Source organism: Allopontixanthobacter sediminis (assembly GCF_009828115.1).
Classification (GTDB): Bacteria; Pseudomonadota; Alphaproteobacteria; order Sphingomonadales; family Sphingomonadaceae; genus Allopontixanthobacter; species Allopontixanthobacter sediminis.
This window is the reverse complement of sequence record NZ_WTYL01000002.1, coordinates 396,127-510,681: the sequence shown is the minus strand read 5'-3', so window position 1 is coordinate 510,681 and position 114,555 is coordinate 396,127. Positions and strand designations below refer to the sequence as shown.

Genomic DNA, 114,555 nt, shown 5'->3' with positions numbered 1-114,555 from the left:
ACCTCATCTACCGAGACATCGAACGCCTGTGCGAACGCGACCTTCCCAAGCCGTGCAGAAATCCCGATCCGCATTGCTCCGGTGGCCATCTTCAGCAGCGCGTAGCGCCCAGAGGGATCAAGCCGGTCGAGTAGCCTGGCGAGTTCGGTGCGTGCGTTCGCCCGCGTCATGTTGCCAAGCAATTCAACCGCTTGCGATACGGTCGGCGGCGGCATGACGTCGGATACGGGTTCCGGCCACAGCAGGCTGGCGGTCTCCGCCGTATCGCCGACAAAGTCCCGACTGAGCGCCCACAGCACCGGGTCGACCCGGTCCGCCATCAGGTTCCGGATCGTCGATCCCTTGACTGCCGCAAAATCGAGCCCGTCGGTCAGTGCCGCCAGCGCCCAGCCGCGGTCGGGGTCGGGAGTTTCCTGCAGATACCGTGCGATCAGCGCCAGCTTGGCATTCCGGCTGCCGGTATAGACCAGGCGGTCGAGCAGGGCGGCAAAGGCTTCCATGTCAGTGCCGCTCCGCCTGCGCTGCCGTTTTGCGATAGGCGGGCCCGAAAACTTGCGATATTGACAGCGGGACTACCAATCCATTCCGACCAAAGGACCCAATGCCATGAAGATTGCGTTGTTTGCTGCCACTGCCTTGCTGCCGTTCGCCCCGATCGCCGCGCAGGATGCGCCGCCTGCCGAAGCCGGGGAAGCGACCGCCGCGAAATACACGCTCGACACGCCGATCGAAGCGCTGGCTGCAGACCCGGCGGCCAAGGCGGTTCTGGACAAGCACCTGCCCGGCACCACGACGCATGCATCCTATGACATGTTCAAGACGATGAGCCTTCGGACGGTGCAGCCGTTCTCCGGCGGCGCAATTACCGACGAGATCCTGGCCCAGGTCGAGCGCGACCTGGCGGCGATCAAGTAGCCGCCTCACCTCAATCGTCCTCATCGTCATAGCCAACCAGAGCCAGCGCCCGTGCGCGGCGCTGGTTGAGCTGGCACCAGCGCAGCAGCGCTTCTTCCCGTCCGTGGGTGATCCAGCTTTCCTGCGGGTTCACTTCCTCGATGGTGCGGGTCAGCTCGTGCCAATCGGCATGGTCGGAGATGATCAGCGGCAGTTCCACGTTCCGCTGCCGGGCCCGCTGGCGCACCCGCATCCATCCGCTGGCCATCGCGGTGATCGGATCGGGTAGCCGGCGGCTCCACCGGTCGTTCAGCGCCGAGGGCGGGCAAACCACAATGGCGCCGCGCATGTCGTCCTTCGAATGATCGGCAACCAGGCGCAATTCGCCCAATTCAACGCCCCATTCCTCGTACAGGCGGCACATCTTTTCCATGGCGCCGTGAAGATAGATCGGATCGCTGTGTCCCGCTGCGCGCAGTTCCGCGATTACCCGCTGCGCCTTGCCCAGCGCATAGGCCCCGACAAGCACGCAGGCGTCCGGATTATCCGCCAGCGCCTGCAGCAGCTTGCCCATTTCCGCTTCGATCGGCGGGTGGATGAACAGCGGCAACCCGAACGTCGCCTCGGTAATTAGAATGTCACAAGGGGTGACTTCGAATTGCGGACAGGTGGGATCCGCCCGGCGCTTGTAATCGCCGGTCACGATCACCCGTTCACCCGCGTGTTCGAGCAAAATCTGCGCCGATCCCAGGACATGGCCCGCGGGCAGATAGGTCGCATCGACGCCGCCTGGTAGCCGGAGTGTCTCGCCGTAGGAAACCGGCGTTGCCCCGGCGTCGGTGGCATAACGCAGTTTCATGATTGCGAGGGTTTCCGGCGTGGCTACCGTCTGGCCATGCCCGCCGCGCGCATGGTCTGCGTGGCCATGCGTCACCAGCGCCTTGTCCACCGCGCGCGAGGGATCGATCCAGCAATCGGCAGGGGGGATGTAGATCCCGTGCGGCTCGGGCTGGATCCAGGAAAAGTCGGCGCTCATCCGTAGGGAATGATCGGCAGCCGTCCTGCGTTCCTGCACCTGTGTGCAAGAACGCAGGACGGAACCGGATTAATCCTCGCTCTGGTCGTCGATATCGTGGTTTGCTGAAGCATCCGACTTCGTTTCAGCCGTCTTTTTCGCCGAAGCCTTCCCCCGGGCCTTGCGCTTGGGCGCAGCCTTCGGCGGGGCCGGGGTCATTTCGAACGCCGGCTTGTTGTCCTTCACCGTGACATGGACCTCGCCTCCGTCGGACAGTTTGCCGAACAGCAGTTCTTCGGCCAGCGGCTGCTTGATCTCGTTCTGTATCAGACGGCCCATCGGACGGGCACCATACAGGCGGTCGTAACCCTTCTCGCCCAGCCAGCCGCGCGCATCGCTGTCGAACTGGATGTGGACGTTCTGTTCGGCCAGCTGCAATTCCAGCTGGAGGATGAACTTGTCGACCACGCGGGCGATAGTGTCCTTGCCGAGATAGGAAAACGGCACGATCGCATCCAGACGGTTGCGGAATTCAGGGGTGAACATCTTCTTCACCGCTTCCTCGCTCGCGTCTTCCTTGGACACATCGCCGAAACCGATACCCTGGCTGGCCATATCCGCCGCGCCGGCGTTGGTGGTCATCACCAGCACGACGTTGCGGAAATCGACGGTCTTGCCGTGGTGGTCTGTCAGGCGGCCGTTATCCATCACCTGCAACAGGATGTTGAACAGGTCGGGGTGCGCCTTCTCAATCTCGTCGAGCAGCAGCACGCAATGCGGCTGCTGATCGATTGCGTCGGTAAGCAGGCCGCCCTGGTCGTAGCCGACGTAGCCCGGAGGCGCGCCGATCAAGCGCGAAACGCTGTGGCGTTCCATATATTCCGACATGTCGAACCGTTGCAGCGGAATGCCCATTATGCTGGCGAGCTGCCGCGCGACTTCGGTCTTGCCGACGCCGGTGGGACCGCTGAACAGGAAGCTGCCGATCGGCTTGTCCGCATCGCGCAGACCCGCACGGCTGAGCTTCATGGCGGTCGAAAGCACTTCGATCGCCTTGTCCTGCCCGAACACGACATGCTTCAGGTCGCGGCTGAGATGCTGCAGCGCGGCCTTGTCGTCCTTGCTGACGGATTTGGGTGGGATACGCGCCATGGTCGCGATGACCTGCTCGATTTCCTTCGAGGTGATCTTCTTTTTGCGGCGGCTCGGCGGCACCAGCATCTGCATCGCGCCGACCTCGTCGATCACGTCGATCGCCTTGTCGGGCAATTTGCGGTCGTTGATGTACCGCGCGCTGAGTTCGACGGCGGTCTTGATCGCATCAGGGGTGTATTTCACCTTATGATGCTCTTCGAACGCGCTCCGCAGGCCTTTGAGGATCTTGATCGTGTCTTCGACCGTGGGTTCGTTGACGTCGATCTTCTGGAACCGGCGCAGCAGGGCGCGGTCCTTCTCGAAATGGTTGCGGAATTCCTTGTAGGTGGTCGAACCAATGCAGCGGATGGTCCCGCCGGACAGCGCCGGCTTGAGCAGATTGGACGCGTCCATCGCGCCGCCGCTGGTGGCGCCGGCACCGATAACCGTATGAATTTCATCGATAAAAAGCACGGCATGAGGCATTTTTTCGAGTTCGGAAACAACCTGCTTCAGCCGCTCCTCGAAATCGCCGCGATAACGCGTGCCCGCCAGCAGGCTGCCCATGTCGAGCGAGTAGATCACCGCTTCCTCGAGCACTTCGGGTACGTCGCCTTCGACGATCTTGCGCGCAAGACCCTCGGCGATCGCGGTCTTGCCGACGCCCGGATCGCCCACGTAGAGCGGGTTGTTCTTCGAGCGGCGGCACAGGATCTGGACCGTCCGGTCGACCTCGGGGCCGCGGCCGATCAGCGGATCGATCTTGCCGGCCATCGCCTTGGCATTAAGGTCGACGCAGAACTGGTCGAGCGCGGAATCCTTCTTGTTGCCGCTGTCGCTGGATTTTTCTTCCGCCTGGCCGGGTTCTTCGACACCCTGCGGAGCGATGCTGCCGCCGGCTGGCTTGCCGCCTTTGCCGATGCCATGGCTAATGAAGCTGACCGCATCGAGCCGCGACATGTCCTGCTGCTGCAGGAAATACACTGCGTAGGAATCGCGCTCGGAAAACAGCGCAACCAGCACGTTGGCGCCGGTGACCGTATCCTTGCCGGACGACTGGACGTGCAGAATCGAGCGCTGGATCACCCGCTGGAAACCGGCGGTTGGCTGCGGATCGGCGTCTTCCTCGGTCTTGAGCGACTGGTATTCCTGGTCGAGATATTGCTTCACCACCGATCCGAGTTCGGTCAGATCAACGCCGCAGGCGTTCATCACGGCCTGCGCGTCGGTGTCTTCCACAAGCGCGAGCAGCAGGTGCTCCAGCGTGGCGTATTCGTGCCGACGGTCGGACGCATTGGTCAGCGCGTTGTGGAGGGTCTTTTCGAGGTTCTGGGCAAAACTGGGCATTCAGCTGTCTTTCCGCGGGAGGTCGGCTGCCGAAAGGGCAACCGAATTCTTGGAGGGGCAGGCGTTCTCGCAATCCGGATTCGTGGCCGGACTCGCGGGCGGCCCTGCATCGTTGATACCAATATGGTGACGTGCCGAATTATTTCGACCCCTTTTGTGGTGGTCTCCGGCAAAAGGTCTCACGGTGTTTTCCCGAACAGCGCGTCTGCCGCGTTTCGCTGGGCCACTGCCTTGTCGCGGTGCGCCTCCACCCGGGCAATCTCGGCCCTCAGCAAGGCAATCCGATCGTCCAGTTCATGCCGAGAATATGGCGCAAGATCCTCACCGGCCAGCTTACTGGCAGCATCGCCCCGCGGGCGCGGCAGGTCTATGTCATCCATCCGGAACGGAGGATCGCAATGCTTGGTGCTTGCTGTCAATGGTCCCGGTGTTTAATCGTGTACCAAGCAGGGTGGGATGTAGCGTAAATGTTACACGCCGCCGGGCGCGGGACAGCGTACAATCAGGGGCACGAATTGAACGACATGGCAGGGGCTACAGCTTTGGATACGGTGCCGGAAACCATGACCGCCGCAGGCTTCGACGCGCCGGGCGGACCCGAAGTATTGCGCATCGAAGAATTGCCGGTGCCTGTTCCTGGCGCGGGCGAAGTGTTGATCCGGGTCGCCTATGCCGGGGTCAACCGGCCCGACGTGATCCAGCGGCAGGGCTTCTACCCCGCGCCGCCGGGCGCGTCGCCGATACTGGGGCTGGAGATTGCCGGCGAAGTTGTCGCGCAGGGAGAAGGATTGGAGCAGCGGGCCCTGGGCCAGCGGGTCTGCGCGCTAGTGACCGGCGGCGGCTATGCCGAATATTGCGTCGCCAAATACGCGCACTGCCTGCCGGTCCCGGACGAGATGTCGCTGGCCGAAGCCGCCGCGCTGCCCGAGACGCTGTTTACCGTGTGGCACAACGTGTTCGAACGGGGTTGGGCATGCGAGGGCGAGACGCTGCTTGTGCACGGCGGGACCAGCGGGATCGGCACGATGGCGATCAAACTCGCCAACCTGTTCGAGATGACCATCATCGTGACTTGCGGCAGCGAAGGAAAATGCGACGCCGCCCGCGTGATCGGCGCGGATCATGCGATCAATTACAAAGCGGAAGATTTTGTTGAACGGGTGAAGGAGATTACCGGCGGTGCCGGGGTGAACTTGGTGCTCGACATGGTCTCCGGCGATTACGTGGCCCGCAACCTGGCCTGTCTCGCCGAAGATGGCCGGCACGTGACGATCGCAGTGCTGGGCGGAATGAAGGCGGAGATCAACATGGCGCAGGTCATGTCGCGGCGCCTGACCATGACCGGATCGACCCTGCGCGCCCGGCCCGACACCTTCAAGGCCGCCGTTCGCGAGGAGATCGCGCAGATAGTCTGGCCGTTCGTGGAATCCAGGAGGTTGCGGCCGGAAATGGACCTGACATTCCCGCTGGCCGAGGCCGCCGCCGCCCACGAGCGAATGCAATCGGGCGAGCATATCGGGAAAATCGTCCTGGAGATGTGATATGAGTTACCCCGTACTGCGAGTTGCCCGCGATTACGCCCTTGTCGAGGTGCGCATGGGGCGCGGCGCGGCGCGGTGGCGGGATATGGAGCAGGTGTTTTCCGGACCGGCGGATGCGGGTGCGGAATGGAAGGGCGGCGAAGGCGAGAAGCTAGCCGCGCGGCACTGCCTGTGGCCAAGCGATCCGGGATCTACGCTGTCGCAGCCCTATCAGGTCTCGGGCGTGAGCGGCCTCGGGACCGGGAAGCCCGAAACGCTGGTGTTCCCGTCCGGTCTCGCCCGGCTGTTCTCACTGCCCAAGGCCAACCGTGATGTGGACGCGGCCTCCGGTATCGTCCCGATCCTGCACGAGGATCCCCGCAGCGGAAATTGCTACAAGATCAAGCTGACCGCCGCCCTGCTCGGCCTTCCGCTGCAAACCCGCCAGTACGATATCCTCCGCGGCGAAACGCGGACGCCGGAGTTTCTCGGGTCGGTCAACAGCCATGGCCGGATCCCGGTGCTGCAGGTCGGGGACTGGTTTCTGCCGGAAAGCAACGCCGCCTGCTGGTATCTCGCGGCCGGCAGCTTGCTGGTGCCGGAAGACCGGTTCGAACAAGCGGAAACATTGCGCTGGATGTTCTTCGAACAATACAGCCATGAACCCAATATCGCCACGCTGAGGTTCTGGCTGCAATTCGTGGGTGAAGGAAATCTCAGCCCGCAGCAGGCCTCGCAGATCCTGCCCAAGCGGATCGCCGGGTCCGATGCGCTGGCGCGGATGGACGAACATTTGGACGGGCGCGAATGGTTCGTCGGCAACCGCCTGACGCTGGCCGATATCGTGCTCTACGCCTACACCCATGTCGCGGAAGCCGGCAGCTTCCCGCTCCGCGATTACCGACATGTCTGCGCGTGGCTGGACCGGGTGGCGGGGGTCCCGAAATTTGTGACAATGGGCTGACAGGCGGCGGCGGCCTGACTCCGAACCGTCACCGAACGGAGATTCGCCTGTCACAATTTGCTGTCATGAACCCTAGGCGACACCGAACGCCAGGAGGGTCCCCATGGCTGAAGACCGCGCATTCCCGCTACCTGCCGATATTCTCGGCAATGTGGCCAGTTTTCCGGACATCAAGCCCGCCATCCCGGAACCGGCGGGCGGACAGCGGCAACGCTACCGGACGATCTGGATCAGCGATATCCATCTTGGCACCAAGGGCTGCAACGCCGCACTGCTGATCGATTTCCTCGATCATACCGACAGCGATACGATGTATCTGGTCGGGGACATCATCGACGGCTGGCGGCTGCGGAAGAAGTTTTACTGGCCGCCTGAACATAACGACATCGTCTGGCGGATATTGAAGCGCGCCCGGCGCGGCACCCGGATCGTCTATATCCCCGGCAATCACGACGAGATGGTCCGGCCGTTTGCCGGGATGAACTTTGGCGGGGTCGAAATCCTGCGGGCAGCCTTTCACGATACCGCCGACGGGCGGCGGCTGCTCGTGCTGCACGGGGACGAATTCGACACGATCATGCTGGCGCACCGCTGGCTCGCGTTTGTCGGGGACGCGCTGTACCATGTGATGATGGGGCTCAACATCTGGGTCAACCGGGTGCGGCGCGCGTTCGACTTGCCGTATTGGTCGCTGTCGAAAATGGCCAAACACAAGGTCAAGAACGCGGTGGAGTTCATCTCGCGCTACGAAGAAGTCGTGGCCCGCGCCGCTGCCGAACGCGGGGTGGACGGGGTGGTCTGCGGCCATATCCACACCGCTGAAATCCGCAATTTCGCACAGGATGGAAAATCCGTCGAATATTACAACGACGGTGACTGGGTGGAAGGCTGCAACGCCTTGGTGGAACATTTCGACGGCCGGATGGAGTTGCTCCATTGGCCGGAAGAAATCGCCCGGCGCGAAGCCGCCGCAGTTACGGCAGAGGCGGCGCCGAGAGAAACGCCCGCTGCGAAAGAGGCCGCATGACCCGCATGACCGGGTTCGGCGACGAGGACTGCATTGCCGGCCCGTTTCCCGAGCGGATCGCGATCGTCACCGACGCCTGGCTGCCGCAGATGAACGGCGTTGTCCGCACGCTCACCACCACGGTGGGCATCCTGCGCAGTTGGGGTCATGACGTCACGGTGATCTCGCCGGACCAGTATCGTTCGGTTCCGTGCCCGACCTACCCCGAAATCCGCCTGGCCCTTGCTTTGCCCGGCGCGGTTTCGCTGCGGCTGGCGGGGTTGGCACCCGATGCGGTGCATATCGCCACCGAAGGGCCGCTTGGTGTGGCGGCGCGCAGTTACTGCGTCGCGGCGCGGGTTCCCTTCACGACGGCCTACCACACCCAGTTTCCGGACTATGTCGCCCGACGAACCCACCTGCCCGCCAGCTGGTTCTGGCGTTACATCCGCTGGTTTCATGCCCCTGCCGAACGGATCATGGTCGCGACCGAGAGCATCCGCGGCGAACTGCGCCAGCAGGGGCTCCACCGTCTCCATCACTGGGGCCGCGGTGTGGACCTGGGTTGCTTCACTCCCGATGCCCCGGCGCCTGCGGAATTTGCCGAATTGCCACACCCGATCCAGCTCTATGTCGGGCGGGTTTCGGTCGAGAAAAACCTCGAGGCGTTCCTTGGCGGAAAATATCCCGGCACCAGGGTGATTGTCGGCGACGGTCCGGCGCGGGCCGAACTGGAGCGCAAGTTTCCCGAGGCGGTGTTTCTCGGCAAGCGCAGCGGACGCGAACTCGCGGGGTGCTATGCCGGGGCGGATGTGTTCGTCTTTCCCAGCCGGACCGACACCTTCGGGCTGGTCATGATCGAAGCGCTGGCCTGCGGTACCCCGGTGGCCGCGTTCCCCGTTCCCGGCCCGATCGACATCATCGACGACCGGGTCGGCGCGATGTCGGAAGACCTCGACCGGGCCATCGCCGCCGCGCTGTTCAGCCGCCGTAGCGATTGTACCGCTCGGGGCCGCGAATTCACCTGGGAGGACGCGACCCGGCAATTTGCCGCCGGACTCGTCCCGCTGGCGGAAGAACTGACCGTCGCCGCCTAGGGCTTCGCTCCAGACAGCCGAGACAGGACTAATGGCCGCCTGCGCCAATTCTCTTGCCGAAACTACGGCTATGCCCTAAATCACCGCTCGTATGGCCGCTCCGCAAGGGGCGGCCCTTATATTTTCTACTTTATTTTTGGGCCCGGAAACGGGCGGAGAAAACCATGGCCGATCAAGTCAAACCACTCATGCCGCATGCCACAGCCACCTGGCTGGTGGACAACACCGCGCTCGGTTTTGACCAGATTGCCGAGTTTTGCGGCATCCACATCCTTGAAGTGCAGGCGATGGCCGATGATCTCGCCAGCACGAAATACACTGGCCGCGATCCGGTGCATGCCGGCGAACTGACGTTGGCGGAAATCGACCGCGGGCAGGAAGATCCGACTTACAGCCTCAAGATGCAGAAGGCACCCGTCGCGGTCGGCCGCACCAAGGGCGCGCGCTACACGCCGGTTTCCAAGCGGCAGGACAAGCCCGATGGCATCGCGTGGATCCTGCGCAACCATCCGGAGTTTTCCGACGCGCAGATTTCCAAGCTGATCGGCACGACCCGCAACACGATCAACGCGATTCGCGATCGGTCGCACTGGAACATCCAGAACATCCAGGCAAAAGATCCCGTCACGCTCGGCCTGTGTTCGCAGCGCGAACTCGACGCCGCCGTGGGCAAGGCCGCGAAGAAGATCGTGCCGGTCGAAGGCGATGTGCCGGAAGCCCCCGTGGCCGTTGGAAGCAGCGACCGCGAGAAGCTGATCGAGGAACTGCGCGCCGAACGCACCGCCAACGTCAAGGCCGCCTCGGAAGCGGCACAGGAAGCCGAAGCGGCTGCATGGCTCGAAGCCAAGCGGGCCGCCGAAGCCGGTGAAACGCCGGCGGATGACGAAACCCCGCCTGCCGCCTGAGCCCCGCGGCACAACCGGGAAATACCCGGGGCGGGACTGGCTCCCGCCAAATTGCTTGCCCCGAACGGCGCCTTACTCCATTGAATTGACATGGATGTAAGTACCGAAAACTACCAGCACCCGTGCGCGTGGGACATGGCGATCGAGAGCGTACCGCTGCCCGATCTGTTCGCCCGCAGCACCCGGGCCGCTCCCTCCGCCCCGCTCGCCGAATTTCTCGGCCGGACCTATTCCTACGCCGATCTACATGCCGAGGCACGCCGGTTCGCGGCGGGCCTGCAGGCGGCCGGGATCGCCAAGGGCGACCGGGTCGGCCTATTCCTGCCCAATGTGCCGATCTACATCTCCGCCTATTACGGCGCGATGATGATGGGCGCGGTGGTGGTAAATTTCTCGCCGCTCTACAGCCCGGAGGAACTGGCCGAGCAGGTCGAGGATTCCGGAACCCGGATCCTCGTCACGATCGATGTCGCTTCGTTGTTGCCGACCGCGCTGAAAGTGCTCGATGCGTCGTCGCTGCAACGGGTGGTGGCGGGCCGTCTCGGCGATATGCTGCCGCTGGCCAAGCGGCTGGCGCTGAAGGTGCTCGGCCGCAAGCAGATCGCGGTCATCCCCGACCGTCCCGATGTCAGTGAGTGGAAAGACATGCTCGGCGGCAACGATCCGGCGCCGGTCACCATCGATCCAGACCGTGACCTGGCGTTGCTGCAATACACCGGCGGAACTACCGGAACGCCGAAGGGGGCGATGCTGACCCATGCCAATCTGGCGGCGAACGCGCTGCAGGTCGACGCGATCGATCCGTTCGAGGGGCGCGACGTCATTCTTGGCGTGCTGCCGATGTTTCACGTGTTCGCCAACACCTGCGTTCTCAACCGTACCGTTGCGAAAGGCGGCTGCATTGCCTTGTTGCCGCGGTTCGACGCGGGGCAGGCGCTGAAGGCGATCAACCGGGTCAAGCCGACCGCGTTTCCGGGTGTGCCGACGATGTACCAGGCGCTGCTCGACCACCCGAACATTACCAAGACCGATTTCTCGTCCCTAAAGATCTGCATTTCGGGCGGGGCACCGCTGCCCGCACCGCTGCGCGACAAGTTCGAGGCGGTATCGGGCGCACGCCTGGTGGAGGGCTACGGCCTGACCGAAAGCGCGGGTGTGGTTTCCACCAATCCCTACGTTGGCACACGTAAGCCCGGCACTATCGGGCAGGTCCTGCCGCAGACCCGGGTGATGCTGCGTGACAAGGAAGACGCGAATTCAGCTGCCGCGCCGGGCGAGCCGGGCGAACTGGTAATCCGCGGACCGCAGATCATGCAGGGTTACTGGAACCGGCCCGACGCGGCCGCGACCGCCTTTGTCGTGATCGACGGTCAGCCTTGGCTGCGCACCGGGGATATTGCGGTGATCGACGAGGAGGGTTTCATCGCGATCGTCGACCGCAGCAAGGACATGATCGCGGTCGGCGGGTTCAAGGTCTTCCCCAGCCGGGTTGAAGCGGTCCTGCTGGAAAATCCTGCGGTGAAGGAAGCTCTCGTGATCGGGGTGCCCGACGCCTACCTTGGCGAACTGCCCGCGGCCTACATCACTCTCAACGATGCCGACGAACTGGACGAGCATGCCGTGACCGACCCGGAATTGCTGACCGCATGGCTCAACAGCCGGGTGGGCAAGCACGAACGGGTCAAGGAAATCATCATCCGGGGCGCATTGCCCAAGACGATGATCGGCAAGCTGGACCGCAAGGCCCTGAGGTCGGAAGTGCTCGGCTGAACCGGGCCGCCGGGGGTTAACCTGCGAGCGTCAGCTTGGGTTCTTCATCGCCGGACTTTGGACTGCCGGACTGGGGCTCTGCATTCCGGTGGTCGGAGTTGGTTGCAGGAGCGGATTTTGCCGTGCGCGGAGCGAAACGCCCCTCAACCGTCGCACCCTGTTCGATGGTCAGCGCATCGTAATGTACATCACCGTCGATCCGGGCGGATTTGAGAATCACCAGTTCGCGCGCGGAAATGGAGCCGGTCACTTGTCCCGACAGGCGGGCGCTTTCGGCCTGGATGACGCCTTTGACGACGCTGCCTTCGCCCTGGACGAGCGAGGCGCAGGTGATATCACCTTCAACATTGCCGTCGACATGGAGTTCGGTCGACGCGGCGACGTTACCGGTAATGGTGACGTCGGAGCCGATTACGGAAAAGGTGGAATTTGAACTTGCCATCGGTTTGGTTCCCATGTTCGCGGGGGGTGAGAATACGGGGCGGGGGGCCGGGTTATTTGCCGGATCGTGCTTCTTTGAGAACATCGGGAGCATACTCCAGGAAAGGACGCGGGTTAACGGCGCGATCGTTGATGCGCACTTCGAAATGCAGATGCGGTCCGGTGGAACGGCCGGTGCTGCCGATGGCGCCTATCACGTCGCCCGCGGCAACCTGTTGCCCCACCTTGGCGACGAATTTGGACATATGGGCGTAGCGGGTCATCAGGCCGTTGCCGTGGCGGACTTCGACCACGTTGCCGTAGCCGGATTTCTGCCCGACGAAGCTGACCTGTCCCTTGGCAGCGGCGTGGATCGGTGCGCCCATCGGGCCGCGGAAATCCAGCCCGGCGTGCATTGCGCCGCGGCCGTTGAACGGATCGCTGCGATACCCGAAGCCGGAGGAAATATTCTCGATACTGGCTGGCATCACCTGCGGCACCCCGTCGAGCCCGCGTTCGAGCGCGCTCATCCGCGCCAGGCTGAGACCGAGCCGTTCGAACCGGGGGTCGATTTCATCGTCCGAACCGGTCGACAGGAGTTCCAGCGGACCACCCATTGCGGACCGGTCGGCGGACCGCAGCATTACGCCCGGATCGAGGCCGAGCTTGCGGATCGCGGCAGTTGCCCGCGCGGCGCGCTGGTCGGCATAACGAGTGAGCCGTTCCACGAAAGCGAGCTGACGCGCTTCGATCTGGGCGAGCGCAGCGGCTTCGGGGATCAGGGCGCTGACCTTGGAGACGGTTTCCGCCGCCTCGCTGGTCGAATCGGATACGGTGTCATCTGCTGCAGGGGCTGACTTGGTGTCTGCCGGCAGGCTGGATACCATGGCCTCGATAAATGCCTGGCGCTTCGTCAGGTCGTCGGTCACTTCGTCGAGGTCGCCGCGATAGGCGGTGACCCGCTCTTCGGATTTCGCGACCTTCGCTTCGCGTTCCAGTAGCGACGAGATGTCTGCCTGCGCGCGGTACTGGGCCCAGCCCATCAGCGCCATCGACACGGTCCATGCCAGCAGCGCAGCGAGCAGGGTGCCCGCGACGATCATTTGCAGCTTCGAGGAAATCTTGATGAAACGCACCTGACCCTGCGACCGCATGAAAAATTCGCGGTCAGGAAACCAGGTCCGTATGCGGCTTAGCCATCCGCTTGCGGATATATTGATGTTCAAAGCGACCCCACGTCCATATTTTATATCTGGCGTTCTTTTATGAGCGGCGCGCTAACACGCGAATCGGAAAGGGTCGAATCCTGCCAACCTTGGAAAGGGCGAATCGAAGTAATCGCGGGATGAATTGAAGAATCATTGGAGAAATTCCGAGAATCTTCGGAACGATCAGGCCATGAGATCGTTAGGCCCACCGATTCTCTAAGACCTCCTGACAACAGCGGTCGTAGTTGCTACCTCTTGGTAATGACCAAAACCGAAGCCACAACCGCCCCCCGCCCCGAAGACCGGTCCGCTGACAACGACCCGGCCGAACTTATCGGCAATCTCGCCCGCGCCGGACGTGCAGCGCAGAGCCGTCTGGCCCGCCTGTCCGGCCCCGAAAAAGCGCACGCACTCCAACTTGCTGCCTCCCGCCTGCGCGAGTCCGAGGAAGAGATTCTCGCGGCTAACGTACGCGATGTCGACGCCGCGCGGGAAGCCGGATTGAGCGGCGCCCTGCTCGACCGGCTGACACTCGATTCGGCCCGGATCGAAGGCATTGCCAGTGCGGTGGAGGCCGTTGCAGTGCTGCCCGACCCGGTAGGCCAGAAGATCGATCGGACAGAGCGCCCCAATGGCCTGGTCCTCGAACGCGTCCGTGTGCCGATCGGATTGCTCGGGATCATCTACGAAAGCCGTCCGAACGTAACCGCCGATGCCGCCGCGCTGTGCGTGCGCGCCGGCAACGCCGTGCTGCTGCGCGGCGGCAGCGAAGCGGTGCATTCCAACCGCGCGATCCATGCCGCGATGGTCAGCGGGCTGGCCGAAGGCGGGGTTCCCGCAGACGCGGTTCAACTCATCCCGACGCAGGACCGCGCCGCAGTGGGCGCGATGCTCGCCGCTGCCGGACTGATCGACATGATCGTTCCGCGCGGCGGCAAGAGCCTGGTGGCGCGGGTGCAGGCCGACGCCCGGGTGCCGGTGCTCGCGCATCTCGACGGTATCTGTCACACCTATGTCCATAACGCGGCCGATCCGGCGATGGCGCGCAAGATCGCCTATAATGCGAAATTGCGGCGCACCGGTATCTGCGGTGCGATGGAAACCCTGCTGCTGGACGCGCAGTTTCCCGATTCGGCGGCGCTGGTCGGCGACCTGCTCGACGGCGGCTGCGAAGTGCGCGGCGATGCGCGGGCCCAGTCGCTCGATTCGCGGATCACGGCGGCCTCCCCGCAGGATTGGGACACCGAATATCTCGAGGCGGTCCTGTCGGTCGCGGTGGTCGACGGGCTCGATAATGCGGTGGACCATATTGCCGCGCACAGTTCCGGCCATACCGACGTGATCGTGACCGAAGACGCAGCGGCCGCGGAGGAATTCCTCGCAGTGGTCGATTCGGCGATCGTGATGGTCAACGCCTCGTCGCAGTTCGCCGATGGCGGGGAATTCGGGCTGGGCGCCGAAATCGGGATCGCCACGGGCCGCCTCCATGCGCGTGGACCAGTAGCGCTGGAAGGCCTTACCACCTACAAATGGCTCGTGCGGGGCGGAGGCCAGATCCGCCCGTAAACATTCTCGCCGTCACGCCCATCTCAAATCCCCGGAAGGCCCCGCATCATGCGCTATAATCGTCTTGGAAATACTGGCCTGTTCGTTTCCGAATTGTGCCTCGGGGCGATGACCTTCGGCGAAGGCGAGGGCATGTGGAAGACGATCGGCAGCCTGAACCAGTCGAAATCGAACGAGCTGGTCAAGGGCGCGGTGGATGCCGGGGTCAATTTCATCGACACCGCCAACGTCTATTCGGGCGGCCTGTCCGAACGGATCACCGGCCAGGCGCTCCGGGACCTCGGTATCGCACGCAAGGACGTTGTTATCGCAACCAAGGCGATGGGGGCGATGGGCAAGGGGGTGAACGACAGCGGCGCGTCCCGCCATCACTTGATGGACCAGATCGACGCCAGCCTGGAACGGCTGCAACTCGACCATGTCGACCTGTACCAGATCCACGGCTGGGATCCTGCCACACCGATGGAGGAAACGCTCCGCGCGCTGGATGATATCGTCCGGTCCGGCCGCGCGCGCTATATCGGCGTGTCGAATTGGGCGGCGTGGCAAATCGTCAAGTCGCTCGGTATTTCGGAACGTCGCGGGTTCGAAAAATTTGCCTCGCTCCAGGCCTATTACTCACTCGCCGGGCGCGACCTCGAACGCGACATCATTCCCATGCTGAACAGCGAAGGCCTTGGCCTGATGGTCTGGAGCCCGCTCGCCGGCGGCTTCCTGAGCGGTAAGTTCACCCGCGATGCAGAAGGGGAAGGCCGCCGAGCCAATTTCGACTTCCCGCCGGTCGATAAGGACCGGGCTTACGATGCGGTGGACGCCATGCGGACGATTGCGAAAGCAAAGGGCGCGAGCGTGCCGCAAATTGCGTTGGCGTGGTTGCTGGCGAAACCGGCGGTAACCACCGTCATCGTCGGCGCGCGCCGGCTGGACCAGCTGCAGGACAATCTGGGTTCGGTGGATGTCGAACTGACCTCGGAACAAATGCAGACGCTGGACCAACATTGCGCGCCGACGCCGGAATATCCCGGCTGGATGCTGGAGCGGCAGGGCGAGTATCGCCGCGTTGCGATGGCGGGCAAGGCTTCGCCGCCGAAATGACTGGCCGCCCGACGAATTGCCTGCGTTGACGATTCGCATCGGATTGCTGGGGGGCAGCTTCAATCCGGCGCATGGCGGACACCGCCGGGTTAGCCTGTCTGCCCGGTCCGCGCTGGGCCTCGACGAGGTGTGGTGGCTGGTTTCGCCCGGCAATCCGCTCAAGCCGAACGCAGGGATGGCGCCGCTCCCGGCCCGGGTGAAGTCAGCCATCGCGCAGGCGCGCCGTGCGCCGATAAAAGTGACCGCCATCGAACAGGAACTGGGCACCCGTTACACCGTCGACACGCTCCGTGCGCTGCGCCGCCGGTACCCGAAAGCCGAATTCGTCTGGCTGATGGGCTCGGATAACCTGGCGCAATTCCACCGGTGGAAGGATTGGCGCGGTATAGCGAAAATGATGCCGATTGCGGTAATCGCGCGTCCGGGCTATGAGGGACAGGCTGCCGCAAGCCCCGCGATGGCATGGCTCGGACGTTTTCGTAGGTCCGCCGCCAAATTCAGACAAAGGGGTGAATGGAGCGCACCGGCACTGGTGACATTGCGTTTTGATCCCGATTCTCGCTCGGCGACGGCAATCCGCCGCGCCGATCCCGAATGGGCATCGCGCCTGTCTCCGATCCCGCCGCGCGACCAGATTACCCACCACCCCATAGAAACGGGCCACATAGTGTTGCAAGACAAGGCCGAGGCGCCATGAACGGTGCCCGGACGCACGCTTGCCTACACGCTCAGGAGAAACGATTACGCCTATGACTCAGGCGCACACACCCTCGGCCGATAACGGCCAATCCGCAAGTTCCCAAACCGCCAGCTCCATATCCGTGTCCGACGGCACGGGCGAAGACGCTGCGCCCCCGGTTCCCGGTTCACTCCACGCCCTGATCATGGATCAGCTGGACGAGGACCAGGCGCAGGATATCGTCTCGATTCCGCTGGCCGGAAAATCGTCGATCGCCGATTTCATGGTGATCGCGTCGGGCCGCTCTACGCGGCAAGTCGCTTCGATGGCTCAGAAACTGGGCGAAATGGTCAAGAAGGCCGGCCACGGTCCGGTCCGGCTGGAAGGCCTGCCCGCCGCAGACTGGGTACTGATCGACGCCGGCGACGTCGTGGTGCATTTGTTCCGCCCCGAAGTTCGCAGCTTCTACAACCTCGAACGGATGTGGGCCTTTGGCGATGCACCGCCGGTATCGGGGCTGGCTTCCGGCACCGCGTGACCCTGCGCCGATTACGCAGGTAAGACGCAATGTTGCTGAGGGTTATCGCGCGCGGCAAGATCGCCCGTTCGCCCGAGGCAGAGCTGGTAGCGCGGTATGAAAAGCGGCTCGGCTGGCCGCTCGCTCTAACCGAATTGCCCGAGACGGGAGGCAAGATTCCCGATCCACAGACGCCCTGCCGGACTGTGCTGCTGGATGAACGCGGACGGAACCTGACTTCCGAGGAATTTGCCGCGATCCTCGGCGAATGGCGCGACAGCGGTGTGCGCGAAGCGCGGTTCGTGCTCGGCGCGGCGGACGGCCATTCGGAGGTGGAGCGCGGCGAGGCCGACCTTCTGCTGGCGTTCGGCAAGGCCACTTGGCCCCATCTGATGGCCAGGGCGATGCTGCTCGAGCAACTCTATCGGGCGACCACGATTTTGTCCGGCCATCCCTATCATCGCTCCTGAAATTGGGGCACACTGACGTCACGATGTCACGGACCAGATCACCCGCGTTGAGGCCGCTCGTAGCCGCGGCCGCCCTGATCGCGGGGGCTATTGCACTTTCAACAGGACTTGCAGGCCAGGCCCAGCGCAGCGCAGCTTTCGCCAGCGCCGCTGAAACGCGCTCCGCGTTGCAACGCGCTCTCACGGAAGCGGCCGAAGCCGAGGCGCGCGGCAAGCGCCTCGAAGGGGAAGCCCGCAACGTTACGGAACAGGCCGAGAAAACCGCCCGGGAAGCCGCCGCGCTGGCGGCGCGGATCCAGCAGGCGGAAGCCGGTATCGCGGTCGCCGATGCGCGTATTGCCTTGATCGCAGGCCAGCAGGCCCGGCTTGCGCGCCGTCTGGCGGAGCGACGTGAACCGCTTGTCCGGTTGACCGCAGCGCTCCAGAAATTGGCGCGGCGACCAGTGGCCCTATCGGCCCTCCGACCCGGATCCCTGCGCGAAACCGTCTACCTGCGGGCCATGCTGGAAGCGACAATCCCGCAAGTGCAAAACCGCACGGCGGATTTACGTGCCGAGATCGAACGCGGCCGCAAACTGGAGGCCGCCTCGCGCCAGGCCGCCGCGGGGCTGCGCGCCAGTGAAGCGGAACTGGCGCAGCGGCGCACCAATCTCGCAGCGCTGGAAACGCGCCAGCGGCTTGCTTCGCAAAGCGCCAGAGGCAATGCCAACCGCGAAATCGAGCGTGCGCTCGCGCTTGCCGAAGAAGCCCGCGATCTCGATGCGCTGGTCGGCAGGCTGGATGCCGAAGGCGTATTGCGGCAGGAACTCGCCGCGCTGCCTGGACCGGTCATGCGTCCCGGCAATCCGCAAGAGGCGCAGGTAAGTACGGCGGGCAGGCCGCCATCCACGGCATCGACCGGACGGCCAAGTCGGTATCAATTGCCGGTTATTGGCCAGACGGTGGCCGGGTTCGGAGCCCGGTCGGACGCTGGCGTTTCCAGCAGCGGCATCTCCCTGTCCCCCCGCGCCGGTGCCCAGGTTGTCGCGCCGGCAGGCGGGCGGGTGGTGTTCGCCGGCCCCTACCGCGGTTATGACCGGATCGTGATCATCGAGCATGGCGGCGGCTGGACCAGCCTTGTGACGGGGCTGGCGCGGACTGATGCCCAGGTCGGTGATGTCATGGTCGGCGGCGGGCCATTGGGAGTTGCCGGGGGGACGCGCCCGGTCATCTCGCTGGAACTGCGGCGGCAAGGCACCCCTGTCAATCCGCTCGAATATCTCCGGTAAAGCCTGCCGGGCGAAGTCTTGCCGGGCGCCGCCGCAATCCTCATCTGGTGTTAAGCCGTGACGCGCGATAGTATGGCGCTCTACGAAAGGCCGAATCCTTTATGAAACTCGCCGCCAGGTCCCGTTCGATACTTCGCTCCGCCGCGCTGGTGACGGCAGTTGCCCTGATCCCGGCTACCACTGCCGGCCTTGCGCAGGTCGATGGCCGCGCTGGGCCCGAGTTCGGCAAGCTCTTCGCCGTCTACCAGCGGATCCAAGCGAGTTACGTCGAACCTGTCGACGACGAAAGGCTCATTCGGGGCGCTATCGACGGGATGCTTGCATCGCTCGATCCGCATTCGGCCTATCTCGACGGGGCTGATCTCGAACGTCTCGAAACAATGATCGACGGCAATTATTCCGGCCTTGGCCTGTCGGTCATCCTTGAAGAAGGCGCGGTCAAGGTCATCTCGCCATTTCGCGGCAGTCCGGCCGAAAAGGCGGGCATCAAGGCCGGTGATTATATCACTCACCTGGACGGCAAGCTCATTTATGGCGGCGACCTGGACGATGCGGTCAACCAGATGCGCGGTCCGGCGGGAACCAAGATCGGCCTGACAATCTTCCGCACCGGACGGGAGGAACCGTTCGATGTGTCGGTGACCCGCGGGCTGATTGAACTGGAACCGGTCACGCACAAGCTGGAAGCCGGCAATCTCGGCGTGATCACGGTGAACGAATTTTCCCGCGATGTCGGCGCCGATGTGTTTGCCTCGTACGAAGCGCTGCGCAAGGAATCGTCCGGCCGGCTAAGCGGCCTGATTCTCGACCTCCGCTCCAATCCCGGCGGCTCGCTCGACGAAGCGGTGGCGCTTTCTGACCTGTTCCTCGATCGCGGCCGGATCGTGTCGCAGCGCGGGCGCGCGCGCGGCGAAACGATACTGTACGATTCTGAAAGCATGTTCCGCGGCCAGATCGCTGAAGACGTCCCGATGATTGTGCTGATCGACGCGGGTTCGGCTTCCGCATCCGAAATCGTTGCGGGTGCCCTGCAGGACCACCGCCGCGCGCTGATCATGGGCCAGCGCAGCTTCGGCAAGGGCAGCGTGCAGACATTGCTGCCGGTGACGAGCAACAGCGCGCTGAAACTCACGACCGCGCGCTATTACACTCCGGCAGGCCATTCGGTCCAGGAAGGCGGGATCAAGCCCGACATCGCGGTTCCGCAGCTGTCCGATCCCGACCTTGAAAAGCGCGCCCGCTTCCAGCTCCGCGAATCCGATCTGCGCGGCCATCTGGTCAACGAACTGGCGCTGGAGGACGAAGCGCTCGAAGCGGACAAGCGGGATGATCCGCGGTTCCAGCGCACTGCGGCGGAACTGAAGGAACAAGGGGTGGAGGATTTCCAGCTTTATTACGCCCTTCAGACCCTCCGCCGGACCACTACCGCGTCGGTGGCGCTGAAATAAATTGAACGCCGTCAGCAAACCGGGTTTTGAGCGAGCAATGAGACAGATTGATCCCGCGACGCTGCTCGCACAGCGGCTTGCCATTGCCGTGCCCGCGCTGCTGCTCGGCGGCGCGTATATTTCGCAATACGCCTTCGGGCTTTTCCCGTGCGAGATGTGCTGGTGGCAGCGCTATCCGCACTTCGTTGCGCTGGTGCTCGGTCTGGTGGCGGCGTTCGCGTCGGCTGGACCGGCAGGCCTCCGGCGCGGGACGATCGCATTGGCGGCGCTGGCGATCCTGTTTTCGGGCCTGATCGGCGGCTTTCATGCCGGGGTCGAATACGGCTGGTGGGAAGGTATCACCGGCTGTGCAAGCCATGTGGCGAGCGGCGGTAACGCGCTCGACAATATCATGAACGCGCCGCTGGTGCGCTGCGACGTGGCGCCGTGGAGCTTGTTCGGCATCTCCCTCGCCGGATGGAATTTCCTCATCTCGGGCGCGGCGGGATGTGCTATACTGGCGCTGCTGGCGCGAAGGAAAACTGCATGAAGAACTCCCGTTCGATCGACACCGACCGGATGATCCGGGTCGACCAGGCTGGGGAATTCGGCGCCACCCGCATCTATGCCGGGCAATTGGCAGTGATGGGCGACCGGGGTCCGCATTCGGCAGAAATCACCGCGATGGCCCAGCAGGAAGCCGGGCACCGGGAGAAATTCGACGCGTTGATGTCGCGGCGCGGGGTTCGCCCCACAGTCCTCCAGCCGCTGTGGTCCACCGCGGGCTATGCGCTGGGTGCGGCAACCGCGTTGATCGGACCGGAAGCGGCCATGGCCTGCACCGCGGCGGTCGAAACCGAGATCGACAAACATTATTCCGACCAGCTCGACTTGCTGGAAGCCGATGGATGCGATCCGGAACTCGCCGCAATGATCGAGGAATTCCGCGCCGACGAACGCGAACACCGCGATCTCGCGTTGGCATCGGGCGCGGAAAAAGCACCTGTCTATCCGCTCCTGTCCGGGGTGATCCGGGCTGGCTGTCGGGTGGCGATCAAACTGGCCGAACGCATTTAGCGTGCGGTCTCAAGCTGCGAGTGGCAACGCGGGGAACATTTTCGCTGCCCCGCGCGCTTCAGTTAATGTTCAGCGCGTCGGGCGCTAGTTCGACACCTGACACTTTGCGAACTGGCCATTGAACCAGCCTGACAATTAGAAAGCCGAGCCCATGAAACGTATTTCCGCCGCTGTCATGTTCGCCGCCGCCCCCGCCCTTATGGCGGGCTTCGCCGCAGCCCCCGCCGCTGCGCAGGACGACGCGGGCGACCAGGTCAACATGGTCATTGTCTATGGCGACGACGCATGCCCCGTCTCCACCGAGGAAGTCATCACGGTCTGCGCCCGCAAGAACGAAAGCGAGCGGTTCCGCATTCCCGAAAACCTGCGGACCAGCGACGATCCGGCTAACACCGCGTGGGCCGAGCGCGCCGAGAGCTTCGAAATGATTGGCGCGTTCGGCGCATTCTCCTGCTCCCCGACCGGCGCGGGCGGCTTCACCGGCTGCACCCAGGAAATGATCGATGCAGCTTACGGTGAAAAGGGCGAGGCCTCGGGTATCCGCTTCGCCCAGCTGATTGCCGCGGCGCGGGCGGAACGCCTGTCGACGATCGACGAGGAAGCTGCCGAAACACAGGCCCGCGTCGAAGTGCTGGAAAAAGCTTATATGGACAAGCTCGAACGGGAACGTGAAGGCGCACTCCCGGGTGAGGAAGAGACGCTTCCAGCGGTCACCCCGACACAGGACCCTCCGGGCGAATAGGCACGCGAACGCAGCAGGCAAATTTAACCAATCCAAGCTAGGTCGGACGGCATGACCCCGGCGCGCAAGATCCTGACAGTTTTCGGTACCCGGCCCGAGGCCATCAAGATGTTCCCGCTGATCCATGCGCTGGACCGGGATGACCGTTTCGCGTCGCGGACCTGCGTATCGGGCCAACACCGCGGAATGCTGGACCAGGTGCTGGAAATCGCAGGAATTTTGCCGCATTACGATCTTGATCTGATGCGGCCGGATCAGACGCTGGATGCCCTCACCGCCAACCTGTTGACCGGTATCGGCCGGGTGCTCGACCAAGAACAGCCCGACTGGGTTGTGGTCCAGGGCGATACCGCCACCGCCATGGCGGGCGCGCTGGCGGCCTATTACCGCAAAATCCCGGTGGCCCATGTGGAAGCGGGCCTGCGCAGCGGGAACATCCACCATCCTTGGCCGGAAGAGGTCAATCGCAAGATCATTGGCACGATCGCCGCGCTGCATTTCGCGCCAACCGAGACGGCCGCCGCGGCTCTACGCCGCGAAAACGTCGCGGCGGAAACCGTCCACGTCACCGGCAACACGGTCATCGATGCGCTGCAGTGGATCACCGCGCGTATCGAAGCCGAGCCGCGACTTGCCCGCGACCTGGCGCCGCTTGAAGCGCGCTTTGCAGGCAAGCGGATCATCGGGGTCACGAGCCACCGACGGGAGAATTTCGGCGGCGGAATGGAAGGCATTGCCGAGGCGATCCGGCGTCTTGCCGCGCGTGACGATGTCGCGTTGATCTTTCCGGTCCACCTTAATCCCAACGTTCGCAAGGTCATGAACGACCGGCTTGCGGGGCTTTCGAATGTCGCGCTCATCGAACCGCTCGACTATCCGCATTTCGCCCGGTTGCTGGATATCTCGACCTTGATGTTGACCGACAGCGGCGGGGTGCAAGAAGAAGCGCCCTCGTTGGGCAAGCCTGTGCTGGTCATGCGCGAAACTACCGAACGCCCGGAAGGTATCGATGCGGGCACTGCACGGCTGGTCGGGACCGATGCCGACACAATCGTGGCTGAGACGGACCGGCTGCTCGACGATCCAGAGGCTTATGCGGCCATGGCGCAGGCGCATAATCCATTCGGTGACGGAAAATCGGCCAACAAGATCTGTGAGTTGCTCGCTTAACAAAGAACGGGATTATAGCGGTTAAGCTCATAACTAGCACCAAGATCTCGACAGCTTGATCGGCTGGGCACTGTCCTTTTCACCTTAACTTTTCTTAATACTTGGCATGCCGCCAGACACGCTAAGACAATAGAAATTCGTCAATTGTTCGCTGGCAAACCACGCTTGTGTCTTGAGCTCGATTTCAGTTCTTAACCGCCACAATTTTGGCAAAGGTGGGGGAAAAGTTGGCTCTAGTTCGCCAACATGACGGAAAGCACCAAATCCGTGATGCACCAGCCTGTGAAGTCGGATCTATTTGCATGCTCTCGATCTCCGTAGCGAAGAACCACCGTCAGATGGTCGGCCGAAGCGTTCCGCCGCACATGGCTCATCGGCGCCGCTATCCCATTCAAAAACTGGCTGAGGGCGTTCGGCAGAACCGTAGCGAAGCATCGCTTCATTCGGAAAAGCCGTAGCGCCCTCGATTGCAAGCTGGGCCCGAAAACCTAATTCTTGGTTAACGAGAGGTAATCACGGTGCTTGGCGAAATTACCTAGACCGGCGGGCAGACTTTGCCTCGCAGCTTGGTCTGGACGACTTCATTCTCCGCCCAGCGCATCACCGTCCGGCTGAAGTACTCTCGTGCCGGCAGGGCAAGCGCCATCGCCTCGGCCAGGGCCAGGACCGTCTGCTGCGGCTTGCAGGTGATAATCCCGTGGCTGGTAAGATGCCGCACCAATATGACCGCTGGGGTCATGACGTCGGCCAGAACCTGGTCCTTGACCGCTGGCCAGTCGCCTGCCTCAACCAGCCTGCCGATATTTTTCGACGGCGAAGGCTTGGCCGGAATGGAACAAGCGGCGGCATATTCCGGCAGATGCACCGAGTTTGCCTTGACCGAGACGGCGTCGCAAAGATCGATCCGTCTGGAGGAATAGGGCAGCAAGTCGCGCAGCTGCATGGGCAGCAGCAGGCCAAACTCCCCAGCGGTCTTGCGCAGGACCGCAAGATCCTTGGCCTCCCCGCCCCAGGTGACGAGGCAGGCCGAGGGTTCGGCAGCGAGAGCGTCAAAGAAGCCGCTGACGATCTCGCGCTCGTCCATGGCCTCGGCGGACAGCACTACCGGGGTTTTGATCTCGGCGATGTCCTCACCCGGACGGAACCGGATCACTGCCCACGCCGCCGCGACAATACGGTGGAAGGGCCAGCGCACTGTGCCCTCCGCATCCTTTCCTTCGGCGGTGGTGTAGCATGTGTGCAAGGCCCGGTCGTATTTGTATTCGAAGTCGGCAACGATGTAGGTCCGCACGGCGGCGGGTCTGTCGGTGTCGGGACGCGCGAAAAACACGCGGGCTTCGAGAGCAAGGTCCAACGCCATCTGGTCGAGATTGGTGGTCATGGGTGTCGCGGTAGGTTCGGTAGTCATGATTGTATTCCTTGAACGAAAAAGGGCCCACCAATTGGCGGGCCCTAGGGATGGTTGTCGGTGGGTGGCGGGTTTGCTCAGCGGTGCCGCTGGCTCGAGGTCACTTGCTCGGTCCGGAACGGCGGCAGCTCCTGTGCCCGGAACCACCTGCACTCGGCGGTGAGCTCCTCGTAACGCAGTTCCTTCCACCAGACCTTACGCGCAGCTTCCCAGCGGTAGCCGTGTGCCTTCAGCCGGTCCTTGGCCGCATAAGGCGCGCTCACCGCTTCCACCCGGAAGGTCGTTGCGTCCGCTGCTTTCAGCAATCGCTGCAGATGGCTGCGGGTGGTTCTGCCGTCAGGATCCGGCTGCTCATGCTTCAGCAAGTGGAACAGCGACCAGACATCGTCGCCGGCTCGGTGCGCGTTGGCGAACCGGCCATGCTGCATCAGCAAGTGCTGCTGCGCCCGTCCGTCGTAACCCAGCATCAGCCAGTCGATGTCGCTTGCCGAACAGGCCCACGGCTTGCCGGCAAACTGCGGAAAGCGCTTCTCGATCCAGGCGGCATCGAAGCGCGCGTTGTGGGCGACGCAGATATCAGCCCGGTCGATCAATCCGGCTGCGGTTCCGTCCTTGATCGCGTGACCGGCGAGATCCTTGTTGGTCAGACCGGTTAGCAGGGTGATCCGGGGGTCTAGTTCGACGCCCGGGTCCTGCAGCCAGCTGACCGGACCAAAATGGCCGGTCACCTGTCCGTCCATGCCGACGAACGCCAGCATGATCGCCAGTTCGATGACTGCATCGTTCTGGACATCGAGCCCGGTGGTCTCGCAGTCTATGATTGCCACGCACCGGCCCCCTGGCATCGTGCCATCGCTCGGCATTACCGAGAAACTCGGCGGCACCGCGCGCAGAACGCGGTACCCGGGCGCGCCGATCAGCTGATCGGCAATCCATTCCGGATTGCCGTTTTTGTATGTTATAGTCATGTCGATTAATTCCAGTATCGAAACCGGCGAGGCTTGGCCGAGCACCATGCTCTTTTCCCTTCAACCTGCCGATTTCAAAACCTTCTTCACCGTTAGTTTTTGCTGAAGCTGAGCTCCACTTTGCAGCGACTTGTTGAGATTACGTCTGCGTCGCGCATACGAAATTCAGCGGCCAGCATTAACGCTGGCCATAAGTCATTTGACGAAACTTTTACGGAATGTGGTGGCAACCTGGGCGCCGCTTAACTGCGCCCAACACTCACATAGTCGAAGCCCGCTTCCCGCACGTCGGCAGGCTGGTAGATGTTGCGCAGGTCCACCAGAACCGGTGCCTTGGCGAGCGATTTGACCCGGGCCAGGTCAAGCGCGCGGAACGCATCCCATTCGGTGACGATGGCGACCGCGTCAGCCCCGTCGATGGCAGCGTAGGCATCTGACTTCATCACCACCCCGGGCATGAGGGGCGCCGCGAGTTCCATGCCCTCGGGATCGTAGGCGGTCACTTCGACGCCCGCGTCCTGCAGCGCCTGGGCAATCGCGATTGCCGGGCTGTCGCGCATGTCGTCGGTGTTGGGTTTGAAGGTCAGGCCGAGCAAGGCGACCCGCTTGCCGCGCGCCGTGTCCGCACCGCCGATGGCCTCGAGGACCTTGCGGCCCATTGCGCGCTTCCGATGATCGTTGGCTTTTACTACGGCCTCGACAATGCGGATCGGGCTCTCGTAATCCTCGGCAGTCTTGAGCAGCGCGAGCGTGTCCTTGGGGAAGCACGAGCCGCCATAGCCGGGTCCGGCGTTGAGGAACTTGGGGCCGATGCGCTTGTCGCTGCCAATGCCGCGACTGACATCCTGCACGTTCGCACCGACCTTTTCGCACAGGTCGGCCATTTCGTTGATGAACATGATCTTGGTCGCGAGGAAGGCGTTGCCGGCATACTTGATCAGTTCGGCGCTCCGGCGGCTGGTGAACAGGATCGGCGATTCGTTGAGGAACAGCGGGCGGTAAACCTCGTGCATCACCTCGCGCCCGAACTCTTCCTCGGTGCCGATGACGATCCGGTCAGGATGCTTGAAATCGCCGATCGCCGCGCCCTCGCGCAGGAACTCGGGGTTGGACACCACCGCAAACCGGTGCTTCGTGCCGCTGCTCCGCAGGATCCGCTCGACTTCATCGCCGGTCCCGACGGGTACGGTGGACTTGGTCACCACCACGGCATCATTGGACAGGCTCGCCCCGATTTCCTCGGCCACGGCATAGACGAAGGACAGGTCTGCATGCCCGTCGCCGCGCCGCGAAGGGGTGCCGACGGCAATGAAGATCGCCGAAGCTCCCGCTATCCCTTCGGCCAGGCTGGTGGTGAAGGACAGCCGGCCCGCCTTTACGTTCGTTCCCACCAGTTCGGCGAGACCCGGTTCGTAAATCGGCATGACCCCGTCGTGCAGGCGGTCGATCTTGGACTGGTCCTTGTCGATACACACCACGTCGTGGCCGAAATCGGCAAAACATGCTCCCGATACCAGGCCGACATAGCCTGAACCTACCATCGCGATCTTCATGTTGTTATTCCTTGTCGTTAGGCACCGTTACGCGCCTGCATCAGGCAAGACGGGGGGACCTTCGCCGCATAAAGCGCCGCGAACGTTCCGACAACCGGCTTTGCAGGCCACTTATACCGAATTGTTAACCCCCGGGTGCCAAGGGTTGCCGCAGGTTTTTCACTACGGAGGCTACCCAAATGCTCGGCGACCAGAAGCCGGAAGTCTGCGTAATCGGACTTGGATATATCGGTCTGCCGACCGCTGCGATCATCGCGCGCGCCAACTGCCAGGTTACCGGGATCGACGTGTCGGACCACGTCGTCGACACCATCAACCGCGGCGAGATACATATTGAGGAAGTCGATCTGGACGGGTTGGTCCAGGGCGTAGTCCAGCGCGGTACACTGCGTGCATCGAACCAGATTGTCCCCGCCGACGTGTTCGTGATCGCGGTTCCGACGCCGTTCGAAAAGGACGGCCAGCACACGCCGGACACGTCCTACGTAATGGCCGCAGCAACCGAAGTCGCCGGGGTGCTCAAGAAGGGCGACGCGATCATTCTCGAATCGACCTCGCCGGTCGGCACGACAGAGGCAATGCGCGACCTAATTGCCGGTCTTCGCCCCGATCTCCGCATGCCTGGGCAGACGTCCGACATTCCCGATGTCGCAATTGCTTATTGCCCCGAACGGGTCCTGCCCGGCAAAATTCTCGAGGAACTGACGCATAACGACCGTTCGATCGGCGGGATCACGCCGCGCTGCGCGCGCAAAGCGCTGGCGTTCTACAAGCGGTTCGTCCGCGGTGCCTGCATCACCACGGACGCGCGTTCGGCGGAAATGACCAAGCTGGTCGAAAACGCCTACCGCGACGTCAACATCGCCTTTGCCAACGAACTGTCGATGATTTCCGATCACATGGGGCTCGATGTGTGGGAAGTCATCAAGCTGGCCAACCGGCATCCGCGGGTCAATATCCTCCAGCCGGGGCCGGGCGTGGGCGGTCACTGCATCGCGGTCGATCCTTACTTCATCATCCACGGCGCGCCGGAACATTCACCGCTGATCCGCACCGCCCGCGAAGTGAACGACACCAAGATGCGCCACGTCATTGCTCAGGCGCGGGACCTGATCGCCGCCAATCCGGGCTTTTCGGTGGCGTGCCTCGGTCTCGCGTTCAAAGCAAATATCGACGACTTCCGGGAAAGCCCTGCGCGTTTCGTCGCGGCCTCGCTGGCGCGGGAATTCGGTGACCGGATCCGGATAGTCGAGCCCTATGCCGCGCAGCTTCCGCCGGAATTCGCCGGCACCGGTGCGGCGCTGATCGATATCGATACGGCACTGGAAAATTGCGGCATCCTGATCGCGCTGGTGGACCATGATGTCTTCCGGGTCATCCCGCCCGAAGAACGTAGCGGCGCAATTGTCTATGATACGCGTGGGATCTGGCCGGACGCCGCCGATGCGCCGGGCGTGAACCGGTTGCGCCTCGCCAGCTAGGTAGAAGCGACGCCGTTCGCCTCAGACTTGGTAGTAGTCCCGGTACCAGGCGACGAAGTGGCGGATGCCTTCTTCGACGCCGGTCTGCGGCACATACCCGGTCAGTTCCTTGAGCAGCGTCGCGTCTGCCCAGGTCGCGGGCACGTCGCCCTTCTGCATTTCCATGTAATTGCGGACCGCCTCGCGCCCGCACTCGGCCTCGATCGCGTCGATGAAATCGGTCAGCTTTACCTTGTCGCTGTTGCCGATATTCACCACCCGGAATGGCGCTGCGGGGGAAAGGCTGTCGTAGCCGGGAATATCCTCCGGCGATTCCGGCCGGACCGGCACCGCGTCGATCAGCAGCGAGATTCCGCGGACGAGATCCTTCACATAGGTGAAATCCCGGTACATCTCGCCATGGTTGTAGATGTCGATCGGAGTCCCGTCGAGGATCCCCTTGGTGAACTTGAACAGCGCCATGTCGGGGCGGCCCCACGGACCATAGACCGTGAAAAAGCGGAACATGGTCGTCGGCAGGTTCCATAGATGGGCATAACTATGGCCCATCGATTCGTTGGCTTTCTTGGTTGCCGCGTACAGAGTCAGCTGCGTGTCGCACTTTTCACGCTCGTGGAACGGCATCAAGGTGTTGGCACCGTACGCCGAACTGGTCGAAGCCATCAGCAGGTGGTCGACCGCCAGTTCGCGGGCGCATTCCATCACGTTGAACGTGCCGATGATGTTGGCTTCGATATAGGCGCGCGGATTTTCCAGACTGTACCGCACACCCGCCTGGGCGGCGAGATGGACGATTATGTCGGGCTGTTCCGCGAGCATGAGGCTGTGCAGCCGGTCGAAATCTTCCAGCATCCCGACATGCGCGCTGAACCGTTCGCTCTGGAGCAGCATCTGGTGCCGCCGTTCCTTGATCCGGACATCGTAATAATCGGTCATTCCGTCGTAACCGACCACGGTGAAGCCTTCGTCCAGCAGCAATTGCGCCAGGTGAAATCCGATAAAGCCGGCTGTTCCGGTAATAAAAACCTTGCGCATGCGTTTTCCTAAAGCGTCCAGTCGGCCGCGCCGCCCAGCGCGCCCTTGAGATCGGCCAGCGTGCCGCCGGGCGTAGTAAGTGCACGGAACCGCGCCGCGCCCATTTCCAGATACTCGCGGTGCGGCACCGCCAGCAGAACCAGGTCATAATTTCGGTCCAGCGCAGTTTCATCCAGCGTCAGACCATATTCGTGCAGCGCCTCCGCCGCGTCGGCATGCGGGTCATGGACAGTGACATCATGGCCGAAACGCGCGAGGCTGGCGACCAGGTCGGCGACCTTGCTGTTCCGCAGATCCGGGACATCCTCCTTGAAAGTCAGCCCGAGGACAAGCGCGGTACCCTTGGTTGCGCCGCGCGCTGCATGCAGCCGTTCGCCAACCCATTCCGCCATGCGGTCGTTTACGTCGCGCCCGGCCAGGATGACCTTTGGATCGTGACCCAGTTCCTCTGCCCGGAAGGAGAGATAATAGGGATCGACGCCGATGCAGTGCCCGCCGACCAGACCCGGCGCGAACGGCAGGAAATTCCATTTGGTCCTGGCCGCTTCCAGTACGTCCCAGGTGGACAGGTCCATCCGCCCGAAAATCTGCGCGATTTCGTTCATGAAGGCGATGTTGATATCGCGCTGCGCGTTCTCGATTACCTTGGCTGCTTCGGCCGCCCGGATCGAAGCCGCCCGGAACACGCCTCCACTGGTGATGGCACCATAAAGTTGGGCAACTTTCTCGAGGACTTCAGGCGTCTGCCCAGACACGACCTTGGTGATTTTGTCGATCGTATGTTCGCGGTCGCCGGGATTGATCCGTTCGGGACTGTAGGCGAGAAAGAAATCGGTCCCGCATTCGTGACCGGAAACCTGTTCCAGGATCGGCGCACAGATATCTTCGGTAACTCCGGGGTAAACAGTGCTTTCATAAACCACGATCGGCGTGCGGCCATCCGCCACCGATTTCGCAACCATCTTGCCAACGGTGCGCGAGGCGGCTTCCACGATCGACAGATCGGGCCGGTTGTTTTGGTCGATTGGCGTCGGGACCGTGACAATGTAAAAATCGCACGGCGGGCAGTCGTGCGGTTCGCAGGTCAAGACCAGCGACGTTGATGCCATTCTCGATTGATCGACTTCGCCTGTCCGATCATGACCTCGTTTAAGCTCCGCAATCCGTTTCAGATCCACGTCCAGTCCCGTGGTGGGGAATTGTTTTGCCAATACCATGGCCAACGGTAGGCCAACGTACCCCAGCCCGATGACTGTGACGTGTGGAGGTTCTTCTGGACTCATAATGAAAACCTTGCGGAGAATTGGATCAATGTTTGAGGGAGGGCTGGTGCAGCGGCAGACCCCTACCCGCGCAACCGCTACGAAATCAAGCGTGACCATGGACTGCTAGCAAGAAGTTTTTGCTTGAGACTATTGACTTAATGCCAGTAATGCACGCCGTCCCCTGCCACTAGGCGCAGGCTTAAATCGAGTTTCGGGATCCCATTTTGAAAACTGAGTATCGTCGACTGCCGAAATTATCCCGCCTTCAGACGGGAGTCGCCGTGTCGTTCCTTGCGGCGCTGGTCTTATTCGGCGGTGCGTCTCGTGCAGACGCTCTGACCCAGCCGTTCATTCGCCTGTTCTCCATCGGAGTGATTGGGTTCGCGGTCTGGAATACTGCCCGCGACAGCTGGACCGGCTTGCGGGTCCCGCTCGGCCTTCTCTCAGCGTTTGCGGTTTTGTGTGTCATCCAATTACTGCCGCTTCCTCCTTCTGTCTGGCCGATGTTGCCAGGGCGTTCCACGCTCGCAGAAGCGCTTTTATCAGCTGGCTTGCCGCTCGGATGGCGGCCATGGAGCCTCGCACCTGACGGAACGATCAACACTCTGTTGGCAACGCTGCCGGCCTTCGCTTTGCTGGCTATGATTGTATTGATCGGGCCCGGCCGCCTACACCTTTCAATTCCAATCCTGATCGGACTGGTGCTCGTTTGTTTGGGCTTCGGCCTGTTACAGATAACTGCGGGGGGGCCTTATTTTTACAGTGTGACCAATCGAGGAACACCGGTCGGGTTCTTCGCCAACCGAAACCATGCCGCGTTGCTTCTCGCCATGGTCTTTCCCCTTCTGGCCGCCTGGGTACTAACGAACAAAAATCGCCAGGAAAATCAGCCTGGACGACTAATTCTCGCAGGTGTCATAGCGTTGCTGGTGCCGGCGATGTTGCTAGTGAATGGTTCGCGCGGCGGCTTGCTTGCAGGCGGGGTTGGATTGCTCGGTGCCGCAGCGCTCTTCTATCGAAATCGCCGGAATTTGAAGATCGACAAGAAAGCGCGGATTATGATCCTCGGCTTCGCCGGACTGTCCGTGATCATTTTGCTGGCGTTCATTCTGACGTCAAACGATCTGGCCCTGACCAGGCTACTTGGCGATGGCGGCCCCGAAGTTCGGGCGCAAGCTCTGCCAACCTTGTGGTTGATGGCTAAGGCCTATTTACCATTCGGTTCGGGCCTAGGCAGTTTCGATCAGGTTTTTCGGATCTTCGAACCGGATTTCATGATATCCTCAAAATATTTCAATCACGCACATAACGATTATCTTGAGCTGCTGATCGAAGGGGGCGTGTTCACCGTCGGGCTGCTGGCGATCGCTGCCATCTGGATTTTAAAGCGGTTTGTAGTTATCTGGCGCTCCGATGGAGGGTCGGCTAATGCAAATCTGGCCTTCTGCGCGACCATCATGTTGGTGCAAATCATGCTGTTCAGTGTGTTCGACTATCCCGTTCGCACGCCGTTCATTATGGCACTGGCAGCGTACTGCGCGGCCTGTATGTCACGCTTCACAACCGATTAGACTTCGGCTTGGCAGCCAAAACGAAGTCCGCTAGTCTACAATGCTATGGCATCTGCCCGCGAGTGGCATGCTTTTTTGGGAAACGATCTTGAACAGGTTAATCTTTTTCGCGGCGATGGCTGCCCTGTCGCTTGGCGGTTGCGTCAAGGACAAACCCTTTGTGGGCGGGCCGCATCTCGAGTTGCTCAGCGCTACCGAAATGCCTCCGCCGGATGGCGCGGTTAATGCGAATGGGCAGCGCATCTATCAGATCGGGCCGTTCGACAAGCTTTCGGTGCGAGTGTTTCGCGCTCCGGACCTGAGCCAGTCCATTACGGTGGACGGGACCGGAGCGGCATCATTCCCGCTGCTCGGGGAACTTGCGGCAGAGGGGCTTACAACACATCAACTCGAAAGTGTCATCGAAAACGGACTTCGCGGAAGGTACATAAAGGATCCGCAGGTCACGGTGGATGTCGAAGACGCAGTCAACCAGACAATCACTGTCGAAGGTGAAGTCGAAAAGCCTGGCATTTATCCGGTGCGCGGGGATGTGACCTTGCTGAAGGCCATGGCGATTGCCAGCGGCCCGACCGAATTCGCCCGGCTGAAGGATGTGGTGATCTTGCGCACGGTTGACGGCCGATCGCTTGCAGGCCTGTATGACCTGGAGGACATCCGGCGGGGTCTATATCCGGATCCGGATGTGTACCCCGGAGATTTGGTCATAATCGGCGATTCACCGGCCCGCCGCAGGTTCCAGGATATCCTTGCCGGCTCGACTTTGATCACCACACCTATCATCGCACTCGTTCAACAATTCTGAGTAAGTAACATCAAAAAAACCACCATTTCCGGCGTCGCAATTGTTGACGACTCGAAGCCGACAAAACCTGGTCGCCAAGGCGGTGAACAAGGGTCTATCCCCCTTGTCCTGCAGTACCTTCGCATCGCCTTGCGATGGAAGTGGCATATAGCTGCGGTTGTGGCCGCCGCCGTGGGTTTGGCGACGATCCTGACCTTGCTTGCTCAGCCGCAGTTCACCGCGACGACACGGATCGAAATTGCGCGCGCTAGCGCACGCATCGTGAATGTCGATGCTGTCGAGCCGGAGGGTGCGGCAGTCGATCAGGAATTCTATCAGACACAATATGGCTTGCTCGGCTCCGCTTCTTTGGCTGGGCGGGTGATGCGCAAGTTGCGGCTGGCCGATAATGAAGGGTTCATTGCCGACATGGGCCTTGAATCGGTGATCGAGGAAAAGGGCAATGACCGGGCTGCCCGCGAAGCGGAAGTCGTCAAGGCGTTGGTAAAGAACGTGTCGATTTCACCAATTCGACTGTCGCGGCTGGTGGACATCAGCTTCACCGGACCCGATCCGGTTTTGGCGGCCCGAATAAGCAACAGCTGGGCTGAAGCGTTCATCGAATCGAATATCGAGCGCCGATTCGAGTCGACTGCGTTCGCGCGCGACTTCCTGGAGAAGCGTCTTGATGACGTCAGGCAGAGACTCGAGGAATCCGAACGCCAATTGGTGGGCTATGCTTCCCAACAGGCGATTATCAATCTTCCGGGCGCGACCAGCGAAAATGGCGATCTTGGCCGTGATCGGTCGCTCGTTTCCGAGAACCTCGCGTTTCTGAACAACGAACTGGCAGAAGCGACCGCAGCGCGTATTTCTGCCGAAGCACGGGTTCGTTCGGCGAGGGGAGGGTCTTCTTCGGAAGCTTTGACTAATATCGCAATTTCCGGGATGCGCGAAAAGCTGGCGGAAGTTGAATCCGAGTATTCACGCTTGTTGACCGAGTTCTCGCCCGAGTACCCCGCGGCCAAATCGCTTGCCGCACAGGCCGAACGCCTGCGCACCAGCATCGCTTTGGAGGAAAACCGCATCGGCAGCTCGATTTCTAATGATCTGGCAGCGGCAGCGGCCCGGGAGCGGAGCCTTGATGCGCGCGTCGAGAATCTCAAGGACCAGTTTCTCGACCAGCGCCGCCGCGGAATTCAATACAATATATTCCAGCGTGAAGTTGATACCAACCGCCAGCTTTATGACGGCTTGCTGCAACGCTATAAGGAAATTGGCGCTGCCGCAGGTATTGGCAGCAACAACGTGTCGATCGTGGACGAGGCCAAGGTGCCCGACAGGCCATCGTCGCCCAGGCCCGCATTGAACCTGGCCCTGGCGCTCATTGCCGGTCTCGGTCTTGGTGTCATCATTGCGCTGATCCGCGACCAGCTCGACGAATCGATCTCCGACCCGGGTGAAGTCGAGGGCCGTATCGGACTACCTCTTCTTGGTGTTGTTCCGGCCGTGTCAGCTGACCGCATTGACGAAATCCGTGATCCGAAATCAGGGTTGGCGGAGGCCTACCTGTCTATCGAGACCAATCTTGGATTTGTGACCGACCACGGGGTTCCGCGCTCCTTGATGGTTACATCCACGCGCCCGGCAGAAGGCAAATCGACAACCTCCTTCGCGCTCGCTGCATGGATCGCACGCCGCGGCTCGCGGACACTTCTCATCGACGCAGATCTCCGTTCGCCCTCGATGCATGAATACCTTGGCGCGCAGAACGAAGGCGGGCTGAGCAATTACCTTTCGGGGTCGGATGATCTCGACTCCCTGATCCAGAGGGACCTGTCGGATCGGTTCGATTTTCTCTCGACCGGGCCGAGCCCGCCGAATGCCGCAGATCTCTTGCGCGGTGATCGACTGAAAAAACTCCTGGCGATCCTGGCAGACAGATATGACAACGTCGTCATCGATGCGCCGCCAGTAATGGGGCTCGCCGATGCCCCGATCATCGCCAGCAACGTGGAAGCGACAGTTTTTGTACTTGAAGCACAAGGCATCAAGACCCGTCTGGCCGAACGTGCGATTGAACGGTTGCGTTCTTCGCACGCTAACATCATCGGCGCCATCTTGACCAAGTTCAACGCCAAGGCCTCCCAGTCCGGTTACGATTATGGATACGGATATGGGTACGGCGTCCGTTACGGCGAGCAGGAAAAGGTTTGAGCGAAGAAACGGTAAAGGATTGAATTATGGCCGCTGCAGAATTCAAGCCAATCATACCGGGCTCGACCTTCATACGGATCGCCCTGCTCTCGGCGGCGGTCGTTATCTTGACGTACCTGGTGCTCGCACAGGCCACGGCACACGTGATGCGTTCGACCCGCGGGGCTGCGGAAGTACCGGGGTTCGTATTTGACGCCACTGCAAAGGCCAACAGGGCAGCGGTAATTCTAGCCCTTGCCACGCAGGATGGCGGCAAGCCCGATCCGAACACTCTGAGCCGGGTCGAAAACATGGCGCAGTCCGCGCTCGGCCGCGATCTTCTGGTGCCGGCCGCCTGGCGGACCCTGGCAGCTGCAGATGAGGCGAAAGGCTCGAGCGAGGATAATGTCCTCCCGTATTACGAGGCATCGTCTCAGATATCCCGCCGTGACCTGCCCACTCAGGCTTGGCTGCTTCGCTATTATTTGAAGCGGGGCGATACTGCAAAGGGGTTTCGACAACTCGATCTGGCGATGCGACGCTCATCCGCCGGAAGGGAATTGGCGTTGCCCCTGCTCGCTCGCAGCGTCGGCGACAGCACTCTGCACACGTTCCTCGCAAATGCATTTGCCGCCGATGTTCCGTGGAGAAGCGAGTTTTTCCTGCAATTGACCCGCACGCCCCCGTCCGAAGAGGACTTCCTGAAATATTGGCCGACGGTTTCCGATCAGACCATCAAGGAAGAAAAAGAGGTAATGCTCACGGTTGCGGCAGGCTTGGTCCAGCAGGGGCTGTATCGTGCAGCACGCGAGATTATACTCCGGACGGCACCCACCGACGAGATGCTCGCTAACGGCAATTTCGAACAGCCGAACAATGCTCCGCCGTTCGACTGGGAAATGCAGTCCACCAACAGTTACGAAGCTGTGCAAGGCGCCTATGCCGACGAGGTTGAAGGCGAGAACGGGGCTTTCATCCGCCTTGAGGCCGGCACTGAAGCGCAGGTGATGCGGCAAATCCTGTTTCTTTACCCTGGCCAATATTCTTTGGAAGCCTTGTCGGGACCAGATCGGGACGGGGTCCTTGAATCTTTGTCTTTAAGAGTAAATTGCGGTGCGACCAAAGGAGCGATGGGCCGGCCGGTGGGAGAGATGCAATTGGCGCTCGGCAGGACACCGCGGCGAACCAAGAGCGCCTTCACCGTGCCAGACGAATGCCCAGCCCAATGGTTAACTGTCTTTGCCCGGGGCGCCCAAGGCGCCGGGGACCAGGGAGCATGGATTGACTCGGTAAAAATAGTGCGGACGTCTGGCGGGGGGGAGAGGATCAATGCAGCCGAGACGAATTAGGCTGCACCCAGGCGCTCTGACAGGGTTGTTTGTCGCCAGCACCTTTCCGGGCTGGCGGCGATCGCGGCAGCCGTGAAACAGTCAACAATTTTAAATAGCGCGCTGCGTACCTTCGCTTTTGTAATCATCGCAAAAATCCTGATTGCACTGCGAGAGATCGCATTGGCGGCCGAATATGGCGCGGGCAAGATCATCGATGCCTATAATGTCGCGCTGACGGTCAGTACCTGGCTACCGATCATGTTTGCCGCCGCTGCGGGTGCTGCGCTGGTCCCCGAACTTGTACGGGCGCGGACAAGTTCTTCCGGCGATGCCACCGATAGCCGCTTCGTGAGCGAACTCAATGCAGCGATAACCCTGATGGCGGCAACGATGTGTGCGATCACGGTGCTTGCGGCCGCAGCAGCGCCCTTGTTTCTAACCGAAACGTCGGACGGCTCGCTGGCTTTAATTCGCAGAATGATGCTTGCGCTAGCTCCGTTCTCGGGCGCCACACTTGTGTTTTACTACCTGAGCATGCGCTTGCAGTCTGCAGGCAGCTTTTCCTACACGATCATCGAAGCGGTACCGGCACTCCTGCTCTCGGTCCTGATTTATTTCGCATCGGACCCCGAAGGGTTTGCGACCCTGGCTGGCGGAACGATTGTCGGTGGCTTCATCCAGGTCGCCGCGCTCCTGGCGATGCTTAGCTGGATCGGTGCGCGCGGGGCAGGGTTCTCTTTCCATTTTTCCAGCCCGCGCTGGCGGCTGGTACTTGGAGGGATCGGTGCAATGGCGATAGGGCAGGTCGTGCTGTCTGCGTCACTACCGATTGACCAATATTACGCGGTCCAGACGGGTGAAGGAACTGCCGCCGTGCTGGGATACGCCAACCGCCTGATCGGTATCGGCACGAGTGTCGGGACACTTGTCCTTGCCCGTGCGCTTCTACCCGCCCTTGCGGGACTTGCGCGGAGCGATCCGGCGGAGGGGTGGCGACAGGCAAAACTGTGGGCGGCCGCCTCGTTCGGGATTGGTGCGTGCGGGCTGGCGATCGGATGGCCGCTCGCCGAGTGGGTTACCCGAACGGTTTTCGAACGGGGAGCGTTCGGACCCGAGGAAACTCGCCAGGTGGCGCAACTTCTCCGCTTGGGTATGCTCCAATTGCCATTCTATTTCGGAGGCGTGGCATGTGTTCAATGGCTTGCAGTAAATGGCCGGTTCAAAACAGTTGCCGCCATTGCCTGTGCAACACTTGCCGCCAAGATGGCAATTCTCATCCCCGCTTGGCCTGCGCTGGGGGCTGAAGGTATTGTGCTGTCAACTACGGGAATGTATGTCTTTGCGTTCTCAGCTCAAATAGTCGCATTCTTTGTAGCTGCCCGCCCCCAGGACACTGAAAGGTCGCCACATGACTGAGGATGGACCGCGTTATGCGGGGCGCCGCCTGTCAATTTTTCTGCCGTCGCTGGAGGGCGGCGGTGCCGAGCAGGTCATGACCAGCCTTGCCAACGGTTTCGCTGAGCGAGGCGTTGACGTGACTCTATGTCTCGCGCGGGCGTCAGGTCCATACCTGTCCGAACTGGATCAAAGGGTGAATGTTAAGCCGCTCGGCATTAGCGGCGTCGCGAAAGCGTTCCCGGGGCTGCTCCGTCATCTTTTGAAGGACAAGCCGGAGACCTTGATGGCGGCCATGCGCCATACCAATCTGGTCGCCGCAGCTGCGCATTTTTTTGCTCGCAGCCGGACACGACTAATATTGAATGAACGATCGGCCGTGGAAGCACAGTTTGAGGCTTTTCGGGGCACCCTCGGCCGGCTGATGTTACGGGTAACACCGCTCTTGTACCAGCGTGCGGACCTCGTGATCGCGCCAGCGGCGGCAATGGCAAAAGCCTTGCGCAAATTTCTGGCAATGCCAGCGAACCGTTTCAAGGTCATTCGAAACCCGGTTATGGATCCCAATGTCCTGAAGCTTTCCCAAGCCAGGTGGTCCTTGGGCGAGCGCATTGCCGCAGGCGGGAAGCAAATCATCCTGTGCGCCGGGCGGCTGGTGCCGGTCAAAGACTATGCGGTGATGATCGAAGCCTTTGCGCCGGTCGGGCGCGAGGGTGCCGCGCATCTGGTCATCCTCGGGGAAGGACCCGAACGTGCAAACCTGGAACAACTGGTTCGAGACCTTGGTCTTGAAGACTGCGTCCACTTGCCGGGCTTCGTGAAAAATCCTTATTCCGCGATGGCAAAATGTGATTTGTTTGTATCGAGCTCCCAGTTCGAAGGCCTTCCGAATGCACTGATCCAGGCGCTGGGGTGCGGTGCGCGGGTTATTAGTACCGATTGCGAAACCGGACCATACGAAATCCTCGAGGGTGGGCGATGGGGAACTCTGGTTCCGGTAGGCGATGTGCCCGCGCTCGAAACGGCAATACGCGCTGCGCTTAACGCGAAAGACTGGCCTGACGGTCGATTGCGCGCAGCCTATTACGACCGGGAGCGCGTTATCGATGATTATCTGAGCGCGATCTTCCCGAACGAGCCGACGGTGTTATCCGGTGACTGACAATTATCTCGTATTTGCCGCGCTTTCGCTCGTGGGATTTGTATACTTTGTGTTCATTCGCAAAGTGTTCGACTTCGTGTCGGTCGCCTTTATCGGCCAATTGATCTATTTTTCGCCGGGCTTCTACGGTTATGTCGCGAACCCTTACGCGCCGGGAGTATTGCCGTCGATACCACTGGTCGACCAGGTGTATACTGTTTGGCAGCTATGCCTCGGTTCGACACTGCTTACCGGCCTGTTGTACCGCCCGAAGCCAGCCCCCATTCCCGCGTTGCGGACCACTCTCCCATTCGACCTGACCGCCATTGCCTTGATTGCCGCATCATTTGGCTACTTACTCTTCTTCACGGGCGAAGAACTGCTCAGTAGTGACAAAAACGAAGTGCTCGGAAATATCGACCGGGTATTTCTACTGTTTGCCAGCGTATGTCAGATCGCAATGATCTGCTTCCTGGTTCAGGCGAAGTGGCTGCGATCGCTGGTGCCTGCATTGGGGCTGGCTTATTTGCTGTACGCAGGATTTCGTGCCGAATTCGCCATTTCACTAATCGCGGTGGCCGCGTATATCGCCCGCAGGGAAGGCATCTTCGTATTTTTGAGGTTCCGCTATCTGATGCCGGGCTTGGCAGCGGCAGCTTTGCTGGTCGCATACAAGCCATTTCTGACGGCTTATCGTCTCGGCAACTGGCAGGTCCTGGATTCGCTTCAGATGAGCGATAATTTTTTCGAAACGATGATCCTCCAGTTCGAACCGTTTCTCTCGCAGGCGGTCCTCAACGAAGTTCTGTCCCGCAACTTCCAGGTGGCCCCTGGATCATTGTTCGATGCGCTTGTGGCATCGGTGCCATTTCTCGCTCCGCTGCTCGGACTGAGGCCTGAAGATGCTGCTTTCAATCATCAGGATTTCCTGTTCCCGAACATCGCGTACGGTATAACGGGTACACCGCAATCGCAGTTCTTTGCAGCAATGGGCTGGGTCGGGTTGTTGATTTTCCTGATCGCCAAGAACTTTTTCCTGGTTCTGGCGTCGCGCGGACTGGCCAGCTCCAAGCCAGCGATTCAGCTGTTCTGCCTCGCTTTCGGAGCGTTTCTCGCGTTCTACATCCAGCGTAATGACCTTGCGAATGCGCTGACTCTGATCAACCGAATGCTCATAGCAGTCTTTGTCTGTTGGCTGGGAGCCTGGATACTTACCGCGGGCAAGCGGCCTGAGCCGAGGCAGGTTGACGAGCCTGATGATGCGCCGACCAGAACAGATGTAGTTCCGTCATGACGCAGCCTGCGCGGCCTACGGTCCTGCATATCATCACCGGTCTGGGAACGGGAGGCGCGGAGCGGATGCTGGCCCAGATTGTATCCCGTGGAGATCGATTCGTCCACGAGGTTATCGTGCTGGCAGATCGCGGCCCAGTTGGAGCGCAGCTCGCCGCAGAAGGGCATCGAGTGACTGCCATTGGTGCTGCGACACGACTGAACGGTATTCTGGCCATCCCGCGAGTTTGGCGGGAAGTCAGGCGGCGTGCGCCGGACGCAGTCCAGAGCTGGCTGGTTCATGCCAACCTAGTCAGCGCGGTCGTAACGCCGCGACGGGTAAAGCTGCTTTGGAGCGTGCGCCATTCTCTCGACGGTTTCCATCGCGAGAACCGTTTGACCCGGTTTGCTGTCGCGCTCGGTGCGAAGCTGGCGCGGCGGCCCCAATCGATCATATATAATTCTGGCGTTGCGGCCGATCATCATGAAGCAATTGGCTACCCCCGAGACCGCAGGATGGTAATTCCGAACGGATTCGCTCTGGTTGCCGATGATGTGGTCGCCGAAAGCCGGACAAGCACTCGCGCGGCCTTGGGCGTGGGCGATCGAGACGTGCTGGTCGGGATGGTCGGGCGTGTACATCCGATCAAGAACCACGAGGGCTTCCTGGAGGCATGCACCATGCTGGCTGGAAACTTCCCTGCGATGCGCATCGTCCTGATTGGCAAGGGTACCGAACCTGAAGGGGCGCTCGCGCAGAAATATTCCCACCGTCTGGACGGAAAAGTATTGTGGCTTGGCGAACGCAGTGACGTACTGGCCCTGACAAGCGCATTGGATATCGCATGCAACACCTCATACGGTGAAGCGTTTTCCAATGTCGTGGGCGAAGCGATGAGTTATGGGGTGCCATGCGTGGTTACCGATGTTGGCGAGTCGGCAGCCCTGCTTGGAGAAAGTGGCTGGGTCGTTCCGTCGCCCGATCCAAAAGACATTGAATTATCGCTGCAACAGGCGTTGTCGATGTCTCCCGGAGGCCGCCGGCAACTGGGAGCACTTGCTCGGCAACGTATCGCCAAGCATTTTTCGATAGAGGCTATAGTTCGGCAGTACGAGGATCACTATGCCTCGTTGTTTGTTCAATCGGCCAAGAGCAACATTTTGAACTGGTTATAAATGATGTGCGGTTTTGTGGGATTTTTAAGGCCAAGCGGCCTTTCTGCCGACGCCGAGGCGCTGACCGCGTCGATGGCTGCGCGCATACGTCATCGGGGGCCGGACGATTACGGCTACTGGGGTGATGCGGAAGCTGGCATCGCGTTCGGGCACCGACGTCTGTCCATCATCGATCTTTCGCAAGCCGGGCACCAGCCGATGCTCTCGGCATCGGGGCGCTTTGTTATCGCCTATAATGGCGAGATCTACAATTTCCAGGAGCTCCGCGCGGAACTGGAGGCAGTTGGCGCCGCCCCGGCTTGGAGGGGGCATTCCGATACGGAAGTGCTACTTGCGGCTATCGACCATTGGGGCATCGCCGCAACTCTTCCCAGGTTGAACGGTATGTTTGCGTTTGCCCTGTGGGACCGCAAGCTCCGACGATTGGTGCTTGCGCGAGACCGCATCGGCGAAAAGCCGCTTTATTACGGCAAGGCCGGCAACGATCTGCTTTTCGGTTCGGAACTGAAGGCGCTCAGCGTATATCCATCGTTCGAACGCAAGGTGTCGCATGATGCGCTTCACCTGTTCCTGCGCCACAATTACATACCCGGACCGATGAGTATCTGGGACGGCATTGCCAAGCTGGAACCCGGGCATTGGCTGGATTGGGCGCCCGGCGAGGATCTGGTCAGCCAGCCATACTGGTCGATGGCTGACATGGTCGCTTCCGCGAAAGCGAACCCGATCACCGACCTCAGTCGGGCGAGCGAGGATCTGGAGGAATTGCTGGCCGATGCCATCAGAATCCGGATGGAGGCCGATGTTCCTCTTGGTGCATTCCTTTCCGGCGGGATCGATTCCAGCCTGATCGTAGCGCTCATGCAGTCGCAGTCCCGTCGGCCGGTAAAGACTTTTACCATCGGCTATAGCGAAAAAGGTTATGACGAGGCCCCCTACGCCCGCAAGATCGCGCAGCACCTCGGCACCGATCATCACGAAATGTATATCTCTCCCGATGACGGGCTGAAGGCGATTTCCCGCCTGGCGTCGGTGTGGGACGAGCCATTTTCGGATTCGTCGCAAATTCCCACGCTGCTGGTGTCCGAATTGACGCGGCAACACGTGACTGTAAGTCTCTCGGGTGACGCGGGTGACGAAATCTTTGGTGGCTATCATCGCTATTTCATAGGCATGCAGATCTGGGGATTAAGCTCTGCGCTGCCATACCCTTTGCGAAACGGAATGGCCCGACTGGCGAATAGCCGGATCGCGGGGCATTTGATGAACGGGCTTTCAGCCGTTGCGCCGCCGTTGCGCAAACGGTTGCTCGCTGACCGATTGCCGAAGGTTGCCGCGATCCTCTCGGAACGCAGCGAGATGTCCTTTTATCGCAACTTGGTGTCGCATCACACCATGCCGCAAGACATTCTGGTCGACCAGGCGATTCCTTCCAAGAACGCTTTCGATGCGGATCTGCCGTTCACGGATTTCCGCGAAACGATGATGTATCTCGATACTCTCACCTATTTGCCGGATGATATCCTGACAAAGGTCGATCGGGCCAGTATGGCGGCTAGCCTCGAAAGCCGGGTGCCATTTCTCGACCCGCGGGTCATGGAGTTCGCCTGGCGCTTGCCCATGAAAGCCAAGATCTCGGGTGGCGTAGGAAAACGCATATTGCGGGAGATACTTTACCGCCATGTCCCGAAAGAACTGATCGAGCGCCCAAAAATGGGCTTCGCGGTACCGATTGACCATTGGCTGCGCCACGAACTGAGGGATTGGGCCGAAGCGCTGCTCGACGAAAAGCGGTTGCGCGAAGAAGGCTTCTTCAAGCCTGAGGTTGTCCGCAAGATGTGGGATGAGCACCAGTCGGGCCAGTACCGCAGACATTACCTGCTGTGGGACATCCTTATGTTCCAGACGTGGATGGATGAGCACGGCCGCGCGCCGACAGCCGCCCCGTCGGCTCTTCAATGGGACGGAATGCGGGCCCGGGCATGATACGAGCCGCGCGGACTATTGCGATCGTCGCCAATGGCGCGTTCTCGATCATCAATTTCCGGGGAGAGCTTATTAGCGACATGGTCGGGCGGGGTGCCCGGGTTTTCGCGCTGGCCCCCGATTTTGATGAGGAATTGCGCCGCAAGGTCCGCGAACTAGGCGCTGAACCGGTTGATATCGAACTTGATCGGATGGGCATGCGGCCGGTCGCCGATGTGATCAATACATTCAAATTGCGCCGAAAACTTCGGACCTTGGCTCCCGACATAGTGTTCAGCTACTTTTTGAAGCCGGTCGTCTTCGGAACTTTGGCAGCGTGGCTAGCAGGCGTGCCGCGACGATATGCGCTCGTAGCAGGATTGGGCTATGTTTTTATCGAGCCTTCCGATGGCCTGACCGCCAAGCGCCGGCTCTTGCGGCGGGTGGTGATGGGCTTATGCAAATTATCGTTCAGTCGATGTCACGCCGTCTTTTTTCAAAACGCACAGGACTTGTCGCATTTCGTCGACGCCGGGGTGCTCGGTACCGACCGCGCCATCCTCACCGATGGGACGGGGGTCAATCTCGACCATTTCGTTCAATCGCCGTTGCCTGAAGGAGCCCCTCGGCTGCTCTTCGTCGGCCGGTTGTTGCGCGAAAAGGGTATTCGGGAATTTGTCGACGCTGCCATAATCACCAAACAGACACGACCAGACTGCGAATTTGTCGTCGCTGGAGATGCCGACCCAAACCCAGGAGGAATCGGGCTTGCCGAGATCGAACAGCTCCGCGCGCTTGGAGTGTGCTCCTTTCTCGGGCACGTCGATGATATCCGGATCGAAATCGAGAGATGTACCATTTTCGTTTTGCCCTCGTACCGTGAAGGTATGCCCAGAAGCACACAGGAGGCTTTGGCGATGGGGCGCCCAATCATCACCACCGATGCCGTGGGGTGCAGGGAAACAGTGATTGCAGGGGGCAACGGTTGGCTCGTCCCGGTCGGAGATGCACCGGCGTTGGCAGACGCCATGATAGCCGCCGTCTCTGCACCCCGAAAACTTGAGGCAATGGCTCAGGCAAGCCGTGCCTTGGCCGAGAACAGATTCAACGTGAGAACCATCAATGCCAAGTTACTGGATGCCATGGGCGTTTAGCTCTGCATCATACCGGCTTCGCGTTTTGCAGGGGTAACGCTTGCTTGGTTGCGCTTGGGAACTAAACGGTCGAAACAAGTTTGTGAGACCAAAAGGAATAATAATGGAATCGCCCACGTCCGGCGGAAGCAGTACGGTTTTAAGCGGTATTTCCCCCAAGCAGATGCGTAGCGGGCGGCGTCCTGCAAGCATGTTGCGGGTTCAGCTGGCGTGCGGGTTCCTGCTGGCGATCCTGCCTTCACTCCTGTTTACCGGCGGTGATGTCGGCTTCATGGTTTCGGACCCGAACGCCTTTACGACTGTTCTGCTGTCTTTGTTTGCGTTTGGCTTAGCGCTGCTGATGTTCCGGCGCGTCGAAGTGTTTCCGGGGGTGGGCGTGATGGGCAACCTGTTGCCGACAATCGCCATCGTTTTCACCGTGACTATGGCCGCAATCTTGTTTTTCAGGCTCGACTACGGTCGGTTCTCCTTGGGAGCCAGTTTTGCCGCTTTGGCGATATTCCTTTTTGCTCTCGGCTGGTTTGGTCGCAAAGCCATCGATCATGCCTATTACCTGGTGCCTTCTCAATCGACGCGGCAGCTGGCCGCAGTGCCTGGCGCGACCTGGGTCGTACTCGACAGTCCAGGCACCAAGATACCCCGGGATGCGGCCATCATCGCTGATTTGAGGCTGGATCATAGCCATGTCTGGGAGCGGGAAATCGCGGATTTCGTCCTCCAAGGCTATAAGGTGTTCCACATAAAGCAGGTTCAGGAGATGATATCCGGCAGAGTCCAGATTGAACATTTGTCGGAGAACAGCTTGGGTTCGCTCGCCCCTTCGGAAAGCTACTCTTCGTTGAAGCGGGCAGGCGATATCGTTTTTGCGATCGCTGCGTTGCCGATCTTGCTACCGCTATTCGTTATCGTTGCCATCGCGATTAAGCTCGACAGCCCGGGACCCAGCTTTTTCCGACAGATCCGCGTCGGCTATCGCGGCAAGCCGTTTTCCGTGCTCAAATTTCGCACCATGCGATTGGTAGAAAACGACGGGAAGACCGGCCGCGAATCGGCGAAAACGAAAGTTGACGATCACCGCATCACAAAACTCGGCCGCTTTTTGCGGAATACAAGGATCGACGAACTCCCGCAGGTTTGGAATGTACTCCGCGGTGAAATGAGCTGGATCGGTCCGCGCCCGGAAGCTGAGGCCCTGTCGGTCTGGTATTCGGCTGAACTGCCGTATTACAGTTACCGGCATGTTGTTCGACCAGGCATTACCGGATGGGCGCAGGTAAATCAGGGCCATGTCACGGAATTGGACGAGGTGCTCGATAAGTTGCACTACGATTTCTATTACATAAAGCATTTCGGACTGTGGATCGATGTAACGATCCTTTTCCGCACGATCCTGACTGTAATCCTTGGCTCCGGCGCTCGATGAGTCGAGCGTTGCTCCCGGTTAATCGCGCACTCCTAATACTACAGTGATGGCATCGACCTTTCCAATTACCCGCCGAAATATGCTGATCATGGGAGGGGTCGTTGCGGGAGCCAGTCTGTCGGCTTTTCATGGTGCGGCCGCTGAGCCCTTCGTCGACGCAGGACAATTCCGGACCCAGCGTTCGTCTGACCGGGACGTTCTCAGGAAGGCGATAGAGCAATGGGTACGAAACGGCACCGGTGTCCTGCGGTTGGAACGTGGCTGCACTTACGATCTCGGGATCGTCACCGATCGACCGAGTCTGTTTGAGATTTCGGGCCTGCGTAATGCCGTTCTTGACGGGAATGGTGCGATCATCCGAGCTCGTAGCGCCAAGGGCAACGTTTGGAACCTGTTGTCCTTTTCCAACGCCGCGAACCTTGACATCATCAATCTGACTGCCAGCGACAGTGCATATGTTGATGAGGCTTGGGGTATGAAGATGATCGTTCTTCAGCCTGGGGGCGGCGGCACACATTCTGTTGGATTAGCGAACATTCTTGCCGTTCGTGCGCTCGCAATGGTCTGGGCACAGGGTCCGGTTCAGAACCGGGTTCGCGGCATCAACTTCGGTGTGAATTGCCGGGCCCGTCATTGCTATTATGCACTGGGATGCGAAAATCAGGGAGACGAGGTGCATGGCGTAATCGACAGCGTAAATTGTCGACGCGCATACATCGCCTATGGTGTTGAAGGTCACGATCTGGAGATCAACATTCACCATGATGGGCTGCAGGTTGCGGCGGGCGCGCAATCCGCAGTGCTGGTCAAATCTTATGGCCGGGCAACCAGAAATGTTACGCTGAGGCTCGGTTTTACCGGCAGTCTTCCGTATTATGCGCAAATGAAAAACGACCGATTGAGCGGAGCCTGTGTAACCATCGAACACCAGAGCGCGGACGGCGAACCTAGCTCGATCGACGGCATCGACATTGACGTGAATATTGCCGATGGCATCGAAGATCCGTTCGGCGCCTATCTCGCGGCTATTACCAGCATCGGCCGCGATGGGAGTGTCGAGCGCGTTACCCGAAATTCATGGTCGCGGATTACGATACGCGGGCGAACAGGGAAGCTGCGAAGAATCAATACGCCGAGCGCACCCGAAACGCCGTTCACCTTGAAAATTCTGGGCGACGCGGACCGGATTATCGCTACTGCGGCGCATCGGAATATCAACATTGACCGAGCGCCCGTAAAATCTTTGAGATAAAATTGAAATGGTCCCTTGCCCATGAAAACAGAAGCGGTTGACGAGCCCCACACAAATTCAAAGGTGGCGCTGGAACGTCGCCTCATAAGCGAAGCCGGTGCAACGGGGTTCTCTCACCAGGACCAGCAAATCGCATTCTACAGCCAGGTCGCAGCGCTCATCCATCCTGAGGACACGCTGCTCGATTTCGGCGCAGGCAGGGGCGAGTGGTGTTACGAGGATCCGGTCAGGTACCGACGAAACCTGCAGATCTTCAAAGGCCGGGTTGCGTTCGTTGATGGTTGCGACGTGGATCCGGCGGTCAAGTCCAATCCCAGCCTGGACCGTGCTGAGCTCTTCGAACCCGGCGGCCGGCTACCCTACGAAGATGGCCGCTTCGACGCGGTTGTTTCGAGGTATGTCTTCGAGCACTTGCCTGATCCTGAATGGACAGCGAGAGAGTTGGCGCGGGTTACCAAACCCGGCGGCTGGGTCTTCGTGATAACACCAAACAAATGGGGATATGTCGCGTTGGTGTCACGCCTCGTCCCCAACCGGTTGCACAGCAAGCTACTCAAGGCGATCCAACCGCACAGAAAGGAAGAAGACGTTTTCCCGACGCACTACCGGGTGAACACTCCCGCAGCGTTCAAGCGGCATTTCGGACAGGATTTTGACGTCTTCTATTACCGCACTTCAGGCGTTCCTTCATATCACTTCGGCAACGCGTTCATGTTTCGCATGTGGCAACTGGCCCATCGCCTGATGCCACCTCAATTGGCAACGGGTCTGTTCGTCCTGATGCGGCGAAAATGAAATTGGAGCGGAGCCGGCGTCAATCCAGCGCGATATCGGGAGCGTCTTCCTGTTTCATGCCGACCACGTGGTAACCTGCATCGACGTGATGAACTTCTCCCGTCACGCCTGAGGACAGGTTCGACAGGAAATACACGCCTGCACCGCCGACGTCATCGATCGTGACGTTGCGGCGCAGCGGGGCGTTCAATTCGTTCCATTTGAGAATGTAACGGAAGTCGCCGATCCCGCTGGCAGCCAGCGTCTTGATCGGTCCGGCGGAAATCGCGTTGACCCGGATATTCGCTGGTCCCAGGTCGTTGGCGAGATATTTGACACTGGTTTCCAGCGCCGCCTTCGCCACGCCCATCACGTTGTAATGCGGGATCACTTTTTCGGCGCCGTAATAGGTCAGCGTCAGGATCGAGCCGCCGCCTTTGCCGTCTTCGGTCATCGGCGGCATCATCTTGGCCGCGCGCTGGGCGACGGCGACCAGGCTGTAGGCGGATATGTTCATCGTCATCAGGAAGTTTTCGAGGCTGGTATCGACATATTTGCCGCGCAGTTCGTTCTTGTCGGAGAAACCGATCGCGTGAACCACGAAATCGATGGTCTCCCACCGGCTTTTCAACGTCTCGAACGCCGCGTCGAGCATCGCCATGTCCGACACGTCGCATTCGAAGGTGAAATCGGAATCGAGCTGTGCGGCGAGCGGGATCACGCGCTTTGCCAGCGCTTCGCCCTGATAGGTGAACGCCAGCTCCGCGCCTTGTTCGCGCAATTGCTTGGCGATACCCCAGGCCAGCGACTTGTCGTTCGCCAGACCCATGATCAGCCCGCGCTTGCCTGTCATTAGACCGTTCATTGTATCTTATTCTCCGTTTCGGCTTGTTCCGGCTGCCTGCTACCCGCCAATTTCGCTTCGGCGGAATTCCGTCCGGTTGCGGCCAGAGCAGCGTTGAGTTCCGCCCCCAATACCATGCCCAGCCCAACGAGCCAGAAGAAGAACATGGTCACCATGATCCCTGCCAGGCTGCCATAGGTCATGTCATAAGCGAAAAATGTGCCCAATAGCGGCGGCAATGCGGCAGTAACTGCGACCCACCAGACGGTGACCAGCAGGGTTCCGGGCCATTTGGGAAACCGGCGATGCCGGAATGCTGCGGGGGACAGCGTAAAAAACAGCAGGTATATCGAGACGTACAGACCGATGGCGGGAATGATCCGGCTGAACGAAAGATCCGTCAGCACGTCGCTGAGCCAGGGGAAATACGAACTGATCACCTGCTGCGCCGCACCGATCATTACCTGCGCGATCAGTGATATCACCAACAGGCAGATTGCCCCGATAATGACCCCGAACGAAAGCAGGCGGTAACGCCAGAACGCCAGCTTTGGATGTGTCCCATAGGCACGCCTGAGAATATCCCGGATCGTTTCGACCAAGCCCGAAACCGTCCACAGGCCGACCGCGCCGCCGACCCACAGGAACCATCCGGTTCGCGCACTGATCACGTCCCGCGCGACCGGTCCGATTACCTCGCCGACGACCGGCGGCAGCGCCAGCAGGATTGTGTTGATGGTGGCCGCGCGTTCGCTTTCCTCGCCAATTGCGGAGAAGATCGCTGCACCGAGAATGAAGAAAGGAAAGATCGTCAGGATCGAGAGATACGCCAGATTGCCGGCGTGAATGGTCCCGTCTGCCCAGGTTCCTGCCACCGTCCGCTTGGTCACATCCATGAAACGCGCGCCCGGGGTCATCTTGCGCTTGATCCGGCTTACCTTGGAACGGTGGTGCCCGTCAGTGTCCTGTCCGGCATCCTGGTCCGGAACCGCATCCGTCTCGGGAGGCATGAATTACACCCCCAGGCTGTTTCGGGGATTGCGGGTGTCACGCCAACCATCGAGCCGTTTGGCGAGGTCGGCCAGTTCGTCCGCCTTGTCGCCGGGAAGGTCGATCTCCAGCGTCACCAGTTGGTCACCGCGGCTGCCGGCCTTAGTCGAGAATCCCTTGCCCTTGAGGCGCAGGACCTTGCCCGAAGAACTGCCGGGGCTGACGGTCAGCATCACGGCGCCGTCCACGGTCGGAACCTTCACTTTCGCCCCGTTAACGGCTTCGTCCAGCGTGATCGGAAGTTCGAGACGGACATTGTCCCCCTCGCGCCGGAAAAAGGCGTGCGGTTCGACCGAAATCGTGACCAATCCGTCGCCGCCGCCGCCGGCCCCCGCCTGACCCTTGCCCTTCAGGCGCATCTGGGTTCCGTCCTCGACCCCGGCGGGGAGTTTCAGGTCGATGGTCTTGCCATCCGACAGCGTGATCCGCTGGTCGGCGCGGGTCGCAGCGTCGACGAACGGCACGCGCAGCCGGTACTGGATATCGGCCCCCTTGCTCGGCGGCGGAGGAGGCCGGCGGGTGCCCATCCCGGCGGGGCCGCCGCCGGCACCCATTCCGGTACGCCCACCGAACAGGCCTTCGAAAATATCGCCGAGATCGACACCTTCCTGCGCGAAGCCGCCCATGTCTTCGGGGCGAAAGCCGCCCTGACCGCCCGGGCCGCCGGGCCGCGTGCCGAAACCGCCATCGCGGAAGCGCGAACCCCCGCCGAAACCGCCGCCGCCGAAGGGGCTGGTCGGATTGCCTTCCGCGTCGATCTCGCCGCGGTCGAACCGGGCGCGCTGATCCTTGTCCGACAGCAAATCGTATGCCTGCGTGGCCGCCGAAAACCGCTCGGTCGCGTTGGGATTGTCCTTGTTCCGGTCAGGGTGAAGCTCTTTCGCCAATTTGCGATAAGCGCTCTTGATATCCTTGTCGGTCGCGGAACGCGGAATTCCAAGGGTTGTGTAAGGATCGGCCATGGCGTGTTAGCTAGGTGTATCAGTGCGCCCTTGCAAGCCGCTCGTGCGCGCGGGAGCTTTACCGCATGGCCCCTGTCGAGGTAGGGCGCAGGCATGACCGATGACCAATCCCTGAGCCAGATTCCTTCCGCGGATCCCTTCGCGCTGTTCGACGAATGGTTCGCCGAGGCACGGGCGAGCGAGCCCAACGATTCCAACGCGATGGCGCTCGCGACGGCCACCGCGGACGGCGTGCCTTCGGTACGGATGGTGCTGCTGAAAGGTCACGGGCCGGATATGGGCTCCGGCGGGTTTGCGGGCGGCGGGTTCACTTTCTACACCAACGCGCACAGCCGCAAGGGGCAGGAGATTCGCGCCAATGCGGAGGCCGCGCTGCTGTTTCACTGGAAATCGCTGCGGCGCCAGATCCGGATCGAGGGTCCGTTGCAGGAAGTCGCCCCCGAGGTGGCGGACACGTATTTTCACAGCCGCTCGCGCGATTCGCAGCTCGGCGCGGTGGCCTCCGACCAGTCCCGTCCGCTCGATAGCCGGACCACGTTCCTCGAACGCTACGAAGCGGCGCGGTCGCGGTTTGCGGATGGCGAAGTCCAACGCCCGTCGCACTGGACCGGCTTCACGCTGTGTCCCCGGGCCTTCGAATTCTGGCTCGACCGCCCCAATCGGCTGCATGATCGCCGCCGGTTCGAACGCAGCGAGGATGCTTCCGGCTGGACCGACACGTTGCTGTTCCCATGACCGACCCGTCGCTCGCCAACCGTTCCGCGTTGACGCGCAGTGCGGCGATTGCGTCGATGTCGACCGCGGCCCTGCTGGTGGCGCTGAAGCTATGGGCGACCTGGCAGACCGGTTCGACCGCTATGCTCGGCAGCCTCGCCGATACCGCGCTCGACCTGGTGGCGAGCGCGGCGACCCTGCTCGGGGTGTATATCGCCGCGCAGCCCGCCGATGCGGATCACCGGTTCGGCCACGGCAAGGCAGAATCCCTATCGGCCATATTTCAGGTAATGCTGATCGCCCTCTCCGCTTCCGGCATCGCTTTCGGGGCGATCCGGCGCATCGCGGAGGGCGGTAGGACAGAGGCCGCGCCGGCGGGGATCACGGTATCGGTCATCGCGATCATCCTGACCATCGTGCTGCTCGCCTGGCAGCGCCATGTCATCCGCAAGACCGGTTCGGTCGCGATTTCGGCGGACCATGTCCATTACCAGTCGGACCTGCTGCTGAATGTCGCGGTCATCGCCGCATTGGTGCTGGATCAATACGCCGGTTTCGGACTGGCCGACCCGCTGTTCGGGCTCGCCATCGCCGCGTGGTTGCTGTGGGGCGCATGGCGCGCCGCGATGGAAGCGATCGACCATTTGATGGACCGCGAATGGCCGGAAGAAAAGCGCCAGCGGTTCGTCGAACTGGCGGCAATGCACCCGGAACTCACCAATCTCCACGACCTGCGCACGCGCACCAGCGGCCACCGGGATTTCGTGCAATTCCACGTCGATCTGCCCGAAGCAATGACCGTCCGGCAGGCGCATGACATCATCGAACGGGTCGAGGAGGATCTCGGCCGCCATTTCCCCGATATGGAACTGCTGATCCATATCGACCCGGAGGGGCATGTGGACGAACCGGGCAACGCGCTGGTCGAGACCGACGAGTTCGCCAAGCTGGAGAAAGAATGATGACCCGAACGCTGCCCTACTGGCATGTCGACGCCTTTGCCGACCAGCCTTTCGCCGGTAACCAGGCCGCAGTGATGCCGCTGGATGCGTGGCTGCCCGACGATGTGTTGCAGGCTATCGGGGAGGAGAACAACTTCGCCGAAACCGCGTTTGTGGTGAAGGACGAAACCGGCGCGGCGGTTTGGGAATTGCGCTGGTTCACCCCTGCGGTGGAAATCGCGCTGTGCGGCCATGCCACGCTCGCGTCTGGTCATGTGCTCCTGTCCCGGGACGGCGGGGACAGCGTAACCTTCCGTACCCGCAAGGCCGGCATACTGGAGGTTCGCCGCAGCCCGGCCGGATACGAAGTCGCCCTGCCGGTGATCCCTGTCGAACCGGACGCGTGGCTCGAGGCGGCGGCGCTCCTTGGCGCGGAACCGCTCGAGGTATGGCGCAATCCGGCTGGTTATGACGTGTTTCTCTATCCGGACGAACAGGCGGTGCGCGGGCTCGCACCGGATATTCGGGGGCTGGGCGCATTGGGGGCGAACCAGTTTATTTGTACCGCGCCGGGCGATAGGACCGATATTGTCAGCCGGGTGTTTGTGCCTGGCGGCGGGGTGGATGAGGACAGTGTGACCGGATCGGCCCATGCGGTGCTGACCGGGTTCTGGACGGGACGGCTCGGCCGTACGAGCTTCACAGCGCATCAGGCTTCGGCGCGGGGCGGTGACCTGACCTGCCAGATCGCGAAAGGCGCCGATGGCGATCGCGCGTGGCTTGGCGGGAACTGCGTGACGGTGGTCGAGGGCAAATTCTACCTCGCGGGGTAAAGCTCCACCACGTCGAGCAATTCCTGCAGCATCGCCTTGCGCTGTTCCGTGTCCGAATGGCCGAGCCGGACTACGGTCAATTTCTGGTCCGGCGAGACCAGCACATATTGGCCCATGTGGCCGATCGCGGCGAACATCGTGGATGGTCCGCGGTCCTGCAGCTGGTCGTCCCGGTCGAGGCCCGAATCGCGGTTGAGCCATGTTTGCGCACCGTAGAATTCGGAACGCGGGCTGGGCTTGCGCATGAAATCGATCCATGTGCGGGGGATCAGCTGCGCGCCGCGAACCGACCCCTTGTTGCGCAGGAACTCGCCGAACTTGGCCCAGTCGCGCGCGGTCCCGTGGATCAGGCTGCCGCCGATCAACGTCCCACTGGCGTCATATTCGGGGACCATCGAATCCATGCCCACCGGTCCGAACAGCCGGGTCTGCAGGTAATCGTCGACGGCCCTGCGGCGGGTCTCGGGATCGTTGCTGTCGGTCAGCACCCGCGCCGCAATGTCGGCCAGGATCACCGTAGTGTTGGACGAATATTCGAACTGGGCACCCGGCTCGGCTTCCAAGGGCTGGGCTGTCGCCCAATCCGCCATATCGTCCCGTCCGTCGAGAAACAGCATTCGCACTTCGGAGGATTCGTACGGCGGATTGCCGGCCTCGGTATGGCGCAGCCCGGAACGCATCTGGAGCAATTGCCGCAGGGTAATCTCGCCGCGTGGATCGCCCGGCCGCTGCCACCGCGGCAGGGGCGGGCTATCGTCCAGCCTCAATCGTCCGTCCGCCACCAGCATTCCGATCATCACCGCGGTGACGGTCTTGGCCATCGACCAGCTGACGAACTTCGTCTCGGCGTCGTAACCCGCCGCATAGCGTTCCGCCGCTATCGTCCCGCCGTGCATCACCACCATGGCGCGCGTTTCGCCGACGCCGGGAGCGGTGAAAACTTCATCGATCTGCCGTGCAAGCTGCTCTTTCGGGGCGCCCGGAGTGTCCTTGACCGCCGCCAGCGCTTCCTGCGTCAGGGGCTCGGGCGGGGGTGGGGTGTTGCTGCAGGCGGCCATGCTCAAGGCAAGGCTTGGCAGCAGCACCAAGCTGGCGATATGGGAAACGGAACGTCGCGTCATCGAACCCCATTTGCGCAAGGATACCCGCTTGGCAATTACTAAACCGAAATCGTCGGCGGCGAGAACCCGTTCGCGTTCTTCCGCCGCTCGCCGGCAGAAATCGCGCTGGCCGTGGGCGCTGCTGGTGGTTGCGGTGTTGCTGGCCGCGCTGGGCTGGTTCTACCGCGCGCCGATCCTCGGCTACACCGGTGCCGGGTCTACCTACAGCGCGCATGTCGCCTGTTCGTGCCGCTACATTGGTGGGCGCAGCCTCGAAGACTGCAAGAAAGACCGGTTGGCAGGAATGGAGCTGGTGTCACTGAGCGAAGACGAGGAAGCCAAGAGCATCAGGGCCCGCTATCCCCTGCTGCCGCCCGCCGTAGCCACCTATCGCAAGGGGTACGGCTGCGTGATGGAGCGATGGGAAGACTAGGGGCCGGGACGCAACTCGGCCTGGACCTTTTGCGGAACATTTTATCTCGCGGGAAGTTGCCAATATGAACGGACCGGATTATTAATTCGGCTTGAAATATCCACCCAGCACCGAAGGAGCTTTGAATATGCTGATCAAGAAAATGACCCTTGCCGCAGCAGCGGCCGCCCTTACGATCTCCCCCGCCGCCGCTTACGCCGCGCAGGCCGATATGGCGCGGGCCAGCGCTCCGGTGGAAGCGGAAAGCAATCTTGAAGGCAACGGCATCATCCTGGCCCTGTTGGGCGCAGCGGCCGTAATTGCCGCAATTGTCATCATCGCCGACGGAGATGACGACGAACCTGTTAGCGCCTGAGCCGGCTTGACGGTTTGACGATATCCGAAGGCCCCGCCCCCCGGCGGGGCCTTTTGTTATACGACAGTGTCGAGGGAGATCGCGGGGGTCGTGGTTTCGATCCAGCCGCCACCGATTACCCGGTCATCCGCATAAATCACTGCAGCCTGCCCCGGCGCCACGCCGAATTCGGGGTTGGCGAAGCGCAGCGTGACAGTTGCCCCTTGACCGAGAGCGCCCTCCACCGTGACCTGCACCGGCTTCGACAGTGACCGGACTTTGGCGGTCAGCGGTCCTGACGGCATTGGGCCGATCCGGTTGGTTTCGATCACCGTCGCCGCGCCCACTGCCAGCAGCCGCTTCGGACCGACCCTCACTTGCGCGGTTTCTGCATCGAGACCGATCACATAAAGCGGTTCCGGCTGGCCGCCGATATCGAGGCCCCGCCGCTGGCCAACTGTGAAATGAATGACACCCTTGTGCTCGCCCAGCGTTTCGCCGGTTTCGGCGTGGACGATTGCGCCAGTCCGCGCGCCTTCGGGGCGGAGCGAGGTAACGATCTTCGCGTAATCACCGTCAGGTACGAAGCAGATGTCCTGGCTGTCCGGCTTTGCGGCGTTACGCAGTCCCGCTTGCTCCGCCAGCTCGCGGACCTGCGACTTGGGCAGGCCGCCCAAGGGAAAACGCAGGAAATCGAGCTGCGCTTCGGTGGTCGCATAAAGGAAATAGGACTGGTCGCGCGCCGGATCGAGCGCCCGGTGCAGCTCTGCTCCGGCGGGGCCCATCTCGCGGCGGACATAATGCCCGGTGGCAAGGCAATCCGCACCGAGTTCGCGCGCCATTCGCAGCAGGTCGGTGAATTTCGGACCCATGTTGCAACGGATGCACGGCACTGGCGTGCGGCCCTGCAAATAGGCATCGGCGAAGGTCTCGACCACTTCCTCACGGAACGCGCTTTCGTGGTCGAACACGTAATGTGCGATGCCCAGCCGGTCTGCCACGGCGCGCGCATCGCTGATGTCGTCACCGGCGCAGCAGGCACCCTTGCGGCCTGTCGCGGCGCCGTAATCGTACAATTGCAGAGTGATCCCGATGACCTCGGCCCCGGATGCCGCGGCAAGGGCGGCGACCACGGACGAATCGACTCCGCCCGACATCGCGACCACGATCCGGCACTCGGTGGCTGGACGTGGCAGGTCGAACAGGCTGGCGGTGTCCAGCGCGGAATCAAGCGTTGCGGCGGTTTCCATGGTCCGCCCCTTACACATCTGTGCCCGCTGCGGCCAGAGGGGTATCCCCTCGCCTTCCCGATGGCAGATGCCCCGCTACGGAAGCCGCGAATTCGTTAGGGTTTCCTAATCACAGGTAAACCCGGGCTTTACCCTATCTTGACCATCGCGCTGGTAAGAGCGTTGTCATGAACGAAACGTCCAACAGTCAATTTGCCTTTGGCCAGCCGCGGCCCGACGATGCCGAGCGGGCACCCCTGCGGCTGGTCGCATGGTCCGAGCTTACCGCTCGACTCGCGGCAATGCGGGATTTCCGCCAGAGTCTCGCGCATACCTCCGCGCTGCGCTCGGCCAATTTTTCCTCGCTCGCCGACTCGCCGCCGCGTTCCTGCAGCGCACTGGCCGACGGGTCCGCCGATTCGGCAGGAAATGTAACCTCGGTTAATTACCGTGCACGGCCTGTTAACTGCAAAACTTTAGCGGATAGCAAAACCGCGCAGCCTAGAACTTCGGCTGATCCGAATGACATTACATCCGGCGACCGAGAGTTGAAATGATAGAAAACCAGAAAATCCGCGCAGCTCAGGTCATCGGTCCCCTCGGAGAGCCGTTGACGGTCGACGATCTGCCGCCGCCGAGCACCAAGCGCTGGGTCGTGCGCCGCAAGGCGGAAGTGGTCGCTGCGGTCAATGGCGGTTTGCTGACCATCGACGAAGTGCTGGAGCGCTACAATCTTACGCTCGAAGAGTTCGCATCGTGGCAACGGGCGGTCGACCGTTCGGGCATGCAGGGACTTCGGGTGACCCGTATCCAGCACTACCGCGACTTGTACGAGCGCCAGCTTAAGTATTAAGCTCTTCTTGCGGCGCTCCGTCGCATGGCCAAGCCATAACGCCTGACATATCGTATGGTGTCGCGGGTGATTGCCACGTGCCCTTCCGCGACGTAAGTCCTGCCTACCCGGCGAGAAGTGACCGGGAACCGATTGAAGTTACGCGGCGTTGTAACGGTAACTTCATTTCGAAGGCAAAGCAGGAGGATTTATTATGGGTTGGATTATCGCATTGATTGTCGGCGGTGTCGCAGGCTGGCTCGCCAGCATGGTGATGAACCGTGATGCCTCCATGGGTATTTTCTGGAACATCGTGGTTGGTTGCATTGGTTCCGTCCTCGGCAATCTCATTGCCCAGCCTCTTCTTGGCGTTGGCGGTAGTGTGCAGGAATTCTCGCTTACCGGACTGATTATCGCAATCGTCGGTGCCGTGGTTCTCCTCGGTATCGTGAACCTGGTCCAGCGTGGCCGCGTTCGCTAAATAAAACGTCTCAACTGAATTGAAAAAGCGGTGCGGCCTTCCTGGCCGTGCCGCTTTTTTCATGTTTGCGTGCCGGATCGCTGGTCGGACAGATACGTCGCCGGTCGAGCGGTTTATTGCCCCGTGCGCCCAGCCGGTCTATGGGAACGGCAGAGGACACCACCTGCTTGCATCTGGTGATCTATCAATATAATACACCTGTTGGGCAGCGCATGATAGTCGGCTGCCGGATGATCAAGGCAGTCGCACGATGAATTACGAATCTTCGGTAACCGCGGATAGTCCGGAATATACCACGGCCGACATGGCGGGCGCCGATGGCCGGACGGAACGTTCGAGCCGGCGCGGCCTGTGGATCACTGTCGTCTTGTTGGCTATCGTCGTGGTTGCGGTGGCGGTTTATTACCTGATGGGCAGCGGCGAACCCGCGCCGGAAGCCGGTGCCGACGCCGGTCAGGCACCCGCGATTACGGTTGTGTCACCGGGCAGCGGTTCCATCGAAGGCGAAATTTCCGCTACCGGGACCCTCGCGGCCCGCCGTGCGATGCCCGTGGGTATCGCTGGCGAAGGTGGCCGCGTGGTCTCCGTGCCGGTCGATGCCGGCCAATGGGTCAACGCTGGCCAAGTTCTTGCCGTCATTGACCATTCCGTACAGAACCAGCAAGCCGCGAGCGCCAGCGCGCAGGTCCAGGTTGCTCAGGCCGACGCACGGTTGGCGCAGTCCAATCTCGAGCGCGCCCTGCAACTTGTCGATCGCGGCTTCATCAGCCAAGCTGATGTCGACCGGCTGACAGCTACCCGCGATGCCGCGGCCGCGCGCGTCAAGGTGGCGCAGGCACAGGCAGGCGAGCTCCGCGCGCGCAACGCCCGTCTCAATGTCGTCGCGCCCGCATCCGGGCTGGTGCTCGAACGCAATGTGGAGCCGGGTCAGGTTGTTGGCGCTGGAGCCGGGACACTGTTCCTGATCGCCAAGGGCGGCGAGATGGAAATGCTGGCGCGCGTCGGCGAATCCGACCTTGCGCGGCTGTCGACCGGGGTTTCGGCAGACGTCGTGCCGGTCGGTACCGAGAAGGTCTACAACGGCCAGATCTGGCAGCTGTCGCCGACCATCGATCCGCAGAACCGACAGGGCACAGCGCGGATTGCGCTGCCCTACGCGGAAGGATTGCGGCCCGGCGGTTTTGCGGCAGCCACGATCAAGAGCGGCACGGTGGTCGCCCCGCTGCTGCCGGAAAGCGCGGTCCTGTCGGATGACGAGGGGAGTTACGTCTATGTTGCGGGCAAGGACAACAAGGTCGAACGCCGCGCGGTGCAGACCGGAGCAGTGACGGCCGACGGGGTCATTATCACCCAGGGCCTGACCGGCAGGGAACGGATCGTGCTGCGCGCCGGCGGCTTCCTCAATCCGGGCCAGACCATCCGGCCGGTCAAAGCGGGAAGCTGATAAATAATGGATTTCCGCAATATCTCCGCGTGGTCGATCCGCAACCCGGTGCTGCCGCTGGTGGTTTTCACCGCCCTGCTTCTCGCGGGCATTCTCAGTTTCGCGCGCATGGACGTGGTGAACAATCCGGACGTGGATTTCCCCGCGGTCAATGTTTCGATTTCGCAGCCCGGCGCTGCGCCCAAGGAAATCGAGAATCAGGTAACCCAGCTGGTCGAATCCGGGATCCGCTCGGTCAGCGGGGTCAAGAATATCAGTTCAACCGCGAGCGAGGGCAATTCCAACACCTTCGTCGAATTCGACATCGGCACCGACTCCAACGATGCGGTCGCGGAAGTGAAAAACGCTGTGGATACCGTGCGCGGCAGCCTGCCGGACGGGATTCTCGAACCGCGGATTAGCAAGGTGGATGTCGCTGGCGGCGGCTTCCTGGCAATCTACGCGGTCGAAGCCAGCGACATGACGATCGAACAGCTCAGCTGGTTCATCGACGATACCATCGCCAAACGGCTGCTTGGCGTCGAGGGGATGGCGGAAGTTGACCGGTTTGGCGGCGTAGACCGCGAAATCGAGGTAATTCTCGATCCGGGCCGGATGCAGGCGCTGGGCGTGACTGCGGGCCAGATCAACGGCGTGCTGCGGCAGGACAATGTCAATGCGGCGGGCGGAATGGCCGAAGTCGGCGGAACCCGGCAATCGGTTCGCGTCCTCGGTAACGACGATAGCGCATTTGAGCTGGGCGAACGGCAAATTCGGCTGGGCAACGGCGCGACGGTCAAGCTGTCCGATGTCGCAACCGTCCGTGACGGGTTCGGCGAACGCAATTCGATCAGCAAGGTCAGGGACAAGGAAGTTGTGAACTTCGCCATGTCCCGCGCCAAGGGCGCGTCCGATGTGACCGTGTTCGAAAACGCCAAGGAGGTTATCGCCGAAATCGAGGCGGAGAATCCCGGCGTGACCTTCATTCCGCTGTTTAACACGGTCAAATACACCGAAAGCCAGTATGAAAGCTCGATTGCGGCGATGATCGAAGGAGCACTGCTGGCTGTCGTGGTAGTGTTCTTCTTCCTGCGTGACTGGCGCGCGACGGTCATTTCCGCCATCGCCATCCCGCTGTCCGCCATCCCGACCTTCTGGTTCATGGATTTGCTCGGGTTCAACCTGAATTTCCTGTCGCTGCTGGCGCTGGGCCTCGTTGCCGGGGTGCTGGTGGACGATGCAATCGTGGAGATCGAGAATATCGTGCGCCACATGCGCATGGGTAAAAGCGCCTATCAGGCGTCGATCGACGCGGCGGACGAAATCGGTTTGGCGGTGGTTGCGACCTCATTCTGCATCGTAGCCGTGTTCCTTCCCGTCGGCCTGATGCCCGGCATCTCGGGACAGTTCTTCAAGAACTTCGGTATCACGGTGGTTATCGCGGTGTTGATGAGCTTGGCGGTGGCGCGAATGATCACCCCGATGCTTGCCGCCTACTTCCTACATTCCAAGGGCCACGCCTCGCATGGCGAAGGCCGGATGATGGACCGATACATGGGCGTGCTGGCGTGGTCGCTCGACAATCGCGCAGCCCGAAAGAAGCGCGATGCCCTCGAAACGGTTCACGCCCGACCGGCCTATTACGGCTTTGCGCTGCTTGCCGCTGCGGTGCTGGCGATAATGATGTTCACCAGTTCGATCCAGGCGGAAGACGGTTCACTTGCCGGGGCCATCGGCATGGGCTTGCTCGGACTGATCGGCGGGTATCTCGGCGGATTCCTCGTCAGTTTTCTGGCGGGCCTGATCGGATCCTTCGTAACGGGACGAGACGAGGCCGGTTTCTTCGGCTGGAACCGATTCCTGGGGCGGCGGGTCGCCGCGCGTCTACGCGATCACCGAATCTGGATGATGGGCCTCGGCCTGTTCGCGTTCGTGCTGACAGTCGTGCTGTTCGCGATCACGCCGCAACAATTCCAGCCGACCATCAACGATGACAACAGCCGGGTGGAAATCGAGATGGTGCCGGGTACAACCCTGGCCCAGACCGAACGGGTAGCCGACAGGATTGCCGCGATCCTTTACCAGCAGCCCGAAGTCGAACGGGCGCTGGAACGCGTTCGCGAAGGCAACGCCACCATCTTCATCACGCTGAAGCCGGAGCGGGAAAAGACCTCGATCGAATTCGAGCGCGATCTGGCTCCGGAACTGGCTGAAATTCCCGACGCCCGGGTCCGCTTCCAGTCGCAATCTGGTGGGGGCGGCACGGGCCGCGATATCTCGATCATGCTTGCGGGATCCAATCCGGAATTGCTGAACGATGCGGCGACGACCTTGGTGGAACAGATGAGCGCTCTCGGCATGGTGGTTGCCCCGCGGGTCGATGGCGATATCCGGCGGCCTGAATTGATCATTACCCCGCGCGGTGATCTGGCGGCCCAGTTGGGCGTCACAACGGCGGCGCTGAGCCAGGCGATCCGGATCGCAACCATGGGCGAAATCGACCAGAATGCAGCGAAATTCTCGCTGTCCGACAGGCAGATTCCGATCCGGGTAAAGCTGCCCCAGGCATCGCGCCGCAGCCTTGACACCATTGCCAACCTGCCGGTGCAGACCGCCAGCGGCGGTTCGGTACCACTGGAACGCGTGGCCAATATCACGTTCGGCTCCGGTCCGACCACGATCGAACGTTATAACCAGAGCCGCCGAGTGTTCGTGGGTGCCGACCTTGCGCCAGGCGTCCTCAAGGGCGAGGCAATGGCTGAGATCGACAAGCTGCCGATCTTCGAAAACCTGCCGCAAGGCGTTGCCCGTGACGTGGTTGGCGAAGACGAATGGCAGCAGGAGCTGGCCGTCAATTTCGTGATCGCGGTCATCTCCGGTGTGCTGCTGGTGTTTGCCGTACTGGTCCTCCTGTACAAGCGGCTGATGTCGCCGCTCGTCAACATGGGGTCGCTCGCGCTCGCCCCGCTGGGCGGTATCTTCATGGTCTGGGCGGTCGGTCAACCGGTCTCGATGCCGGTGATGATCGGTGTGCTCATGTTGCTGGGCATCGTATCGAAAAACTCCATCCTGCTGATCGACTTCGCGATCGAGGAAATGGCTACGGGCACGTCCAAGCTAAAGGCGATCATGGAAGCCGGGCACAAGCGCGCCCAGCCGATCGTGATGACTACCGTCGCGATGACCGCCGGCATGGTTCCGACCGCGATTTCGCTCGGCGGTGACGGGGCGTGGCGGGCCCCGATGGGTACGGTGGTGATCGGTGGCCTGCTGATGTCGACGTTGCTGACACTGCTGATCGTACCTGCCGGCTTCAGCTTGGCGGACGGATTCGAGAAACGCGCCGGGCCGTGGCTGCGGCACCGGTTCCTGACCTACCGGCCCGGCGACGAGAACCGAACCGGCCGCGGACCGCAACCTGACCAGGAAGCGCCATCATCCGGTTATGGGGCCGCCCCCGCCGAGTGAGCGTCAATCCCGACCCGATCAAGGCGGAGCCCGCCGATTTGAGCGGCGGCAATCCCATTACCGCTGACCGTGCCCGCACCATGCGCCGGACCGCAACCGGGATGCTGGTGGTCATGGCGGCCCTGTTTCTGGTGGCCCGTTATTACGAATCGGTCCACCCGGGATGGGGATATGTGCTGGCCTTTGCCGAAGCGGCGATGGTTGGCGGGCTGGCCGACTGGTTTGCAGTTACCGCCCTGTTCCGCCATCCGCTGGGCCTGAAGATACCCCACACCGCGATCATTCCGGAAAACAAGGACCGGATCGCTGACACCATGGCGCAGTTCCTGCGGGACAATTTTCTCACCCCGGCGGTGGTTGCCCGGCGGATGCAGGCGATGAATATGGCGCAGGCAGTCGGTGGCTTTTTGGTCGAACCGAAATCGGGGACGGGTTCCCGCATAGGTGCCGGGGCGGCGGAACTGCTCGCCGGAATTCTCGAATCGCTCGACCCCGAACGCCTTGGCGGCCAGGTCAAGGCGGGGCTCAAACTGCAGCTTGCCAAGCTCGAAATTTCGCCCCTGCTCGGACAGATGCTGACCGCCGCGATTGCCGACCGGCGGCATCTGCCGCTGATCGACAGTTTCGTGCGCTGGGCAGGCCTGACGCTGGAAGACAACGAGGAAATGGTCCGTGCGGTCATCCACGAGCGCGCCAACGCGCTGATCCGCTGGGTCGGGCTGGACGAGAAGCTGGCAAATTCTGTACTCGACGGCCTTTACCGCCTGCTTGCTGAAGTCTTGGTCGATCCCAACCATCCGCTGCGCGCCAAGATCGAGGAAGGGCTGGAGAAGCTTGCCCATGACCTGATCCACGATGCACCAACCCGCGAGAAGGTCGAGAAGATGAAACGTGAACTGCTGGATAATCCGGCAATCGCGCGGTGGTGGGAAGGGGTCTGGGAACGGATCCGTTCGGGCCTTATCGCCATGGCCCGCAATCCCGACAAGGGTTTCGGCGGCATTCTTGGGCCCGGCCAGCTGGGCAGCAGCCTGGCAGAGCTTGGCACCGCGCTGCGCGACGACCCGCAGCTGCAATGGCAGGTCAACCGCTTCGCCCGCCGCACCGCAGTCGGTGTGGCATCGCGCTACGGCGGTCAGATCGTCCGCTTGGTGTCCGAGACCGTAAAGCGCTGGGACGCGCGCACGGTCACGGACCGGATCGAAAGTGCGGTGGGCCGCGACCTGCAGTTCATCCGGATCAACGGCACGCTGGTCGGCGGGCTCGTTGGCGTCACCATACACTTCGTTAGTGGCCTGTACCCGTGATCGGCCCCATCATCCGAACGGAACGGCTCGATCTGTACCGGCCGCAAGCCGGTGACCTGGACGGTCTGTTCAAACTGACCGCGAACCCAGACACCCGCCGCCACCTTGGTCCAACCGAACCGAGCATGGAAGACAGCTTTTCACGGCTGCTGCGCAACGCGGGCAGCTGGTCGCTGTACGGTTACGGCGTGTTTGTCGTCCGATTGAAGGAACAGCAGGAAATTGGCGGCTCTTGCGGCATATTCCGATCGTATCGTGGGTTTGGACGGGGGCTGGATGATGTGCCCGAAGCCGGATGGATCATCGACGCCGGGCAGTGGGGCCGCGGCTACGCGCGCGAGGCGATGGAGGCGGCGCTCGAATGGTTCGATGCGGAACACGGCGCTCAGCGGATCGCCTGCATGATCGAGGAAAAGCATACTCCTTCACACAACCTCGCGCTGTCGCTGGGCTTCGTACCCTATGACCGGCACGAACCGGAAGATGGCACCAGGCCGCTCGTGCTCTACGAACGCTCAGGTTAACCCCGCCGCTGCATCAGCTTGGCATTTCCGAGATTTCAGGATGGCAGCTTGAAGATCACCGTATTGCGGTAGAAGGACTTGAGCGGCGCACCCTGAGCATCCAAGGCCGGTTCGAACGTTGCGCGTTCCATCAGGCGTTTGCATACGACATCGTCAAATTCTTTCGGGCGGGTCGACTGCTGGATGTGGCAGGATGAAGGCTTCCCGGTTTCGTCCACCACGATGCGGAAATGGATAATCCCCTGCTGCCCGATACGGGCCATGAGGCGCGGGTAATCCTCCGATTTCAGCCATGTGCCGGGGGATTGCACCGGCTTCAGTTTGCGGCTCAGCGTATCATGCCGCTCCACATCAATGCCCCAATATCTAAGTTGATCGTTGGTACAGTTGCGCAAGGCGGCAAAAGGTTTGTTCATCGGCCCGAGATCGAAAGTCACATAACTGCGTTTCCCGCGGCTGATCGATAACCACGTCACTGCGCGCTCGCGCTCGGCACCGACCGGTTCAATCGGAGCGTCTGCGACCCGTTCCCAATATTCATCGAGAGCCTTGCCGCGCAGTCCGTGAGCGGGGGACCGATTTATCTGCATCGGCCGGAAGATTACCGCAGGACCGTAATCCCCGAACTCGCCGATGAAAAATTCCGGCTCCTGGTGTTCCTCGCCGTCGCCAAACCTGATCTGCAGTTTCGATTCGGCATTTATCGAGCGAAGCCTCTTTCCGGCCACGACGAGATTGAACCCTTCGCCCGGGCCGAATCGCTCAAAATAGACCATTCCGGTATCGTCGCCGGTACCGAAACTGCGCATGAGCCGGCAACTGTCTTCGGCATAGTTCAGATGCCACGGCGAAACCGGCGACAGGTATTCCAAAGGGTTAGCGGCAGGAGTGGTTGTCTGGCCGGCGGCAGGCTGGGCCAAGGCTGGAGGCGCGACTGCCGCCGCAGCGACGAACAACAGGGTTCTCATACCGTATCCCTTTCAGCCACGTTTGATCGATCAAGCGTGGCTGAAAGGCAAGTGTTAAAGCTTTTCAGTAAGTTCTGGAACGATCTTGAACAGGTCGCCGACGAGGCCAATGTCCGCGACCTGAAAGATCGGGGCGTCTTCATCCTTGTTGATCGCGATGATCACCTTGGAATCCTTCATCCCCGCCAGATGCTGGATCGCGCCGGAAATCCCGATCGCGAAATAGGCTTCGGGGGCGACGATCTTGCCCGTCTGGCCGACCTGGTAATCGTTCGGCACATAGCCCGCGTCCACCGCAGCGCGGCTGGCGCCCACACCGGCGTTGAGCTTGTCCGCCAGCGGAATGATCACTTCCTGAAAGGTTTCGGCATCCTTGAGCGCGCGGCCGCCCGACACGATGATCTTCGCGCTGGTAAGTTCGGGACGCTCGCTTTTGGCGATTTCCGAACTGACGAAGGTGGAAAGACCTGCGTCACCGGTGCTGGCAACTGCTTCGACGGTCCCCGATCCGCCGGATGTCTCGGCCTTGTCGAACGCGGTCCCGCGAACGGTGATCACCAGTTTTGGATCGCTGCTGGTCACGGTTGCAATGGCGTTCCCGGCGTAGATCGGCCGGGTGAAGGTCTTGTCGCCATCTTCCACGGACAGGATGTCCGAAATCTGCATCACATCGAGCAACGCGGCCACGCGCGGGGCAATGTTCTTGCCGGTGGTGGTGGCCGGGCAGATGAAGGCGTCATGGTGCCCCATCAGGTCCACCACCAGCGGGGCGACATTTTCCGCCAGCGCGTGTTCGAACGCCGCATCGTCGGCGAGATGGACCTTGCCGACACCGGCAATCTTGGCGGCTTCGTCGGCAACGGCGGCGCAGCCGGATCCGGCGACGAGCAGGTGCACCTCGCCCAGCTTGCCCGCGGCGGTGACCGCAGCCAGCGTCGCGTCCTTGACGGTCTTGTTGTCGTGTTCGACCCAAACCAGAGTTTTCATAGTCTCTTCCTTTCAGCTCGGCCGCTTACGCGATCCCGAGCGCCTTCAGCTTGGCCACCATCGCATCGACGTCGGCCACTTTTTCACCCGCTTGGCGAACCGGCGGTTCGGAGACATTGGTGGTGGTCAGGCGGGGCGCGGTATCGACCCCGAAATCGGCCGGGCTTTTCACATCCAGTTGCTTCTTTTTCGCCTTCATGATGTTCGGCAGCGAGGCGTAGCGAGGTTCGTTCAGGCGCAGGTCGGTGGTAACGATGGCGGGCATCGTCAATTTGACCGTTTCCAGTCCGCCATCGATTTCGCGCTTCACGATCACGCTGCCCCCGTCGATCTCGACGGTGTTGGCGAAGGTGCCTTGCGGACGGCCCATCAGCGCCGCCAGCATCTGGCCGGTCTGGTTGGAGTCGTCGTCGATCGCCTGCTTGCCGAGCATGATCAGGCCGGGCTGTTCCTCGTCCGCAATCGCTTTCAGGATCTTGGCGACGGCTAGCGGCTCGACAGTATCGTCGGTTTCCACAAGGATCGCGCGGTCGGCGCCCATTGCCAGGGCAGTGCGCAGCGTTTCCTGCGCTTTTGCCGGACCAACTGACACGGCGATGATTTCGTCCGCCTTGCCGGCTTCCTTGATCCGGATGGCTTCTTCGACCGCGATTTCGTCAAACGGGTTCATGCTCATCTTGACGTTGGCGAGGTCGACACCCGAACCGTCCGCCTTGACCCGCGGTTTAACGTTGTAATCGATGACCCGTTTGACGGGCACGAGGATTTTCATGAGTTACTTTCCTCTCACAATGTGTGACGGCGCCCTAGCTTGCGCTTACGTAAACGTCAAGTAAGGGCGACCCGTCCTGTTCTATCAATGCGCCAGTCGCGCCGCTGTTTCCATACGGTTGCCAAGTCGCACATCGGAAATCTCAGGCCGCCTGCTTCACCTCGGCGACGATTTTCTTCGCAGCATCGCCGAGATCGTCGGCGCTGACGATCGGAAGGCCGGAATTGTTGAGGATTTCCTTACCCTTCTCGACGTTCGTGCCTTCGAGGCGGACGACCAGCGGCACCGAAAGGTTCACTTCCTTCGCCGCGGCCACGATCCCGTCGGCAATAATGTCGCATTTCATGATGCCGCCGAAGATATTGACCAGGATGCCTTCCACGGCGGGGTCCTGCAGGATGATCTTGAAGGCTGCGGTGACCTTTTCCTTGGTCGCGCCGCCGCCCACGTCGAGGAAGTTGGCCGGGAACGCGCCGTTCAGCTTGATGATGTCCATCGTTGCCATCGCGAGGCCCGCGCCGTTGACCATGCAGCCGATGTTGCCGTCCAGCTTGATGTAGGCGAGGTCGTATTTGCTCGCTTCGACTTCGGCCGGGTCTTCTTCGGTTTCGTCGCGCATCGCTTCCACGTCCTTGTGACGGTACAGCGCGTTGCCGTCGAAGCTCATCTTGGTGTCGAGCACCAGCAGGTTGGCATCTTTCGTTTCTACCAGCGGGTTGATTTCCAGCATCTCGCAATCGAGATCGATAAACGCGGTGTAGAGCTGGCCAGCCAATTTCTGGCACTGCTTGTTGAGATCGCCCGACAGGTTCAGCGCGAACGCCACGGCTCGGCCGTGGTGCGGCATGAAGCCTTGTGCGGGATCGATGGTGATCGTCGTAATTTTATCTGGCGTGTTGTGCGCCACATCTTCGATATCCATACCGCCTTCGGTCGACACGACCATCGCCACCTGGCCGCTGGCCCGGTCGACCAGCATGGCAAGGTAATATTCTTCGGCAATGTCGACCCCGTCGGTGACATACAGCCGGTTGACCTGCTTGCCTTCATCGCCGGTCTGGATCGTGACCAGCGTGTTGCCGAGCATATCCTTGGCATCCGCCGCCACATCGTCGATACTTTTCGCCAGCCGGACGCCGCCCTTTGCATCCGTGCCCAGTTCCTTGAACTTGCCCTTGCCGCGGCCGCCCGCGTGAATTTGCGCCTTCACCACATATAGCGGCCCGGGGAGCTTCTTTGCGCCGGCAACCGCTTCTTCGACAGTCAGCGCGGCATAGCCGGAGGGGATGCCGATGCCGTATTTCGCGAGCAGTTCCTTGGCCTGGTATTCATGGATGTTCATGGGGCGTCCGTTGCTTCTTGTAAGGGAAATTAGGTTCGGCGCCGCCTAAGCATGGATCGCCGCGCTTGAAAAGTGCTGCGTCCGCTTCCAACAGTGATAATGCATGCTCGATCAAAACAGATTTCAGGAAATTGTCCAAGAGGCAGGGCGCATCGCGGTAGGTCGCTGGCCCGGTGCGGGCCATATCCTCCGGTCGTGGGACAAGGAACCGGGCAGTCCGGTCAGCGACGCCGATATCGAGGTTGACGGCTTCCTACGCCGGGAACTGGGCCGCCTGCTTCCTTCGGCGGGGTGGCTGTCGGAAGAAACGGTCGACGATTCGGTCCGGTTGGGCCGGGGACTGGCATGGCTGGTCGACCCGATCGACGGCACCCGTGATTTCATTCGCGGCCGCCCCGGCTGGTGCGTTTCGGTTGGGCTGATCAGCGAAGGTCGGCCGCTGATTGGGATGCTTGCGGCCCCGGCGCGGTCCGAAGAATGGCTTGGAATCGCCGGGCAGGGCGCGTGGCGCAACGGGCAGCGGCTGGTCGCCTCGACCCGTATGGAATTCGCCGGGTCGCGCGTGCCCGCCGATTCGCTGCCCAAGCCGGACAGCGATCTGACGCTGGTCGACAAGCCCAACTCGATCGCGCTGCGAATCGCGATGGTCGGCGCAGACGAGGCCGACTTGCTCGCTACGCTGCGGTGGGGCTTCGAATGGGATATCGCAGCGGCCACACTGATCGCGCGGGAAGCGGGTGCCATGGTCTCCGACGCATTCGGTGCCCCGCTTAATTTCAACAAGCGGGACCCGCGGGCGTTCGGCTTGCTGGTCAGCGCGCCGGGGATCCACGCCGCCGCAGTCGAGCGGTTGGCGGATCGGGCAGTGGTGTTGGTCCGGGAATAAGCCGCGCATAGCGGGATGGCATAAAAAAGGGCCGACCCTGCGGCCGACCCTTTTCACTCGCTATCCGGAGCGCGGGGCCCCGAATTCGTCAACTGCGATTACTGGGCTGCTCGTGCTGCCGCAACGTCTTCCTGCGTGACCGGAATGATCTTGATTTCGACCCGGCGATTCAGTGCCCGGCCCGAATCGGTGTTGTTGTCACCGACGAAGTAGTTTGGATCTTCGCCAAAACCCTGCGAGCGGATGCGCGCAGCCGATACCCCGCGCGAGGACAGGTAGTTTGCCACTGCCTGCGCACGCTGTTCCGACAGACGCTGGTTGAAAGCGTCGGAACCGGTCGAATCGGTGTAGCCGTAAACGTCGATCAGGCTGTCCGGATACTGGATGAGGCTGTTCGCGACGTTATCGAGCGTGTTGCGGAAATTCTGGTTGATGGTGTAGCTGCCGGTTGCGAATGTGACGCCGTCGGGCAGGTTCACCAGGATCGCGTTGCCGCCGTCGGTTTCAGTGACATCAACGCCCGAACCTGCGGTGCTTTCCTTCAGTTCCTTGATCTGCTGGTCCATCTTGTAGCCGACCACGCCGCCGGCCACGCCGCCAACGCCGGCACCGATGATGCGTCCGGTCTTGCCGCCGATAACGCCGCCAAGAAGGCCGCCAAGTACGGCACCGCCGACTCCGCCGATTGCCGTGCGCGAAACTTTCTGTTCACCCGTGTTGGGATCCGTAACGCAGCCCGAGACCGTAACCAGCGATAATGCTGCAAGACTCGAAACAAAAATCCGTGAATTCTTCATGGGGCCGTCCCCTCCTTTTATCGTGCCACCGGCACCTTTAATCGCGCACCGCACCCATCTGCGTTGCACACACACAACCATTTAGACAGTTGGCTGTTCCCGCACCAGATTTATGAGCGCGCTCGCGGCACAACGTGGGGTCGCTTGGAGCACCGTGTCTGAATGGTGGCGAAACGCTTTAATTGTGCTAGCGGATTGCGCGTGACACCTTTTCCCTGGCCTGATCTGCTCATCATCGCAGGATTAATCATCCTCAACGGCATCTTCGCCATGTCCGAACTGGCGATTGTTTCGGCGCGCACGGCCAAGCTGCGCAGCTTGGATAGCAAGGCCGCGCGAACGGCTTTGGTGCTGGCCGCCGATCCGGGCAAGTTTCTCTCCACGGTGCAGATCGGCATCACGCTGGTCGGGATCATTGCCGGCGCTTTCTCCGGCGCCAGCCTGGGCGGGCCGGTAGGTGAACGGCTCGCCGCTCTCGGATTGCCTTTGGAATATGCCGACAACGCCGGCTTTGCGCTGGTGATCGCGCTGGTGACTTATTTCAACCTGGTGATCGGGGAACTGGTGCCCAAGCAGGTGGCGCTGCGCAACGCGGTCCCGATAGCTCTGGTCATGGCGCTCCCGATGGCGTTCATTGCCCGCGTCGCCGCGCCGGTCGTATGGGTGCTCGATAAAAGCTCCAGCGTGCTGGTCCGGCTGCTCGGGGTGCGGCCTGCGGGCGGAGGGAACGTTACCGCGGAAGAGCTGCACATGATCTTTGCCGATGCTACGCGGCAGGGCGTCATTGAACGGGAACAGCACCAGATACTGGCCGGCGTCGTGCGCCTAGTGGACCGTCCGGTGCGTGAATTGATGACCCCCCGCACTGAACTCGACTGGGTCGACGTATCCGACGATCCCGACGCGATCCGCAAGGCGATCGAGGCTAGCCCCCATTCCCTGCTTCCAGTGGCTGATGGCTCAACTGACAGGATTGTGGGGGTGGTGAAAGTGCGTGAGGTGCTGGCGCAACTGGTGGCCGGCAAGCCGGTTTCGCTGGCGGACCTGATGGCGAAGGCGGTGGTCATTCCCGACCAGCTCGACGCGCTCGATGCCCTTCGAGCCTTGCAGCAATCCGACGTCGCGATGGCGGTCGTGCATGACGAATACGGCCATCTCGAAGGCATCGTTACTCCGGTCGACCTGTTGACTGCGCTGGTCGGCCAATTCGCCAGCAGCCAGGACGAAGGGGACGAACCGGGCATCGTCGAACGGGAAGATGGATCGCTGTTGATCTCTGGCGCGCTGTCGGCGGACGATCTCGCCGAACGGCTAGGCCTCGATTACGGGGACAACCGCGAATTCGCCACGGCGGCGGGCTATGTCCTGTCGGTGCTCAAGAACCTGCCGGTGGAGGGAGAAAGCTTCACCGCGCAGGGCTGGCGTTTCGAAGTGATCGATATGGACCGCCGCAAGATCGACAAGCTGCTGGTCAGCCCCGCGGGTACGGCCCCGCTTCCGCCTGAGCCCGTATCGCCGGAAGCCGTCTGACAGCCGAAGCCTGTCAGCCCGGAATTATTGCCTGAGTCACCTGCCCGTCGCCTTCGGGTGCGGCGATGATATCGCGGGTCACCCGGCCCTTGGCCACGGTGTTCGTTCCCGCATCGCCAACCGACGAACGGATACCCGGATCGGCAGTGCCCGCACGGTCGATGACGGAACTTTCCACCCCGCTGCGCGGCGCGGGACCGCCGAACAGCGCATCGAGTGCCTGCGCGGAAGCCGTGCCTTCGGTCGGGCGCGGCGCGCCGGGGGCGGGCGGCACCAGGTTGAAATCGGGCGGCACTACCAGCGGGGCCTGACGCTGCACTGCGAATTCATCGGGCCGATCGCGGCCGAGAATGCCGCCATCGCCGCCGCATGCCGAAAGCATCGCGCAGCCGGCGCCCAGAAGGATCAATGTTCGTGTCTTGGCCATATCAACTCTCCGCGGCGTCTGGTGCCGCTTCATTGGTGTTCTTGACGTCCTTATCGCGGAGGAAAAAGGAACGGGCAAGCAGGATGACGACGCCGATGGTGATACAGGCGTCGGCAATATTGAAAATCAGGAAGGGCCGGAATGTGCCGAAATGGAGATCGGCGTAGTCGATGACATAGCCCAGGTCGTAACGGTCCTTGATGTTGCCCAGCGCGCCGCCGAGGATCAGCGCAAGGCCGATGATGTCGCCAAACAATTTCTCGCGCAGCATCCAGATGGTCACCACTAGCGCGATCGCAGCGGTGACCGCCACCAGCACCCAGCGCGCTTCCATGGACGTCGCTTCGAACATGCCCAGCGACACCCCGAAATTCTGGGTGAACCGCAGGTCGAAGAACGGCAGCAACTCCTTGTAGTCACCAATCCGGTCGATCCCTAGCGGGCCGACGACGAGCCATTTGACGTATTGGTCGGCAGCAAAGATGCCCACCGCGATAAACAGGCCGATCAGGCGGTTGCGCATGACCGGGTTCATGCTGCGGTATCCATCTGCGATACGGCGTCATCGCAGCGCGCGCACAGATCGCCGTCTTCCGTCACTTCGGGAAGGAGCCGCCAGCAGCGGCCGCATTTGTGATTGTCGGTGCGGGTCACGGTCACGTCCGTTCCTTGGCGCCGCGTTACTGACGCGGTGATGAACAATTCCGCCAGGTCGGCGTCGGAGAAGCCCTGGGGCACTTTGTCGTCGGGCACGGTAACCGCCGCTTCCAGACCGGAGCGGATGATCTTTTCGCGGCGGAGCGGTTCGATGGCTTCCATCGCGGTTTCGCGCAAATCGCGCAGCGCATCCCAGCGGGTATCGTCCGCCGAAGTCGCCGGGATTTCCGGCCATTCGAGCAGGTGAACGCTTCTATCATCGGGGAACCGGGTCCCCCAGACTTCTTCGGACGTAAACACCAGCACCGGCGCTGCATAGCGGACGAGCGCGTGAAACAGGATGTCCATTACCGTCCGGTTGGCGCGGCGCTTCACACCGTCCGCCGGATCGCAATAAAGGCTGTCCTTGCGGATATCGAAATAGAAAGCCGATAGATCCTCGTTGCAGAAATCGGTCAGCGTCCGGACATACAGATTGAAGTCGAAATCGTGGACCGCCTTGCGCAAAGTCCCGTCAACTTCGCCCAACAGCGCGAGGACATAGCGTTCCAGTTCCGGCATTTCCTCAACCGGCAGCGCTTCGGTGTCGGAATACCCTTCCAGCGCGCCGAGAAGGTAGCGGAAGGTGTTGCGCAGCTTGCGATAGGTATCGCCCACGCCCTTGAGGATTTCGTCACCGATCCGGTGATCCTCGGTGTAATCGACACTGAGCGCCCACAGCCGGATGATATCCGCGCCGTATTGCTCCATCACCTTCAGCGGATCGACCGTATTGCCGAGCGATTTGGACATTTTCATGCCCTTGGGGTCCATCGTGAACCCGTGGGTCAGCACGGCCTTGTACGGCGCGCGGCCCCGCGTGCCGCAGCTTTCGAGAAGGCTGGACTGGAACCAGCCGCGATGCTGGTCGCTGCCTTCTAGGTAGAGGTCGGCGGGGGACTGCAGTTCGGGCCATTCGTCCGATTCGAGCACGAAGGCGTGGGTGCAGCCGCTGTCGAACCACACATCGAGAATATCGCCGATCATCTCGTAATCATCGGGATTGCGATCCTGGCCGAGGAATTCCGCGGCGCGGGCATCTTCCCATGCGTCGACACCGTCAGCGGTAATCGCCGCGATGATGCGCGCGTTGACTTCGGAATCGACCAGCAACTGCCCGCTGGTCCGGTGGACGAACAAGGCAATCGGCACGCCCCAGGCGCGTTGGCGGCTGATCAGCCAGTCTGGACGGCCCTCGACCATTGATCGCAGCCGGTTGCGGCCCTTTTCCGGCACGAAGCGGGTGGCTTCGATCTCGGACATGGCGATCTGGCGCAGCGAGCGCGCGGCGCATGGTTTTTCGTCAGCAGGATCGATGGCTCCGCCTTCGCCTTCCCAGCTCTTTTCGGCGGGAGTCTTGGGCGAGAACTGGACCAGATCCTGATCCATCCCGATGAACCATTGCGGCGTGCAGCGGTAGATTAGTTTGGCCTTGCTTCGCCAGGAGTGCGGGTAGCTGTGGCGGTAATCGGCGGTGGCGGAAAGCAGCGCGCCAACTTCGCGCAGATCGGAACAGATGGGTCCGTCTGGGGCGTTGAAGGGTTTATTGATGACACTGCGCCGCCGCTCGTCCGCTCCGCCGAGCCACAGCCAGTCGTCACGGTAGCGCCCGTCGCGCTCTACCGCGAAGACCGGCTCGATGCCGTTCGCCTTGCACAGCTCGAAATCATCCTCGCCGTGGTCGGGCGACATATGGACAATGCCAGTGCCGCTTTCGGTAGTGACGAAGTCACCCGCCAGCATCGGGCGCGGCTTGGCGTAGAACCCGCCGAGACGGTGCATCGGGTGGCGGACAAGGGTTCCGGCGAGGTCCGAGCCTTTGAATGTCCGGTCGTCCAACGGGAAAGTTGAACTAATGCGTAGCCCGATATCGGGATATCGCTTCAACACACAATTATTCACTCGCTGTGCGAAATCATTGTGGAGGCCGTCTGCAACCAAAAACTTTAGCGCTGTTCCGGGACGATTCCCCAAGAACTCCAATGCAGAATCCTCGACATACTCCATGGGCTTGTTGGAGTCGCTGGATGCCCAAAGTTCGATCAATCGATACTCAACATCTGGCCCATACGCCAAAGCCTGGTTCACCGGGATCGTCCACGGCGTCGTCGTCCAGATCACCGCATAGGCGCCGACCAGTTCCGCAATCGGAGACTCGACAATCTCGAACGCCACGTCGATCTGCGGGCTGTCGGTCAGATCCTCATATTCGACCTCGGCTTCGGCGAGTGCGGTTTCCTCCACCGGGGACCACATCACCGGCTTCGAACCGCGGTAAAGCTGGCCGCTCTCGGCGAATTTCATCAGCTCAGCCACGATTGCGCCTTCGGCCTCGGGGCGCATGGTCAGGTAGGGCTTGTCCCACCGCCCGCCGATGCCGAGGCGTTTCAGCTGTTCGCGCTGCACATCGACCCAGCCCTGCGCATAGGCGCGGCACTCGGCGCGGAATTCCTTCGCCGGGACTTCCTTCTTGTCGAGCTTCTTCTTGCGGTAGAGTTCCTCCACCTTCCATTCGATCGGCAGGCCGTGGCAATCCCAGCCCGGCACATAGGGCGCATCCTTGCCCAGCAGCGTCTGCGTGCGGACGACCGTGTCCTTCAGCACATGGTTCAGAGCATGGCCGATATGCATGTCGCCATTGGCATAGGGCGGGCCGTCATGGAGGATGAATTTCTCGCGCCCCGCACGCGCCTCGCGCAATTGCGCATATTGATCCGCCGCCTGCCAGCGCGCCAGAATCGCCGGTTCCTTCTGCGGAAGGCCGGCTTTCATCGGGAAATCGGTCTTCGGCAGGAAGACGGTGTCCCGGTAATCTTTCTTGCTTGGCGTGTCGGTCATAAGGAGGCGGCGCTTAGAAGTTTCCGCGCCTGCCCGCAATCCCGCTCCATCTGTTCGAGCAGCCCGTCCAGCGAATCGAATTTCGCTTCGGGGCGCAGGAAGTGATGGAACGCCACTTCGATCTCCTGACCGTACAGATCGCCGGAGAAATCGAAGAAATGCGGCTCGAGCAATTCCTTCGCCGGAGTGAATTGCGGGCGGATGCCGATGTTGGCCGCTCCCTTCAGTTCCTGACCGGTACTCAGGATAGTGCCGGTTATCGCGTAGATGCCGAATCTGGGGCGCAGATAGCTTTCGACCGGCAGGTTCGCCGTGGGATAGCCGATTTCGCGCCCGCGCTTGTCGCCGTGCTGGACGATGCCCCGGATCGCGAATGGCCGGGTCAGCAGCCGCGCGGCTTCCTGCGGGTCGCCCGCCTGCAGCGCGCTGCGGATGCGGCTAGAAGATACCGGCGCGCCGCCGTCCATCACCGGGGGCACCGCGCGCGCTTCGATGCCGTGCGTTTTCCCGAGCGATTCGAGCAGGGCGCGGTTGCCGCTGCGGCCCTTGCCGAAGGTGAAATCCTCCCCCGTAACGACGCCCGCTGCGCCCATCCGGTCATGCAGCAGGCCGCCGACGAAATCCTCCGCCGAGGTTCCCGCCAGCCCGGCGTCGAAATGGAACACCAGCATCGCCGTCGCCCCGGCAGCCAGATACAGTTCCTGCCGCTGTTCCAGGGTAGTCAGACGGAACGGCAAAGTTTCCGGCTTGAAGAACCGCACCGGGTGGGGATCGAAGGTGGCGACAATCGAAGGGCGGCCCTGTTCACGCGCCCAGCGGATCGCCTCGCCCGCCACTGCCTGATGACCTAGGTGAAAGCCATCGAAATTGCCCAGCGCAATCACCGCCCCGCGCAGGGATTCCGGCAATTCCTCGCGGTGATCGAGCCATCTCATGTGGCGCGCTCGTAGGTTACAAAGGAATAGGCCGGGTGGCGCGCATCCGCAGGGTGGTCGGTGCGGGCCGTTTCGGTCCATTCCGGTCCCAGCGGCGGCATGAAGGTGTCGCCATCGAATTCGCCGTGGATTTCGGTCAGCTCGACCCGGTGGGCGAGCGGCAGGAACACGTCATATATCGCCGCGCCGCCGATCACCGCCACGTCACCATCGCCCGCCAGCTCCAGCGCTTGCTCGGTTGTCCGCGCGACTTCCGCTTCGCCCGAATCCCACTTCTCCCGCCGCGTCAGCACGATATGGGGACGCCCCGGCAACATTCCGGGCAGGCTTTCGAAGGTCTTGCGGCCCATGATCATCGGCTTGTTCATGGTCAGCGATTTGAAATGCCGGAGGTCGGCCGGCAAATGCCACGGCAGGGTGCCGTCCTTGCCGATCGCGCCGTTGGCGGCGCGGGCGTAGATCAGAACGATGTGCTGGTTCATTCGGTCGCCGGTCCAAGCCGGGTGACATGGCCCATCTTGCGTCCCTCACGCGCCTCGCGCTTACCGTACAGGTGGAGGTGTGCGGCAGGGTCGCCCAGCATTTCGTGCGCGCTCAGCGCGTCCGGTCCGACGATGTTGGCCATGGTCACTTCGGCCGCAATGGTCGCGGTCGACCCCAGCGGGAGGCCGCAGATCGCGCGAATGTGGTTTTCGAACTGGCTGGTGGCCGCGCCCTCGATTGTCCAATGTCCGGAATTGTGCACCCGCGGGGCCATTTCGTTGAACACCGGCCCGGCGTCCGTGGCGAAGAATTCGCAGGTCAGCACCCCGACATAGCCGAGCGAGGCGGCAATCCCGCTGGCAAGTGTGCGCGCCTGTTCCAGCTGATCGAGGATTTGCGCGGAGGGTGGTAGCGAGGATTTCGACAGGATGCCGTGATCATGGACGTTTTCGGCGCTGTCCCAGAACCGCACTTCGCCGTCATGCCCGCGGACCAGGATGACCGAGAATTCGGCGCTGAAATGGACCAGGCCTTCATAGATCGTCGCGGCGTCGGGCAGGCGGATGGCGTCGGCATCGCGGGCCGACCCGATCCGCCATTGGCCCTTGCCGTCGTAACCGTCGGCGCGGGTCTTGAGGATACCGGGCGCGCCGATCCGGTCGATCGCGGCGACCAGGTCTTCCGCTGAATGCACCGGCATGTAAGGCGCTGGCCGACCACCCAGTTCCTCGGCAAAGCCTTTTTCGTGGAGCCGGTCCTGCGCGATTTCCAGCGCCCGCGAATGCGGCGCCAGCTTGTCCGCGAGGGAGGCGAGCGGACCAACGGGCACATTCTCGAATTCGAAGGTGATGACGTCGCAATCTTGCGCGAATGTGGCGATCGCGATTTCGTCGTTCCACGCCGCGCAGGTGAACTCAGCGCTGACTTCCGCCGCCACGCTCTCCCGGTCCGGCGCGTAGATGTGGCAGCGATAGCCCAGTTGGGCCGCCGCCATCGCCAGCATCCGGCCCAGCTGTCCCCCGCCGAGGATGCCGATAGTGCCCCCAGGCGCGATCATCGGTCTTCCGGCCGGTCCGCGACCGCATCGGTGCGAGCGGCCCGCCATGATTTCAGCCGATCAGCCAGCGCTGTGTCGGAAATTCCCAAAATGGCTGCGGCGAGCAATCCGGCGTTGGCCGCACCAGCCTCCCCGATCGCCAGCGTGCCGACAGGAATTCCGGCGGGCATTTGGGCGATCGACAGCAGGCTGTCCATGCCGGACAGCGCCTTGGACTGCACCGGCACGCCGAGGACTGGAAGATGCGTCATCGCAGCGACCATTCCGGGCAGATGCGCCGCGCCGCCCGCGCCCGCGATGATCACTGCGAACCCGGCTTCCGCTGCGCCCTTGGCGAAATCGGCCATCCGGTCCGGAGTGCGGTGGGCGGACACGATGCGGACGTCATGCGCGACGCCCAGTTCATCGAGCATGTCGGCAGCGCATTTCATGGTTGGCCAGTCGGATTGGCTGCCCATGATGATCGCGACTTTAGGCGTGGTCATGCTCAGCCGTCCTTCAGGTAATATCGTTCGCCCGGCGTCATGGTGTCATCGAATTCATAGATGATCGGCTGGCCGGTGGGAATCTCGAGGCCGGTGATATCGTCGTCCGAGATGCCGGACAGGTGCTTCACCAGCGCGCGCAGCGAATTGCCGTGGGCGGAGATGATCACTGTCTCGCCGCTGGCCAGCACCGGCAGGATATCGCTCTGCCAATAGGGCAGCACCCGCTCGATCGTCAGCTTGAGGCTTTCGGTGTTCGGGATGGTGATGCCGGCATAACGCGGATCGCCCGAAAGATCGTATTTGCTGCCTGCGTCCATCGCCGGCGGGGGTACGTCAAAGCTACGGCGCCAGATGTGGACTTGTTCGTCGCCGTGCTTCTCGCGGGTTTCCTGCTTGTCGAGGCCGGTCAGGCCGCCGTAATGGCGTTCGTTCAGGCGCCAGTCCTTGGTTTCTGGGATCCACAGCCGGTCGGCTTCTGCCAAGGCGAGGTGCAGGGTCCGAATCGCGCGGGTCTGGACCGAGGTGAACGCCCGTGTCGGCATCACGCCCTTTTCCGCCAGCAAGCGGCCCGCCGCCTTCGCTTCTTCCACGCCCAGGTCGGTCAGGTCCACGTCCCACCATCCGGTGAAGCGGTTTTCCAGGTTCCATTGGCTCTGGCCATGGCGGACGAGAATAAGGGTCGGCAAGTCAGGCTCCTGCGTTGATCAGGCGGGATGGTTAGCTTTTGGCGCTGTCTTTGGGAAGGGTGGCAGGGGGCGAATCACCCGCCTCCCCGGCAGTATTTTCTTGCAGCGCGCGGGTCTGGGCTTTCCGGCGGCGCAGATTTTCACGCAGCTTGGCCGCGAGACGTTCCTGCCTGGTTAGCTTTTGCGGGTCATTTGCCATGGTGACACGCCGATTGCCGCGATGCGCGCCCTAACGCAAGCGCGCCCTTCGGTTTGTCGGTCAGACCGTCCTTGACAACCACAGGTCCACCAGCCAATAGCGCGCCCCTGCCATGGGCCGCTTTCGCCGCCCCTTGGCAGGAATACGCGAAATGGTGTGCTGCTGTAGCTCAGTGGTAGAGCGCATCCTTGGTAAGGCTGAGGTCGAGAGTTCAATTCTCTCCAGCAGCACCATTTCGCGCAGCCAGCCACCAGCAGCCGATATTGCCCGCCGCGAGCAGGGCAATCAGCGTCCAGAACGTGCCGGTAAGCGGACCGTCACCGGCAAGGCCGATGGGCGAGAACATCAGGTAGATCGCGACAACCAGGCTCCCCAGCAGGATCGCCGTGGGGATCGCGCCGCGCCACGGTGTCAGGTCGGTGCGCTGGCGCGAAACAAAGCTCCACGGTTCCGGCCGCGGGCGAATCCACGTCGCCGCCAGCATGATCCCGAGTTCGATCACGAACAGCACGCCGTAAAGGTGGAGGAAGTGGAGCGTCACCACGTCCGCCAGCGCGAACTTGATGATGCCGTAGGCGATCACGTGGAACACGATCACCAGCTTGGCCCCGAGCGCCGGCACCCGGCGGGTGAACAGGCCGACCAGGACGATGGTGATAATCGGGATATTGTAGAACCCGGTGAAGATACGGATGATCTGCCACAGCCCGTCGGGAGCGAAGTACAGCAGCGGCGCGACGGCGAAGGAAAATAGCGCAACCACGATGCTGGCGATCTTCGCGATCCGGACAATCGCTGCGTCGTCATAGGTCTTCGACGTGATCGACGGCAGGATGTCGAGGCAGAACAGCGTCGCCGCGCTGTTGACCAGCGAATTGAACGAACTGAACACCGCGCCCAGAAGCACCGCGAGGAAGAAACCCATCAGCCAGATCGGGAACAGGTCCTTCACCAGCTGCGGAAACGCGAGGTCGATCGTCGCGAGGCCCGGACCGTAGAGATGGAACGCGATGATTCCCGGGATCATCATCAGGAACGGCACCAGCACCTTGAAGAACCCGGACAGCAGCACTCCCTTTTGCCCTTCCGCCAAAGATCGGGCGGCGAGCGTGCGCTGGATCACGTACTGGTTGGTGCACCAGTAGAACAAATTGGCGATGATCATGCCGGTGAACAGCGTCCCGAACGGCGTGGGGTCTTCCGGCCCGCCGATCGCGTTCAGTTTCTCCGGATGATCCGCGGCCAGGCGGGACAGGCCGGTGAGGAATTCTCCGCCCCCCAGCGCCAGCAAGCCGAGCACCAGCACCAGCACGCCCACGATCAGCAGGCCGATGCCGTTGATCGTGTCCGACACCGCGACCGCCTTCATCCCGCCGAACACCGCGTAGATTGCGCCGGTCACGCCGGTCACCAGCACCATTGCGACCAAGGCCGGGAATTCGCCGATCCCGAACAGTACTGGCACATCGAAAATCTTCATCACCGCCAGCGATCCGGAATAGAGCACCGATGGGATCGTCACGAGACCGTAGCCGAGCAGGAACAGGACGGCAGACATACGCTGGACCTGCGGATCGTACCGGTCCGCCAGGAATTCCGGCAGGGTGGTGAACGCGCCCTTCAGATACCGGGGCAGGAAAATCAGCGCCATCGCGATGGTCGAGATCGCGGCAGTTACTTCCCACGCCATGCTCGACATGTTGTAACCGTAGGCGGACCCGTTGAGGCCGATCAGCTGCTCGGCGGACAGGTTGGTCAGCAGCAGCGATCCGGCGATGAAAATCCCGCCGAGATTACGTCCGGCGAGGAAGTACCCCTCCTGCGAGGAAACGCTGCCGCGCGCCATCCTCCACGAAATCGCCGCGACCACGGCCATGAAGGCGGCGCAGCTGACCAAGGTCAGCGCAAGTTCGAATCTGTCCAACGGTATCATCTCCCCGAACGAGCGATTGCCCGATCCTGCGTGTAGGTCAATCCTCTGCGTATGGCGGGCACCCGGCGGGGTGTCGGGGCTGCAAATGCTCCTTGCCAGTCGCCAGCGTATTAGCCATCTAAGGCACCATGGACGAAACACCCCCGACCGCACCGGACGCCGCGCTTCCGAAACCCGACCCGATTCCAGCTGCCTCCTCGGTAACCTCGCCCTGGCAAGCGCCCGACCATGACGACGATGCACTGACCCCGCTGCATCCCAATCATGTGAAGGTGCTGCGGATCGTGATCGCCCTGACCGCCGTGCCGTTTGTCATCGGTTCTCTGGTGCTCGAAAGCGCGCAGCTGGTCCCGACGGGGTTGTTCGCCGTACCGGTGGTGCTCGCGGCCGCCATCCTGATCATCCGCGTGCCGCTACGCCGCTATCAGGCGCGCGGATACGCGATGGGCGCAGACCGGCTGCGGGTAGTGCGCGGATTGCTGTTCCGCTCGGACACGGCCGTGCCGTTCGGGCGGGTCCAGCATATCGACGTCAACCAGGGGCCGCTCGAACGGGTCTACGGGCTGGCGACGCTGACCCTGCACACCGCCGGCAGCCATAACGCCTCGGTACACCTGCCGGGCCTGCTGAACGAAGACGCGCTGGTGATGCGCGAGACGATCCGCGCCCACATCAAGCGGGAGACGGTGTGACGCCCGCGAACCCCGACACCGGGCCGATCTCAGAGACCCGCAATGTGCCGCAACGAACGAACCCGCTGGGCTTCGTGACGCAGGGATTGCAGGGGCTCCAGCGCGCGATCCTGCCGATGGTGGCGGTTGGTTACAGCATGCGGGACGAAACGTTCGGCCTGCTGGCGGCGCTTGGCCTCGGCGTATTCATCGCGGCGGCGGGCGCGGGCTTTGCCTATCTCCACTGGCGGCGGCTGACCTACACTGTGGGCGAGACCGATATCCGGGTCGAAAGCGGCATCCTGTCCCGCGCCGCACGGTCGGTGCCGTTCGAGCGGATTCAGGACGTCAGCCTGGAACAGTCGCTGCTCCCGCGGCTGTTCGGGCTGGTCCAGGTCCGGTTCGAAACCGGTGCCGGGGGCAAGGACGAGCTGTCGCTACAATATCTGTCGGAGGAGGAAGGCGAACGACTGCGTGACGTTGTCCGGGCGCGCAAGGATGGTGCCGGGGCGGAAACCCGCGCGGAAGCTTCGGCCAATGCCGACACCGCAACGCCGGTCGAGGAACCCGCGAAGGTCCTGTTCGCCATGGGCCCGCGCCGGCTGCTGACCTTCGGGATGTTCGAATTCTCGCTCGCCGTTGTCGCGGTAATCGGCGGTGCCTTGCAGACTTTCGGGGATTTCCTGCCGTTCGACATCTGGGAATTGGAAGGATGGCAGAAGCTTTTTGCCGGACCATTCGGACAGCTCGAAAACCTCGGCCCCTCCGCCCGGATCCTGGGGGCAATCCTCGGCCTCGCATCGCTGTTGGTGGTCGGGGTGGCGACCGGGCTGGTGCGCACGGTCCTGCGCGATTGGGGTTTCCTGCTGGAACGCACCGCCAAGGGCTTCCGCCGCCGCCGCGGTCTGTTGACACGGACCGACGTGGTGATGCCGGTGCACCGTGTACAAGCGGTCCGCATCGGGACCGGCCTGGTGCGCGGCCGGTTGGGCTGGCACGGACTGAGCTTTGTCAGCATGGCGCAAGACAGCGGATCGTCGAACCACGTGGTGGCACCGTTTGGCCAGATGGACGAACTGCGCCCGATCATTGCCGAAGCAGGATTCGAACCGCCGTCCGAGGATCTGGCATGGCAGCGCGGGGCCGCAAACGCCCGGATCGACAGCGCCGTCGCCAGCGCCTTCCTGCTCGCCCCGGTGGCCGTTGTGACCATCGCTCTGGACCGTCCGTGGCTGGCACTGGTGCCCTTGGCTGCCGCTGTTTTCCTCGGACTGCGGCAGGTTTATCTGTGGCGGTTCGAACGCCATGCGCTGTCGCCGTCGCAGCTGTTCATCGGCAGCGGCTGGCTGGTGCCGAAACTGTCGATCGCTAGCCGGGCAAAGCTGCAGTCGGTCGAAATCAGCCAGCACATCCTTGGCCGCAAGCGGGGCTATGCGACGCTGCACCTCGGGCTTGCGGGCGGGACCATGGCGGTCAGCGGCATTGCACCCGACCTAGCGGAAGAACTGCGCCGCGCCGTCCTGACGAGCATCGCCCGCACCGATTTTTCCGAGCTAGGCCAATAGGTCGGCCCATTCGGGGTGCTCGTCGAACTTGGCCGCGACATAGCTGCACTGGGGAACGATGCGGAAATCCTGTTCGCGCGCGTCGGCGACCAGTTCCTTCACCAGCAGCCCGGCAATTCCGCGCCCGCCGATTTCGCGCGGAACCAGCGTGTGTTCGGCGACGCGTGCCCCGTCGCTGCGGGTGACCCAGGTCAGGCGGCCGACGGCTTCGCTGCCGGAGACATGGGCGTGATATTCGCCGCTGCTGGCCGAATCGTGGCGGGTAATGCGGACACCGGGTGCATCCATCGATGGTTCTCCTTGATGCGCGAAACGCGCGGGCTTGCGCTGGACGGCGGGCCAGCTAAGGGCGGTGGGTGATGAGCCGAGGCAAACAGTTCCTGTCCGATAATGCCGCCAGCGTCCACCCCGCGGTCTGGGAAGCAATGAAAGCTGCGGACACCGCCGACGCACCCTATGACGGCGACGCACTGTCGCGCCGGATGGACGATGCGTTCGGAGAGTTGTTCGCCCGGGAATGTTCCGTCTTGTGGGCCGCCACCGGCACGGCGGCGAACTGCCTTGCGCTCGGCACCATGGTCCAGCCGCATGGCGGGGTGATCTGCCACCGCGAAGCGCATATCGAGATGGACGAAGGCGGCGCGCCGGGGTTCTACCTTCACGGTGCGAAGCTGCTGCTGGCCGACGGCGACGGCGCGAAACTCACGCCCGAAACCATCGCCGCTGTGGCGGATGCGGTGCGGGAGGGGGTCCATCAGGTCCACCCCCACGCAATCTCGATCACGCAAGCGAGCGAATATGGCCGCGCCTACCGCCCGGCTGAACTGGCCGCGATTGGCGCCTTGTCGCGGGAAAGGGCCTTACCGCTGCACATGGACGGCGCACGCTTTGCCAACGCTGCCGCGTTTCTGGGGTGCTCCGCCGCCGAGGCTGCCGGGCCGGTCGATGCGCTCAGTTTCGGCTGCGTGAAAAACGGCGGCATGAACGCGGAAGCGATCGTGTTTTTCGCGCCCGGCCTTGCCGATGTCGCCCGTTTCCGGCTCAAACGTGCCGGGCAACTGCAATCGAAGGGCCGGTTCCTCGCCGCGCAGATCCTGGCGATGGTCGAGGGCGGGCTGTGGCTTGCCAATGCCCGCGCCGCCAACGCCGCAGCGCAGGAAATTGCCGGGGCTGCCGGGGATCGCCTGCTGCATCCAGTCGAAGCCAATGAACTGTTCGTGCGCTGCAGCGCCGAAGAACGCGCCGCGCTGCGCGGGCAGGGCTTCGGCTTCTACGATTGGGGTACCGGCGCCGGACGGTTCGTGACCGCGTGGAATACAAGGCCGGACGATGCACTCGCCCTTGCCAAGGCGCTTGCTTCCCTATGAGCGAAAACCCGCCGCATGCGCTGCTGAGACCGCAGGTGGCGCTGCCGTTCCTGCTGGTCGCCCTGATCTGGGGCTCGACCTGGTGGGTGATCACCGGCCAGATCGACGAGGTTCCGCCCAGCTGGTCGGTGACCTGGCGGTTCATGCTGGCGACGCCGTGCATGTTCGCCTTGGCGCTGTTTACTGGCAAATCGCTTCGTATCGGCCGAAACGGGCACTTGCTGGCGGTGTTCATCGGCCTCAGCCAGTTCTGCCTCAATTTCAATTTCGTCTACCGCGCGGAATTGCACCTGACTTCGGGCATCGTCGCGGTGATGTTCGGTTTGCTGATGGTGCCCAACGCGCTGCTCGGGCGGGCCCTGCTCGGACAGCAGCTCACGGCACGGTTCCTGCTGGGAAGCCTGGTGGCGATCGCAGGCATCGTGTTGCTGCTGGTGCACGAAGCGCGCATTTCTCCACTGGGCGGCAACATTCCACTGGGCATCGGGCTGGCAATTGGCGGAATCCTGTCGGCATCGGTCGCCAATGTGGTGCAGGCCAACCCGACCGGCCGCTCGCTGGCGATGGTCAGCCTGCTGGCATGGTCGATGTTATACGGAGTGATCGCGGATTTCACGCTCGCGTGGTTTACCGCTGGCCCGCCGGTCTTCCCCTCCGACCCCGATTACTGGTTCGGCATGGTCTGGCTGGCGCTGGCCGGATCGGTGGTCACGTTTCCGCTCTATTACACGCTGGTGCGGCAGATCGGCGCGGGCAGGGCGGCCTACAACAGCCTGTTCGTGGTGGTGATCGCGATGCTGATCTCGACCTTTATCGAAGGGTATGAATGGTCGCTGCTGGCGGTTGCCGGATCAGTGCTGGCATTAGCGGGGATGTTACTCGCCCTGAGGGCCAAGCACGTCTGACGCCATCAGCGCGCGCAGGCCTGCCCGGTAATCGGGATAGGCTGGCTGCCACCCCAGCACACGCTTGGCCTTGCCGTTGGCGACGCGTCGGTTCTCCCCGTAAAAGCCCCGTGCCATCGGGGAAAGCTGTGCTTCCTCCAGCGTCAGCAGCGTCGGCGGATCGCGGCCCAGCAAGGCGCAACTTTCCTCGATCACGGCATTCTGGCTGGTGGGCAGATCGTCGGACAAATTGTAGGCTGCGGCAGGAGCATCCAGCCCGGCGATGACGCCGCTGACGATGTCATCGACATGGACCCGGCTGAACACCTGCCCCGGCAGGTCGATCCGGTTCGCGCGGCCTTCCCGGACCCGGGTCAGGGCGTTGCGGCCAGGGCCATAGATACCCGGCAGGCGGAACACCCGCGCGCCGCGCGTCTGCCAGCGCGCGTCGGCTCCCGCGCGCGCGGTCCGCCGGCCAGTGCCGGTTGCCGCGGTTTCATCGACCCATGCACCTCCCGCGTCACCATACACCCCGGTTGACGAAAGGTAGCCGAGCCATTGGTGTGTCAGGTCGGTGCCGTAGCGGCCCAGTACTGGATCGGAATCGTCAGCTGGCGGGACGGAAGAAAGGACATGGCTCGCCCGGGTCAGCGCGTCCCGCACCGCGGCCCCGTCGGCGAAATCGACATCCCCGGCACTGCCAGTGGCTTCCACCACCCAGCCGCGCGCGCGCAAGGCCGCAGCGATGCGTCCGGCGGTATAGCCAAGACCGAAGATGAACATATGTGCCATCCCGCGTGTTGTAGGCATTGGAACCGCGAAGGAAAGGACTTAGGAGGCAGTCCATGGATATAGCCCGCAACCCGTCCGCCACCGACAGCAACCCCGAAATGGCCGATGCCGCCGTGGAGCCAAAGGCGCCGCCCGTCATCCGGCGGGAGGATTACAAGCCGTTCTCCTGGCTGGTGCCCGAAACCCGGCTGGCGTTCGAACTGGGGCTGGAACGCACCCGGGTGACCGCGACGCTGACGGTCACGCGGAACCCCGCGGCAGAAACTTCCGCCACGATCCTGCTCAACGGCGACGGGCTGGTGCCACTCTCGGTCTCGGTCGATGGCGAACTGTCACCCAGCTGGACGGTACAGGACGGCAATCTGATCCTGTCTCTGCCCGGCGACAGTCACGAAATCACTATCGTCACCGAATTGGCCCCTTCGGCGAACACCCAGCTGATGGGGCTTTATGCCTCGAATGCGATGCTGTGCACCCAGTGCGAAGCAGAGGGGTTTCGCCGGATCACATTCTATCCCGACCGGCCCGATGTCCTTTCGACCTATACCGTGCGGATGGAAGGGCCGAAGGCGCTGTTTCCGGTGCTGCTGTCGAACGGCAATATGGTTGCTGATGGCGAGGGGGCGGACGGCGCGCATTGGGCGGAATGGCACGATCCGTGGCCCAAGCCGTCCTACCTGTTCGCGCTGGTGGCCGGCGACCTGAGCGCCAATTCGGACAGCTTCACCACCGCGTCCGGCCGCAAGGTCGCGCTCAATATCTATGTCCGCACAGGCAAAGACGGCGCGGATGATTTGCCGCGGACCGAACACGCCATGGAATCGCTCAAGGCGTCGATGAAATGGGACGAGGAAACCTTCGGGCGCGAATACGATCTCGACCTGTTCAATATTGTTGCGGTGAGCGATTTCAACATGGGGGCGATGGAGAACAAGGGCCTCAACATCTTCAACACGAAGTATGTCCTGGCGGATACGGAAACCGCGACCGACGGGGATTACGACGCGATCGAAGGGGTCATCGCGCATGAATATTTCCACAATTGGTCGGGCAACCGGATCACCTGCCGCGACTGGTTCCAGCTGTCCCTGAAGGAAGGCTTCACCGTGCTGCGCGACCAGCTGTTCAGCCAGGACATGCAGGGCGAAGCGGTCAAGCGGATCGAGGATGTACGAATCCTGCGGTCGGTCCAGTTTCCCGAGGATTCCGGACCGTTGGCGCATCCGATCCGTCCCGACAGTTTTCAGGAAATCTCCAATTTCTACACCTCGACGATCTACAACAAGGGCGCCGAAGTCATCCGGATGATCCGCACGATGGTCGGCCCCGAATCGTTCCGCAAAGGCACGGACCTCTATTTTGAACGGCACGACGGGGAAGCGGCGACCTGCGAGGATTTCGTCAAGGCGATGGAGGACGGCGCGGGCATCGATCTCGCCGCGTTCCGCTTGTGGTACCGGCAGGCCGGGACGCCGCGAGTGGATGTGAGCCTGACGCATGAAGGCGACACTGCGACGCTGTCCCTCAGGCAGACCGTTCCCGTCACCCCGGGCCAGCCGGACAAGCAGCCGATGCCGATCCCGCTGCGGCTCGCACTGTTCGATCAGGCGACCGGCACCCATTCGGGCGAACAGCTGGTGGTGCTGGACCAGGCCAAAGCCAGCTTCGACTTCGAAGGCTTCGCCCAACGCCCGGTCGTGTCGATCAACCGCGGTTTTTCCGCGCCGGTGACAATCCACCGCCCGATCAGCCGCGAGGAACTGGTCTTCCTTGCAGCGCATGACGATGATCCGTTCGCCCGGTACGAAGCGATGCAGGACCTTGTCGTCGGCCATCTGACACTGGCGGCGGGCGAAGGGCTGGGCGATGCCGCCCGCAGCGAGGTGAGGACCGACATCACCGCGGCAATGCGCGCAGTGCTGACCGACCCGGCAATCGACGATTCGATGCGCGGCGAGCTGATGATGCTGCCGGGCCAGACGTACCTTGCCGAACAGTTGCCGATTTCCGATCCGGCGCGCATCCATGCCGAGCGGGAGGGTTTGAAGGCCTGGCTTGGAACGCAGCTGGGGGCGGAACTGTCGGACCTGCACACCAATGCCAGCGCGGCGACGCATTCGTCGGTTGCAGCGGCTCGCGGCGCGCGCAAGGTCAAGACGCAGGCGCTGGTGTTCCTGGCGGCAGCCGATGCTGAGGAGGCTTCGAAGCGGGCGGCGGCGCAATATGATACGGCCGACACCATGACCGACCGGCAGGGCGCGCTGATGGTGCTGTGCGGCCTCCAGACCGCAGCGCGGACCGACCGGCTGATCGATTTCTACCGCCGCTACAAAGGCAATGACCTGGTAATCGACAAATGGTTCGCGCTGCAGGCTTCCTCCACCCACCCGCAAGCGCTGGAGCATGTGAAGGCGCTGGCGGATCATCCCGATTTCACCCTGCGTAATCCCAACCGGGTGCGGTCGCTGTACATGGCGTTTGCGGGCAATCCGCACGCCTTTCACGCAGCGGATGGGCAGGGGTACCGGATGATTGCCGACCTGATCCTGGCGCTCGATCCCCTGAACCCGCAGACGGCGGCGCGGTTTGTTACCCCGCTGGGCCGTTGGCGGCGGCTGGAGCCGGTCCGCGCCGGACTGATGCGGGCCCAGCTGGAACGGATTGCCGCGGCCCCGTCCCTGTCGCGGGACACGTTCGAGCAAGTGAACCGCAGCCTTGGCTGAACCGGTCGAAGTCATCCGGTCTACTGCACTTGGCGCAGTCCCGCACGGTTTCCTGGGACGGCGCGGCGGTGTCTCGACCGGGGTTACGGCGGGCCTCAACGTAGGGCTGGGTTCGCGGGATGATGACGATGCCGTGATGCGCAACCGAGCGCTTGCCGCGGCTGCAGTGCTGCCCGGCGCCGAACTGGTTACCCCTTACCAGGTACATTCCCCCGACGCTGTAATCGTCCGCCGCGCATGGACGCTGGCGGACCGGCCCCGTGCCGACGCTGTCGTGACGGACGAGCCGGGCCTGCTGCTCGGCATCGTCACCGCCGATTGCGCGCCGGTGCTGCTGGCGGACCTGGAGGCGGGCGTAGTTGCCACCGCCCATGCCGGGTGGCGCGGCGCGCATGACGGGGTGATCGCCGCCACCGTCGCGGCGATGGAGCAATTGGGCGCGGTGCCTGCCCGTATCCGCGCCGCGATCGGGCCGTGCATCGCGCAGGCCAGCTATGAAGTGGACGAGGCGTTCCGGGACCGCTTCGGCGCGGATGGCGAGGAGTTTTTCGTACCCGGCAAACCGGGGCACCACCACTTCGACCTCGAGGGGTACGCCGCGTCACGCCTGGCGGCCAGCGGAGTGAAATCAATCGACCGGCTGGGGCTCGATACCTACAGCGATCCCTGCCGCTTTTTCTCCTACCGGCGGTCGGTTCATTCGGGTGAGAACACCTACGGCCGCCAGATCAGCCTGATCGGCCTGCCAGGCTCGCCGTGAAAGCCCTGCCCTTTGGTCTGGGTTGCCGCGCTTCCGGGCGGGTCATAATGTCGTGATGACAGGATTGCGGAAAACCGAACGCACCGTGCCAAAAATGCGGTTGGCAGCACAGGCAATCAAGGCTATCAGCGCGCCCAAACCGGTGTCGGGCGGGGATTTCTAGATTATGCGTCCGGCAGGCTTCATGGCGGGGCGCATCTCGACACCGGGATCCCGATGCTGCTGTTGGGCCGCGGGCAATGGACTATTTGAACAAGGCTGGATGAATGGCTGATACAACTGGCACCGCGAACCCGGAACACCTGGACGCCGCAACCGGCGTGCCCGGCGAAGACGGGGTCCGGCGGCGCGATTTCATCAATATTGCGGCAGTCAGTTTTGCCGGCGTGGGCGCGGTGGCGGTGATCTATCCGTTAATCAGCCAGATGGCGCCATCCGCTGACGTGCTCGCCGAAAGCACCACCGAACTCGACGTCGGCGCGATCGAACCGGGCCAGGCAATCAAGGCGGTGTTCCGCAAACAGCCACTGTTCGTGCGCCGCCTGACACCAGCCGAGATCAATGCAGCCAACGGGGTTGCGGTTTCCGAACTTCGCGACCCGGCTTCGCTGGCCGACCGGACCAAGGAAGGTCATGGCGACATGCTGGTCACGATGGGCGTCTGCACCCATCTCGGCTGCGTCCCGCTTGGCGCCGCCGAAGGTGAAAACAAAGGTGAATATGGCGGCTATTTCTGTCCGTGCCATGGTTCGCATTACGACACCGCCGGACGAATCCGTAAAGGCCCTGCACCCCTGAACTTGGTGGTGCCGGAATATCAATTCACGTCCGACACCGTAATCGTCGTCGGCTGAAGGTAAGAGGCAAGATATGAGTTTCCCCTGGGCCCGCGAATACCAGCCGACCAACGGCTTGATGAAGTTTCTCGACGAGAAGCTTCCCCTGCCGCGCTTGATCTATGGCGCAATCGGTGCCGGCTATCCCGTTCCGCGTAACCTGAGCTACATGTGGAACTTCGGTGTCCTCGCAGGCTTCTGCCTGGTGATGCAGATCATTACCGGTGTGGTCCTGGCGATGCATTACGCGCCGAATGCACTGGTCGCCTTCGCGACGACTGAACACATCATGCGCGATGTAAACTGGGGCTGGCTGATGCGGTATGCGCACGCCAACGGCGCCAGCTTCTTCTTCGTCGTGGTCTATCTGCATATTTTCCGCGGCTTCTTCTATTCATCCTACAAGGCCCCGCGCGAGATGATCTGGCTGCTGGGCGTGGTCATCTTCTTGCTGATGATGGCAACCGCCTTCATGGGCTACGTGTTGCCATGGGGTCAGATGAGCTTCTGGGGCGCGAAAGTCATTACTGGCCTGTTCGGCGCCATTCCGCTGGTGGGTGAGCCGATCCAGGTCTGGCTGCTCGGCGGATTTGCGCCGGACAACGCCGCGCTCAACCGCTTCTTCAGCCTGCATTTCCTGCTGCCGTTCGTGATCGCCGGCGTTGTCATCCTGCATATCTGGGCGCTGCACATCCCCGGTTCGTCCAACCCGACGGGCGTGGAAATCAAGACGGAAGCCGACACCCTACCGTTCCACCCATATTACACGGCGAAGGATGGCTTCGGGCTCGGGGTATTCCTGTTGTTCTTCCTCGGGATGGTGTTCTTCCTGCCGAACTTCCTCGGCCACCCGGATAATTATATCGAAGCGAACCCGCTCTCGACCCCGGCGCACATCGTGCCCGAATGGTATTTCTGGCCATTCTACGCCATCCTCCGCGCCTTCACGATCGACTTCTTCTTCATTCCCGCGAAGCTGATGGGCGTGTTGGCGATGTTTGCCGCGATCCTGGTGTGGTTCTTCCTGCCATGGCTCGACAAATCACCCGTACGTTCGGGCCACTACCGGCCGCTGTTCCGGATTTTCTTCTGGATTCTGGTGGTCGACATGGCCGTGCTGTTCTGGCTCGGCGGCGCTGCGGCGGAGGAGCCGTACGTGATGTTCAGCCAGCTGGCGACCGCGTATTACTTCCTCCATTTCCTGGTGATCCTGCCGATCGTGTCGTCGATCGAAAAGCCCAAGCCATTGCCCTATTCCATCACGGAATCGGTATTGGGGTCCGACAAGGACACCGCTCCGGCAGCCGCGAATTGAACGCGCTGGCAATCGGTAAAATTAGTAGAAAGCGACTGACATGATCCGCCTCTTCGGAATTCTGACTGGTTTGTTCTTCGCCGTGGCGGTGCTCTGGTCCTTTGGTAACGGAGCCTTCGTGGCCGCGACCGAAGGTCTGGGCGAAGCCACCGCCGAGAAGGTGTTCTACGAACATCCTGAAGAGCTGGACCTGCCGAGCAACGGCGTTTTCGGCACCTTCGACGAAGCGCAGCTGCAGCGCGGCTACCAGGTGTACAAGGAAGTCTGCTCCGCCTGCCACTCGCTGAAATTCGTCGCCTTTCGCGACCTGGCGCAGCTTGGTTACGACGAAGGCCAGATCAAGGCCGAAGCCGCCAGCTTCCAGGTTCCCGGGATCGATCCTGCCACCGGTGAAGCCACCACCCGCCCGGGTCTTGCAACGGACTACTTCCCGTCGCCCTATCCCAACACCGTGGCGGCGGCTGCGGCGAACAACAACGCCATTCCGCCTGATCTTTCGTTGATCACCAAAGCCCGTCATGACGGCAGCGCGTATGTTCACTCGCTGTTGACCGGCTATTCGGAACCGCCCGCTGAACTGACCCAGCAGTTCCCGAATTTCACCACGCCACCGGGCTTGAATTACAATCGGTATTTCCCGAACCTCAACATCGCTATGGCGCCACCACTGGCGCTGGACGGGCAGGTTACTTATGGCGAAGGCAACCCCGAACCGACCGTGGACCAGATGGCCACCGACGTTGCCGCCTTCCTGACCTGGACGGCGGAACCGACATTGGTCAAACGCCGCCAGACCGGCTTTGCGGTGCTCGGCTTCGTGCTGTTCGCGACGATCCTGGCTTATTTCGCCAAGCAGCAGGTCTGGGCAGCGGTCAAACCGAAGAAAGCCGCCAAGGCGAAGGATTGATCCCCAGCCGAAGTCGGTTTCAAGGCATTCGAGACATCGGGCCCCTTGCATCACGGCGATGCGAGGGGCCCGTTCATTTCAGGGACTGAAAGCATGGATTCCGACGCGCTCAAACGGCTGGTTCGCACTGTCCCCGACTTCCCCGCACCGGGCATTCAGTTCCGCGACATCACCACCCTGATCGGACATGGACCGGGCTTGTCGGCGACAGTCGACAATCTGGCACGGCGCGCAGAGTTGGCGGGGGCGGAAGCGATTGCCGGGATGGAAGCCCGCGGTTTCATCTTCGGCGCCGCCGTGGCGGTCAAGCTGGGTATCGGCTTCGTGCCGGTGCGCAAGCCGGGCAAATTGCCAATTCAAACCATAGGCGTCGATTACGCGCTGGAGTACGGAACCGACCGGCTTGAGGTCGATCCCGCGGCCATAACGGACGGCCAGAACGTGATCATCGTCGACGATCTTATCGCGACGGGAGGCACAGCCCTGGCGGCAGCGGAATTGCTGCGCATGGCCGGCGCGCGGGTTGACCACGCGCTGTTCGTGATCGACCTGCCCGATCTCGGCGGGGCGGCCAGTCTCCGCCGCGCCGGCCTGTCGGTCGAAGCAATCATGCAGTTCGCGGGCGACTAGCCAGGGACATAATCGCCGCTTCATGCATTGACCCCCTGAACGCTCCCTCGACCCGGCACCCTTGTGCCGCGCGCCTGGGGCTGCATAAGGGGTTCAATGGAAGAACAGGCAATCGTGATCGCCCTGGTGGGCGTGCTGGGTATCGGCGCCCAATGGATCGCCTGGCGTACCGGTTGGCCGGCCATCGTCCTGATGCTGGCGGCAGGATTCCTAGCCGGGCCAGTGTTTGGCATTTTCGATCCCGAACACGCATTCGGCGACCTGCTGGAACCGATGGTTGCGATCGGGGTCGCGCTGATCCTGTTCGAAGGCGGGCTGAGCCTCGATCTGCGCGAATTGCGCCATGCCGGTGCCGGCGTGGTCCGTCTGGCCACGCTCGGGGTCCTGCTTGGCTGGGCGTTCGGTTCGTTTGCCGGTTTCTGGATTGCCGGCTTGAACTGGCCCGTCGCGGTCCTCTTCGGCGGTATCCTGGTGGTTACCGGGCCGACGGTTGTTATCCCGCTGCTGCGGCAGTCATCTATCCAGACGCGTCCGGCATCGATCCTCAAATGGGAAGCCATCGTCAACGATCCCACCGGCGCATTGTGCGCGGTGATTGCCTATGAATATTTCCGCAAGCTCAACGAATTTCCCGACGCGACCATCTTCGAGGTCGTTCCGCCGCTGATCATTGCCGCAGTCGTCGCAGGCCTGATCGGTTACGCCGCCGCCAAGGTTATCGCCTGGGCATTTCCGCGCGGTGTCATACCCGAATACCTCAAGGTCCCGGTCCTGCTGACGACGGTCATCGCGGTGTTCGTGGCGTCGAACCAGATCGAGCACGAAGCCGGACTGCTGGCGGTGACCGTCATGGGGATTGCGCTCGCCAACATGAACGTGTCCAGCCTCCGCAGCATTCATCCCTTCAAGCAGAACATCGCCGTAATCCTCGTCTCGGGTATCTTCATCCTGCTGGCGTCATCGCTCAAGGTCGAGGACATGGCCTATTTCAACTGGCGGTTCGGCCTGTTCCTCGCGGCGCTGCTGTTCGTTGTGCGCCCGGCCACAATCCTGATCAGCCTGGCGTTCAGTTCGGTGCCGTGGAACGAGCGACTGTTCCTTGCGTGGATCGCGCCGCGGGGCATCGTGCTGGTGGCGATCTCCGGCCTGTTTGCGTTGCGGCTGGCGGAACTAGGTTATGCCGACGGGAATGTGCTGATCGGCCTCAGTTTCGCGGTCGTGGTGGTGACCATCGTCGCGCACGGCTTTACCATCGATTTGGTCGCCAAGTGGCTCAAGGTGAAAGGGGTGTCGCGCCCGGGCCTGCTGATCGTCGGCAGCACTCCGTGGACGATCGCACTGGCCGAGCAATTGCACAAATTGAAGACCCCGGTGCTGGTGGTGGATCCCAGTTGGCAGCGCCTGTCGGCAACACGGCAGAAAGGGTTGCCATTCTACCATGGCGAGATACTCAACGAAGCGACCGAGCATAACCTCGATCTTGGTCCGTTCCAAGTGCTGGTCGCCGCAACTGAAAATGAAGCGTACAACGCGCTGGTCTGTAACGAATTCGCCTATGAGATCGGGCGCGATGCGGTCTACCAGCTTGGCGAGGCGGTCGGGCAGGACGACCACCGGAAGCTTCCCGATTCGCTGCGCGGCCGCGCGTTGTTCGAATCCGGGTTCGGGGTCGAGGATGTGAACCAGCGGCAGGCGGACGGGTGGATATTCCGCCAGACCAAATTGTCCGATGAATTCAAATTTGCGGACGCACAGGAAAAACTGCCGGAATCCACGCACATGCTCCTGCTGCTGCGGGAAAGCGGAACCATGCGCTTTTTCACTCACGCTTCCCGGCCCGAGCCGCGCGCCGGGGACATCATCATTTCCTTCTCACCACCGCAGAAAATCACTGCCGAGCAGGCGGCAGCGAAGAATGCGGAGAAACGCGGGCCGAAAGCCCAACCAGCATGACTATGACCAGAACCAAACTCACCGCCGCCCTTACCGTCGCGATTTCGTCGCTGGCGCTTGTTGCGTGTGACCGAAACCAGCCGGAGCCGGCCGCAACGCCCGAGCCGGAGGCAACACCGGAAGAAAAGGTCTCGATCTTCCGGCCCGAGGCCGAAGTCGCCCGCGTCGAAGCTCCGCTCGCCCCGCTGGAAGCCAGCGTCAGCTTCGCGGAAGGCGGCACACAGTTGGGCGAAGCCGCGCGGGCACAGATCGCTTCCATTCTCCAATCGGAACAGATGAGGGCTGGCGGACCGGTTACCCTGCGCGGCCACACCGATTCGACCGGGAACGACGAGGGTAACTTGCGCGCTTCCCGTCAGCGGGCGGAAGCCGTGCGGGATTATCTGGTTGAAAACGGGGTCGCGGAAGAACGGATCGAAGTGATCGCCCTTGGCGAGATGCGTCCAGTCCAACCCAATGCCAATCTTGACGGAACCCCGAACGAGGAGGGCCGCGCGGCCAACCGGCGGGTCGATGTCGCGATCGCGGTATCCGGCTCGGCTTCCCCGGTTGACGGCGCAACACCGGCCGCGGAAACAGCGGCGCCTACACTCGTCGAGACGATCGCCGAAGACGATTAGGCTTTGCTGCGGCGAAATATGCAGCCAGTGGTTGACGAATCCGCGCCGATGATGGCAAGCGCGCCGAACCGCTTGCGCATGGCCCTACCGCCGCGTAATAGCGCGGCAAGCGGGCGGGTATAGCTTAGTGGTAAAGCCCTAGCCTTCCAAGCTAGTGATGCGGGTTCGATTCCCGCTACCCGCTCCAGCCCCCCTTCCCAAAGAGTCCCGGAAATTGGATCGGCTCCAGCAGGGGCCTTCCCCATGATTCCAAATGAGTTAGTCCGATTTCGCAAGTGCGCCGTGGAACATCAGACAGTACCGTAGCAAATAGGGGGCGATATTGGCAAAGCTGGCTGACGGCTTGATCAAGATTTCATCGACATAGCTCCAGAAATGGCCTCGATCGTTATCGGTGCCGAGACCGGAAGCTTGTGGTCAACGAACACGAATTGAGAATGCGACGAATGAAGTAGGTCGCTGCTGGTAAAGTGATTTGTAAGGCAATTTGATTAGACCGAACCGAAGAGGTGAACGACGCGTGGAAGGGCACCGTACATGAAAAAGTTTATCGTGACCGGAATCCAGATGCGAAACAAAGGCTCCCAAGCCATGTTTCTATCTTTGTATTGGGGCCTGAAATCCATTTACAAAGACTGCGAAGTAACGGGTTTTGCCTTCAAGGTTGATGCACCCGACCAATACGCCTTCAAGTTATTGCCGTACGACGACTACACCCGGTTCCTGTTCAAATACCATTTGAACGACATTCCGTTGTTGACGCCCATCCTGACCTATTTGGCCAGTCGGCTTAAGAAAAACGACAAGTGGAATGACACTCCCCGGGAAATGACAGCGGCCATTCGGGACGCCGATGCCATTTTCGACGCGAGCGGCTACACCCTTGGCTCCGGTTGGAGCAAGAAGGGCGGCAGGCGGTTGCTGGACACGATCAAGACCGCGAAGCGTTACGATACGAAGATAATCCTGATGCCGCAAAGCTTTGGACCGTTCGACTGGGGCACCCAGGACGATGATGCGGACTTCCTCGAAGAGGTCAAGGAGGGGTTGCAGTACGCCTCGCGCATATACGCACGCGAGAGGGAGGGGTATGAATGCCTGAAGTCCCTCGGCCTCAAAAATGTCGAACTGTCGGCGGACCTCGTTATCCGGGAAAAATTCTTTCCCGACGCGGATCAGATCCTCGCGGATCATGATGCGCGGAATGCAAGCTATCCGGATCAAGGCTCCGTCGGCTTTATCGTGAATGAAAACCTGTTCCGGGTCGGCGATCCCGATACCGTTCTCAATCTCTACGCGAGAATGCTCGATAAACTGGCCGACGATGGGGAGAAGGTCTATATTCTGACCACCTCGACCGTTGACGAAGATCTCGTCGAGGGCATCCTTGCCAAGACCAGGAGCAGGGCAAAATTCAACTTGATTTCCGGAGAATATTCCAGTCCGGAATTGATCGATATGATAGCGCGATTCAAATATGTGGTCGCCTCACGGTACCATTCGGTGGTGTTCGCTTACCGGAATGCAGTCCCTGCCATCATCCTGGGTTGGGCGACCAAATATTCCGATCTTGCGCTTCACTTCGGGCAGCAGGGTTACGTGTTCGACATCAGGAATGCCGATGTCGACGGGATCATCGACCAGATCGAGAAGATGGGCGCGAATCACGAAACGGAATCGCAGCGCATAAGGGACCGTCTGGAGGATATCCAAGCGACCTCCGTCGTGCAGGAAGCCGTGGCGGCCTTGCAAGGCTGAGACTTTTCAGAGCTTGATCCGAAAGCTGTTGAGTAAGACCTTTGTGGGCCGACCCGCAGTGTTCTTGATCCGACAATTGTCCGAGCCAGCGCAGCCGATCGTCAGGCGGTCTGATGCACCGGCCCGTACCAATGACTGAGCGACTGGCCGCTCAACTTCTCCAAGGCCTCGATCGAGGGGCTGAAATATTCGTTCAGTCGCAATCGCAAATCGTCCGTCAGCGGCGGATACACTGTTTCGCGCGCAATAGCTCCCCGAACCGCCTCGAATGCAGCGGCACCCCGCAGGGGGCGCACGATCGGTTTCATCCAGGCAAGACGCTTGCGCAAATGGGCGGGGATGACCGGTACCGACCGATCCTTGACCTTTTCCCGTCCATCGAGGGTCAAAGGTTGCGGCTTCAGACCCAAGTGAGCACGGACCCGGGACATCTGCATCTCCGGCGCGTTCGTCACGCCTTCGAAAAACAGGATTAGAAGCCTTTCTCGGCCAAAAAGGTCGACGTAGGCCTGCAGGTGCGATGCGAAATTTCCAGCGACCAGGAACCGGACATTTTCGCCTTGCGAGGGATCGAGGTAGGATTCGATATCCGTCCCGACCTCGCCGCGCCTCAAGAGCATGCAGTAATTGGAGTAGGCCCGCTCCACGGGATTGCGCAGCTGCGCGATCAGTTTGACGTGGGGGAGCACGCGGTGGAGGCGGTTTGCAGCTTCGGGCTCGTAAAGGTAGGAATTGGATTTCTCGCCCACGGTCTTGCCGGGGCCCGCGTCACCGAACTGGGATAGATACCAGTCGTGGCCCCTGCCGTACTCCCTGGAAAAATAGTGAAGTTCTGCGTCGGGCATGTAAACTTCCGGATCCGCCTGCAGCTGTGCTTGCAGCCAGGTGGTGGCCGACTTCGCGGCTCCGATAATGACGAAATCAATGTCGCTGAATTGCATTGGTTGGTAGCCCCCTTACCGGAATACACCGTCGTTCCCCATTGCTCCCTGCCTTCATACAGAAGCAGAGCGCGAAGGCCGAACCCTATTCCGGATTAGACCTTAAGGTAGAGGCGGAGGAAGGATTCCAGCATAGGGTCTGAAGGGTTCCGTCATTACGGGACCGCGGCCTGTCACAGCATCGGGCGTCCGCAATTGTACTGCGGCAATGCACCCGTGCCGGCCATGTAAATGTTGCGATAGCGCTCATCGTCCCGGGCGAGATGGCTGAGGTATTCCTCGATGTTGGGATATCCGTCGCCATCGGCATCGGCGTTTGCATCCCAGACGGCCGCGTTGGTGTTCTGGAACTGGTTTTCCCAATCGTCCGGCATCCCGTCGTTGTCGGTGTCGGTCTTGCTCCCCCCGGTCGATACGAGCTGCGCGAACCCGCCGCTTGCCGCGACCGTCGATGTCCAGCCGGTCTGGAACATGAAGGGCGCCTGGTCGCAGGTCCGCACGTCGTCGATGTACATCGCGTCGACATTATCGCGGCAGGAACCCTCGCGGCATCGTTCCGCTCCGGCGAAGGCGAGGACATTGCGCATCGCCTGCATCGGGCTCGACAGCATCCACGGCTGGTATTGCAGCCCGCTCAGGCCCGGAGCCAGAACGGGCGCCTGATCCTGGATGACGTTGAGGCCGGTAACCGAACAGTTCTGGGCGCCGGCGGCGGTGACCCCGCAGACCGAGCTGGCCGATGTCCCGCTGAAAAACCCTGCCGCGTTTCGGAACGGATCGGTCGTGTTCTGGCCAAACTGCCCCGCGATCCGGTTTCGCATCGTCACATTGTCTTTCATGTAGACGCTGAAACCGCGAGGAAACGATGTCGTCTCCGAATAGAGCGTGACGAAGTAGTTTTCATTTGGCGGAGTGTATTGGGGGCCGCGAAAGTTCACATTGCCGATGTAGTTCACGAACGGACTGGCGAACTGGTCCGAGAGCAGTCCGTTTTCCTGCGTGATGTGATAGATCACGTTGTTGAAAATGTCCGCCTGCGCCGTTGCGCCCGCTGCCGGGGGGTTCGTACCGGGAGCGATGTTCAAACCGCGCTGTTCGCCGTGCTGGCTGAGATTATAGGCGACCGTGACATTGTTCGCCGGTTTCAGGAAGAAAGTCTTGCAGTGCAGCGCCGAGGTATGGCCGGCATTGCGGCAAATGTTCGGTCCGATGATCGACCACTGGACGGTGCAATTGTTGCAGGACGACAGCTCCAGACTTTCGTCGGTACCGAACATGGCCGATACGTGATCGATGATCTGTGCGCTGGTCGCGTTGGTGCGGATCGGATCGCCGTTGGTGGAGGGCCTGTTCGGATGCTCGCCGGTCCGGACGCGCACATGCCGTAAGATCATGTGATCGCCGCCCCGCCGTGTATCGATCAGGGAATCAACCGGGCTGTAGTTCGCTCCCAACCGAAACTCGATGCCTCCCGGGGATGACTGACCGGCGATATAGATCCTGGGCGTGGTAATCCACGCTGGTGATTGAAGACTGATCGCGCCGGACACATCGAACAGGCAATAGCGGGGGCGGCCCGCCGGAATGGCGTAAGGTGTGGTTACCTGCAGCGCCAGCGCACATTCGCGGTAAGTGATCTTGCCGTCCGAGGGATTGGCGGAATCTTCCAGCGAATTGATCTTGTAAACGACCGCATTGCTCGAACGGACGCTCGCCACGCGACCGAAACCGATTGCCGTCGGGAACGCGATCGGATGGGTGGATGCGTCGGGGACCGCTCCATTGTCCGGATTGGCGAACGCACCGTAAGTTCCTGGCGCGGGTGTGGGCGTGGGCGTCGGGGTCGGAGTGGGCGAAGGTGCCGGAGCAGGTGCCGGGGCCGGTGTGCCGGTAGCGGTCGGCGCCGGGCTGCCGCTTCCTCCCGAACCTCCCCCGCAGCCCGCGATAAGCGGGAGCGCTGCGAGGCCAAGGATGTAGCGATGCCAGGATGGGCTCATCGGACAGGCGTCTTTGCGTGAATGCAGACAGATCAGATCGACCCGAATGCAGAAGTAGGTATTGGAGTCGTCACAGCAAATGCCAAACAGCTTTCGAGAACGGCTCCGGCGGTGGTTCGCCATCCCCTACCAACATTTCAATTGCTATCAGTGCGCCGCCGATTTGAGACCAATTGTGCAAAGCCTTCGGTGAAGCGCGCGTTTTTCAACGGAGCGACCGAACCGTATTGGTCATCATCGCGAAAACGAATGAACTCGCGAGCTGGATTACCTCCCGGCAACTCAACAACTACGAACCCGGCCGGTTCTATTTGGCGGATGTGCCGGCCTATACATAGGCGCTGCAGAACATGATCCGAACCAAGGCGGTCAGGACTGGGCGTGCAACACGTGAGGCTCTTTCTGGAGTTCGAGCGGCACCGCGCTTTCACAGTCGCTATCGAAATGGCTTTCGTTGCTCGACACCAACCTGTTGTTGACGGCCCAGATCGCGGCCTGGGTACGGTTCTGGACCTCCAGCTTGCGCAGGATCGCCTTCACATGCACCTTTACCGTGGCTTCGCTGATATCCATCCGCCGTGCGATGATCTTGTTGGGATAGCCGGATACCAGGCACCGGAGCGTCTCCTTCTCCCGTTCGGAAAGCAGATCGAGCGTTTCGGATTTGTGGTGTTGGGCAACGACATCGTTGCTGATCCAGTTCGGCAGGTGATCGGCGAGTCGACTGGGCATGATTTTTTCCCCGAGAGCCACCAGTTTCAGCGATCCGACGAGCGAATTGCAGCTGATTTCCTTGAGTATAAAACCGTGTACCCCGCAATTGAAGGCGCTGACGATGAAATCCATGTCGAATTTCGATGCCAGAAGTACCAGCTGCCGGTCGCTGAACACATCGACGAGATCCGCAACACCGCGCAACCCTTCGGCAAGGTCATCGCAATCGACAACCACCAAATCGCGGGTATCCGCGCGAGTATCTGCTTGGATCAATCCTTCGGAATCCTGGTAGGTTACTACGCTAATTCCTTCTGCCGAAAGAATTCTTTGCAGTCCCTCGCGTGTCAAAGCATTCCCACACACTAGCGATACGCTGAACGATTGCTCGTTCAGGACTTCAACTATCTGACGCATTTTGTTCCCCCGTTATGGAAGCTAATTCTAAATGCGAACCCGAAGTTGTCTCATGTTTTAGCTAGATCACGCTGTTGCGCTGCACCATTAATATCTCATTAGGATATAGGAGTCGAGCCACTTGGGGGAAATGGTTCAAATTCAGACAGTTTCTCGGCATTTCTAAACGAATTCGCCAATTTAGGCGATGTTTCTATTCTATCTTTTCAAATCCTTGAACTATTATTGCAGGATCAGAGTATAAATTTTCCCGACATAGACCGCATAGCGGGTCCTTTAACATGCGATAAGAATAGGGGTTACCGCTACCATAACTATCTGAAACGAATCAGTGAAGGCCGCTGCAGCGTAAAGTCTAACGCAGGATTTGTCGGATCGTCATGAACGCTTCTGCTGCGCGCAGATGGACGGTAGCTCCGCGCAACCTGGCGAGTGCTTTGATTGCCTCGACCGACCGTTCTTCCGGAAATGGCCTGACCTGGCTTTCAAACGCGGAGAACGCTTCGAGCTTGCGGTCAAGAGTTGCTTCGATGTCGATGAACACGTTCGGGACGAAGGCCGGCGTGGTCGGCGGAGCGTACCAATTGGTCTCGGACAGGGTCTCGTAACACAGGATCTGGCTTGGTGCCTTGTCGTGCCGCGGACGGGAAGCGACCATTGCGGCCAGGAAGGTCAGTTGATGGTCGAGATGAATATCGCCGATGAAGGGTAGCAGCAGGGTATCGGGGGCGACCTCATCGATCAGTTGACCGAATGCCGCGTTGGTCTCCGACGCGGGCAGGGTATCCATTGCTGCGGCCGGGAGGCCGATAAGGCGCGTGTCGCGCACCCCCAGGACTGCGTGCGCACGGCGCATTTCGCCGGCCACCCGCTGGACCTGGTCCTCGGCGAAGTGTGGAGGACGCCCAGTGGTTGCGACAGCGACAGTGACGGGATGTCCTTCGGCAACGAGGCGCACCAGAGTGCCGCCGCAGCCAAGAACCTCGTCGTCGGGATGGGGCGCGATGGCCAGGACTTTGCCGAAATGATTCAAACCGTTCATCGCGGCGCGCACCCTAACCACGAATGCATCCTCGGCATACGGCCGGAAGCGCATTCCCATTCGTCGATTTGCAGCACGCCGCTCCCCGTTTTCACCGCAAACGCCTGATCGTCTCGCCAGATTACCTGGCCCGGTCCGGCATGGTATTGATCGTCCCCCGCGGCCAGCCTGCTGCGCCAGATCGTCAGTTTCTCCTCGCCAGCCCAGGTAAAGGCGCCGGGGTAAGGCCGTCCGACTGCGCGCACCAACCTGTCGATTGCCTCGGCCGGGTCCCGCCAGTCGATCAGGCCGTCATCGGGAATTCGCTTCGCCGCCCACGTGGCGTAGCGCTCGTCCTGCCGGATTCGCGGGCGATCGCCGCTGGCAAGTACGGCGAGCGTCCGGTGCAGCAAGACCTCGAGTGCGGCCTGATGGCGGTTGTATAGGGTCCGGGCTGTCTCGTCCCGTGCGACGTGAAAGAATTGCTGATCGATCAGGTCGCCGTCATCGGCCCCGGACCCGAGCCAGAACAGCGTACCGGCGGTAATCGGCTCCTCCAGAAGGATGGTCCATGCCAGCGGCGCCCGTCCACGCAGACGCGGCAACGGAGCGGGGTGGTACCCGATGATCGAACCGGGCTTCAGCGCCATGAAGGCTTCCCCGCACAGCTGCGACCAGCCGATCACGAAAACAAAGGTAGCTTCGGTTTGCGAAATCCGGGCAAGCGACTCGGCATCGTTGATATTCGTCGTGCGCAGGACATCCGCCCCTGCGCGGCGTGCCAGCGGCTCGATATCGACAAAATCGGAATGCCGCCCGGCTGCATCCAACGGTAAGGTTACAACAAGTTCGACCGACCACTCGGGCGACCGCGCAATCGTTTCCAAAGCCAGTTCGGTACTGCCGACGGCGCCGACCAGGATGCATTTCATCGTGATAGCTTCGCTTCCCTTGCTCGCCCGCCATGCACGTCGCCGGCTTGCCGTAGTTCGTCAACCGTTCCGACAGACGAGGAATATAGACCCATTTCGTTTAGCAATAATCGGTTGACGAGATTCACGTCATAATCGGTTACCGCGACCTGCCGCGCTGCGCGGCCCATCGAAATTGCGAGCTCCGGATCCTTCACGAAACGCATCATCGCTGCGGCCAGGCTGGACGCGTCTTTCGGCCGGACCAGGAAACCATTGTATCCCTCGGTGATGGGATCGCGGCAACCGGGCATGTCGGTGGTGATCACGGCGCGTCCGGTGGCCATCGCCTCGAGAATGGTGCGCGGCAGGCCTTCGCGGTAATAGGATGGCAGGACGAATACCGAGCTAGCCCGCAGATAGGGGCGCACATCGTCCGTTCCCGGCACGAACTCGACGTCAAACTCGCTCGAGAGGCGCTCGCAATCCGACTGGCCGAGACCTTCGGGATTTTCGGTTTCGCAGCGGCCCACGATCGTGAAGCTGCAATCCCCGCCTTGGGCACGAACAAGGCGCGAGGCCTCGAGAAATTCCATGATCCCCTTGTTCTTCATCAACCGTCCGACGAGCAGGAAGTTGAGCCGGCCTGCTGGCACCGCCTCCTGTGCGAACCGATCAAGCGAGACACCCGAACCCGGCACCTGGATAACGCACTGGTCGCCATCAACGATACCATGCCCAATCATGTCCACCCGGTCATCGCGGTTGAACACGAAGGTCGCCTTTGCGCGCCGCAATGCCTCGCAGTACAGGATGGAGACCGCTTTTCGCAGCAGGCTGGGAAAACCGGAATGCTGGCTGAACACATGGCCAAGCCCGGACATCAACGCGAAAAAGGAACGGGCCCGCGCCAACCGGGCGGCCAGTCCGCCATACACGATCGGCTTTTGCGTATAGGCGAGAATGACGTCCGGTTTCTCACGGCGCATCAAGCGGTAATATTCGAGCAGCAGCGGGATGTCCGCCAGCGGTGATGTCCCGGTCCGGTCCATCGGCGTCTGGACGAATTGCACATCACTGGCGTTCAGCCACTCGAGAGTCGCCGGATCATGGTCGGGGGCACAGGCAATGACCTGATGGCCGTGGGCCTTCATCGCCTTCAGCAGGTCGCCGCGGAAATTTACGAGCGAATAGGCGAGGCTGGAGAGGACGAGGACCTTCATGCGCCGCCGCCGCTAGCCGTTCGGTACATGCGCATAGTGAAGCATCGATCGGTTCCCGTCCCGTCATTCGCCAACGCATTCCTTGATGGAAAGCCGGCAAACGATGGCCCCTGCCCCGGACATGGGCAACCGCAGCAGAGGTCTATCACCCTTAAGAGACACGGCTGGCTTTGGCCGGCACGCACCGCGGCGCCAGCCTCTGCGGGGGTCATTCCGAATGTAACAGCCCGACACCCTTTCGGTGACCGTATCATTCGCTTGGGCCAGCCACCTACTAATCCGGCTAGTGCCTGATTGCTCACGTGCGCTGCCGCTGGCGGGCGAATATTCCATCGTCAGTCCGCAATCTTGCAGATTCGGGCGTCTGGGAAAGTAGTTGCTTGGTCTGGATCTTGGATCCGAACGGAGAACGATGAACAAGCCGAACCATAGCTTTGGGACCGCACCCGCACGGGGCACCGCTGAAAGGTGGGCTGCTGGCCCCCGGCTCAGGCGTTTCGTTCCGGAGGGGCTGGAGAAAACGGTAACCCTTGGGCAGATCGTCCGCTTTTGCACGGTCGTGACGCTGGATTTCGCTACAATCTTCCTCACGCTCGGCCTTACATTTTTTCTCGATCAGGGTCCGCTGCTGGATGACATCGTGCATTCGCTGGCCTTTATTGCGGCGTTTTCCGCGACCGCTTGCGTATGCTTCGTCCTTGCGGGCCTCTACAAACGAAGCTGGCGGTTCGTGAACTTCTCCCATTCGATTTTCCTATGCTCGGTAATCACGGTGGGACTGATTATCAGCTGGGTCGGATCGGCCGCTTGGCCGTTGCGGACGATGGGTCCAGAACTGGTGCCGCTGGCCATCATCCATTGGGCATTCGCCACCATCTGCATGCTGGGAACCCGGATGGCACGCCGCGCCTGGTGTGAACGACGCGACCGGCGCACTGGCCGGATGGCGCGCAAGAGCCCACGGCCGGCCGCCGAACCGGTGCACACCGCCATCCTGATTGGTTCGTATCAGTGGGCCCGTCTGTCGATCGACCTCGCGAATTCGGAAGAAAACTCCACGGTCAGGATTGCAGGGGTCCTGCTTCCCCACCGCGAGAGCACGCTGCCACGGATCAACGAAGTGCCAGTCCTCGGGAGCCAGCACGATATTGTCAGTGCAGTCGAGTTCCTGACAGAAAGGGGTATGGCCCCGCAGCATGTCATCGTTTGCGATGACGGGACCTACCTCAGCAATCGCGATGTCTCGCAAATCAACCATCGATGCCGTGAACTGGGACTCGAAGTTTGCCGGGTGCGCGATCCGTTGGCGCAGTTGCTCCAGCGCTCCTCGGGCTCGCAGCCGAGCAAGCTGCCAATCGAGGCCCTGCTTGGACGGACGGAATGCAATCTCGACAACAGTTCGGTCGTGCGGCAGATCGCCAATAACACCATCCTGGTTACTGGCGCGGGCGGAACCATCGGATCGGAACTGTCGCGGCAGATCGCCGCGTTGAAGCCGGCGCGGCTGGTCCTTATCGACCACAGCGAATTCAATCTTTACACCATCGAATCGCGGTTGAGGGAGGTTTATCCGGGGCTTCCAATCACGGCGGAATACCTCGATATCCGCGATCAGGTTGGTGTCAGCAGGCTGTTTGCAAGGCATCGCCCGTCGATCGTCTTTCACGCCGCGGCCCTGAAACATGTCCCGATCGTGGAAGGCAACGCCTGCGCTGGTGCCCTGACAAATGTCATCGGCACGCGGAATATTGCCGATGCGGTATGCGAGCATTCGGCCAAGGCGATGGTCCAGATATCCACGGACAAGGCGGTCAATCCGATCGGGGTAATGGGCGCGACCAAGCGGGTGGGCGAACTCTATTGCCAGGCGCTCGATATGTGCGGCGTTGACGATCCGGACGCACCGCGGTTCATGACCGTCCGCTTCGGTAATGTCCTCGGCTCGAGCGGTTCTATCCTGCCCCTGTTCGAACGGCAGCTGAGGGAAGGGCATCCGCTGACGGTTACCCATCCGGATATCGAACGCTACTTCATGACCGTCCGCGAAGCGGTCCAGCTGATCCTTCAGAGCAGCTCCAGCGCGCTCGAGGCGCAAACCCGGCGCGGCTCGATCTTCGTGCTGGACATGGGTGAACCGGTTCGGATCGTCGATCTGGCGAGACGGATGATCACGCTTTATGGCCTTGAACCCGATGTGGACGTGCCGATCGAATTTGTCGGCTTGCGGCCGGGCGAGAAGCTGTACGAGGAACTGTTCGACATGTGCGAAGAGCAGTTCGAATCCGCGATCCCGGGGATATTCGAAGCCCGTTCGCGCCCCCTGTCGCTGCCGCTCATCATCGGCGCGACCGAAAATCTCCGGCGCCTGGCAGAGGACGGCGACGAGGACGGAGTGAAGCGGGTGGCCCACGACATCGCCCGCTATCCCGGCCGGAGCGAGGAAGCCGCGACAGTTTCCTACCTGTTCAGTCTGCAACATGACATGCCGGGCGAAACGTTGCCAAAATGAACGGGCTCGGAAACCACCAGGGAAAATATCCCCAAAGGATACCATGCAGCAAGATCTAGCCCTGAAACCCGGTGTGAAAAGCAACTGGCCCGCCCACCAGGCGGATGAGATCCAAGCGGCCATACGGGTGCTTGCCGAAGGCCGGGTGAACGGTCTCGTCCATGGCCATGAAACGGCCGCTTTCGCGGAAGAGTTCGCGAAGTTTTGCGGCGCGCCTTATGGCATCTGCATGGCGAACGGAACGGTCACGCTGGAAATCGGAATGCGTGCGCTCGGGATTGGCCACGGCGATGAAGTCATCGTTCCCGCCCGCAGCTTTTTCGCTACCGCCAGCTGTGTGCTCGCGGTCGGCGCACGGCCTGTTTTCGCGGATATCGAGGAAAGCAGCCACACCATCGATCCAGCCTCGGTGGAACGGCTGATAGGCCCCCGCACCCGCGCGGTCATTTGTGTACACCTGGCCGGTTGGCCCTGCGATATGGCCAAGCTGCGCGGGGTTTGCGATGTTCACGGGTTGTTGCTGATCGAGGATTGTGCCCAAGCCCACGGTGCGCGGATTGCCGGTCGTTCGGTTGGAACATTCGGGGATATCGCCTCGTTTTCGTTCTGCACCGACAAGATCATGTCGACCGGGGGAGAGGGCGGGATCCTGCTGTGCCGGGACGAGGACGTCCACGAGCGCGCGTGGTCTTTGAAGGATCACGGCAAGAACCGGCAGAAGCTGAGCGATTCCGGCGGCCGGCCGGGCCAGTTCCGCTATGTCCACGACATTCCGGGCACCAACGCCCGGATGACCGAATTGCAGGCCGCTATCGGACGGGTCCAACTGCGCAAGCTCCCGGATTGGCACGCGGCGCGCTGCCGCAACGCCGGGGTGCTCTCCCAGATGCTTTCGGGGCATCGGTCACTGGAACTTCCCCTGCCGCCCGCCGACGTCCAGCACGCCTGGTACAAATACTACGTCACCCTCGCCGGTGATATCAGCCGCCCTTCGCGTGAACGCGACCGAATGATCGGCATCCTTATCGCAAAGGGCATTCCCTGCGGCAGCGGTTCATGCCCCGACATGAGCCGGGAACTGGGGGTCGCATCGTTCCTGCCGCGCCGTGACGGTGATCTCGAGACCGCACGAAGGGTTGGCGAGCGGACCATCATGTTTCCGGTTGATCACACGCTGGGACGCGGGGATATGGAATGCATTGCCGAAACCCTGAGGGGGATCGGATGAAGGGAACGATCTATGACGCGCCGTGGGTTCCCAAGTTTATCGTAATTGGCGCGGTGAAGGGGGCGACCACCTGGGTTCAGACGCAGTTGCAAGCCAATCCGCGGGTTTTTCTGCCGGATCCCGAACCGCACTTTTTCAGCCGCGACTTCGATCTCGGCCTTGAGCACTACCACCGTTTTTTCACCAAAGCTCCGCCGGGTGCGCTGGTGGGGGAGAAATCGGCCGATTATCTTGCCGATCCGATGGTGCCCGAGCGTGTCTCCGGGTTATTGCCGGAAGTCCGATTGGTGGCCCTGCTGCGTGATCCGGTGGCCCGGGCCTATTCCGACTACAAGATGCTCTTCCGCCGCGGCGAAGTAACCGGGATACCCGCCGACTATCTCGCCAATCCCGACAACCCCCATCCCCGCTTCCTCAATGACGGTCTTTACGGTCGCCACCTGAAACGTTGGCTGGATTGGTTCCCGCGCGAGGCACTGCTGATGTTCCTGTTTGAAGACCTGGCCACGAACAGCAGGGAGGTGGTCGAGAAAGTATCGCGCCACATCGGTGTGCCGCCGGTTTTCGATCCTGAATTGGCCAGACGGAAGCAGAACAATAGTGAGGAACGACTCATTCCGCGCACGCTTCGCACGGTGCTCGCGCCTCTGAAGGGAGCCGTGGAGCCGCTGCGGGGGAACCCTGTTTTCGAATTCGCGCGGGATAAACTGGCCCGGCCCATCGCGTACCCTCCACTCGCCCCCGAACTGGAGCGCTGGATGAGGGACTTCTATCTCAAGGACATCGAGAAGCTGGAATCACTCGTCGGTATCAACCTTGACCGGTGGAAGGAACCCGATTGCTCAAATGGGTTGCAACTCACCCGTAAGGGATAAGGACTTATCCGATGCGGCAATGGACCTTTCGCGCCAACAGGTTGATGTTCGCTACTTGGGTCGGCGCCTTGAGAATGGCCCGACAGTTGGAATACAGGGCTGCAAACACCGTTGCGGCCAGGGAGATATCGCAATGAGTTTGACATCATCCTTGATCACGCGCGTCTTGATCGTCCGGGTGCTGACAGCATTGCTGGGTTGCAGTGTCCTCGCGGCTTGCTCCAGCGGAATATCCAGCCTTCCCCGCCTGCCGTCGGCAAACCAGGCCGAATATTTGCTGCAGCCGGGGGATGAGCTTCGTGTCTCGGTGCAAAATGTCGCTGATGCCAACGGCACATACATCATCGATGGCAGCGGCGCCATTTCACTGCCGTTGCTGCAGGAGGTGCAGGTAGCTGGTCTTTCGCTGCGGTCGATCGAGCGAGCGATCGGTGATGGTTATCTGAAACGGGGCTTGCTCAAAAATCCGGTCGTGTCGGTCCAGCCCGGCGCGCTGCGTCCGTTCTATGTGATCGGCGAGGTGAACAGGCCCGGCGAACAACCCTACCGGCAAGGGATGACAGTCCTTTCGGCTGTGGCGGCTGCGGGGGGGTACACCTACCGGGCAGCCGAAGGGGTGGTTGAAGTAATCCGCAACGTGGATGGCCGCGAAATCCGCACCCGTGCGATGGAGGAATCGATTATCATGCCCGGAGACCGCATCATTGTTCACGAGCGCTGGTTCTGACATGGGCAGGCTTCTCAATCCTCTGCTCGCCTGCAGCCTTCTGGCGTTGGTCCTGCCGGCCATGGCCAGCGCGCAGGAAGTCGGGTCGACCGCACCAAGCGTCTATGCAAGCGATCCGGAATTCACCAACCGCGCCGTCGGTCTCGGAGCTTTCCGCCTGACTGCCGGCGCCGAGGCGCGGATCGATTACGATTCGAACGTCTTTGCCGAACCTGTTGACGGTTCATCGGACGCGGTCTTCCGCGCCGCGCCGTATGCCGAGATCAGCAGGGAGGGCCCGCTCTCGCTCAGCTTGCGCGGTTCGCTCGATCTAAGGAGATACGCCAGCGAAAGCAGCGAGAATTCCGAAGGCGGCCGGGTCCAGCTGCGGGCCGGGCTCGCCCTGCCGGCAGGGCAATTGCTCAGTTCGGAAGTGTCCTGGGATCGCGCAATCGAGGACCGCGGCGATCCGGAGGCGCGAACGCTGCTGGGCCTGGGGCCCCGGCGCTACGATATCTTGACCGGAGGTCTGGCGTATCGCCGCACCTCTGCGCGATTCCTGCTTAATCTGGCGGCGAGTGCGCAAAAGGTGGATGCGCTCGATATCCTTGATGCCGACCGTGACTACAACGCCTATTCTGGCCAGGCTGCCTTTGGAATTCGTCCGGGAGGAGCATTCTATATCGTCGCTTCCGCTTTCACCAACCGGCGCGAATTCCGGCTGGAGGAAATCGTCCCGGGGGTGGACCGTGACACCACTACGTATGGCGGAAGGCTGGGCATTCAGTCGGACGGCAAAGGGCTGATCGAAGGGCGTCTTGCCGCAGGCCTGTTCAAGCTCGAACCCGATGATGCCGCAACGCAGTCGCGGACCGGGTTCTCGGTCGACGGATTGCTGACCTACCGGCCGCAGCGGCGCACCGCGATCTCGCTGGAAATGTTCCAGGGGGACGTTGCATCGTTCCGCGGCGGCGCTTCGGCACGCAAGGACAGCAGCATCAGCCTGCGGCTCGAACAGGAAATCCGCCACAATTTGCTTGGCCGACTTTCCGCGGGCTATCGGCGCACGAGCTTCTTCTCGTTGGCACAGCAACAGGAGACCTGGCGCCTCGGCGCGGAAGCGGAATATCTCCTCGGTCCGAACGCATCGCTTATAGCTTCCGTGCGTTACGGCGACCGCGACAGCGACATCCCGATCGAGGTGTTCGATCGTTTCATGGCCGGCGTAGGCGTTCGCATCAGGCTTTAGCCCTTGCCCGTTTCACAAGGTACTGCGCGCCGTCCGCAACTGTTCGTAGACCTGTTCGATCTGAGACACGTGGCGCTCTGCAGAAAAGCGTGTGACGGCATTTTCCCGTGCTCTTTCGGTCATTGCCCTACATCGCACCGGATCGCGCAGGAGGGCGTCTGCAGCTTCCGCCATCTCCCCCGGGTTGTCCGGCGGGACGAGCACCCCGTGATCGGGCGCGAGCGCTTCGGCATTCCCGCCGGACCGGGTTGCGACAACTGGCGTACCAGCCAGCATGGCTTCCACCAGCGTCCGGCCCAACGGTTCACCGATGGCGGGAACTAGGAGCACGTCGCAGGCCGATATCCAGTCGATGCCGGGGCTGCGAAAACCCATCAACCTGATATTCGCCTGCTCCATCGATGCCGCGCTGGATGATAGAATGCGAACGTAGAGGGCATCGTCGGCGGCCTCTCCGAACAGCAGGCCGAACGTTGGCTTCCCGGTTCGTTTGCCGAGTTCCCGCACGGCGGCGATAAAATCGAGCGGTTTCTTTCGGTCGATAAACAGCCCGAAGTACCCGCACAGAACGGCATCTTCCCGGCACCCCAGTTCTTCGACCAGCTTGCGCCGGGCCGCAGCGCGATCAATCGTCGCGGAAATGTCAAACGGACTATGGATCACCCGCGCGTGCCGCAACGACCCCCAGCGCTTCGCGGGCAGGGCGAATTCCGACACTGCCACGATGCGATCGGCCAGCAGCGGGGCCATGAAGCGAATGCCGCGCGCGGTGGGGTCGCTGCGATGATGCCAGACATGCGCTGTCCCCGCCAGCTTCGCCGCCAGCCCCCAATAGGCGTGGTTCTGCCCGTCATTGGTGTGGACGATATCCACCCCTTGCTCGCGCAGCAGTTTTGCCCTGTGCGGCAAACCGCGCATGGCAGCGGCAATCTTGCGCCAGCCGAACGGCTGACCCACCACGAAGTCGCGCCGGGCGGTCACGGGGTCGGGGATTTGTTCGAAATCCTCGAAGAAGCGCGAGATCCGGCTGCCGTTCTGGTCGCAGACGATCAGGATACGGTATTTGTCCCGGGGTAGCCGGTCGAGCAAGCCTTTCAGGGATACGTGGCTGCCGCCGAGGATCTCGCCAATGAGCGGAAAGCAAATTGTCAGCCGGTCATCGGACATCAACGGCTCCGGTGCCGGAGGGGCGGTCCTGCATGGCCGAGGCTTCCCGAAATGTCAGGAAATCCTCGAAGTTTGCGACACCATTGCCATCGGCATCGGCCCAGCTGTCCATCTGGTCCGGATTGGCGCCGTGCCGCAATTCCCAACCATCATCCATTCCGTCGTCGTCGCGGTCGGTATAGGGCACTCCGGTTGCCGGACCGGTCACCGGCCCCGATGGCTTTCGTCCGATGCGGCCCTCACGCCGGCTGATTTCCCGGACCACTCCGGCGTCGAAGGAATCGCGTGGCCACGTGCCCGAAGTTGCCAGCAAGTCGGCAAGGAGTTCGCTGGAGGGCTGCGGCACATGGGTCAGCTTGCATGGAGGGCGGTCGACAAGGATGGAATTCACCGCAGGCGAAACGTGCTGGAAATCGCCTTCAAACGCATTGTCCCACAGATACGCCTGCCCCTCCCCGGTGGCGGCGATGCCGGCGCGAACAATTCCCGTTGCGGTTCGCGACGTATCGGGTCCCGCAATGAAAAGATTTCCCACCAGCGACACGGGCGATCCGCCTTCGCTTTCCCAGATTTCCGCAAATTCGGACTGGGCGTTGTAAAACAAATTGTTGACCACTTCCACGCACGAACCGGGCGGGAAGTTTATGTCCGGGTTGCGGTCACCATTGTGGGCACAGATGTTACGGATGAAGCTGACCGACTGAGGGCCCTCGGGATCGCTGGCGAGCAAGGCGCATTTGTCATGCGGGGGAGTTCCGGCTGCGAAGATCGAATTGCTGATGGTAATGTCGTCATTGTCGGCAAATCCGTTGACCAGTTCGTCTCGCGCCCAGCTGGCGCTGACATGGTCGATGATCACGCGCCGGCTGTCTTCGATGGTCA

The 114,555-nt window shown here is 61.7% G+C and carries 105 protein-coding genes and 2 tRNA genes (2 of these 107 cut by a window edge); 65 read left to right on the top strand and 42 right to left on the bottom strand.

Annotation, left to right across the window (positions count from 1 at the left end; all coding sequences use genetic code 11):
• On the bottom strand, nt 1–500 hold the 5' portion of the coding sequence (locus GRI65_RS08170) for a cisplatin damage response ATP-dependent DNA ligase (protein WP_160756028.1). It extends 1,123 nt beyond the left edge of the window; the window shows 500 of its 1,623 coding nt (coding positions 1–500); its start codon is at nt 498–500; the stop codon falls past the left edge of the window.
• 106 nt (nt 501–606) lie between these two features.
• Between GRI65_RS08170 and GRI65_RS08165 the strand changes: the two genes are divergently transcribed.
• Complete coding sequence (locus GRI65_RS08165) at nt 607–915, top strand: hypothetical protein (RefSeq protein WP_160756027.1); 309 nt, start codon at nt 607–609, stop codon at nt 913–915.
• 10 nt (nt 916–925) lie between these two features.
• On the opposite strand, the gene GRI65_RS08160 is transcribed toward GRI65_RS08165, so the two are convergent.
• From GRI65_RS08160 to GRI65_RS08150, 3 genes are all read right to left on the bottom strand, one after another.
• Complete coding sequence (locus GRI65_RS08160; RefSeq protein WP_160756026.1) at nt 926–1,930, bottom strand: ligase-associated DNA damage response exonuclease; 1,005 nt, start codon at nt 1,928–1,930, stop codon at nt 926–928.
• Nucleotides 1,931–1,999: 69 nt separating this feature from the next.
• Nucleotides 2,000–4,390, bottom strand: a complete 2,391-nt coding sequence (clpA, locus tag GRI65_RS08155; RefSeq protein WP_160756025.1) for an ATP-dependent Clp protease ATP-binding subunit ClpA — start codon at nt 4,388–4,390, stop codon at nt 2,000–2,002.
• A 179-nt stretch (nt 4,391–4,569) separates the two neighbouring features.
• Complete coding sequence (locus GRI65_RS08150) at nt 4,570–4,770, bottom strand: DUF1192 domain-containing protein (protein WP_160756024.1); 201 nt, start codon at nt 4,768–4,770, stop codon at nt 4,570–4,572.
• Between the two features lie 183 nt (nt 4,771–4,953).
• Here GRI65_RS08150 and GRI65_RS08145 point away from each other — a divergent pair, with 183 nt between their 5' ends.
• From GRI65_RS08145 to GRI65_RS08120, 6 genes are all read left to right on the top strand, one after another.
• Nucleotides 4,954–5,931: an NAD(P)H-quinone oxidoreductase gene (locus tag GRI65_RS08145; protein ID WP_160756548.1), complete on the top strand. Its 978-nt coding sequence runs from the start codon at nt 4,954–4,956 to the stop codon at nt 5,929–5,931.
• Nucleotide 5,932: 1 nt separating this feature from the next.
• Nucleotides 5,933–6,874: a glutathione S-transferase family protein gene (locus tag GRI65_RS15495; RefSeq protein WP_408609037.1), complete on the top strand. Its 942-nt coding sequence runs from the start codon at nt 5,933–5,935 to the stop codon at nt 6,872–6,874.
• 103 nt (nt 6,875–6,977) lie between these two features.
• Nucleotides 6,978–7,901, top strand: coding sequence for a UDP-2,3-diacylglucosamine diphosphatase (locus GRI65_RS08135; protein WP_160756023.1), 924 nt, complete (start codon nt 6,978–6,980; stop codon nt 7,899–7,901).
• Nucleotides 7,898–8,977, top strand: a complete 1,080-nt coding sequence (locus GRI65_RS08130; RefSeq protein ID WP_232844006.1) for a glycosyltransferase family 4 protein — start codon at nt 7,898–7,900, stop codon at nt 8,975–8,977. Before GRI65_RS08135 ends, GRI65_RS08130 begins: the two co-directional genes overlap by 4 nt.
• Nucleotides 8,978–9,141: 164 nt before the next feature.
• Nucleotides 9,142–9,882: a DUF1013 domain-containing protein gene (locus GRI65_RS08125; protein WP_160756022.1), complete on the top strand. Its 741-nt coding sequence runs from the start codon at nt 9,142–9,144 to the stop codon at nt 9,880–9,882.
• Nucleotides 9,883–9,972: 90 nt separating this feature from the next.
• A complete protein-coding gene (locus GRI65_RS08120) occupies nt 9,973–11,652 on the top strand; it encodes an AMP-binding protein (RefSeq protein WP_160756021.1) in 1,680 nt (559 codons plus the stop codon).
• 16 nt (nt 11,653–11,668) lie between these two features.
• Here the strand turns inward: GRI65_RS08120 and GRI65_RS08115 are convergent, their stop codons facing one another.
• Together GRI65_RS08115 and GRI65_RS08110 are read right to left on the bottom strand one after the other, a co-directional pair.
• Nucleotides 11,669–12,094 carry a bactofilin family protein gene (locus GRI65_RS08115; RefSeq protein ID WP_202391226.1) on the bottom strand — a complete coding sequence of 142 codons (426 nt, stop codon included), beginning with the start codon at nt 12,092–12,094 and terminating at the stop codon, nt 11,669–11,671.
• Nucleotides 12,095–12,146: 52 nt separating this feature from the next.
• Nucleotides 12,147–13,226 carry a M23 family metallopeptidase gene (locus GRI65_RS08110; protein WP_160756019.1) on the bottom strand — a complete coding sequence of 360 codons (1,080 nt, stop codon included), beginning with the start codon at nt 13,224–13,226 and terminating at the stop codon, nt 12,147–12,149.
• Nucleotides 13,227–13,541: 315 nt separating this feature from the next.
• Between GRI65_RS08110 and GRI65_RS08105 the strand changes: the two genes are divergently transcribed.
• From GRI65_RS08105 to wecB, 11 genes are all read left to right on the top strand, one after another.
• Nucleotides 13,542–14,846, top strand: a complete 1,305-nt coding sequence (locus tag GRI65_RS08105; RefSeq protein ID WP_160756018.1) for a glutamate-5-semialdehyde dehydrogenase — start codon at nt 13,542–13,544, stop codon at nt 14,844–14,846.
• A 48-nt stretch (nt 14,847–14,894) separates the two neighbouring features.
• Complete coding sequence (locus tag GRI65_RS08100; protein ID WP_160756017.1) at nt 14,895–15,941, top strand: aldo/keto reductase; 1,047 nt, start codon at nt 14,895–14,897, stop codon at nt 15,939–15,941.
• A 31-nt stretch (nt 15,942–15,972) separates the two neighbouring features.
• Nucleotides 15,973–16,638, top strand: a complete 666-nt coding sequence (locus tag GRI65_RS08095) for a nicotinate-nucleotide adenylyltransferase (protein ID WP_160756545.1) — start codon at nt 15,973–15,975, stop codon at nt 16,636–16,638.
• A gap of 187 nt (nt 16,639–16,825) precedes the next feature.
• A complete protein-coding gene (gene rsfS / locus GRI65_RS08090) occupies nt 16,826–17,158 on the top strand; it encodes a ribosome silencing factor (RefSeq protein ID WP_232844072.1) in 333 nt (110 codons plus the stop codon).
• A 29-nt stretch (nt 17,159–17,187) separates the two neighbouring features.
• Nucleotides 17,188–17,607: a 23S rRNA (pseudouridine(1915)-N(3))-methyltransferase RlmH gene (locus tag GRI65_RS08085; RefSeq protein ID WP_160756015.1), complete on the top strand. Its 420-nt coding sequence runs from the start codon at nt 17,188–17,190 to the stop codon at nt 17,605–17,607.
• 47 nt (nt 17,608–17,654) lie between these two features.
• Nucleotides 17,655–18,875 carry a murein hydrolase activator EnvC family protein gene (locus tag GRI65_RS08080; protein WP_232844004.1) on the top strand — a complete coding sequence of 407 codons (1,221 nt, stop codon included), beginning with the start codon at nt 17,655–17,657 and terminating at the stop codon, nt 18,873–18,875.
• A 101-nt stretch (nt 18,876–18,976) separates the two neighbouring features.
• Nucleotides 18,977–20,323, top strand: a complete 1,347-nt coding sequence (locus tag GRI65_RS08075) for a S41 family peptidase (RefSeq protein WP_160756013.1) — start codon at nt 18,977–18,979, stop codon at nt 20,321–20,323.
• 37 nt (nt 20,324–20,360) lie between these two features.
• Nucleotides 20,361–20,852, top strand: a complete 492-nt coding sequence (locus GRI65_RS08070; RefSeq protein ID WP_160756012.1) for a disulfide bond formation protein B — start codon at nt 20,361–20,363, stop codon at nt 20,850–20,852.
• Complete coding sequence (locus tag GRI65_RS08065) at nt 20,849–21,379, top strand: demethoxyubiquinone hydroxylase family protein (protein ID WP_160756011.1); 531 nt, start codon at nt 20,849–20,851, stop codon at nt 21,377–21,379. Before GRI65_RS08070 ends, GRI65_RS08065 begins: the two co-directional genes overlap by 4 nt.
• A 151-nt stretch (nt 21,380–21,530) precedes the next feature.
• The gene (locus tag GRI65_RS08060; protein WP_232844003.1) at nt 21,531–22,121 is read left to right on the top strand and encodes a hypothetical protein; all 591 of its coding nucleotides are present in this window, start codon (nt 21,531–21,533) and stop codon (nt 22,119–22,121) included.
• A gap of 51 nt (nt 22,122–22,172) precedes the next feature.
• Nucleotides 22,173–23,291 (top strand): non-hydrolyzing UDP-N-acetylglucosamine 2-epimerase, encoded by a 1,119-nt coding sequence (gene wecB / locus GRI65_RS08055; protein WP_160756010.1) that lies wholly within the window; start codon nt 22,173–22,175, stop codon nt 23,289–23,291.
• Between the two features lie 535 nt (nt 23,292–23,826).
• On the opposite strand, the gene GRI65_RS08050 is transcribed toward wecB, so the two are convergent.
• The 3 genes from GRI65_RS08050 to GRI65_RS08040 form a co-directional block, all read right to left on the bottom strand.
• The gene (locus GRI65_RS08050; RefSeq protein WP_160756009.1) at nt 23,827–24,699 is read right to left on the bottom strand and encodes a 3'-5' exonuclease family protein; all 873 of its coding nucleotides are present in this window, start codon (nt 24,697–24,699) and stop codon (nt 23,827–23,829) included.
• 77 nt (nt 24,700–24,776) lie between these two features.
• The gene (locus GRI65_RS08045; RefSeq protein WP_160756008.1) at nt 24,777–25,715 is read right to left on the bottom strand and encodes a 3'-5' exonuclease; all 939 of its coding nucleotides are present in this window, start codon (nt 25,713–25,715) and stop codon (nt 24,777–24,779) included.
• A 194-nt stretch (nt 25,716–25,909) separates the two neighbouring features.
• The gene (locus GRI65_RS08040) at nt 25,910–27,220 is read right to left on the bottom strand and encodes a UDP-glucose dehydrogenase family protein (protein WP_160756007.1); all 1,311 of its coding nucleotides are present in this window, start codon (nt 27,218–27,220) and stop codon (nt 25,910–25,912) included.
• Nucleotides 27,221–27,399: 179 nt separating this feature from the next.
• Between GRI65_RS08040 and wecC the strand changes: the two genes are divergently transcribed.
• Nucleotides 27,400–28,701 carry a UDP-N-acetyl-D-mannosamine dehydrogenase gene (gene wecC, locus GRI65_RS08035; protein WP_160756006.1) on the top strand — a complete coding sequence of 434 codons (1,302 nt, stop codon included), beginning with the start codon at nt 27,400–27,402 and terminating at the stop codon, nt 28,699–28,701.
• A 21-nt stretch (nt 28,702–28,722) separates the two neighbouring features.
• On the opposite strand, the gene GRI65_RS08030 is transcribed toward wecC, so the two are convergent.
• Entirely contained in the window at nt 28,723–29,736 is a 1,014-nt protein-coding gene (locus GRI65_RS08030; RefSeq protein WP_160756005.1) for an NAD-dependent epimerase/dehydratase family protein, read from the bottom strand.
• Nucleotides 29,737–29,744: 8 nt separating this feature from the next.
• On the bottom strand, nt 29,745–31,019 hold the full coding sequence (locus GRI65_RS08025) for a nucleotide sugar dehydrogenase (RefSeq protein ID WP_160756004.1): 1,275 nt from the start codon (nt 31,017–31,019) through the stop codon (nt 29,745–29,747).
• Between the two features lie 263 nt (nt 31,020–31,282).
• On the opposite strand from GRI65_RS08025, the gene GRI65_RS15440 reads away from it, so the two are divergent.
• The 13 genes from GRI65_RS15440 (at nt 31,283) to GRI65_RS07960 (ending at nt 48,456) form a co-directional block, all read left to right on the top strand.
• On the top strand, nt 31,283–32,572 hold the full coding sequence (locus GRI65_RS15440; protein WP_160756003.1) for an O-antigen ligase family protein: 1,290 nt from the start codon (nt 31,283–31,285) through the stop codon (nt 32,570–32,572).
• A gap of 88 nt (nt 32,573–32,660) precedes the next feature.
• Nucleotides 32,661–33,377: a polysaccharide biosynthesis/export family protein gene (locus tag GRI65_RS08015; RefSeq protein WP_232844001.1), complete on the top strand. Its 717-nt coding sequence runs from the start codon at nt 32,661–32,663 to the stop codon at nt 33,375–33,377.
• A 129-nt stretch (nt 33,378–33,506) separates the two neighbouring features.
• A complete protein-coding gene (locus tag GRI65_RS08010) occupies nt 33,507–35,573 on the top strand; it encodes a GumC family protein (protein ID WP_269816301.1) in 2,067 nt (688 codons plus the stop codon).
• Between the two features lie 26 nt (nt 35,574–35,599).
• Complete coding sequence (locus GRI65_RS08005; protein ID WP_160756001.1) at nt 35,600–36,901, top strand: hypothetical protein; 1,302 nt, start codon at nt 35,600–35,602, stop codon at nt 36,899–36,901.
• A gap of 162 nt (nt 36,902–37,063) precedes the next feature.
• A complete protein-coding gene (locus GRI65_RS08000) occupies nt 37,064–38,299 on the top strand; it encodes a lipid II flippase MurJ (protein ID WP_160756000.1) in 1,236 nt (411 codons plus the stop codon).
• On the top strand, nt 38,292–39,440 hold the full coding sequence (locus GRI65_RS07995; RefSeq protein ID WP_160755999.1) for a glycosyltransferase: 1,149 nt from the start codon (nt 38,292–38,294) through the stop codon (nt 39,438–39,440). The genes GRI65_RS08000 and GRI65_RS07995 overlap by 8 nt, the downstream gene beginning before the upstream one ends.
• Before the next feature lie 49 nt (nt 39,441–39,489).
• Nucleotides 39,490–40,713: a hypothetical protein gene (locus tag GRI65_RS07990; protein WP_160755998.1), complete on the top strand. Its 1,224-nt coding sequence runs from the start codon at nt 39,490–39,492 to the stop codon at nt 40,711–40,713.
• Nucleotides 40,710–41,867, top strand: coding sequence for a glycosyltransferase (locus GRI65_RS07985; protein ID WP_269816300.1), 1,158 nt, complete (start codon nt 40,710–40,712; stop codon nt 41,865–41,867). Before GRI65_RS07990 ends, GRI65_RS07985 begins: the two co-directional genes overlap by 4 nt.
• Entirely contained in the window at nt 41,868–43,853 is a 1,986-nt protein-coding gene (asnB, locus tag GRI65_RS07980; RefSeq protein ID WP_232844000.1) for an asparagine synthase (glutamine-hydrolyzing), read from the top strand.
• Nucleotides 43,850–44,986, top strand: a complete 1,137-nt coding sequence (locus GRI65_RS07975; protein ID WP_160755996.1) for a glycosyltransferase family 4 protein — start codon at nt 43,850–43,852, stop codon at nt 44,984–44,986. The genes asnB and GRI65_RS07975 overlap by 4 nt, the downstream gene beginning before the upstream one ends.
• A 103-nt stretch (nt 44,987–45,089) precedes the next feature.
• Entirely contained in the window at nt 45,090–46,409 is a 1,320-nt protein-coding gene (locus tag GRI65_RS07970) for an exopolysaccharide biosynthesis polyprenyl glycosylphosphotransferase (RefSeq protein ID WP_160755995.1), read from the top strand.
• 46 nt (nt 46,410–46,455) lie between these two features.
• On the top strand, nt 46,456–47,661 hold the full coding sequence (locus GRI65_RS07965) for a hypothetical protein (protein WP_160755994.1): 1,206 nt from the start codon (nt 46,456–46,458) through the stop codon (nt 47,659–47,661).
• Between the two features lie 21 nt (nt 47,662–47,682).
• Nucleotides 47,683–48,456, top strand: coding sequence for a class I SAM-dependent methyltransferase (locus GRI65_RS07960; RefSeq protein WP_160755993.1), 774 nt, complete (start codon nt 47,683–47,685; stop codon nt 48,454–48,456).
• Between the two features lie 19 nt (nt 48,457–48,475).
• Here GRI65_RS07960 and fabI read toward each other — a convergent pair whose 3' ends face one another.
• Genes fabI through GRI65_RS07945 form a run of 3 tightly spaced genes read right to left on the bottom strand, consistent with a single transcriptional unit; the run spans nt 48,476 to nt 51,291 of the window.
• Nucleotides 48,476–49,300: an enoyl-ACP reductase FabI gene (fabI, locus tag GRI65_RS07955; protein ID WP_160755992.1), complete on the bottom strand. Its 825-nt coding sequence runs from the start codon at nt 49,298–49,300 to the stop codon at nt 48,476–48,478.
• Nucleotides 49,297–50,289, bottom strand: a complete 993-nt coding sequence (locus tag GRI65_RS07950) for a YihY/virulence factor BrkB family protein (protein ID WP_160755991.1) — start codon at nt 50,287–50,289, stop codon at nt 49,297–49,299. The genes fabI and GRI65_RS07950 overlap by 4 nt, the downstream gene beginning before the upstream one ends.
• A 3-nt stretch (nt 50,290–50,292) precedes the next feature.
• A complete protein-coding gene (locus GRI65_RS07945; RefSeq protein ID WP_160755990.1) occupies nt 50,293–51,291 on the bottom strand; it encodes a DnaJ C-terminal domain-containing protein in 999 nt (332 codons plus the stop codon).
• A 93-nt stretch (nt 51,292–51,384) separates the two neighbouring features.
• Here GRI65_RS07945 and pdxH point away from each other — a divergent pair, with 93 nt between their 5' ends.
• From pdxH to GRI65_RS07930, 3 genes are read left to right on the top strand one after another with little or no spacing between them, the layout of a single operon-like run.
• Entirely contained in the window at nt 51,385–52,026 is a 642-nt protein-coding gene (pdxH, locus tag GRI65_RS07940; RefSeq protein ID WP_160755989.1) for a pyridoxamine 5'-phosphate oxidase, read from the top strand.
• On the top strand, nt 52,023–52,967 hold the full coding sequence (locus GRI65_RS07935; RefSeq protein WP_160755988.1) for a cation diffusion facilitator family transporter: 945 nt from the start codon (nt 52,023–52,025) through the stop codon (nt 52,965–52,967). The genes pdxH and GRI65_RS07935 overlap by 4 nt, the downstream gene beginning before the upstream one ends.
• On the top strand, nt 52,967–53,779 hold the full coding sequence (locus tag GRI65_RS07930) for a PhzF family phenazine biosynthesis protein (protein WP_160756541.1): 813 nt from the start codon (nt 52,967–52,969) through the stop codon (nt 53,777–53,779). Before GRI65_RS07935 ends, GRI65_RS07930 begins: the two co-directional genes overlap by 1 nt.
• Here the strand turns inward: GRI65_RS07930 and GRI65_RS07925 are convergent.
• Nucleotides 53,764–54,900: a serine hydrolase domain-containing protein gene (locus GRI65_RS07925; protein ID WP_160755987.1), complete on the bottom strand. Its 1,137-nt coding sequence runs from the start codon at nt 54,898–54,900 to the stop codon at nt 53,764–53,766. The genes GRI65_RS07930 and GRI65_RS07925 overlap by 16 nt on opposite strands.
• 28 nt (nt 54,901–54,928) lie before the next feature.
• On the opposite strand from GRI65_RS07925, the gene GRI65_RS07920 reads away from it, so the two are divergent.
• Together GRI65_RS07920 and GRI65_RS07915 are read left to right on the top strand one after the other, a co-directional pair.
• Nucleotides 54,929–55,312, top strand: coding sequence for a hypothetical protein (locus GRI65_RS07920; protein ID WP_232843999.1), 384 nt, complete (start codon nt 54,929–54,931; stop codon nt 55,310–55,312).
• Between the two features lie 127 nt (nt 55,313–55,439).
• Nucleotides 55,440–55,667, top strand: coding sequence for a hypothetical protein (locus GRI65_RS07915; protein ID WP_160755986.1), 228 nt, complete (start codon nt 55,440–55,442; stop codon nt 55,665–55,667).
• 56 nt (nt 55,668–55,723) lie between these two features.
• On the opposite strand, the gene mnmA is transcribed toward GRI65_RS07915, so the two are convergent.
• Both mnmA and GRI65_RS07905 read right to left on the bottom strand, forming a co-directional pair.
• Complete coding sequence (mnmA, locus tag GRI65_RS07910) at nt 55,724–56,896, bottom strand: tRNA 2-thiouridine(34) synthase MnmA (RefSeq protein ID WP_160755985.1); 1,173 nt, start codon at nt 56,894–56,896, stop codon at nt 55,724–55,726.
• Nucleotides 56,897–57,024: 128 nt separating this feature from the next.
• Nucleotides 57,025–57,207, bottom strand: a complete 183-nt coding sequence (locus GRI65_RS07905; RefSeq protein ID WP_160755984.1) for a hypothetical protein — start codon at nt 57,205–57,207, stop codon at nt 57,025–57,027.
• A gap of 221 nt (nt 57,208–57,428) precedes the next feature.
• Here GRI65_RS07905 and sciP point away from each other — a divergent pair, with 221 nt between their 5' ends.
• The 6 genes from sciP (at nt 57,429) to GRI65_RS07875 (ending at nt 64,910) form a co-directional block, all read left to right on the top strand.
• Complete coding sequence (gene sciP, locus GRI65_RS07900) at nt 57,429–57,728, top strand: CtrA inhibitor SciP (RefSeq protein ID WP_160755983.1); 300 nt, start codon at nt 57,429–57,431, stop codon at nt 57,726–57,728.
• 193 nt (nt 57,729–57,921) lie between these two features.
• The gene (locus GRI65_RS07895) at nt 57,922–58,188 is read left to right on the top strand and encodes a GlsB/YeaQ/YmgE family stress response membrane protein (RefSeq protein ID WP_160755982.1); all 267 of its coding nucleotides are present in this window, start codon (nt 57,922–57,924) and stop codon (nt 58,186–58,188) included.
• A 250-nt stretch (nt 58,189–58,438) separates the two neighbouring features.
• Nucleotides 58,439–59,632, top strand: a complete 1,194-nt coding sequence (locus tag GRI65_RS07890; RefSeq protein WP_160755981.1) for an efflux RND transporter periplasmic adaptor subunit — start codon at nt 58,439–58,441, stop codon at nt 59,630–59,632.
• 6 nt (nt 59,633–59,638) lie between these two features.
• The gene (locus tag GRI65_RS07885; protein WP_160755980.1) at nt 59,639–63,079 is read left to right on the top strand and encodes an efflux RND transporter permease subunit; all 3,441 of its coding nucleotides are present in this window, start codon (nt 59,639–59,641) and stop codon (nt 63,077–63,079) included.
• A gap of 80 nt (nt 63,080–63,159) precedes the next feature.
• Complete coding sequence (locus GRI65_RS07880; protein ID WP_160756539.1) at nt 63,160–64,386, top strand: DUF445 domain-containing protein; 1,227 nt, start codon at nt 63,160–63,162, stop codon at nt 64,384–64,386.
• Nucleotides 64,383–64,910, top strand: coding sequence for a GNAT family N-acetyltransferase (locus tag GRI65_RS07875; protein WP_160755979.1), 528 nt, complete (start codon nt 64,383–64,385; stop codon nt 64,908–64,910). The genes GRI65_RS07880 and GRI65_RS07875 overlap by 4 nt, the downstream gene beginning before the upstream one ends.
• Before the next feature lie 35 nt (nt 64,911–64,945).
• On the opposite strand, the gene GRI65_RS07870 is transcribed toward GRI65_RS07875, so the two are convergent.
• The 4 genes from GRI65_RS07870 to sucC all read right to left on the bottom strand — a co-directional run bounded on the left by GRI65_RS07870 (nt 64,946) and on the right by sucC (nt 68,979).
• Nucleotides 64,946–65,878, bottom strand: coding sequence for a TonB family protein (locus GRI65_RS07870; RefSeq protein WP_160755978.1), 933 nt, complete (start codon nt 65,876–65,878; stop codon nt 64,946–64,948).
• 54 nt (nt 65,879–65,932) lie between these two features.
• Entirely contained in the window at nt 65,933–66,865 is a 933-nt protein-coding gene (locus GRI65_RS07865; protein ID WP_160755977.1) for an electron transfer flavoprotein subunit alpha/FixB family protein, read from the bottom strand.
• A 25-nt stretch (nt 66,866–66,890) separates the two neighbouring features.
• On the bottom strand, nt 66,891–67,637 hold the full coding sequence (locus tag GRI65_RS07860) for an electron transfer flavoprotein subunit beta/FixA family protein (RefSeq protein ID WP_160755976.1): 747 nt from the start codon (nt 67,635–67,637) through the stop codon (nt 66,891–66,893).
• Between the two features lie 142 nt (nt 67,638–67,779).
• Nucleotides 67,780–68,979, bottom strand: coding sequence for an ADP-forming succinate--CoA ligase subunit beta (gene sucC / locus GRI65_RS07855; protein WP_160755975.1), 1,200 nt, complete (start codon nt 68,977–68,979; stop codon nt 67,780–67,782).
• Between the two features lie 103 nt (nt 68,980–69,082).
• Between sucC and GRI65_RS07850 the strand changes: the two genes are divergently transcribed.
• Nucleotides 69,083–69,865 (top strand): 3'(2'),5'-bisphosphate nucleotidase CysQ, encoded by a 783-nt coding sequence (locus GRI65_RS07850; RefSeq protein WP_160755974.1) that lies wholly within the window; start codon nt 69,083–69,085, stop codon nt 69,863–69,865.
• Nucleotides 69,866–69,963: 98 nt separating this feature from the next.
• Here GRI65_RS07850 and GRI65_RS07845 read toward each other — a convergent pair whose 3' ends face one another.
• Nucleotides 69,964–70,662: an OmpA family protein gene (locus GRI65_RS07845; RefSeq protein WP_160755973.1), complete on the bottom strand. Its 699-nt coding sequence runs from the start codon at nt 70,660–70,662 to the stop codon at nt 69,964–69,966.
• A 201-nt stretch (nt 70,663–70,863) separates the two neighbouring features.
• Here GRI65_RS07845 and GRI65_RS07840 point away from each other — a divergent pair, with 201 nt between their 5' ends.
• Complete coding sequence (locus GRI65_RS07840; RefSeq protein ID WP_160755972.1) at nt 70,864–72,192, top strand: hemolysin family protein; 1,329 nt, start codon at nt 70,864–70,866, stop codon at nt 72,190–72,192.
• 13 nt (nt 72,193–72,205) lie between these two features.
• Here the strand turns inward: GRI65_RS07840 and GRI65_RS07835 are convergent, their stop codons facing one another.
• The 9 genes from GRI65_RS07835 to GRI65_RS15125 are packed head-to-tail and all read right to left on the bottom strand — an operon-like array spanning nt 72,206 to nt 80,001.
• Nucleotides 72,206–72,619: a DUF3035 domain-containing protein gene (locus tag GRI65_RS07835; RefSeq protein ID WP_160755971.1), complete on the bottom strand. Its 414-nt coding sequence runs from the start codon at nt 72,617–72,619 to the stop codon at nt 72,206–72,208.
• A gap of 1 nt (nt 72,620) precedes the next feature.
• A complete protein-coding gene (gene lspA, locus GRI65_RS07830) occupies nt 72,621–73,154 on the bottom strand; it encodes a signal peptidase II (protein WP_202391223.1) in 534 nt (177 codons plus the stop codon).
• Nucleotides 73,151–76,153, bottom strand: coding sequence for an isoleucine--tRNA ligase (gene ileS, locus GRI65_RS07825; RefSeq protein ID WP_160755970.1), 3,003 nt, complete (start codon nt 76,151–76,153; stop codon nt 73,151–73,153). The genes lspA and ileS overlap by 4 nt, the downstream gene beginning before the upstream one ends.
• A complete protein-coding gene (locus tag GRI65_RS07820; RefSeq protein WP_160755969.1) occupies nt 76,150–77,088 on the bottom strand; it encodes a bifunctional riboflavin kinase/FAD synthetase in 939 nt (312 codons plus the stop codon). Before GRI65_RS07820 ends, ileS begins: the two co-directional genes overlap by 4 nt.
• Complete coding sequence (locus GRI65_RS07815; RefSeq protein ID WP_160755968.1) at nt 77,085–77,570, bottom strand: dihydrofolate reductase; 486 nt, start codon at nt 77,568–77,570, stop codon at nt 77,085–77,087. Before GRI65_RS07815 ends, GRI65_RS07820 begins: the two co-directional genes overlap by 4 nt.
• On the bottom strand, nt 77,567–78,628 hold the full coding sequence (locus GRI65_RS07810) for a 5-(carboxyamino)imidazole ribonucleotide synthase (protein ID WP_160755967.1): 1,062 nt from the start codon (nt 78,626–78,628) through the stop codon (nt 77,567–77,569). Before GRI65_RS07810 ends, GRI65_RS07815 begins: the two co-directional genes overlap by 4 nt.
• Nucleotides 78,625–79,113, bottom strand: a complete 489-nt coding sequence (gene purE, locus GRI65_RS07805; protein ID WP_160755966.1) for a 5-(carboxyamino)imidazole ribonucleotide mutase — start codon at nt 79,111–79,113, stop codon at nt 78,625–78,627. The genes GRI65_RS07810 and purE overlap by 4 nt, the downstream gene beginning before the upstream one ends.
• A gap of 2 nt (nt 79,114–79,115) precedes the next feature.
• Nucleotides 79,116–79,802 carry a 2,3-diphosphoglycerate-dependent phosphoglycerate mutase gene (gpmA, locus tag GRI65_RS07800; RefSeq protein WP_160755965.1) on the bottom strand — a complete coding sequence of 229 codons (687 nt, stop codon included), beginning with the start codon at nt 79,800–79,802 and terminating at the stop codon, nt 79,116–79,118.
• A 31-nt stretch (nt 79,803–79,833) separates the two neighbouring features.
• Nucleotides 79,834–80,001 (bottom strand): hypothetical protein, encoded by a 168-nt coding sequence (locus GRI65_RS15125; RefSeq protein WP_202391222.1) that lies wholly within the window; start codon nt 79,999–80,001, stop codon nt 79,834–79,836.
• 158 nt (nt 80,002–80,159) lie between these two features.
• On the opposite strand from GRI65_RS15125, the gene GRI65_RS07795 reads away from it, so the two are divergent.
• Nucleotides 80,160–80,234: transfer RNA gene (locus GRI65_RS07795), tRNA-Thr, on the top strand.
• On the opposite strand, the gene GRI65_RS07790 is transcribed toward GRI65_RS07795, so the two are convergent.
• Entirely contained in the window at nt 80,213–81,925 is a 1,713-nt protein-coding gene (locus GRI65_RS07790; protein ID WP_232843998.1) for a solute:sodium symporter family transporter, read from the bottom strand. The genes GRI65_RS07795 and GRI65_RS07790 overlap by 22 nt on opposite strands.
• A gap of 137 nt (nt 81,926–82,062) precedes the next feature.
• Between GRI65_RS07790 and GRI65_RS07785 the strand changes: the two genes are divergently transcribed.
• Both GRI65_RS07785 and GRI65_RS07780 read left to right on the top strand, forming a co-directional pair.
• A complete protein-coding gene (locus tag GRI65_RS07785; protein ID WP_160755963.1) occupies nt 82,063–82,626 on the top strand; it encodes a PH domain-containing protein in 564 nt (187 codons plus the stop codon).
• Nucleotides 82,623–84,170: a PH domain-containing protein gene (locus tag GRI65_RS07780; RefSeq protein ID WP_332872617.1), complete on the top strand. Its 1,548-nt coding sequence runs from the start codon at nt 82,623–82,625 to the stop codon at nt 84,168–84,170. The genes GRI65_RS07785 and GRI65_RS07780 overlap by 4 nt, the downstream gene beginning before the upstream one ends.
• Here GRI65_RS07780 and GRI65_RS07775 read toward each other — a convergent pair.
• Entirely contained in the window at nt 84,159–84,458 is a 300-nt protein-coding gene (locus GRI65_RS07775; protein WP_160755962.1) for a GNAT family N-acetyltransferase, read from the bottom strand. The two genes, GRI65_RS07780 and GRI65_RS07775, sit on opposite strands and share 12 nt — an antisense overlap.
• Before the next feature lie 71 nt (nt 84,459–84,529).
• Between GRI65_RS07775 and GRI65_RS07770 the strand changes: the two genes are divergently transcribed.
• Both GRI65_RS07770 and GRI65_RS07765 read left to right on the top strand, forming a co-directional pair.
• Entirely contained in the window at nt 84,530–85,537 is a 1,008-nt protein-coding gene (locus tag GRI65_RS07770) for a threonine aldolase family protein (RefSeq protein ID WP_160755961.1), read from the top strand.
• Nucleotides 85,534–86,442, top strand: a complete 909-nt coding sequence (locus GRI65_RS07765; protein ID WP_160755960.1) for a DMT family transporter — start codon at nt 85,534–85,536, stop codon at nt 86,440–86,442. The genes GRI65_RS07770 and GRI65_RS07765 overlap by 4 nt, the downstream gene beginning before the upstream one ends.
• Here GRI65_RS07765 and GRI65_RS07760 read toward each other — a convergent pair.
• On the bottom strand, nt 86,413–87,213 hold the full coding sequence (locus GRI65_RS07760) for a Rossmann-fold NAD(P)-binding domain-containing protein (protein WP_160755959.1): 801 nt from the start codon (nt 87,211–87,213) through the stop codon (nt 86,413–86,415). The genes GRI65_RS07765 and GRI65_RS07760 overlap by 30 nt on opposite strands.
• Before the next feature lie 53 nt (nt 87,214–87,266).
• On the opposite strand from GRI65_RS07760, the gene pepN reads away from it, so the two are divergent.
• The 10 genes from pepN (at nt 87,267) to GRI65_RS07710 (ending at nt 98,715) form a co-directional block, all read left to right on the top strand.
• The gene (gene pepN / locus GRI65_RS07755; RefSeq protein ID WP_160755958.1) at nt 87,267–89,936 is read left to right on the top strand and encodes an aminopeptidase N; all 2,670 of its coding nucleotides are present in this window, start codon (nt 87,267–87,269) and stop codon (nt 89,934–89,936) included.
• Nucleotides 89,929–90,696 carry a peptidoglycan editing factor PgeF gene (gene pgeF / locus GRI65_RS07750; RefSeq protein WP_160755957.1) on the top strand — a complete coding sequence of 256 codons (768 nt, stop codon included), beginning with the start codon at nt 89,929–89,931 and terminating at the stop codon, nt 90,694–90,696. The genes pepN and pgeF overlap by 8 nt, the downstream gene beginning before the upstream one ends.
• Before the next feature lie 266 nt (nt 90,697–90,962).
• Nucleotides 90,963–91,550: a ubiquinol-cytochrome c reductase iron-sulfur subunit gene (petA, locus tag GRI65_RS07745; protein ID WP_160755956.1), complete on the top strand. Its 588-nt coding sequence runs from the start codon at nt 90,963–90,965 to the stop codon at nt 91,548–91,550.
• Between the two features lie 16 nt (nt 91,551–91,566).
• A complete protein-coding gene (locus tag GRI65_RS07740; RefSeq protein ID WP_160755955.1) occupies nt 91,567–92,847 on the top strand; it encodes a cytochrome b in 1,281 nt (426 codons plus the stop codon).
• Between the two features lie 40 nt (nt 92,848–92,887).
• Entirely contained in the window at nt 92,888–93,754 is an 867-nt protein-coding gene (locus GRI65_RS07735) for a cytochrome c1 (protein ID WP_160755954.1), read from the top strand.
• A 93-nt stretch (nt 93,755–93,847) separates the two neighbouring features.
• Nucleotides 93,848–94,384, top strand: coding sequence for an adenine phosphoribosyltransferase (locus tag GRI65_RS07730; RefSeq protein WP_160755953.1), 537 nt, complete (start codon nt 93,848–93,850; stop codon nt 94,382–94,384).
• A gap of 96 nt (nt 94,385–94,480) precedes the next feature.
• Nucleotides 94,481–96,337 carry a cation:proton antiporter gene (locus tag GRI65_RS07725; protein ID WP_160755952.1) on the top strand — a complete coding sequence of 619 codons (1,857 nt, stop codon included), beginning with the start codon at nt 94,481–94,483 and terminating at the stop codon, nt 96,335–96,337.
• 2 nt (nt 96,338–96,339) lie between these two features.
• A complete protein-coding gene (locus tag GRI65_RS07720) occupies nt 96,340–96,957 on the top strand; it encodes an OmpA family protein (RefSeq protein ID WP_160755951.1) in 618 nt (205 codons plus the stop codon).
• Between the two features lie 113 nt (nt 96,958–97,070).
• Nucleotides 97,071–97,144 (top strand) — tRNA-Gly (locus GRI65_RS07715).
• A 350-nt stretch (nt 97,145–97,494) separates the two neighbouring features.
• Entirely contained in the window at nt 97,495–98,715 is a 1,221-nt protein-coding gene (locus GRI65_RS07710; RefSeq protein WP_332872616.1) for a polysaccharide pyruvyl transferase family protein, read from the top strand.
• A gap of 101 nt (nt 98,716–98,816) precedes the next feature.
• On the opposite strand, the gene GRI65_RS07705 is transcribed toward GRI65_RS07710, so the two are convergent.
• The 6 genes from GRI65_RS07705 to GRI65_RS07680 form a co-directional block, all read right to left on the bottom strand.
• The gene (locus GRI65_RS07705) at nt 98,817–99,656 is read right to left on the bottom strand and encodes a sulfotransferase family protein (protein ID WP_160755949.1); all 840 of its coding nucleotides are present in this window, start codon (nt 99,654–99,656) and stop codon (nt 98,817–98,819) included.
• A gap of 173 nt (nt 99,657–99,829) precedes the next feature.
• Nucleotides 99,830–101,653, bottom strand: coding sequence for a hypothetical protein (locus GRI65_RS07700; RefSeq protein WP_160755948.1), 1,824 nt, complete (start codon nt 101,651–101,653; stop codon nt 99,830–99,832).
• Nucleotides 101,654–102,022: 369 nt separating this feature from the next.
• Nucleotides 102,023–102,643: a LuxR C-terminal-related transcriptional regulator gene (locus GRI65_RS07695; protein WP_160755947.1), complete on the bottom strand. Its 621-nt coding sequence runs from the start codon at nt 102,641–102,643 to the stop codon at nt 102,023–102,025.
• Nucleotides 102,644–103,139: 496 nt separating this feature from the next.
• Nucleotides 103,140–103,826, bottom strand: coding sequence for a PIG-L deacetylase family protein (locus GRI65_RS07690; protein WP_160755946.1), 687 nt, complete (start codon nt 103,824–103,826; stop codon nt 103,140–103,142).
• A complete protein-coding gene (locus GRI65_RS07685; protein ID WP_160755945.1) occupies nt 103,823–104,737 on the bottom strand; it encodes a methionyl-tRNA formyltransferase in 915 nt (304 codons plus the stop codon). Before GRI65_RS07685 ends, GRI65_RS07690 begins: the two co-directional genes overlap by 4 nt.
• On the bottom strand, nt 104,734–105,939 hold the full coding sequence (locus GRI65_RS07680; protein ID WP_160755944.1) for a glycosyltransferase family 4 protein: 1,206 nt from the start codon (nt 105,937–105,939) through the stop codon (nt 104,734–104,736). Before GRI65_RS07680 ends, GRI65_RS07685 begins: the two co-directional genes overlap by 4 nt.
• A gap of 412 nt (nt 105,940–106,351) precedes the next feature.
• Between GRI65_RS07680 and GRI65_RS07675 the strand changes: the two genes are divergently transcribed.
• From GRI65_RS07675 to GRI65_RS07655, 5 genes are all read left to right on the top strand, one after another.
• Nucleotides 106,352–108,448: a polysaccharide biosynthesis protein gene (locus tag GRI65_RS07675; protein WP_232843997.1), complete on the top strand. Its 2,097-nt coding sequence runs from the start codon at nt 106,352–106,354 to the stop codon at nt 108,446–108,448.
• A gap of 43 nt (nt 108,449–108,491) precedes the next feature.
• Nucleotides 108,492–109,676 carry a DegT/DnrJ/EryC1/StrS family aminotransferase gene (locus tag GRI65_RS07670; RefSeq protein WP_232843996.1) on the top strand — a complete coding sequence of 395 codons (1,185 nt, stop codon included), beginning with the start codon at nt 108,492–108,494 and terminating at the stop codon, nt 109,674–109,676.
• Nucleotides 109,673–110,551 (top strand): sulfotransferase domain-containing protein, encoded by an 879-nt coding sequence (locus tag GRI65_RS07665; RefSeq protein ID WP_160755942.1) that lies wholly within the window; start codon nt 109,673–109,675, stop codon nt 110,549–110,551. The genes GRI65_RS07670 and GRI65_RS07665 overlap by 4 nt, the downstream gene beginning before the upstream one ends.
• Before the next feature lie 133 nt (nt 110,552–110,684).
• Nucleotides 110,685–111,278: a polysaccharide biosynthesis/export family protein gene (locus tag GRI65_RS07660; RefSeq protein WP_160755941.1), complete on the top strand. Its 594-nt coding sequence runs from the start codon at nt 110,685–110,687 to the stop codon at nt 111,276–111,278.
• A 1-nt stretch (nt 111,279) separates the two neighbouring features.
• A complete protein-coding gene (locus GRI65_RS07655) occupies nt 111,280–112,506 on the top strand; it encodes an outer membrane beta-barrel protein (RefSeq protein WP_160755940.1) in 1,227 nt (408 codons plus the stop codon).
• 12 nt (nt 112,507–112,518) lie between these two features.
• Here GRI65_RS07655 and GRI65_RS07650 read toward each other — a convergent pair whose 3' ends face one another.
• Complete coding sequence (locus GRI65_RS07650) at nt 112,519–113,673, bottom strand: glycosyltransferase family 4 protein (protein ID WP_160755939.1); 1,155 nt, start codon at nt 113,671–113,673, stop codon at nt 112,519–112,521.
• Nucleotides 113,663–114,555, bottom strand: the 3' portion of a protein-coding gene (locus tag GRI65_RS07645; protein ID WP_202391221.1) for a pectate lyase family protein. The gene runs 499 nt beyond the window's last position; only the last 893 of its 1,392 coding nucleotides appear in the window; its start codon lies beyond the right edge, outside the window; its stop codon occupies nt 113,663–113,665. The genes GRI65_RS07650 and GRI65_RS07645 overlap by 11 nt, the downstream gene beginning before the upstream one ends.

What these genes read in the sequence shown, in the direction of transcription:
- GRI65_RS08165 (WP_160756027.1), top strand. Translation starts at nt 607, where the DNA reads ATGAAGATTGCGTTGTTTGCTGCCACTGCCTTGCTGCCGTTCGCCCCG.
- GRI65_RS08160 (WP_160756026.1), bottom strand. Translation starts at nt 1,930, where the DNA reads ATGAGCGCCGACTTTTCCTGGATCCAGCCCGAGCCGCACGGGATCTAC.
- clpA (WP_160756025.1), bottom strand. Translation starts at nt 4,390, where the DNA reads ATGCCCAGTTTTGCCCAGAACCTCGAAAAGACCCTCCACAACGCGCTG.
- GRI65_RS08150 (WP_160756024.1), bottom strand. Translation starts at nt 4,770, where the DNA reads ATGGATGACATAGACCTGCCGCGCCCGCGGGGCGATGCTGCCAGTAAG.
- GRI65_RS08145 (WP_160756548.1), top strand. Translation starts at nt 4,954, where the DNA reads ATGACCGCCGCAGGCTTCGACGCGCCGGGCGGACCCGAAGTATTGCGC.
- GRI65_RS15495 (WP_408609037.1), top strand. Translation starts at nt 5,933, where the DNA reads ATGAGTTACCCCGTACTGCGAGTTGCCCGCGATTACGCCCTTGTCGAG.
- GRI65_RS08135 (WP_160756023.1), top strand. Translation starts at nt 6,978, where the DNA reads ATGGCTGAAGACCGCGCATTCCCGCTACCTGCCGATATTCTCGGCAAT.
- GRI65_RS08130 (WP_232844006.1), top strand. Translation starts at nt 7,898, where the DNA reads ATGACCCGCATGACCGGGTTCGGCGACGAGGACTGCATTGCCGGCCCG.
- GRI65_RS08125 (WP_160756022.1), top strand. Translation starts at nt 9,142, where the DNA reads ATGGCCGATCAAGTCAAACCACTCATGCCGCATGCCACAGCCACCTGG.
- GRI65_RS08120 (WP_160756021.1), top strand. Translation starts at nt 9,973, where the DNA reads ATGGATGTAAGTACCGAAAACTACCAGCACCCGTGCGCGTGGGACATG.
- GRI65_RS08115 (WP_202391226.1), bottom strand. Translation starts at nt 12,094, where the DNA reads ATGGCAAGTTCAAATTCCACCTTTTCCGTAATCGGCTCCGACGTCACC.
- GRI65_RS08110 (WP_160756019.1), bottom strand. Translation starts at nt 13,226, where the DNA reads ATGCGGTCGCAGGGTCAGGTGCGTTTCATCAAGATTTCCTCGAAGCTG.
- GRI65_RS08105 (WP_160756018.1), top strand. Translation starts at nt 13,542, where the DNA reads ATGACCAAAACCGAAGCCACAACCGCCCCCCGCCCCGAAGACCGGTCC.
- GRI65_RS08100 (WP_160756017.1), top strand. Translation starts at nt 14,895, where the DNA reads ATGCGCTATAATCGTCTTGGAAATACTGGCCTGTTCGTTTCCGAATTG.
- rsfS (WP_232844072.1), top strand. Translation starts at nt 16,826, where the DNA reads ATGGATCAGCTGGACGAGGACCAGGCGCAGGATATCGTCTCGATTCCG.
- GRI65_RS08085 (WP_160756015.1), top strand. Translation starts at nt 17,188, where the DNA reads ATGTTGCTGAGGGTTATCGCGCGCGGCAAGATCGCCCGTTCGCCCGAG.
- GRI65_RS08075 (WP_160756013.1), top strand. Translation starts at nt 18,977, where the DNA reads ATGAAACTCGCCGCCAGGTCCCGTTCGATACTTCGCTCCGCCGCGCTG.
- GRI65_RS08070 (WP_160756012.1), top strand. Translation starts at nt 20,361, where the DNA reads ATGAGACAGATTGATCCCGCGACGCTGCTCGCACAGCGGCTTGCCATT.
- GRI65_RS08065 (WP_160756011.1), top strand. Translation starts at nt 20,849, where the DNA reads ATGAAGAACTCCCGTTCGATCGACACCGACCGGATGATCCGGGTCGAC.
- GRI65_RS08060 (WP_232844003.1), top strand. Translation starts at nt 21,531, where the DNA reads ATGAAACGTATTTCCGCCGCTGTCATGTTCGCCGCCGCCCCCGCCCTT.
- wecB (WP_160756010.1), top strand. Translation starts at nt 22,173, where the DNA reads ATGACCCCGGCGCGCAAGATCCTGACAGTTTTCGGTACCCGGCCCGAG.
- GRI65_RS08050 (WP_160756009.1), bottom strand. Translation starts at nt 24,699, where the DNA reads ATGACTACCGAACCTACCGCGACACCCATGACCACCAATCTCGACCAG.
- GRI65_RS08045 (WP_160756008.1), bottom strand. Translation starts at nt 25,715, where the DNA reads ATGGTGCTCGGCCAAGCCTCGCCGGTTTCGATACTGGAATTAATCGAC.
- GRI65_RS08040 (WP_160756007.1), bottom strand. Translation starts at nt 27,220, where the DNA reads ATGAAGATCGCGATGGTAGGTTCAGGCTATGTCGGCCTGGTATCGGGA.
- wecC (WP_160756006.1), top strand. Translation starts at nt 27,400, where the DNA reads ATGCTCGGCGACCAGAAGCCGGAAGTCTGCGTAATCGGACTTGGATAT.
- GRI65_RS08030 (WP_160756005.1), bottom strand. Translation starts at nt 29,736, where the DNA reads ATGCGCAAGGTTTTTATTACCGGAACAGCCGGCTTTATCGGATTTCAC.
- GRI65_RS08025 (WP_160756004.1), bottom strand. Translation starts at nt 31,019, where the DNA reads ATGAGTCCAGAAGAACCTCCACACGTCACAGTCATCGGGCTGGGGTAC.
- GRI65_RS08005 (WP_160756001.1), top strand. Translation starts at nt 35,600, where the DNA reads ATGGCCGCTGCAGAATTCAAGCCAATCATACCGGGCTCGACCTTCATA.
- GRI65_RS07995 (WP_160755999.1), top strand. Translation starts at nt 38,292, where the DNA reads ATGACTGAGGATGGACCGCGTTATGCGGGGCGCCGCCTGTCAATTTTT.
- GRI65_RS07985 (WP_269816300.1), top strand. Translation starts at nt 40,710, where the DNA reads ATGACGCAGCCTGCGCGGCCTACGGTCCTGCATATCATCACCGGTCTG.
- asnB (WP_232844000.1), top strand. Translation starts at nt 41,868, where the DNA reads ATGATGTGCGGTTTTGTGGGATTTTTAAGGCCAAGCGGCCTTTCTGCC.
- GRI65_RS07975 (WP_160755996.1), top strand. Translation starts at nt 43,850, where the DNA reads ATGATACGAGCCGCGCGGACTATTGCGATCGTCGCCAATGGCGCGTTC.
- GRI65_RS07970 (WP_160755995.1), top strand. Translation starts at nt 45,090, where the DNA reads ATGGAATCGCCCACGTCCGGCGGAAGCAGTACGGTTTTAAGCGGTATT.
- GRI65_RS07965 (WP_160755994.1), top strand. Translation starts at nt 46,456, where the DNA reads ATGGCATCGACCTTTCCAATTACCCGCCGAAATATGCTGATCATGGGA.
- GRI65_RS07960 (WP_160755993.1), top strand. Translation starts at nt 47,683, where the DNA reads ATGAAAACAGAAGCGGTTGACGAGCCCCACACAAATTCAAAGGTGGCG.
- fabI (WP_160755992.1), bottom strand. Translation starts at nt 49,300, where the DNA reads ATGAACGGTCTAATGACAGGCAAGCGCGGGCTGATCATGGGTCTGGCG.
- GRI65_RS07950 (WP_160755991.1), bottom strand. Translation starts at nt 50,289, where the DNA reads ATGCCTCCCGAGACGGATGCGGTTCCGGACCAGGATGCCGGACAGGAC.
- GRI65_RS07945 (WP_160755990.1), bottom strand. Translation starts at nt 51,291, where the DNA reads ATGGCCGATCCTTACACAACCCTTGGAATTCCGCGTTCCGCGACCGAC.
- pdxH (WP_160755989.1), top strand. Translation starts at nt 51,385, where the DNA reads ATGACCGATGACCAATCCCTGAGCCAGATTCCTTCCGCGGATCCCTTC.
- GRI65_RS07935 (WP_160755988.1), top strand. Translation starts at nt 52,023, where the DNA reads ATGACCGACCCGTCGCTCGCCAACCGTTCCGCGTTGACGCGCAGTGCG.
- GRI65_RS07930 (WP_160756541.1), top strand. Translation starts at nt 52,967, where the DNA reads ATGACCCGAACGCTGCCCTACTGGCATGTCGACGCCTTTGCCGACCAG.
- GRI65_RS07925 (WP_160755987.1), bottom strand. Translation starts at nt 54,900, where the DNA reads ATGACGCGACGTTCCGTTTCCCATATCGCCAGCTTGGTGCTGCTGCCA.
- GRI65_RS07915 (WP_160755986.1), top strand. Translation starts at nt 55,440, where the DNA reads ATGCTGATCAAGAAAATGACCCTTGCCGCAGCAGCGGCCGCCCTTACG.
- mnmA (WP_160755985.1), bottom strand. Translation starts at nt 56,896, where the DNA reads ATGGAAACCGCCGCAACGCTTGATTCCGCGCTGGACACCGCCAGCCTG.
- GRI65_RS07905 (WP_160755984.1), bottom strand. Translation starts at nt 57,207, where the DNA reads ATGCGCGAGACTCTGGCGGAAATCCCGCATTGCCGCGAGTCGAGCGGT.
- sciP (WP_160755983.1), top strand. Translation starts at nt 57,429, where the DNA reads ATGATAGAAAACCAGAAAATCCGCGCAGCTCAGGTCATCGGTCCCCTC.
- GRI65_RS07895 (WP_160755982.1), top strand. Translation starts at nt 57,922, where the DNA reads ATGGGTTGGATTATCGCATTGATTGTCGGCGGTGTCGCAGGCTGGCTC.
- GRI65_RS07890 (WP_160755981.1), top strand. Translation starts at nt 58,439, where the DNA reads ATGAATTACGAATCTTCGGTAACCGCGGATAGTCCGGAATATACCACG.
- GRI65_RS07885 (WP_160755980.1), top strand. Translation starts at nt 59,639, where the DNA reads ATGGATTTCCGCAATATCTCCGCGTGGTCGATCCGCAACCCGGTGCTG.
- GRI65_RS07880 (WP_160756539.1), top strand. Translation starts at nt 63,160, where the DNA reads ATGCGCCGGACCGCAACCGGGATGCTGGTGGTCATGGCGGCCCTGTTT.
- GRI65_RS07870 (WP_160755978.1), bottom strand. Translation starts at nt 65,878, where the DNA reads ATGAGAACCCTGTTGTTCGTCGCTGCGGCGGCAGTCGCGCCTCCAGCC.
- GRI65_RS07865 (WP_160755977.1), bottom strand. Translation starts at nt 66,865, where the DNA reads ATGAAAACTCTGGTTTGGGTCGAACACGACAACAAGACCGTCAAGGAC.
- GRI65_RS07860 (WP_160755976.1), bottom strand. Translation starts at nt 67,637, where the DNA reads ATGAAAATCCTCGTGCCCGTCAAACGGGTCATCGATTACAACGTTAAA.
- sucC (WP_160755975.1), bottom strand. Translation starts at nt 68,979, where the DNA reads ATGAACATCCATGAATACCAGGCCAAGGAACTGCTCGCGAAATACGGC.
- GRI65_RS07850 (WP_160755974.1), top strand. Translation starts at nt 69,083, where the DNA reads ATGCTCGATCAAAACAGATTTCAGGAAATTGTCCAAGAGGCAGGGCGC.
- GRI65_RS07845 (WP_160755973.1), bottom strand. Translation starts at nt 70,662, where the DNA reads ATGAAGAATTCACGGATTTTTGTTTCGAGTCTTGCAGCATTATCGCTG.
- GRI65_RS07835 (WP_160755971.1), bottom strand. Translation starts at nt 72,619, where the DNA reads ATGGCCAAGACACGAACATTGATCCTTCTGGGCGCCGGCTGCGCGATG.
- lspA (WP_202391223.1), bottom strand. Translation starts at nt 73,154, where the DNA reads ATGAACCCGGTCATGCGCAACCGCCTGATCGGCCTGTTTATCGCGGTG.
- ileS (WP_160755970.1), bottom strand. Translation starts at nt 76,153, where the DNA reads ATGACCGACACGCCAAGCAAGAAAGATTACCGGGACACCGTCTTCCTG.
- GRI65_RS07820 (WP_160755969.1), bottom strand. Translation starts at nt 77,088, where the DNA reads ATGAGATGGCTCGATCACCGCGAGGAATTGCCGGAATCCCTGCGCGGG.
- GRI65_RS07815 (WP_160755968.1), bottom strand. Translation starts at nt 77,570, where the DNA reads ATGAACCAGCACATCGTTCTGATCTACGCCCGCGCCGCCAACGGCGCG.
- GRI65_RS07810 (WP_160755967.1), bottom strand. Translation starts at nt 78,628, where the DNA reads ATGATCGCGCCTGGGGGCACTATCGGCATCCTCGGCGGGGGACAGCTG.
- purE (WP_160755966.1), bottom strand. Translation starts at nt 79,113, where the DNA reads ATGACCACGCCTAAAGTCGCGATCATCATGGGCAGCCAATCCGACTGG.
- GRI65_RS15125 (WP_202391222.1), bottom strand. Translation starts at nt 80,001, where the DNA reads ATGGCAAATGACCCGCAAAAGCTAACCAGGCAGGAACGTCTCGCGGCC.
- GRI65_RS07785 (WP_160755963.1), top strand. Translation starts at nt 82,063, where the DNA reads ATGGACGAAACACCCCCGACCGCACCGGACGCCGCGCTTCCGAAACCC.
- GRI65_RS07775 (WP_160755962.1), bottom strand. Translation starts at nt 84,458, where the DNA reads ATGGATGCACCCGGTGTCCGCATTACCCGCCACGATTCGGCCAGCAGC.
- GRI65_RS07770 (WP_160755961.1), top strand. Translation starts at nt 84,530, where the DNA reads ATGAGCCGAGGCAAACAGTTCCTGTCCGATAATGCCGCCAGCGTCCAC.
- GRI65_RS07765 (WP_160755960.1), top strand. Translation starts at nt 85,534, where the DNA reads ATGAGCGAAAACCCGCCGCATGCGCTGCTGAGACCGCAGGTGGCGCTG.
- GRI65_RS07760 (WP_160755959.1), bottom strand. Translation starts at nt 87,213, where the DNA reads ATGGCACATATGTTCATCTTCGGTCTTGGCTATACCGCCGGACGCATC.
- pepN (WP_160755958.1), top strand. Translation starts at nt 87,267, where the DNA reads ATGGATATAGCCCGCAACCCGTCCGCCACCGACAGCAACCCCGAAATG.
- petA (WP_160755956.1), top strand. Translation starts at nt 90,963, where the DNA reads ATGGCTGATACAACTGGCACCGCGAACCCGGAACACCTGGACGCCGCA.
- GRI65_RS07740 (WP_160755955.1), top strand. Translation starts at nt 91,567, where the DNA reads ATGAGTTTCCCCTGGGCCCGCGAATACCAGCCGACCAACGGCTTGATG.
- GRI65_RS07735 (WP_160755954.1), top strand. Translation starts at nt 92,888, where the DNA reads ATGATCCGCCTCTTCGGAATTCTGACTGGTTTGTTCTTCGCCGTGGCG.
- GRI65_RS07730 (WP_160755953.1), top strand. Translation starts at nt 93,848, where the DNA reads ATGGATTCCGACGCGCTCAAACGGCTGGTTCGCACTGTCCCCGACTTC.
- GRI65_RS07725 (WP_160755952.1), top strand. Translation starts at nt 94,481, where the DNA reads ATGGAAGAACAGGCAATCGTGATCGCCCTGGTGGGCGTGCTGGGTATC.
- GRI65_RS07720 (WP_160755951.1), top strand. Translation starts at nt 96,340, where the DNA reads ATGACCAGAACCAAACTCACCGCCGCCCTTACCGTCGCGATTTCGTCG.
- GRI65_RS07710 (WP_332872616.1), top strand. Translation starts at nt 97,495, where the DNA reads ATGAAAAAGTTTATCGTGACCGGAATCCAGATGCGAAACAAAGGCTCC.
- GRI65_RS07705 (WP_160755949.1), bottom strand. Translation starts at nt 99,656, where the DNA reads ATGCAATTCAGCGACATTGATTTCGTCATTATCGGAGCCGCGAAGTCG.
- GRI65_RS07700 (WP_160755948.1), bottom strand. Translation starts at nt 101,653, where the DNA reads ATGAGCCCATCCTGGCATCGCTACATCCTTGGCCTCGCAGCGCTCCCG.
- GRI65_RS07690 (WP_160755946.1), bottom strand. Translation starts at nt 103,826, where the DNA reads ATGAACGGTTTGAATCATTTCGGCAAAGTCCTGGCCATCGCGCCCCAT.
- GRI65_RS07685 (WP_160755945.1), bottom strand. Translation starts at nt 104,737, where the DNA reads ATGAAATGCATCCTGGTCGGCGCCGTCGGCAGTACCGAACTGGCTTTG.
- GRI65_RS07680 (WP_160755944.1), bottom strand. Translation starts at nt 105,939, where the DNA reads ATGAAGGTCCTCGTCCTCTCCAGCCTCGCCTATTCGCTCGTAAATTTC.
- GRI65_RS07675 (WP_232843997.1), top strand. Translation starts at nt 106,352, where the DNA reads ATGAACAAGCCGAACCATAGCTTTGGGACCGCACCCGCACGGGGCACC.
- GRI65_RS07670 (WP_232843996.1), top strand. Translation starts at nt 108,492, where the DNA reads ATGCAGCAAGATCTAGCCCTGAAACCCGGTGTGAAAAGCAACTGGCCC.
- GRI65_RS07665 (WP_160755942.1), top strand. Translation starts at nt 109,673, where the DNA reads ATGAAGGGAACGATCTATGACGCGCCGTGGGTTCCCAAGTTTATCGTA.
- GRI65_RS07660 (WP_160755941.1), top strand. Translation starts at nt 110,685, where the DNA reads ATGAGTTTGACATCATCCTTGATCACGCGCGTCTTGATCGTCCGGGTG.
- GRI65_RS07655 (WP_160755940.1), top strand. Translation starts at nt 111,280, where the DNA reads ATGGGCAGGCTTCTCAATCCTCTGCTCGCCTGCAGCCTTCTGGCGTTG.
- GRI65_RS07650 (WP_160755939.1), bottom strand. Translation starts at nt 113,673, where the DNA reads ATGTCCGATGACCGGCTGACAATTTGCTTTCCGCTCATTGGCGAGATC.